The organism is Stenotrophomonas sp. Steno-Z2, assembly GCF_056393235.1.
Genome location: NZ_JBWJOY010000001.1, coordinates 674,891 through 788,555, shown reverse-complemented (window position 1 = coordinate 788,555; position 113,665 = coordinate 674,891). Strand labels below are relative to the sequence as shown.

Below are 113,665 nucleotides of genomic sequence, written 5' to 3'. Positions count from 1 at the left end.
ACTTCACCCGCCCGCTGTCGCAGATCTCGCTGGCCGAGGTGTTGCTCAAGCTGTTCCGCACCGCGCAGCGCTACCAGCTGACCCTGCAGCCGCAGCTGATCCTGCTGCAGAAGACCCTGCTCAACATCGAGGGCGTCGGCCGCCAGCTCGACCCGCAGATCGACATCTGGGCGGTGGCCAGGCCGGTGCTCGAGCGCATCCTGCGCGAACGTTACAGCCCGCGCCGCGCGTTGAAGGAGCTGCGCCGCCGGCTGCCGGAAATCATGACCCGCACCCCGGACATGCCGGTGCTGGTGCATGCCTGGCTGCGCCAGCAGGTCGAAGGCCAGCATGAGCTGTCGATGCGGTCGCAGGACATCGTCAATCTCGACCAGACCCTGCGGCGCATGCAGCGGCGCGTGGTCACCGCGGTGGCCGGCGCCGGCCTGCTGGTGGTGGCGGCGCTGCTGCACGGCCTGCACGCCGGCGGCCCGCAATGGGCCGCGGTGCCGCTGTGGTCGTGGATCAGCGGCGGTGCGGGCGCGCTGGCGCTGGCTTCGGCGTGGCTGCGGCGATGAGCGCCGGAGCCGCCGCGGCGCCGACGGTCATCAGCAACGAACGCATCGACAAGGACCGCTTCACCGGCGCCCGGGTCGCCAACACGCATTTCCGCAACTGCGATTTCTCCTGCGCCGACCTGAGCGGCGCCGAGTTCGTGAACTGCGTCTTCTACGACGCTGACACCCAGGCCGGCTGCCGCTTCAACGGCGCGCAGCTCAAGGAAGCCCGCTTCCGCCAGTGCGACCTGAGCCTGTGCGTGTTTTCCTTCGCCAAGGCGCTGGGCCTGGAGATCATCGAATGCCGGGCGCAGGGCGCGGATTTCTCCAATGCCAGCTTCATGAACCAGATCACGGCGCGCACCGGGTTCTGCAGCGCCATCATCCGGCAGTCCAATCTCAGCTACGCCGATTTCTCCGGAGTGACGCTGGAGAAATGCGAGCTGCCGGACAACCGCTGGGTCGGCGCCAACGTAGCGGGCGCGAGCTTCAGCGGATCGGACCTGTCCGGCGGGGATTTCTCGTCGCTGGACTGGCGTTCGGCCGATTTCACCCACTGCGACCTGACCGGTTCGGAGCTGGGCGAGCTGGACCTGCGCGTGGTCGATCTGGAAGGCGCCAGTCTCGACACCCTGCAGGTTGCGCAGCTGATGCTGCGCATGGGCATCACGGTCGAACCGCTGAAATCCTGATGCCCCACGGGCCCCGCCACTCCATCGCGCGGGGCTTCCACGACACGGGCCGGCGCACGGCAGGCCCGAACAGATAAAGCTGAACCATGGATCACGACACGACGACATCGCTGCCCGACCGGACGTTGCCGGTGCTGTACGCCGACGACTGGCTGGCCGTGGTCGACAAGCCGGCCGGGCTGATGGTCCACGACAGCAAGCTGGCGCGCGGCGAGGACGATTTCCTCGCCGACCGCCTGCGCGAACAGCTGGGCCGGCCGATCTTCCTGATCCACCGTCTGGACCGCGCCACCAGCGGCTGCCTGCTGCTGGCCTTCGACCGCGACACCGCCAGCGCCCTGGGCAAGACCCTGATGGGCGGCGACGTCGGCAAGGACTACCTGGCGATATGCCGCGGCTGGCCCGCGGAGGACGCCTTCACCGTCGACCATGATCTCGACGGCGGCCCCGGCAAGCCGGTGAAGAAGCCGGCCATCACCCATTTCCAGAAACTGCTGACCGGCGAACTGCCGGTGCCGTCCAACGGCTTCCCGACCTCGCGCTACGCGCTGCTGCGCTGCCAGCCGCAGACCGGCCGCTTCCGCCAGATCCGCCGGCACCTGAAGCACGTGTTCCATCACCTGGTCGGCGACACCAGCCACGGCGACGGCCGCCACAACCGCACCTTCCGCATGCACGGCGTGCACCGCATGCTGCTGCACGCGCAGCGGCTGTCGTTCCCGCACCCGCAGGACGGGCGCCGCATCGAAGTGCAGGCGCCGCTGGATGCGGAGTTCCGCAAGGCGTTCGCGCTGCTGGGCTGGGACGCGGACCTGCAGGCCGGCGATGCGCGCACGGCGCAGGTCCGTTCCGCCCGCGACTGAAGCGCGCGGGGCCGCTTCGCTCCGTCACCGGCACTGGAAATCGTCCGCGCCCACCGCCCGGCAGCCGTCGCCCCAGCGGCCGGTCTGCCGCCAGTAGGCGGCCACGCCGGTTTCCACCAGCAGGCGCTTGAAATCCGGGTGCGCGCGCACGCCGGAATAGGGTGAGTTCCACAGCGCCACGTAGGGCTGCTGCGCCATCGTGCCGGTGTCGAAGCCCGGCTGGCCTTCCAGGTCGCGCCGCATCGCCGCCACGGCCAGGTCGGCATCGCCCAGCGCGTCGGCCACGTTGGTCCATACGTACGCGGCGCGGGCGCCGCCGCCATAGCGTTCGTCCGCGAGCGCCCTGCGCACCAGCGCCAGCATCGCCGCGCGATCGTGCAGCGCCGCGCCCAGGTCGCGGAAGAACGGCGTGCCGAAGACCGCGTCCTGCTCCTGCAGCAGCCGGCGGTGCAGGTCGCGCAGTTCGGCCAGGCCGCCGGGCCGCTTGCCGGCCAGCTGGCCGATGAAGGCCACGTAGTCCGGCTCGCGCTGGTTGCCCTGCAGTTCCCGGCCGCGCCGGTATTCGACCTCGGCGTCCGCGGGGCGCCGCGCCGCGGTGTAGTCGTACTGCAGGTCGCGGGAGAGGAACAGCGCGCGCGGTTCCACCGCGCGTATCCGTTCGACCAGCGCCACGGTGTCGTCCAGGTGGCCCATGGCGTAGAGCATGTAGGTGTAGTCCCAGACGCGTTCCTTGACCAGCGGCCCGGACTCGGCGACCTGCCTGGCCAGGGCGATGGCCTCGGCGCGCCGGCCTTCGCGCCACAGTGCGTTGGCGCGGTCGAGCCGGGCCAGCGCGCTGTCCGGCGCGATCGCGGCGATGCGCGCGCGCACCTGCCGCGCTTCGCCGCGCAGCTGCCCGGCCTGCGCGCCGCCGATTTCGTGCGCCACCGCGTCCAGCGAATCGGCCAGCGCCTTCAGGCACAACGCGCAGCGCGGATCCAGCGCCACCATTTCGCGCGCCAGCTGCAGGCGCTCCTGGTCGTGGGCGAAGTCGAACCGTTCCTCCATCGCGATGCCGCGCCAGCGCAGGTAACGCTCGTAGGCCTCCACGCTGGTGGTGCCGCCCTGCCCGCGGTTGAACGCGGCCACGTCCAGTTTCACGCTGAGCGCCCGGGCGACGTCGCGTGCGATGTCCTCCTGGATCGCGAACACGTCGCGCAGTTCGCGCGCGTAGGTCCTGGACCACAGGTGGGCGCCGTCGGCCGCACGGACGAGCTGCGCGGTGACGCGCAGCGCATCGCCCTCGCGGCGCACGCTGCCTTCCAGCAGGTAGGCGACGCCGAGTTTGCGGCCGATGGAACGCAGGTCCTCGTTCCTGCCCTTGAACGAGAAGCTCGATGTGCGCCCCACCACCCGCAGCGCCGGCGACTGCGCCAGCTGGTCGAGGATTTCCTCGGCCAGGCCGTCGGCCAGGTAGTCCTGGTCGCGCGCGCGGGAAAGGTCGGCGAACGGCAGTACCGCCAGTGACGGCCGCGCGGTGGTGTCGGGCGCGGACGCCGCCGGGTCGTTCCCGCGCGGCAGCCAGGCGAGGGCGGCCGCAAGCAGCAGCCCCGCGGCGATGGCGACGCGCCAGGGACGCGCGCGCGATGATTGCGCAGCCGTGGTCGCCGTGCGCGTGGCTGGCGACGCGGCGCCGGTATCGCTCCGCGGTTCCGGCATCGCCGGGGCCGGCGCTCCGGGCGCGGGCAGGTCGAAGCGGTAGCCGATGCCGTACACCGTGTGCAGCAGGCGCGGGTGCAGCGCGTCCTCGCCCAGCGCCTGGCGCAGCAGGCTCATGATCCGGTTCAGCACGCCGGGGGTGACGTGGCGGTGGCCCCACACCGCATCCAGGATCTCGTCGCGGGTGAACACCCGGCCCGGCGCGGCGGCCAGCAGCGCCAGCACGGCGAAGGCCTTGGGTTCCAGCGCCCGTTCGCCGCCGCCACGCCACAGCCGCCGGCCCGCGAAGTCGATGACCAGGTCGTCGAAGGCAAGGTGGTCCGGCGCAGGCTGCGGCATACGGTCCCCGGCGGGTGGCCCCGGTCGCGGCGAGTATAGGGCGCAACCCGGGGCGGCCGGTGGCGGCTTGCCCGCCGTTTCCCGGTCATCCTGAGGCTCGCCCAAGGTTGCCCTAAAGATCGGCTGGCGCAGGGGGATCAGGCTGGTGGCACGCCCTGCGCCATTGCGGGCGTGTCGTTCCGGTCCGCCGCCTTCCATCAGGGAACCGCCATGAACAAGCCTTCGTCCCGCCTCGTCCTCCTGTCCGTCGGGTTGGCCGGCGCCTGCGGCTCGGCCAGCCTGCTGGGATGGCCGGAAGACGCGCCGCTGGTGTACGACCCCGTGCTCGACCCGCGCGGCGCCCTGTGCGCCGCGCCCGTCGCCGGCCGCCCGGCCCTGCTCGATGCGCTGGTGCTGGCGCAGACCACCGAAACCCGGCCGTTCCCGGTGCTGCCCATGAACGCCGCCGCTGGCGCGGTGCCGCTGTACGACAACCTCGGCGGCCTGGGCCTGAAGGTCGGCACGCGCAACGCGCGGGCGCAGGCGTACTTCGACCAGGGCCTGCGCTGGGCGTTCGCGTTCAACCACGCCGAGGCGCTGCGCGCGTTCCAGGCCGCGCAGCGGGAAGACCCGGCGCTGGCGATGGCGTACTGGGGCGAGGCCTTCGTGCTGGGGCCGAACATCAACGCGCCGATGCTGCCCGGCGCGGTGGCGCCGGCGTTCGCCGCGCTGTCGCGCGCGCTGGAACTGGCGCCGGCCGCGCCGGAGAAGGACCGCGCGCTGATCGCGGCGCTGCGGCAGCGCTACTCGGCCGATCCGGCGGCCGACCGCGCGCCGCTGGACGCGGCCTTCGCCGACGCGATGCGGGCGGTGGCCGCGCGCCATGCCGACGACGACACGGTGCAGGCGCTCTATGCCGAAGCGGTCATGGACACGCAGCCGTGGGACTACTGGGAAGCGGCCGGAACCCTGCCCAAGGGCCGCGCCGGCGAGATGCTGGCGGCGCTGGAGACGGTCCTGGCCCGCAACCCCGACCACCCCGGCGCGATCCACCTCTATCTCCACGCGGTCGAGGCATCGGCCACGCCCGAACGCGGCCTGCCGTACGCGCGGCGCCTGGCGGCGCTGATGCCCGGCGCCGGGCACATCGTGCACATGCCCGCGCACATCTACTACCGCGTGGGCCTGTTCAAGGAATCGATGGAGATCAACAAGCGCGCGATGGCGGTGGACGAGGCGTACTTCGCGACCTCGCCGTCCGACCCGCTGTACAAGGCCGCCTACTACCCGCACAACATCCACTTCGTGCTGGTGTCCGCGCAGATGGGCGGCGACGGCGCCACCGCCATCACCGCCGCGGACCGGCTGGACGCGGCGCTGGCCGACGCGGTCGTCGCGCAATACCCGCTGCTCGAACCGATCAAGGCCGCGCCCTACCTCGCGCACGCCGTGTTCAGCCCGCCCGCGGACATCCTCGCGTTGCCGGCGCCGCCGGACAACCAGGTGATCGTGGCGGCACTGGCGCACTACGCGCGGGCGCTGGCGCATGCCGCCCGGCGCGACTTCGACGACGCGCAGCGCGAGATCGAGGCCATCGCCGGCATCGAGCGCAGCGCCGACTTCCAGCCCTACCTGGACTGGTACATGCCCGGGAAGGAGATCGTGCGGACCGCGCGGCTGGTGGCCGGCGCGCGCCTGGCCGACGCGCGCGGCGACCTGGTGGCGGCGGCGGAAGCCTACGAGGCGGCGGTCGCCGTGGAGGATTCGCTGGCCTACATGGAGCCGCCGTACTGGTATTACCCGATCCGCCAGTCGCTGGGTTCGGTGTATCTGCGGCAGGGCCGGCTCGACGCGGCCGAGCGGGTGCTGCGCGAGTCGCTGCTGCGCGCGCGCGGCAATGGCTGGGCGCTGGCGGGGCTGGTGGAGGTCTACCGGCGCAAGGGCGACAGGACGGCCGAGAAGGCCGCACGGCAGGCCTACGACAACGCGTGGTTCGGCGGCGCCGCGCCGGACATTGCGCGGTTGTGAGGCCGTGGCCGCTGCCGCCCGGCTGCGGGCGGCAGCGGGGAATTCAGTGGCTGGCCGCCAGCGCCGCCAGCACCAGCAGCGCCGCCGTGCAGGCGAAGCCGCCCAGCCACGACAGGCTGCGCAGCAGCGGCTGGTCGCCGACGTAGAGCAGGCCGTGCAGGACCCGGAACACCACGAAGGCGATGGCCAGCGGGTTGACCGTCGCCGCGTCCACGCCGGCCAGCTGCGCCAGGATCACGCCGGCGGCGAAGGGCGCGAAGTTCTCGAAGGCGTTCAGGTGCGCCGCATTGGCGCGCTGCACGAGGTAGTTGTCGCTCTTCGCCACCCAGGCACGCGGGTTGCGGTTGTTGTAGCCGGGCCGCGCCTTGGTGACGGCCACCCAGACGTAAGGCAGTACCGCGGCGATCAACACACACCAGTAAGCGGTCGACATGGGCTGCTCCTTCCGTAAAAGGCGCAGCCTAGCCGATGCCGCCGCCGGGCGCCCGCCCTAGCGGGGTGCGCTGGCCGGGGCCTTCACCCGTTCCAGCAGGTCGTTGACCTCGGCGTTGTCCGGCGCGGCGGCGTGCAGCCGTTCCAGCAGGGCCCGCGCCTGTTCGGTCCGGTCCTGCCGGTAGTACACCTGCGCCATGCCCTGCATGGCGTCGCGGTCGTCGGGCGCCAGCTGCAGCGCCTGGCCGAACGCCGCGGCCGAACCGTCCAGGTCGTCCAGGCGCAGCAGCGCGAAGCCCAGGCCGTCCCAGGCATCGGCCCTGGCGCCGGCCATCCCGGTCGCCTGGCGGAAGGCCTCGCGCGCCAGCGCGTGTTCGCCGCGGCGCAGGCGGATCCAGCCATCGAGCACGTGCGCGCCGTAGTCCATGGGCTGCACGCTGGCCAGTTCGCGCAGCGCGCCGTCGTAGTCGTCCTGTTCGAACAGGCCCTGGGCGCGCTCGTTGGCGAGCTGGCGCGGCGTGCGGCCGTGTTCGATCGCACCGTCGAACTGGCGCGTGGCGACGTTGCCGGCGTGCTGTTCCAGGTAATCACGCACGCTGCGCGCGCGGTGCAGGCCGAGGTAGCAGTGGATGTACACCGTGCCCTGGCTGGCGATGGCCGCCTCGGCCGCGGCGCGGGAATTGCGCTCGTAGTCGGCGCCGAAGCGCTGGCCGAGGATGCTGCCCATCGGGAAGTTGAGCACGCGGATGCCCAGCCGGCCGGCGCGTTCCTTCTCGTCGTTCAACAGGGACGCCTCGTAGGGCAGGCGCGGGTTGAGCAGGCTGATGATGGTGGTGATGCCCTCGGCCTTGAGCCGGTGCATGTCCGCATCCACCGGGTACGGGCCGAATACGAACCGCGCGCCGGTGACCGACTGCTGCGCCCGCCAGGGCTGCACCACGAAGCTGGCCGGGTGCAGCAGCACCCAGACGCCGGCCGCGCCGCCAAGCAGGGCCAGGCAGGCGCCGATGGCCAACCATCTGTTTTTTAACAATTTCTTCATTTCCCCGCTCCCGCTGCTGTTCTACAAGGGGGTGCATGTGTAATTATTGTGACACCCATCACAAAAACTTTGTGTGATTTTGCCGGTTATTACCTAGAGACATTTCAACGCGGACAGGGATGTCGTCGCTTTCGTGCCAGGGGAAAGATCATGGAAAGTCTGTTGCACGGTTCACCGATAGTGGTGATTGCGTTCTGGGTGGCGGTCCTGACCATTGCGATGGCCTGCCTGCTGCTCGCCGGGATCGTGGTGCTGAGAATGCGCGCATTGCGGCGGGAAAGGCGAGACTTCCGTGAGCGCGAGTACTGGACGCAGGCGCTGAAGCAGGAGCTGGCCGGCGCATCGCCGCCGCTGCGCACGCTGGACGTGCGCCAGGCGCACGGCTTCATCGAGGCGTGGAACACGGTGCACGAGTCGCTGGGCGAGGCGGATTCGCGCCGGCTGGCGGTGCTGGGCGAGCGGGTTGGCCTGGTGGAGGCCGCGCGTCGGCAGCTGCGCGGGCGCTACCACGAGCGCGCGATGGCGATCGTCGCCCTGGGCCACCTGCGCGACGGGCGGCTGTTCGACGAACTGGCCGGCTACCTGGAAAACGCCAGCCCCATCGTGTCGCTGTGCGCCGCGCGCGCGCTGGCGCAGATCGATCCGCCGCGGGCGATGGCGCTGTTCGTGCCGATGATCGCCTCGCGCGAGGACTGGTTCCCCGGCAGCGTGGCGCGGATCCTGAGCGAGAACCAGGACGGCAGCGCGGCGCGCGAGCTGTCCGGCGTGCTGCTGCGCGCCAACACCGATACGGCCGCGTCGCTGGTGCGCCTGCTCGCGCGCATCGCGCCGGAGCAGGCCGCCGGCGTGGTGCGGCAACTGCTCGACGCGCCGGTGGACGACCACGTCATCTCGGTGTGCCTGCAGCTGCTCAACGATCCGCAGGACCGGGAGCGGGCCAAGCGCTTCCTCGCGTCGCCGCGCTGGCACGTGCGCATGCATGCGGCCGCGGCGCTGGGCCGCATGGGCGAACCGGCCGATCGCGGCCTGCTGGAGCCGCTGCTGTCCGACAGCGTCTGGTGGGTGCGCTACCGCACCGCACAGGCGCTGCTGGCACTGCCCGGCATGGGCGCGCAGGCGCTGCTGCAGCTCAAGGAGCGGCTGGCCGACGCCTATGGCCGCGACATCATCGACCACGTGCTGTCCGAGCACAGCCTGGGGATCAAGGCATGAACGCGTACTGGCAGATGGTCGTGGACTTCTTCTACCAGGTGCCGTGGGTGCACCTGATGATCTCGCTGCAATGGTTCTTCATGGCCTATTTCCTGGCCATCAACCTGGCCTACCTGGCGCTGAACTACATCTCCGCGTACCAGATCGTGCGTTACATGCGCGAGCACCGCGCCAACTACCTGCCGGAAGCGCTGCGCGAGTACCAGCCGCCGGTGAGCGTGCTGCTGCCGGCGCACAACGAGGAAAAATCGGTGGTGTCCTCGGTGCGCTCGCTGCTCAAGACCGGCTACCCGGACTACGAGATCGTCGTGGTCAACGACGGCTCCACCGACGGCACGCGCGAGGCGCTGATCGAGGCCTTCGGGCTGGTGATGGTGCCCGAGGCCTACCGGGCGCGGCTGAAGACCGAGGCGGTGAAGGGCGTCTACGCCTCGGCCACGCACCCGCGCGTGCGCATGGTGGACAAGGCCAACGGCGGCAAGGCCGACGCGATCAACGCCGGCATCAACTGCGCGCGCTACCCGCTGTTCTGCGTGATGGACGCCGACAGCATCCTGCAGCCGGAAAGCCTGTCGCGGGTGGTGCGGCCGTTCCTGGAAGACCGCCGGGTGGTGGCCAGCGGCGGCGTGGTGCGCGTGCTCAACGGCTGCACCGTCACCGACGGGCAGCTGTCGAAAATCGGCCTGCCCAACCGCTGGCTGCCCAGCTTCCAGCTGGTCGAGTACCTGCGCGCGTTCCTGTTCGGGCGCGTGGGCTGGTCGCCGATGAACGCGCTGCTGATCATCTCCGGCGCCTTCGGTGTGTTCTACAAGGAGCGCGTGGTCGCCATCGGCGGCTATCGCGCCGACACGGTGGGCGAGGACATGGACCTGGTGGTGCGCATGCACAGCAGCCTGCGCAAGGAACGCCGCGACTACCGCATCGTCTTCGTGCCCGACCCGGTGTGCTGGACCGAAGTGCCGGCCGACCTGAGGTCGCTGCGCGTCCAGCGCATGCGCTGGCAGTACGGCCTGGCCGAAAGCCTGTGGTCGAACCTGTCGCTGGTGTTCAACCGCCGCGGTGGCGCCGCGGGCTGGGTCGCTTTCCCGTTCATGATGCTGTTCGAGTTCTTCGGGCCGGCGATCGAAGTGACCGGCTACGTGGCGATGATCACGCTGGCGATCCTGGGCCTGGTCCCGCTGGATGTCTTCCTGGTGTTCCTGGTCGCCGCGGTGGGCATGGGTGTGCTGCTGTCGGTCAACGCGATGCTGCTGGAGGAACTTTCCTTCGGCCTGTACGCACGCCCGCGCCAGCAGCTGCGGCTGTTCGTGGTGGCGGTGCTGGAGAACTTCGGCTATCGCCAGATCAACTCGCTGTGGCGCCTGCTCGGCACCGTGAACTGGCTGCTGCGGCCGCGCAAGCGCCATGGCTGGGGCCGCATCCACCGCGACGGCTCCTGGCAGCAGGTACCGGAAGAAGCCATCTCGCCGGCCGGGGTAACGGCCGCCCCCCTCCGCCCGGAAAGCGGCGGGCCCAACCCATGATCAACAGGAATCCTCCCGTGGCCGAGCCATCGCCTTTCCGTCCCACCCCCCGGCTGCTGGCGCAGGGCCTGGCGCTGGCGCTGGCCATCGCGGCCGTGCCGGCGCTGGCGCAGGACAGCGCGCCCGACAGCCTGACCGCGCAGATGCTGCAGATCCGCGAGCTGGCCACCGGCGGCCGGCGCGCCGAGGCGATCGAGCGCTACACCGCGCTGCTGGCCGAGCACCCGGGCAACGGCGACCTGCTGCTGGCGCGCGGCCGCACCTACGCCTGGGACGGCCAGTACGCCGCCGCCGAGGCGGATCTGGATGCCGTGGTGCGCAGCAGCCCGACCTACGCCGATGCCTGGTCGGCGCTGGGCGACGTCTACCGCTGGAGCGACCGCCCGCAGCAGGCCGCCGATGCCTACGCCCGCTGGGTGGAACTGGCGCCGCAGGACCCGCAGGCGCGCATCGCCCGCGGCCGCGCGCTGCGCGATGCCGACCAGACCGCCGCCGCGCGCGCCGACTTCGACGCCGCGCTGGCGATGGGCGCCGATCCGGCGGAGATCGATTCGCTGCGGCAGAGCCTGGTGCCGCGCATGGCCAACCCCGATGCGATGTCCGCCGCCGGCTACACCTGGGGCGCCAGCGCGGGCTGGAGCCACACCGGCTTCAGCGGCGGCCGCCAGAGCTGGAACGATTACGACCTGACCCTGCGCCGTTACTTCGAGCACGGCTCGCTGGGCCTGGAACTGCTGCGCGCCGACCACTTCGGCACCGGCAGCAACGCCTGGGCGCTGGACGGCTACGCGCCGCTGTGGTCGCGCGCCTATGCCAACCTGCGTTACCAGCAGGGACCCTCCAGCGGCGTGCTGCCGAAGCAGGCCTGGCGCGTGGAAGTATTCCAGGGCGTGGGCAACGGCTGGGAACTGTCGGCCAGCGTCGATCACCTGCGTTTCTCCGGCGACACCGAGTTCTACGGCGTGGGCGTGGGCCGCTATGTCGGCAACTGGTACGGCCGCTACAAGCTGCAGCACGTGCCCGGCGTGGGTTCGGGCAGCTGGAGCCACCGCGTGCTGCTGCGCAACTACTACCGCGGCGATGCCGACGACTACTGGGAGGTGAGCGCCGGCAGCGGCCGCAGCACCGACATGGACCGCTTCGGCACCGTGGTGCGCAACAGCAACCTCGCCGTCGGCGTCGCCTGGACGCATTACTTCGCACCGCGCTGGGGCTTCAAGGTCGGTGCGGGCTACGCCGATGACGATGGCGGCTTCGCCGAAAAGCGGGTGTCGCTCTCGGTCTATACGCGCTGGTGACGGGGGCGCGTCGATGAGTGTCGTGCACAGAGGTGGCGCGTATCCGCGTTTTTCTTCCGGCTTCCGTGCGCTGCTGCTGGCGCAGGTGGCGCTCGTGGCCGGCAGCGTGATCGCCGGCAGTGCCGGCATGGCGTGGAGTGGAAACGAGAAGTGGACGGTGGCCGCCACCGCGCTGGCGCAGGCGCTGCTCGTGCTGCTGCGCGCGGTGCCGGTGCTGCTGCTGGTGTCGCTGCCGCTGCTGGCGCTGAAGCGGCCGCTGCTGCGCGCCGTGGCGGTGGCCCTGCCGTGGTCGCTGCTCATCGTCGTGCAGGCCATGCTCGACCAGTACTACCAGGTGGCGCGGGTGCCGCTGGGCGCGGACCTGTTCGGCTACAGCATCGCCGAGATACGCACCGCGCTGGGCGACGGCGCGCCGCTCGCTGCCGGCAGCCTGCTGGCGCTGGGCCTGCCGCTGCTGGTGCTGTGGGCCGGCCTGTGGTGGTGGGTGCGGCGCGATGTGCGCGGCTCGGCGCTGTGGACCACGCTGCTGCTGGTGGTCGGCGTGCTGGCCTGGCTGGTGCCGCTGCCGGCCGCCGCCGGCGCGCTGAAGGACGAATCGGCGCGCGGCCTGGCCAGCAACAAGCTGGCCTGGTTCGGCGCCGATGTCTGGCGCTGGCGCGGCGGCGACGCGCCGGCCGCCGCGGTGGCCGATACCGGTGGGCCGGCTGCGGACGGCGGCGAGCCGCCGCTGGACCCGCACTATCCGTTCCTGCGCGACGAACGCACGCCCGACACGCTCGGCCCGTGGTTCTCGCCCACCGGCGACGGCCGCCCGCCGAACGTGGTGGTCATCGTGGTCGAAGGGCTGGGGCGCTCGTTCTCCGGCCCGCAGGCGTCGCTGGGCAGCTTCACGCCGTTCCTCGACGAGCTCGCCACCCGCAGCCTGTACTTCGACAACTTCCTGGCCAACCAGGGCCGCACCTTCGGCGTGCTGCCGACCCTGTTCGGCTCGGCGCCGTTCGCCGACCAGGGATTCACCGCGCTGGGCGAGCGCATGCCGGCGCACCCTGGGCTGTTCAGCGTGCTCGGCCAGCAGGGCTACCACACCGCGTTCTACAACGGCACCGACACCGGCTTCGACAACGAGAAGGGCTATATGCGCCTGCAGCAGGTGCAGACGCTGGTGGACATGAACAGCTTCGGCCCCGGCTACCAGCGCAACCCGTTCAGCACCTGGGGCTACGCCGACAGGGAACTGGTCTCGCGGGTGCTGGCCGACAGCGGTCGCCTGCAGCCGCCGTTCCTGCTGGCGATGCAGACCATCTCCATGCACACCAGCTACCGCTTCCCCGGGCAGGACGCCTACCGCGCGCAGTTCGCGCAGCGGCTGGACCAGCTGCGCATTGCGCAGGCGCAGCGGCCGTCCTACCAGGCGCAGGCGGACATCTACAGCAGCATCCTCTATACCGACGACCAGCTGCGCCGCTACTTCGAGGAAGCGGCCAGGGCGCCGTGGTACGCCAACACCATCTTCGTCATCACCGGCGACCATCGCCTGCCGGAAATCCCGATGGGCGAGCACGTGGACCGCTACCACGTGCCGCTGATCATCTTCTCGCCGCTGCTCAAGCGCACCGGGCGCATCCGCGCCGTGTCCTCGCAGCTGGATGTCACGCCGTCGCTGCTGGCGCTGCTGTCCAATACCTATGGCCTGAAGCGGCCGGCGCGCACGCCCTGGCTCGGCACCGGCCTGGACATGGCCGACGAGTTCCGCAACATCCACGCGCTGCCGTTGAAGCAGACCAAGACCAGCGCGCCGGAATACCTGGCCGAACGCTGGTGGCTGCACGACGGCAGGCTGTACCAGCTGCAGGACGGCATGCACCTGGCCGAAGTCGACGACCCGGCGCTGCTGGCCTGGTCCCAGGCGCGCCTGCAGCGCTACGCGCAGGCCAACACGATCTTCATGCAGCAGCAGGCGCTGGACCCGGACGCCGCCCGGCCGGCGCTGGTGGCCTACCAGGCCGCGCCGCAGACGCCGGTGCGCCCGCCGCAGGGGCCGGCCATGGCCGGGCTTTCGATGGAGTCGGCGCAGGTGGCGCGCGCTGGCACCGGTCTGCGCCTGTCGATGGTGTTCGGCAATGGCGACGGCGAGCCCAGCCGCACGTTCGTGCCGCTGGCGGTGTTGACCGCCGCCGACGGCCGCGAGCTGCAGGAAGTGTATGGCCGCGCGCTGCAGCTGCCGGCGCGCGGACGCCAGCAGGTGGAGCTGGACCTGCCGCGGCCGGGGGCCTGCGACACGCGCTGCTACGTTTCCGTTTTCCCGTCCGATCCGGACACCGGCAAGGCCATCGGGCAGGGGCGTTACCGCCTGCCGGTGGACGCCGCCCCTGCTGCAGGAACCTCGCCGTGATGCGTCTGCGTACCGCCCTGTGTCTGTTGTTCGTTCTGTATGCCCTGCCGGGGGCGGCGATGGCCAAGGCCAGCCGCGCGGTCTGGACCTGGGAGGCGGAGTCCTACGCGATGGTCGAAGATCCGGCCGTTGCCGAGGAGGCGGTGGCCTACCTGAAATCGCAGCACATCGACACGGTGTACCTGTATGCCGACGCGTACCGCGGCCGCAACCTGATCGTCGAGCAGCCGCAGCTGTACCAGGCCTTCATCGAGCGCCTGCACCGGCAGCGCATGAAGGTGTACGCGCTGCTCGGCTCGGCCTATCTCAATACCGAGAACTACGTGCTGCCCTCGCACCGCACCGAGGCCGAGGCAATGTTCCGGCGGGTGGTCGAGTACAACGCGGCGGTGCCGCAGGCCGCGCGCTTCGACGGCGTCAACCTGGACATCGAGCCGCACATCCTGGACGAGTGGAACGACGACACGCGCGAGCGCCTGCTGGTCGGCTTCCTGGACATGAGCGACGCGCTGATGCGGATCAAGCGCGAGTACAAGGCCACCCTGCTGGTGGGGCCGGCCATCCCGTTCTGGCTGGACGGCATCGAGCTGGAGTGGAAGGGCCGGGTCCGGCCGGTGAGCGAGCATGCCATCGACACCTACGACTACGTCGCGCTGATGGACTACCGCGACAGGGCCGAGGGCCGCGACAGCATCCTCTCGCACGCGGCCGACGAGATCGCCTACGCCAACCGCGTCGACAAGAAGGTGGTGATCGGGCTGGAGGTGTCGTCCAACGACATCGACAAGGTCACCTTCGACGAGGAAGGGCCGAAGGTGTTCGAGCGGGAGGTGCGCAAGGTCGAGAAGGCCCTGCGCGGCGAGCCGTCGTTCGCCGGCTTCGCCATCCACCACTACCGCGCCTACCGGCGCTGGGCCGCGCGCGACTGGCCCGACCTGTAACCCCGGCGGCGACCGCCGCAGCACGCTACGGCCGCCATCGGCCGCTTACAATGCGCCGATGGCAAGCGACGCCCTCCAGGTCTCGGCACGGCTGGCGATTCCGGAAACGGAGATCGTCGAACGCTTCGTGCGCGCCAGCGGCGCCGGCGGGCAGAACGTCAACAAGGTGTCCAGCGCGGTCGAGCTGCGTTTCGACGTGGCCGGCTCGCCGTCGCTGCCCGAGCCGCTGCGCGCGCGCCTGCTGGCGCGGCGCGACCGGCGCCTCACCGACCAGGGCGTGCTGGTGATCGACGCGCAGCGCTTCCGCACCCAGGAGCGCAACCGCGCCGACGCGCGCGAACGCCTGGCCGATTTCATCCGCGCCGGGCTGGCGGTGCCCAAGGCCCGCGTCGCGACCAAGCCCACCCATGGCTCCAGGCTGCGCCGGCTGGAAGAGAAAAAAGGACGGGCGCAGCTCAAGCGCGGCCGTTCGCAACGGAACTGGGAGTAGCGCTTGGACCACACGTCAACGCCGGGCAGGCCGCCGGTCGTCCCCCTCGTTCCCGCCAACGTGCCGCGCGTGGGCGGCCGCGGCTTCGTCCGCTGGCTGGGGCGCACGATCCTGCGCCTGGGCGGCTGGCGCGTGGTCGGGCCGATCCCCGACCTGCGCAGGGCGGTGGTCATCGCCGCGCCGCATTCGTCCAACTGGGACGGCATCTGGGGCCTGGCGGCGAAGATGGCGCTGGGCATCGAGGCGCGCATCCTCGGCAAGGACAAGCTGTTCTGGTGGCCGCTGGGCGCGGTGCTGCGCCGGCTGGGCGTGGTGCCGCTGGACCGCAGCTCGCCGCAGGGCACGGTGGGGCAGGCGGTGGCGATGATCCAGGGCAGCGAACGCATCTGGTTCGCGCTGGCGCCGGAAGGCACGCGCAAGCCGGTGAAGGAGTGGAAGAGCGGCTTCATCCGCATCGCGCGCATGGCGCAGGTGCCGATCGTGCCGGCCTATTTCCACTACCCGGAAAAGATCATCGGCTTCGGCGCGCCGATCCAGACCAGCGGCGACGATGCCGCCGACATGGCCGCGGTGCGCAAGTGGTACCGGCCGTGGATCGGCCGCAACCGCGGCACGGTGTAGGCGATGGGCACCGCGCTGGTCTGGCTGCGCGACGACCTGCGCCTGGACGACCAGCCGGCGCTGCGCGCGGCGCTGGACCGCGGCCTGCGGCCGCTGCCGGTCTACATCCACGCGCCGGAAGAAGAGGGCGCCTGGGCGCCGGGTGCGGCGTCGCTGGCCTGGCGGCGGCGTTCGCTGGCGGCGCTGGCCGACGCGCTGGAGCGGCGCGGTTCGCGCCTGTTGCTGTCGCGCGGGCCCACGCTCACCGCCCTGCAGGCGCTGGCCGCGCGCACCGGCGCCGAAGCGGTGCTGTGGACGCGGCGCTACGAACCGGCCATCGAACAGCGCGACGCGCAGATCAAGCGCAGCCTGCGCCAGGCCGGCCTGCACGCCGAGAGCTTCAATGGCGCGCTGCTGTTCGAGCCGTGGGAACTGGCGACCCGGCAGGGCGACCCGTACCGCGTGTTCACGCCGTTCTGGAAATCGGCGCGCGCGCACTGGCGGACGCCGGCCACCTGGGAGGCGCCGTCGCGCCTGCCGTCGCTGGACGCGGTCGACCTGCCCGCGGGCGAGCGCCTGGACGCGCTGCTGCCTGCACCGCGCCCGGCGTGGGACGCCGGCTTCTGGCAACGCTTCACGCCCGGCGAAAACGGCGCGCGCGCGGCCCTGCAGGGCTTCCTCGACGGCGCCGTGCACGGCTACGCGCAGGGCCGCGATTTCGCCGCGCAGGCGGGCACCTCGCGGCTGTCGCCGCACCTGCACCACGGCGAGCTGTCGGTGCGGCGCATCGCCGCCGCGGTGCTGGACGCCGGCGATGCCATCGCCGAGGCCGACCGCGACCGCTTCCTCGCCGAACTGGGCTGGCGCGAATTCGCCCACCACGTGCTGCATCACTACCCGCGGGTACCCGACCACAACCTCGACCCGCGCTTCGACGATTTCCCGTGGGCGGCGCCCGATGCGGCGCTGCTCGACGCGTGGCGGCGCGGGCGCACCGGCGTGCCCATCGTCGATGCCGGCATGCGCGAGCTGTGGCACACCGGCTGGATGCACAACCGCGTGCGCATGGTGGTGGCCAGCTGGCTGAGCAAGCACCTGCGCCAGCACTGGCGGCATGGCGCGCGCTGGTTCTGGGACACGCTGGTAGATGCCGACCTGGCCAACAACACCCAGGGCTGGCAGTGGACCGCCGGCACCGGTGCCGACGCGGCGCCGTACTTCCGCGTGTTCAACCCGGTCAGCCAGGCGCGGCGGTTCGACCCGGACGGCGCCTACATCGCGCGCTGGGTGCCGGAACTGGCGCAGCTGCCGTTGCCCACGCGGTTCGCGCCGTGGGAACACCCCGAGCTGGCGCGCCGGCTGGCGCCGGGCTACCCGGCGCGGTCGCAGGTGGACCTGGCCGCGGGCCGGGCGGCTGCCCTGGCCGCCTTCGCCACGCTGCGCCGCGGGCGCGCGGGCTGAGCCAACCGACAGGCGCCGCGCGTCCAGACGCCACCATCGGCACATGCCAGCCCGTGGCCGACGGAGTAGGGTTTGCGGTCGCACGCACACCGTCCCACAGGAGCACGTTACATGTCGCGCACCGTCATTCTGGCCGCCGCCATCAGCCTCGCGCTGGCGGCCTGTTCCGGCAAGGAGTCCACCGCCCCCGTGACCACCGACACCCCGACCGCCGGCCAGCCGGCCGATGCCTCGACCAATCCGTTCATGACCGCCAGCGCGCTGCCGTTCCAGGCGCCGGCGTTCGACAGGATCAAGGACGGCGACTACCTGCCGGCCTTCGAGGAAGGCATGCGCCAGCAGCTGGCCGAGATCAAACAGATCACCGACAACGCCGAACCGGCCACCTTCGACAACACCCTGCTGCCGCTGGAGAAGTCCGGCGCCATCCTCGACCGCACCAGCCGCGTGTTCTTCGGCGTGGTGCAGGCCGACACCAATCCCGAGCGGCAGAAGATCCAGGAAGAGGTGATCCCGAAGCTGGCCGCGCACAGCGACGCCATCCACCTGGACGCCAAGCTGTTCGCGCGGGTGAAGGCGGTCTACGACGCGCGCGCCGGCGCCGGCCTCGACCCGGAGCAGCTGCGCGTGGTCGAGGAAACCTACAAGGGCTTCGTCAAGGCCGGCGCCGAGCTCAGCGACGCCGACAAGGAAACGCTGAAGCAGTACAACGCCGAGGAAGCCACCCTCGCCAACGACTTCCACAACAAGCTGGTCGCGGCCACCGCCGCCGGCGCGGTGGTGGTCGATGACAAGGCGAAGCTGGCCGGCCTGTCCGATGGCGACGTCGCCGCCGCCGAGGAAGCGGCCAAGGGTCGCAAGCTCGACGGCAAGTGGGTGCTGGCGCTGCAGAACACCACCCAGCAGCCGGTGCTGATGTCGCTGCAGGACCGCGACCTGCGCGCCAGGGTGCTGGAAGCCTCGGAGACCCGCACCGAACGCGGCGACGCCAACGACACCCGCGCGATCATCCAGCGCCTGGCGCAGCTGCGTGCGGCCAAGGCCAGGCTGCTGGGCTTCCCCAACTACGCCGCCTACAACCTCGGCGACCAGATGGCGCAGACCCCGGCCAACGCGCTCAAGCTGCTGACCGACACGGTGCCGGCCGCGACCGCCAAGGCGCGCGGCGAGCTGGCCGAGATCCAGAAGGTCATCGACGCCCAGAACGGCGGCTTCAAGGCCACGGCCTCGGACTGGGATTTCTACGCCGAGCAGGTGCGCAAGGCCAGGTACGACCTGGACGAAGCGCAGATCAAGCCGTACTTCGAGCTGGACAACGTGCTGCAGAACGGCGTCTTCTTCGCCGCCAACCAGCTCTACGGCCTGACCTTCAAGGAGCGCAAGGACATCCCGGTGTACCACCCGGACGTGCGCGTGTTCGAGGTCAGCGACGCCGACGGCCAGCCGCTGGCGCTGTTCTACGCCGACTACTTCAAGCGCGACAGCAAGTCCGGCGGCGCGTGGATGGACGTGTTCGTCGAACAGGACGGCCTGACCGGCGCCAAGCCGGTGGTCTACAACGTGTGCAACTTCACCAAGCCCGCCGCCGGCCAGCCGGCGCTGCTGAGCTGGGACGACGTGACCACGATGTTCCATGAGTTCGGCCACGCCCTGCACGGCATGTTCTCCAATACGAAGTACCCGAGCGTGGCCGGCACCGGCGTGCCGCGCGACTTCGTCGAGTTCCCGTCGCAGTTCAACGAGCACTGGGCGTCGGACCCGAAGGTGTTCGCCAATTATGCGAAGCACTACCAGAGCAAGGAGGCGATGCCGCAGGCGCTGGTGGACAAGATCGCCAAGGCCAGGACCTTCAACCAGGGCTACGCCACCACCGAGTACCTGGCCGCGGCGCTGCTCGACCTGGCCTGGCACACCCAGGGCGCCGACGCGCCGCAGCAGGACGTGGACACGTTCGAGGCCGAGGCGCTGAAGAAGTACCACGTCGACCTGGCGCAGGTGCCGCCGCGCTACCGCAGCAGCTACTTCGACCACATCTGGGGCGGCGGCTATTCGGCCGGTTACTACGCCTATTTCTGGGCGGAGATGATCGACCACGACGCCTTCGAGTGGTTCAAGGAGCACGGCGGCCTGACCCGCGAGAACGGCCAGGTGTTCCGCGACAGGATCCTGTCCATCGGCAACACCCGCGACCTGGCTACCGCCTATCGCGAGTTCCGCGGCAAGGACCCGAGCGTGGAGCCGCTGCTGAAGAACCGCGGGCTGAAGTAAGCCGCGCGGCACGAAGCGGGAGGGGCGACCCTCCCGCTTTTTTGTTGTCGATCCACATGCCGTGGAGGCGACGCGTTGGAGGATGGCTGCCGCTGCGGGCGTGCCTGCCTGCACGTGGCCAGGAACTTTCCGCGAAGGCCGGCAGTCGATGCTGGACCTGCCCGTGGAGTGCACCACCATGACCCGCGACGACCGCGCCGCTTCCGCCCATCCCGTGCTGGCCTGGCTGCGCCGCGAAGCGCTGCCGCTGGCGGCGATGCTGTTGCTGCTGGGCGCCGCGCGCGACACGCTGGCCAATCATTACCAGGTGCCCAGCGGTTCGATGCAGCCGACGCTGCAGCCCGGCGACCACGTGGTGGTGGACATGCGCGCCTACGGCCTGCGCCTGCCGTTCACCGGCATCCGCCTGCTCGACACCGGCCACCCGCAGCGCGGCGATGTGGCCGTGTTCGATTCGCCGGCCGACGGCACGCGGCTGATCAAGCGGGTGGTGGCGGTGGCCGGCGACCGCGTCGAGCTGCACGACGGCCATCTGCGCATCAATGGCCGGGCGCTGGGCGGGGCGCCGCAACAGGAAACCTTTGGCGCGAAGCAGGTACTGCTGGACCTGGACGCCGGCGGCGGCCCGGACATCGACGGCCTGGTCATTCCCGAGGGCAGGCTGCTGGTGCTGGGCGACCATCGCGGCAACAGCCTGGACGGCCGCTACTTTGGCCTGGTCGATGCCGACACGGTGTACGGCAAGGCGCGTGCGGTGTTCTGGCGCCGCGGCGAGGGCATGCAGTGGCGCGCGCTGTGACACCGCCGGCCTCGGTCGCGCGGCCTTTCTGAAAATTGGTCTGTCCAATATGCAGGAAAAAGCTGTGATCTAATGCGTTCTCCGCGGGCTGCCTGACTGTATCCGCATCCGCCGGGCCGGTCGCCGCTTATTGGTAATACCAATTCGGCGCCGTGGCGCGCCTGCCGCGTGCAGGCGCTGTCCGTCCATTGGGGAATCGACATGCAGCCCTGGGAACAACTGTACGACCCGGCCGGAAACATCTGGCTGTCCAGCCTGATCGCGCTGCTGCCCATCGCCTTCTTCTTCGTCGCGCTGGCCGTGCTGCGCATGAAGGGCTGGCTGGCCGGCACGCTGACCGTCGCCATCGCCTTGGGCGTGGCCCTGCTGTTCTACCGCATGCCGCCGCTGCAGGCGCTGGGCGCGGCGCTGTATGGTTTCGTCTACGGCCTGTGGCCGATCGCCTGGATCATTCTCGGCGCGGTGTTCCTGTACAAGATCTCGGTGCGGACCGGCCAGTTCGACATCATCCGCGCCTCGATCCTGTCGGTGACCGAGGACCAGCGCCTGCAGATGCTGATGGTCGGCTTCGCCTTCGGCGCGTTCCTGGAGGGCGCGGCCGGCTTCGGCGCGCCGGTGGCGATCACCGCCGCGCTGCTGGTCGGGCTGGGCTTCAAGCCGCTGTACGCGGCGGGCCTGTGCCTGATCGCCAACACCGCGCCGGTGGCGTTCGGCGCGATGGGCATCCCGATCATCGTCGCCGGCCAGGTCACCGGGCTGGACGCGTTCGAGATCGGGCAGATGGCCGGCCGCCAGCTGCCGTTCCTGACCCTGGTGGTGCTGTTCTGGATCATGGCGATCATGGACGGCTGGCGCGGCATCCGCGAAACCTGGCCGGCGGTGCTGGTGGCCGGCGGTTCGTTCGCGCTCGCCCAGTACCTGACTTCCAACTTCATCGGCCCGGAGCTGCCGGACATCACCGCCTCGCTGGCCTCGCTGGTGTGCCTGACCCTGTTCCTGCGCCGCTGGAAGCCGCGGCGCATCTTCCGCTTCGAGACCGAGGCCAGCGCCGAGGCCGCCGCACTGGCGCAGGCGGCGCCGCGCCACAGCGCCGGGCAGATCGCACGCGCCTGGTCGCCGTTCCTGATCCTCACCGCCCTGGTCACGCTGTGGAGCATCAAGCCGTTCAAGGCGCTGTTCGCCGCCGGCGGCGCGCTGGAAGGCTGGGTGCTGAAACTGCAGGTGCCGGGCCTGGACAGGCTGGTGCGCAAGATGCCGCCGATCGTCGATGCGCCCAGCGCCTATGAAGCCGTGTACAAGTTCGACTGGTTCTCGGCCACCGGCACCTCGATCCTGCTGGCGGCGCTGGTCGCGATCCTGGTGCTGCGCATGCCGGCGCGGGCCGCGCTGTCCACCTTCGGCGAGACCGTGCGCGAGCTGAAGACGCCGATCTATTCCATCGGCATGGTGCTGGCCTTCGCCTTCATCGCCAACTACTCCGGGCTGTCGGCGACGCTGGCGCTGGCCCTGGCGCACACCGGCGATGCGTTCACCTTCTTCTCGCCGTTCCTGGGCTGGCTGGGCGTGTTCCTGACCGGCTCGGACACCTCGTCCAACGCGCTGTTCTCGGCGCTGCAGGCCACCACCGCGCAGCAGCTCGGCGTGTCCGACGTGCTGCTGGTGGCGGCCAACACCACCGGTGGCGTGACCGGCAAGATGATCTCGCCGCAGTCCATCGCCATCGCCTGCGCGGCGGTGGGCCTGGCCGGGCGCGAAGCCGACCTGTTCCGCTTCACCATCCGCCACAGCCTGGTGTTCGCCGCGCTGGTCGGGCTCATCACCAGCGCGCAGGCGTGGTGGCTGACGTGGATGATCCCGTGACCGCGCCGCGCCGCGAACCGCAGCGGGTATCGGACCGCGTGGCCGCGCAGCTGCGCGCGCTGGTGGAAGACCAGCAGCTGCAGGCCGGCGACCGCCTGCCGGCCGAACGCACGCTGGCGGCGCAGCTGGGCGTGTCGCGCACCGCGCTGCGCGAAGCCATCGCCCAGCTCAGCAGCCAGGGCCTGCTGAGCGCGCGCGTCGGCGGCGGCACCTATGTGGCCGAGCCGGCGGCACGCGCGCGGCAGGCCATCGACGAACCGCTGGCGCCCTACCTGCCGCTGTTCCAGGGCGACCCGGAATACCGCTTCGACGTGCTGGAGATCCGCCACGCGCTGGAAGGCGCAGCGGCCTGGCATGCCGCGCTGCGCGCCACCGCCGAAGACCGCGCGCGCATCGCGCGCGCCTTCGCCACCATGATGGACGCGCACGGCAAGGACGACCCCGCCGGCGAGGCCCGCGCCGACGCCGACTTCCACCTGTCCATCGCCGAGGCCTCGCACAACCTGGTGCTGCTGCAGGTGATGCGCGGCCTGTTCGACCTGCTGCAGACCAACATCTCGCAGAGCCGCGAACGGCTGTACACCTCGCCGCGCACCTTCTCGCCGCTGTCCGACCAGCACCGCGAGATGATGGACGCGGTGCTGGCCGGCGACCCTCCGCGCGCGCGCGCCGCCGCGCTGGCCCATCTGGAGTTCGTGCACACCACGCTGCGCACGCTCGACGAAAACGAGGCCCGGCGCGCGCGGGCCTCGCGCCTGCCTTCCTCCACGGTCGACCCATGATCATCTCCGCTTCCACCGACTACCGCGCGGCCGCGCTGCGCCGCCTGCCGCCGTTCCTGTTCCACTACATCGACGGCGGCGCGTATGCCGAGCAGACGCTGCGCCGCAACGTGTCCGACCTGGCCGACATCGCGCTGCGCCAGCGCGTGCTGCGCGACATGGCCGACCTGTGCCTGGACACCGAGCTGTTCGGCGAGAAACTGGCGATGCCGGTGGCGCTGGCGCCGGTGGGCCTGACCGGCATGTACGCGCGCCGCGGCGAGGTGCAGGCCGCGCGCGCGGCCGACAGCCGCGGCATCCCGTTCACCCTGTCCACCGTGTCGGTCTGCCCGATCGAGGAAGTGGCGCCGGCGATCCGGCGGCCGATGTGGTTCCAGCTGTACGTGCTGCGCGACCGCGGCTTCATGCGCAACGCGCTGGAGCGCGCGCAGGCGGCGGGCGTCACCACCCTGGTGTTCACCGTGGACATGCCGGTGCCGGGCGCGCGCTACCGCGACGCGCATTCGGGCATGAGCGGGCCCAACGCGGCGCTGCGCCGCTACCTGCAGGCGGCGACGCACCCGCGCTGGGCGCTGGACGTGGGCCTGCGCGGACGGCCGCACGACCTGGGCAACATCTCCACCTACCGCGGCCACCCGACCGGGCTGGCCGACTACATCGGCTGGCTGGGCAGCAACTTCGACCCGTCGATCTCGTGGAGGGACCTGGAATGGATCCGCGAGTTCTGGAAGGGGCCGATGCTGATCAAGGGCATCCTCGACCCGGACGACGCGCGCGACGCGGTGAAATTCGGCGCCGACGGCATCGTCGTTTCCAACCATGGCGGCCGCCAGCTCGACGGCGTGCCGTCCACCGCGCGCGCGCTGCCGGCGATCGCCGACGCGGTGCAGGGCGAGCTGAAGATCCTCGCCGACTCGGGCATCCGCAGCGGCCTGGACGTGGTGCGCATGCTCGCGCTCGGCGCCGACGCCGTGCTGCTCGGCCGCGCCTTCGTCTACGCGCTGGCCGCGCAGGGCGAGGCGGGCGTGGCCAACCTGCTGGACCTGGTCGCGCAGGAAATGCGCGTGGCGATGACCCTGACCGGCGCGCGCCGCATCGCCGACATCGGCCGCGATTCGCTGGTGCGGCTGCCGGCGTGAACCGCGGTCGCCCGTGTAGGAGCGGCTTCAGCCGCGATGAGGCTTTACCGGTAAAGCCCCTTCGCGGCTGATGGCCCGAGGCCACCCAGAGCCGCTCCTACGAAAAGCCAAGGCTTCACCAGGAACTCCCATGTCCACGCAACGCTCCCATCCCACGCTGCTGACCACCCTGCGCCAAGCCGTCGGCCGTCGCCACGTGCTGACCGGCGACAGGGCCACGCGCCGCTTCCGCAGGGGCTACCGCTTCGGCGAGGGCCCGGTGCTGGCGGTGGTGCGGCCGGGCACGCTGCTGGAACTGTGGCGCGTGCTGGAGGCGGCGGTGCAGGGCGGCGCGGCGATCATCCTGCAGGCCGCCAATACCGGCCTGACCGGCGGCTCCACGCCAGATGGCGACGACTACGGCCGCCCCATCGTGCTGGTCAGCACGCTGCGCCTGGTCGGCATCCAACTGCTGGACGGCGGCCGCCAGGTCGTCTGCCTGCCCGGCGCCACGCTCGACCGTCTGGAACAGACGCTGGCGCCACTGGGCCGCGAGCCGCATTCGGTGATCGGTTCCTCGTGCATCGGCGCTTCGGTGCTGGGCGGCATCTGCAACAACTCCGGCGGCGCGCTGGTGCGGCGCGGGCCGGCGTATACCGAACTGGCGCTGTTCGCGCAGGTCGATGCCGACGGCCGGCTGCAGCTGGTCAACCACCTCGGCATCGCGCTGGGCGATGAGCCGGAGGAAATCCTGCAGCGCCTGCAGGCCGGCGACTACACCGCGGCCGATGTCGGCAGCGGCGGTGGCCGCGCCGCGTCCGACCCGCGTTACGCCGCGCAGGTGCGTGAGGTGGATGCGCCTACGCCGGCACGCTTCAACGCCGATCCGGCGCGGCACTACGAGGCCGCCGGCTCGGCCGGCAAGCTGGCCGTGTTCGCGGTGCGCCTGGACACGTTCGAAAAGGAAGCGACCGAAGTCTTCTACATCGGCAGCAACCGCACCGACAGTCTCACCGCGATCCGCCGCCAGCTGCTCACCGGCTTCGAGCGCCTGCCGATTTCCGGCGAATACATCCACCGCGACGCCTACGACATCGGCGAGCGCTACGGCAAGGACGTGTTCCTGCTGATCGACAGGCTCGGCACCGCGCGCGTGCCGGCCGCGTTCGCGTGGAAGAGCCGCATCGACGGCGCGCTCGAGCGGCTGGGCCTGCGTGGCGTGACCGATCGCGTGCTGCAGGCGCTGGTCGGCCCGCTGCCCGCGCACCTGCCGCCGCGCATGGGCCAGTTCCGCCAGCGCTACGCGCACCACCTGCTGCTGAAGGTCTCCGCGCAGGACGCGGCGGCCACCGAAGCGTGGCTGCGCGGGTTCTTCGCCGGGCATGAAGGCGGCTTCTTCCATTGCACCGCGGAAGAGGGACGCAAGGCCTTCCTGCACCGCTTCGCCATCGCCAGCGCGGCGGTGCGCTACCGCGAGGCGCACCGCGACACGGTGGAGGACATCGTCGCGCTGGACATCGCGCTGCGCCGCGACGACCGCGACTGGTTCGAGCAGCTGCCCGCCGACCTCGACGCGCGCCTGCTGCACAAGCTGTATTACGGCCACTTCCTGTGCCACGTGTTCCACCAGGATTACATCGCGCGCAAGGGCGAGGACCCGCTGGCGATCGAGCACGCGATGTGGGCGCTGCTGGACGCGCGCGGCGCCGAATACCCGGCCGAGCACAATGTCGGCCACCTGTACCCGGCCAAGCCGGCGCTGGCCGATTTCTACCGCCGGCTCGACCCGCGCAACGTCTTCAACCCGGGCATCGGCCGCACCAGCAAGCAGGCCGGCTGGAAGGGCTGCGACCACGCGCATTGAGCGGCCGCGCGCCGGCGCGGGAAGCGGCCCGGCCGGCTGCGCCGGGCCGCCTGCGTCGTCCCCGCCTCAGCGGCGGATGTCCTGGACGTGGGTACGGATCGCATCGGCCAGGCCGGGCACGCCGTCCGCGCCGGTCGGCACGGTGATGCTGGAGCCCTTGAAGTCGTCGCCGATGGGCTGCGCGCGCCCGCCCAGGCACTGCGCCAGGAAGCCTTCGGCCACCGCGTTGAACGCCTTGTTGTTCTCCGGGCGGGCGAAGCCATGGCCTTCGTCCGGGAACAGCACGTAGGTGACCGGGATGCGCCTTTCGCTCATCGCCTTGACGATCTGGTCGCTCTCGGCCTGGCGCACGCGCGGGTCGTTGGCGCCCTGGCCGATCAGCAGCGGCCTGCTGATGCTGGCGACGCGGGTCAGCGGCGAGCGCTCGGCCAGCAGCTGCTTGCCGGCGGCGGTGCGCGGGTCGCCGACGCGCCGGGCGAACTGTTCGAAGAACGCGGCCCAGTACGGCGGGATGGTGGACAGCAGGGTGTCGAGGTTGGAGGGGCCGACGATGTCCACGCCGCACTTGAACGTGTCCGGGGTGAAGGTCAGCCCGACCAGGGTGGCGTAACCGCCGTAGCTGCCGCCCATGATCGCGACCTGGTCCTTGGTCGTCACCCCGTTCTTCACCGCCCAGTCCACCGCGTCGATCAGGTCGTCGTGCATCCTGCCGGCCCATTCGCCGTCGCCGGCGTTGGTGAAGGCCTTGCCGAAGCCGGTGGAGCCGCGGTAGTTGACCGCCAGCACCGCATAGCCGCGGTTGGCCAGCCACTGGTGGTAGGCGTTGTAGCCATAGTCGTCGCGCGCCCAGGGCCCGCCATGCACCAGCAGCACCATCGGCACCGGCGCGTCGGCCTTGCCGTCGCCATTGGCGTCCGCGGTCCTGGGCAGGGTGAGGTAGCTGACCAGGGTGAGGCCGTCGCGCGAGCGGATTTCCTGCGGCCATTGCGCCGCCAGCGGCTTGCCTTCCAGCGCCGGGCGCACGGAGAACAGCTTTTCCGGCGTGCCGCCGCGCACGTAGCGGTAGTACGCGGCCGGCGCCTCGGCGGCGGAGTAGGCGACGATCCAGGTCCGGTCGTCGAGCGTGCGCGAGGCGACGCTGAAGCTGCCGGGGCCGATGGCCTTGAGCTTTTCCAGGTCGGGTGCGATGGCCGGGTCGATCGCCTTCCACTCGTTCTTCAGGTAGTTGACCGCCACCGCCTGCGCGCGCTGGGTCGCCGGGTCGTCGAGGGCGTCGCTGATGTCGGCGCGGGCGTCCTCGAAGACCAGGGTCTTCGCGCCGGTGCCGGTGTCGATGGCGTACAGCGCGGCGGTGTCGCGGCCGCGCGAATCGAAGAAGTACTGGGTCCTGCCGTCGCTGGTGTAGCCGCCGGGGAAGCTGGTCAGCGAGTCGGCGAACGGGATGTCGCCGCTGACCTTCCAGCCGCCCCTGCCATCGGGTTCGAGCAGGTCGTTGCCGCCGTCGCTGCGCGCGCGGCTGGCCATCCTGACCTTGAAATCCGGGTCGGCGATGTAGCCGGCGATCTGCTGGCTGTTCTTCTCCAGCAGCGTGCGCTGGCCGCTGGCCAGGTCCACGCGGTACAGGTCGTGCCATTTCGGATCGCGGTCGTTCATCGCCACCAGCACCGACTCCGGGTGCAGGTGGCTGACGCCCACGACCTCGGCGCGGGTGTTGGGGAAGTTGCTGAGGTCGCGCGCCTGCCCGGTGGCCAGGTCCACCGAGAACAGGTGGAAGTTCTCGTCGCCACCGGTGTCGCGCAGGTACAGCAGGGTGTCGGGACGATGGCTCCAGAAGTACTGGCGGATGCCGCGCGCGGCGTCCTCGGTGACCGCGCGCGCCTTGCCGAGGTCATCGGCCGGGGCGACCCAGACGTTGAGCACGCCGTCGACCGCGGCGACCCAGCTCAGGTATTTCCCGTCCGGGCTGATCTGTACGTTGGCGCGTTCGGGATTGCCGAACAGCGCGTCGCGCGGGATCAGCTCGGGCGGGGCGGCGGGCGCGCTGGCGGCGGGTGCCTGCTGCGCGTCGTTGCCGGCGGGCGTGCCGTTGCAGGCGGAAAGGCTCAGGGTGAGGGCGAGGCTGACAGCGAACAGCAGCGTGCGATCCATGGCAAAGCTCCGTTAGGCCGCGCTGGCGGGTGCGGCAACGCTAGCGCGGAACCGGGGGCGCTGCGTTAAGCCGCCAGCCGCGGGTGCAGCGCGGGGTTCACCGCTCCGAATGCCCGGTGTCGTCGTACTGGCGTGGCGCGAACAGGTCCGGGCGGATCAGTTCGATGAAGGCGCGCGCCTGCGGCGACAGCACCTTGCCGCGGCGCACCGTCACCCCGTAGCTGCGCTTGGGGAAATAACGCGCCATCGGCCGGATCGCCAGCCGTTCGCGGTCGGCGTCGTTGAGGCACAGCGCGGTGACGATGGAAATGCCCATGCCCATCGCCACGTACTGCTTGATCACCTCCCAGCCGCCGACTTCCAGCGCCACCGTGTAGGGCACGCGGTGGCGCTGGAACACCAGGTCCACCAGCCGCCAGGTGATCTGCCGCTTCGGCGGCAGGATCAGCGGCCAGGCCGAGAGGTCTTCCAGGCCGAGCTCGCGCCTGCCGGCCAGCGGGTGCCCGGGCGGGGTGATCAGCACCTGCTCGAAGTCGTAGACCGGCGCGTAGCTCAGGTCGCCCGGCACATCGAGCATCGAACCGACGGCCAGGTCGGCGGCGTCGCTGCGCAGCAGTTCGGTGCCGTCGGCGCTGATCGCGTCCTGCAGCACCAGCCGCACGTCGGGATGGCGCCGGCGGAAGTCCTCGACGATCTTCGGCAGCAGGTACAGGATCGTCGACGAATTGGCGGCGACGGTCAGCTCGCCCGCGTCCAGGCCACGGACCTTGTCGCGGAAGCCGGCCTCCAGCCCGTCCAGGCTCTCCACCAGCGGCTGCGCCATCTCGTACAGCAGCTGGCCCTCGCGACTAGGCACCAGGCGCCGGCCGCTGCGCTCGAACAGCACCACGCCCAGCTCCCGTTCCAGTGCCTGCAGCTGCAGGCTCACCGCCGGCTGGCTGACGAACAGCGCCTCGGACGCCCGCGAGACCGAGCCCAGGCGGACCGTCTGGCAGAACGCGCGCAGCGGCTTGAGCCGGTCGGACTTGTAGGAAAAACGCGGGCTTGCGGGCTTCTTTCCGGTCATTTGAGCCGATTATTAGCACAACTTATGTGGGGTATTGCAAAAACTGTTTTGATAAATAAGTGACCCCGGCGGCACGGTGGAGGCCCCCGACACCTGCAGGGTTCCGCCATGTCCGCCGTCGCCTCCGCCGTCCCGTCCGCCTCCGCCCGCCCCACGCCGGGCATCACCGTGACCGCCCGCCTGGCCGGCCAGGCGGCGCTGCTGCCGGCCGCGGCGCTGGCGTTGCTGGTGTCGCTGCACCGGGCGGTGGAGCCGGAGCGACAGGCGCGGCTGGCGGCGCGGCGCCAGCGCCAGGCCTTCTTCGACCAAGGCGGCCTGCCGGATTTCCGCGCCGACACCGCGCATATCCGCGCCGGCGACTGGACGGTCGCGCCGATCCCGGCCGCGCTGCAGGACCGGCGCGTGGAGATCACCGGCCCGACCGACCCGAAGATGGTCATCAACGCGCTGAACTCCGGCGCCCGGGTGTTCATGGCCGACTTCGAGGATTCGACCTCGCCGACCTGGCGCAACCTGCTGGCCGGCCAGCAGGCGCTGGCCGGCGCGGTGCGCGGCGACCTCGAGTACACGGCGCCGGCGGCGGGCGGCAGGCCCGGCAAGCACTACGCGCTGCGGCCGTTCGAAGAGCAGGCGGTGCTGATCGTGCGCCCGCGCGGCTGGCACCTGGACGAGAAGCACGTGCTGGTCGACGGCCAGCCGATCGCCGGCGGCCTGTTCGACGCGGCCGTGTTCGCCTTCCACAACGCCCGCGCGCTGATGCGCCGCGACCGTGGCCCGTATTTCTACCTGCCCAAGCTGCAGTCGATGGAGGAGGCGGCGCTGTGGGAGACCGCGCTGTCGCACATCGAGGGCATGCTCGGCCTGCCGCACGGGCAGATCAAGGTCACGGTGCTGATCGAAACGCTGCCGGCGGTGTTCGAGATGGACGAGATCCTGCACGCGCTGCGCGGGCGCATCGTCGGCCTGAACTGCGGGCGCTGGGATTACATCTTTTCCTACCTGAAAACCTTCCGCCGGCACGCCGACAAGGTGCTGCCCGAGCGCGGCCAGGTGACCATGACCCAGCCGTTCCTGAAGGCGTACTCGGACCTGCTGATCCAGACCTGCCACCGCCGCGGCGCGCACGCGATGGGCGGCATGGCCGCGCAGATCCCGATCAACCACGACGCGGCCGCCAACGAGCAGGCGATGGCGCGGGTGCGCGCGGACAAGCTGCGCGAGGTCAGCGCCGGCCACGACGGCACCTGGGTCGCGCACCCGGCGCTGATCCCGGTGGCGCGCGCGATCTTCGACGAGCACATGCCCACGCCCAACCAGCACCACGTGCTGCGCCGCGACGTGCAGGTCGGCCGCGACGAACTGGTCGCGCCGTGTACCGGCACCATCACCCGCGCCGGCTTCGAGAACAGCGTGGAAGTGTGCGTGCGCTACATGGCCGCCTGGCTGGACGGCAACGGCTGCGTGCCGATCCACAACCTGATGGAAGACGCGGCCACCGCCGAGATCAGCCGCAGCCAGATCTGGCAGTGGCTGCATGCCGGCGACCAGCACCTGGACGACGGCACCGCCATCGACTTCGCCCTGCTGCAGAGCACGCTGCGCGCGCTGCCGGCGCGGCTGGGCGACACCGCCGCGCTGCCCGGCGCCGGCCGCATCGCCGAGGCCATCGACCTGCTCGACGGACTCAGCCGCGCCGACGAACTGGCCGAGTTCCTGACCCTGCCGGCGTACCGGCAGATCGACTGACGTTTCCACTGCCCGTCCCCCGTAGGAGCGGCTTCAGCCGCGAAGGGGACTTCCGGGCAATACCCCTCGCGACTGAAGTCGCTCCTACAGGCCACATTCCCCCAAGGAGTCCACCATGAGCACCCATCAGCAACAGATCGACGCCCTGCAGCACGACTGGGACAACAACCCGCGCTGGGCCGGCATCAAGCGCCCCTACGGCGCCGCCGACGTGGTGCGCCTGCGCGGCACCGTGCAGCCGGAACACACCCTGGCCCGGCGCGGCGCCGAGCGCCTGTGGAAGCTGGTCAACGGCGAGGCGAAGAAGGGCTACGTCAACGCCTTCGGCGCGATCAGCGCCGGCCAGGCGATGCAGCAGGCCAAGGCCGGGCTGGAAGCGGTGTACCTGTCCGGCTGGCAGGTGGCCGCTGACGGCAACACTTCCGAGACCATGTACCCGGACCAGTCGCTGTATGCCTACGACTCGGTGCCGACCATGGTCCGCCGCATCAACAACACCTTCCAGCGCGCCGACGAGATCCAGTGGAAGAACATCGTCGACGGCAAGCTGGCCGAAGCCGACGCCATCGATTTCTTCCTGCCCATCGTCGCCGACGGCGAGGCCGGCTTCGGCGGCGTGCTCAACGCCTACGAACTGATGAAGAACATGATCGTCGCCGGCGCCGCGGGCGTGCACTTCGAGGACCAGCTGGCGGCGGTGAAGAAGTGCGGGCACATGGGCGGCAAGGTGCTGGTGCCGACCCAGGAGGCGATCCAGAAACTGGTGGCCGCGCGCCTGGCCGCCGACGTGCTGGGCGTGCCCACCATCGTGCTGGCGCGCACCGACGCCGAGGCCGCCAACCTGCTGACCAGCGACTTCGACCCCAACGACGCGCCCTTCGTCACCGGCGAGCGCACCGCCGAGGGCTTCTACCGGGTGCGCAACGGTTTGGAACAGTCGATCAGCCGCGGCGTGGCCTACGCGCCGTACGCCGACCTGGTGTGGTGCGAAACCGGCACCCCGGACCTGGGCTTCGCCCGCGAGTTCGCCCAGGCCGTGCACGCGGCCAGCCCCGGCAAGCTGCTGTCCTACAACTGCTCGCCCTCGTTCAACTGGAAGAAGAACCTGGACGACCGCACCATCGCCCGCTTCCAGGACGAGCTGGCCGCGCTGGGCTACAAGTACCAGTTCATCACCCTGGCCGGCATCCACATCAACTGGTTCAACACCTTCAGGTTCGCCCGGGACTACGCCCGCGGCGAAGGCATGCGCCACTACGTGGAGCAGGTGCAGGAGCCGGAGTTCGCCGCGCGCGGGCAGGGCTATACCTTCGTCTCCCACCAGCAGGAGGTGGGCGCCGGCTATTTCGACGACGTGACCACGGTGATCCAGGGCGGCGCGTCCAGCGTCACCGCGCTGACCGGTTCCACCGAGGAGGCGCAGTTCCAGCCCGGCAAGGCGGCCTGAGCGGCAGCGTTTCAATACGCTTTTCACTTCCTGGGTATGGATCACGGGCGGCCGCGCGGGCCGCCCGTCCTTTTGGCCCGCCATCAAATTGATGGCGCAGGACTGAGACGTCCCGCACGCTTTGCGCCGGTGCTATCCTTCCGCGCTGGCCCCAGGGGACACGGGGCGGTGGGGCTGAGGGAATGACCAGCGACAGTGCTGCAATCATGGCCGAGGATCGCGAGCTGGGCGTCGCTCGCATGGCGCTGGCCGAAATCGTGCATCCCGTGCTCTCGCCCGACGAATTCGCGCTGTTCTCGCGCTTCGGCCGGCCGCGCCAGGTTGCCGCCGGCGAGGTGCTGTTCCGCCGCGGCGACGCGGGCGATGCCATGTACATCATCGTCAGCGGCGTCGTCGACCTCGATTTCGGCGAGGACCTGGTGGTCAAGTACCTGGGCGCGGGCGAGTTCTTCGGCGAACTGGGCCTGCTGATCGGCGACCACCGCCGCGGCGCCGACGCCCGCGCCTCCACGGAGCTGAGCCTGCTCGAGCTGGGCCACCCCGATTTCCAGAAACTGGTGGACCACGACCCCGGCCGCGTCGCCTATTTCCTGCGCCGCACCATCATGCGCGTGGTGTCCAACGAACAGGTGCTGATCCGGCAGCTGCGGCGCCGCAACCACGACCTGGAAGCGGCGCTGGACAATCTCTACACCACCACCCACCAGCTCAACCACACCGAAGAACTGGTGCGGACCGACGAACTGACCGGCCTGCACAACCGCCGCGGCCTGACCCTCTACCTGCAGGAATGCCGGCAGCCGTCGCGCAGCCCGCCACAGGGCCTGCTGCTGATCGACTGCGACCGCTTCAAGAGCGTCAACGACGAGCATGGCCACCTGGTGGGCGACCGCGTGCTGCAGGCGCTGGCCAACATCCTGCGTTCGGTGGTGCAGCCCGACGGGCTGGCCTGCCGCCTGGGCGGCGACGAGTTCTGCCTGCTGGTGCAGACCGCCGACCGGGAGGCGCTGGAGCATGTGGCCGGCTTCATCCTGCACGCGGTGCACGGCCTGCTGGAACGCTCGCAGCCGGTGCCGCGCATCTGCCCGGTGAGCATCGGCGCCTGCCTGCTCGACCCGGTGCGCGACTGGAACGACTGGTACGCCCACGCCGACAGCGCCCTGTACGAGGCCAAGCGGCACGGCGGAAACCGGCTGCAGTGGCCGGTGGACTGGGTGGGAGGCAGCTGAACATGCAGCATGAATCCGCCAAGCGCGACGGCGAGGAAGCGGCGGGCGCCCCGGCGCCCCGCGTGCACACGCTGCTGATGACCGACCTGTGCGACTCGGTCGCCCTGGTGGAACGGCTGGGCGATACCGCGGCCGCGGAACTGTTCCAGGAGCACGACCGGCTGGTGCTGCGCATCCAGCAGCAGTGGAAGGGGTGGCTGATCGACCGTTCCGATGGCCTGCTGCTGCTGTTCGAGCGGCCGGTCAACGGCCTGGGGTTCGCGCTGGACTACCGGCAGGGGCTGGAGGAACTGGCGCGCTCGCGCGGCATCGACCTGCAGGCGCGCACCGGCATGCATGTCGGCGAAGTGCTGACCTGGCACAACAGCGCCGAGGCGGTGCAGGCCGGCGCCAAGCCGCTGGAAGTGGAAGGCCTGGCCAAGCCGCTGGCCGCGCGCCTGATGACCCTGGCGCGGCCGGGGCAGATCCTGCTGTCGGCCGTGGCCGAATCGCTGGCGCGCCGTTCGTCCCGCGAACTGGGCGGGCGCAGCGAGCACCTGCTGTGGAAATCGCACGGGCGCTGGCACTTCAAGGGCGTGCCGACCACGCAGGAAGTGTTCGAGGTCGGCGAGCCCGGTTTCGCGCCGCTGCGCATGCCGCGCAGCACGGCCAAGGCCTGGCGCGACCTGCCGCTGTGGCGACGTCCGGCGGCGCTGGTGGCGGAACTGGCCCTGTTGGCGGCGCTGGGGACGGTGGGCTGGTTCGTGGTGCGCCCCGAGCCGGCGCTCGCCTTCACCGAGCGCGACTGGGTAGTGGTGGGCGATCTGCGCAATCTCACCGGGCAGACGGTTCTGGATACATCGCTGCAGCAGGCGTTCCGGATCAGCCTGGAACAGTCCAAGTACGTCAACGTACTCAGTGACATGAAAGTGCGCGACACGCTGTCGCGGATGCGCAAGGACCCGGAAAAGGTCCTGATCGACCGTGCCGTCGCCTCGGAAGTGGCGCTGAGGGACGGTGCCCGCGCGGTGATCCTTCCGGTTGTCTCGGAAGTGGGCGGCCGCCTGCGCATCACCGCGGAAGTCGTGGACCCCGCCACGCAGAACACGGTCTACACCGAGTATGCCGACGGGCAGGGAATCGAATCGGCGCTGGGTTCGGTCGACCGGGTGACCACGCGCCTGCGCAATCGTCTTGGCGAGGCGATGGCGGTCATCGGGCGCAACTCGCGGCCGCTGCCTGAAGTCAGTACCCGCGACCTGGACGCCCTGCGCGCCTATGCGCTTGGCCAGAAGGCCTACGGGAAAGGCCAGTTCAAGCAGGCGCTGGGGCTGTACGAGCATGCGGTGTCGCTGGACAAGGATTTCGCGCTGGCGCACCTGGGGATGCTGCGTGCCCTCAACGTGACCGAGCAGCTGCCGAAGGGCCTGCTGAGCCTGCAGAAGGTGCAGGCGATGACCGGTCGCCTGTCGCCGCGGGAGGCGATGTATCTGCAGGCCTGGGAAGTGCAGATCAACAGCCCGGGCGAGGCCTATGAAAAATGGCGGCAGATGTCCGATCTCTATCCGGACTTCTACCCGGCCGCCGCCAATGCGGGCTACGCGCTGGAAATGGAGAACCGGTACGAGGAAGGGCTGCCCTACATCCGCCGTGCCTCCGAGTCCCGCTATGAGTTCGCCCCGCTCTCGCAGGAAGCGCTTGGACGCATGTCGCTGGCGCTGGGCAACTACGCCGATGCCGCGGCGGCGTTCACGCGCGCCTCGGAAAGCGGGTTGGTGACGGCGGCGGTATGGCAGGCCAACCTCCATGCCGTCCAGGGCAATTTCCAGGAAGCCGAGCGCCTGTGGCCGCGCGACGTGAAACTGGCCGTGCCCTATTTCGATCATGTCTCCCACTACCTCGACCAGGGCGATCTGCAGGCGGCTTCGTCGGAGGCGCAGCGACTGCTGCGCACCTTGCCGGTGGACGGCAGCAGGTTCCGGCAGGGGCAGGTACAGGTCGCGGTCATGCAATTGCTGTCCGGCGGGCGCAGGGAGGCGCTGGAGACAAGCCGCAACATCGTCCGCAGTTCCGTGGCCGCGCTTGAGGGCGCAGCGGGCCTTTCGGCGCGTGGGGAGGCCGTCACGGCGGCCTATGGGGCGATTCTCGCCCAGCGTCTTGGGGACCCCGAGCCGGCCAGGCAGCTGATATCCCGCCTGGAGCGGGCGCCGGACATCGTGGCCATGCAGCCGGTGGGCGGCTTCCTGCAGGTGCTGAAAGCGCGGGACCTGATGGCATCAGGCAAGTCCGCGCGGGCGCTGGAGGGGCTGGTTTCCACGCTCGGCCAGCATGAGTCCTTCCAGTTGCGGGTCGCGCTGATGGAGGCCTACATCGCCGAAACGAACCCCGAGGCCGCGCTGCGCCAGGCTAACTGGCTGGTGGCGCACCGTGGCTGGGCATACGCCGAGTACGGCGGATGCGGATGGTGCGGGCAGAGCCTGAACCTCATCGATGCCAACCTGGCCCGGCTCGCGAAGATCGAACTGCTGGCGCAGCTTGGCCGCCGCGAAGAGGCGCGCAAGGAACTGGAGTCGTTCGACGGCTACTGGAAGAACCGGATGCTGCCGGACTATCTGCGGACCCGCCGCGACGCCCTGCTTTCCACATTCAATTGAATGGGGATCATCGCCAGGCCATGCGTCAGCATCCTGCGGATCTCCTCGCGCGCCTTGGCGATGCGTTCCTTGGTGGCCAGGCGCTTCACCATGAGGCTGGCGCGCAGGTAGGCCAGCTCCGCCGCGACGTCCTGCTGCGTCGGCACATGCCCGATCTGCAGCAGCGCGGCGGCCGGATCCTTGCGGAATGCACGGCGGAACGCGTTGTCCGTGCTCAACAGGTCAAGAAGACGGTCGGCGATGGCGGGTTCGAGCGCGATGTGCCCTGTCGGCTTGCCGGATTTCTTCGTCACCACGTCGTGTCCTTCGATGCAGACTTCACGGAAGGGACAACATCTCGGACGTCGTGGACAGCCGGCTGCCTCGTCCCCATTCAAGGCATGCACAACTATACGTTTGGCCAGGGGGGCGTGTGAAGGTAAGACGGTGTTCGATCCTGCATCTGGAGCCCCGGGAGCAGGTCGAATTCGACCTGGCCGCATTGTTGTCGGGCGGGGATGGCCTGGCGCGTGGCTACCGGTGGGTGGCCCTGGCGGCGCACCTGGGCGAGGAGGTGGCCGTCGATGAGGCCGAATGCCTGCTGCTCGGGCGGATCAGTCCGGAATCGTGGACGGACGCGGCTGCGTTCGGGGGCGACGCCGCCAGGCCGCTGCGCTCGCTGCTGCGCAAGGGGCTGGTCATTGGCCGGCATCCGCGCCATTCGGCGCATCGCGTGCGGGACGAAGCGATGCGGCAAGGCCACTGGCACCCACTCGCCGCGACCTTCCATGCATTCACCCGCTGGGTGGATGCCGATGCGGTGCGGGCGATGCAGGAGACGGGAACGTCCACCGCCGCCGAACTGCGGCAGCAGCTTGGCTCGCCTCCCCCCGAAGTCATCAGCCGCGCCGGGGAGGGGGATCGTCTTCATCTCGCCCGGGAAGCGGGCAATGAGTTCGACCAGCTGCTGGAACGGCGCGTCACCTGCCGCAATTTCGATACCCGGCGGCCGCTGCCGGCGGCCATGGTGGCGCGCCTGCTCGGCCGGGTGTTCTCCGCACAATCGGCGGTGCGGGTGACGGACGACACCGTCTTCCTCAAGAAGACCAGTCCATCGGGGGGCGGGCTGCACCCGATCGAGGCTTACCTGCTGGTCCGCAACGTCGAGGGGGTCGCGGACGGGGTGTACCACTACCACCCGCTGGCCCATGCGCTGGAGCCGTTGCCGGCCCCGGCCATCCCGGTCGAACAGCTCATGCTCGATGCATTGGCGCAGCAGCACTGGTTCGCGGACGCGCATGTGCTGGTGGCGCTGTCGCCGCGCTATGCCCGCAACTTCTGGAAGTACCGGTTCCATGCCAAGGCGTATCGCGCGATCGTGCTCGAGGCCGGGCACCTGTCGCAGACGCTCTACCTGGCCGCGACCGAGCTGGGGCTCGGGGCCTACGTCACCTGCGCGATCAACGAGGCATTGCTCGAACAGGCATTCGGCCTGGACCCGGTCGCGGAGGGCGTGCTGGCCGTATGCGGATTCGGGTGGCGGGCGGCGGAAATGGAGACGATGGAGCTCGATCCGGCGGAACGCATCTGGAAGGCTCCGACCGCCGGCGATCCTCCGGCGGTCTGAGGGTCAGGAGGCCGCAGCCACCTCGAAATCCACCAGTACCGCGCCGTCGCCGACCTGTTCGCCGGCGCGCACGCGATAGCCCGTCACCACGCCCCCGGCCGGTGCCTGCAGGGTGTGTTCCATCTTCATCGCCTCCATCACCAGCAGCGGCGTGCCGCGCGCGACCTGGCTGCCGGGTTCGACCAGCAGGGCGATGACGCGGCCGGGCATCGGCGCCAGCAGGCTGCCGCCGTGGTCGCCGGGATTGTCGGCATCGGCGACCGGGTCGTGCACCGTGTAGCGGCGCTGGCCGGTGTCGCCGAAGACGTACAGCGCATTGCCGTCGTGCAGCACGTCGCCGCGGAGCAGGCAGTCGCCGGCCTGCAGGGCGTAGCTGCCCGCGTCCACGTGGCCGTCGATCCGCAACGGCTCGGCTTCACCGTCCCGGACCAGCCAGCCGTCGGCGTCGCGGCGTACCTGCAGTGTGCGTTGCTGCTGCAGGTGCTCCAGCGTGATCGAACGCGCGGCGGGGCCGGTCAGGCGCCAGCCGTCGGCGATGAACCAGGGCGACGCATCGGCCGGCGTGGAGGTGCCTGCCTCGATGGCGAGCACCGCGGCCACGGCCCAGTCGGCGGCACCCGCGGCGTGCTGGCCGATGTCCAGCGCGTCGCGCTCGCGCTCGATCAGGGCGGTGTCCAGATCGGCATGGCGGAAGGACGCGGTCGCCACCAGCCGGTGCAGGAAGGCAGCATTGGTGGTGACGCCGGCCACCTGGCAGCGCGCCAGCGCGCGCTGCATGCGCAGCAGGGCGCGGTCGCGATCCTCGTCCCAGACGATCAGCTTGGCGATCATCGGGTCGTAGTAAGGGGTGATCGCATCGCCCTGCTCGACGCCGGCATCCACGCGCACGTTGGCGCCGGGCGGCGGCAGGCGCAGGTGGCGCAGGGTGCCGGTCGAGGGCAGGAAGCCGCGGTCGGCGTCCTCGGCGTACAGCCGCGCCTCGATGGCGTGGCCGTGGATGCGCAGCTCGTCCTGCGTCCGGGGCAGCGGCTGGCCGGCGGCGACGCGCAGCTGCCACTCCACCAGGTCGGTGCCGGTGATCATCTCGGTCACCGGGTGTTCGACCTGCAGGCGGGTGTTCATTTCCATGAACCAGAATTCGCCCGAAGGCGCGGCGATGAACTCCACCGTGCCGGCGCCGACATAGCCGACCGCGCGCGCGGCATCGGTCGCGGCCTTGCCCATCGCCGCGCGCCGCTCGGGCGTCATGCCGGGCGCGGGCGCTTCTTCCAGCACCTTCTGGTGGCGGCGCTGCACCGAGCAGTCGCGTTCGAACAGGTGGACCACGTTGCTGTGGCTGTCGCCGAACACCTGGATCTCGATGTGGCGCGGCCGCTCGATGTATTTCTCCACCAGCACGTGCGCATTGCCGAACGCCGACTGCGCCTCGCGCTGGCAACTGGCCAGGGCCGCTTCGAAATCCGCACCGGCCTCGACCCTGCGCATGCCCTTGCCGCCGCCGCCGGCGCTGGCCTTGATCAGCACCGGGTAGCCGATGGCGTCGGCCTGCGCGCGCAGGAACGCCGGCTCCTGGTGCTCGCCGTGGTAGCCGGGCGTCAACGGCACGCCGGCCTGCTGCATCAGCGCCTTGGCCGCGCTCTTGTCGCCCATCGCGTCGATGGCGCTGGCCGGCGGGCCGATGAAGACGATGCCGGCTTCGGCGCAGGCGCGCGCGAAACCGGCGTTCTCGGACAGGAAGCCGTAGCCCGGATGGATCGCCTGCGCGCCGGTGCGGCGCGCGGCCTCGAGAATGACGTCGCCGCGCAGGTAACTCTCCGCCGCCGGCGCCGGGCCGATGCGCACGGCTTCATCCGCCAGCCGCACATGCCGCGCGTCGCGGTCGGCGTCCGAATACACCGCCACCGTGGCGATGCCCAGGCGACGGCAGGTGGCGATGACGCGGCAGGCGATTTCGCCGCGGTTGGCGATCAGGATCTTGTCGAACATGGCGTTGTCCATGACGTGCTGCGCATGCGCAGTGGAAAGAGCGAAGAGACGGCGTTCCGGCTCTTGCGGTTGCTTTGGCTTCGGCAGTTGCCGTTGCTTTTGATTTTCAGGGTTCCCTTCCGCAGCGACGGAGCCGACGGACAAGAACCGAAGGGCGACGTGCATGGATGCACGTCGTTTTTCGACACGACAGGGATGTCGTGTCGAAAAATCCCGGCGGCGGAGTGGACCCGGTGCGCGCAGCGCACCGGGCGCGGAGGCAGGGCGTGCTTTCTTTTGGCTAGCTTTTCTTTGCACGAGCAAAGAAAAGTAGCTCGCTCCCCGACAGGGGAGCGAAAGCCTTTGCTTTGGCTGGTCAAGGCTAGGGCGACCATCACATCCGGAACACGCCAAACCGCGTGTCCTGCGCCGGCGCATTGAGCCCCGCCGCCAGCGCCAGGCCGAGGACGCGGCGGGTGTCGGCCGGGTCGATCACCCCGTCGTCCCACAACCGCGCACTGGCGTAATACGGGTGCCCCTGCCGCTCGAACTGCTCGCGGATCGGCGCCTTGAACGCCTCCTCCTCCTCGGCCGGCCACTGTCCACCCTTGCCCTCGATGCCGTCGCGCTTGACCGTGGCCAGCACGCTGGCGGCCTGCTCGCCGCCCATCACGCCGATGCGCGCGTTCGGCCACATCCACAGGAAGTGCGGCGAGTAGGCGCGGCCGCACATGCCGTAGTTGCCGGCGCCGAACGAGCCGCCGATCACCACCGTGTACTTGGGAACGCGCGCGTTGGCCACCGCCATCACCAGCTTGGCGCCGTCCTTGGCGATGCCGCCATGTTCGTACTTGCGGCCGACCATGAAGCCGGTGATGTTCTGCAGGAACAGCAGCGGGATGCCGCGCTGGCAGCACAGTTCGATGAAGTGCGCACCCTTGAGCGCGGACTCGGAGAACAGGATGCCGTTGTTGGCGATGATGCCCACCGGATGCCCGTGCACGTGCGCGAAGCCGGTGACCAGGGTGTTGCCGTAGCGCGGCTTGAACTCGTCGAAACGCGAGCCGTCGACGATGCGCATGATCACCTCGCGCACGTCGTAGGGCTTGCGCGTGTCATTGGGAATCACCCCGTACAGCTCGCGCGGGTCGAACAGCGGTTCCTCGCTGGCCCGCAGCGCCACGGCCGGCGCCGGCCTGCGCCAGTTGAGGTGGGCGACGATGGCGCGCACCCGCGCCAGCGCCTGCAGGTCGTTGTCGGCCATGTGGTCGGCAACGCCGGAAATGCGCGTATGCACGTCGGCACCGCCCAGTTCCTCGGCGCTGACCACCTCGCCGGTGGCCGCCTTCACCAGCGGCGGGCCGCCGAGGAAGATGGTGCCCTGTTCCCTGACGATGACCGTCTCGTCGCTCATCGCCGGCACGTAGGCGCCACCGGCGGTGCAGCTGCCCATCACGCAGGCGATCTGCGGGATGCCCTGCGCCGACAGGTTGGCCTGGTTGTAGAAGATGCGGCCGAAGTGGTCGCGGTCGGGGAACACCTCGTCCTGCAGCGGCAGGAAGGCGCCGCCGGAATCCACCAGGTAGATGCAGGGCAGGCGGTTCTGCTGCGCGATCTCCTGCGCGCGCAGATGCTTCTTCACCGTCACCGGGTAGTAGGTGCCGCCCTTGACCGTGGCGTCGTTGGCGACGATGAGGCATTCGACGCCTTCGATGCGGCCGATGCCGGCGACCATGCCGGCGCCGGGCACCGGATCGTCGTACATGCCGTGCGCGGCCAGCGGCGCGATCTCCAGGAACGGGCTGCCGGGATCGAGCAGGGCGTCGATGCGCTCGCGCACCAGCAGCTTGCCGCGCGCGGTGTGCTTGGCCCGCGCCGCCTCGCTGCCGCCGCGCGCGGTGGCTTCCAGCGTGGCGCGCAGGTCGTCCACCAGCGCCTGCATCGCCGCGCGGTTGGCTTCGAAGGCGTCGCTGCCGGGTTGCAGTCGGGATTTCAGTACGGTCATGCGGTGGCTCCTGTCTTTCCCTTCTCCCTTTGGGAGAAGGTGCCCGAAGGGCGGATGAGGGTATGGGCGAAGCTTCATGCAGCCTGATATCGCATGGGCTTCGCCCTATACCCTCTCCCCAACCCCTCTCCCGATGGGAGAGGGGCCTAGATCACGCAGTACGCTGGAACAGCTCGCGCCCGATCAGCATGCGCCGGATTTCCGAAGTGCCGGCGCCGATCTCGTACAGCTTGGCGTCGCGCCACAGGCGCCCGGCGGGATATTCGTTGATGTAGCCGTTGCCGCCGAGGATCTGGATCGCCTCGCCCGCCGCCCAGGTGGCCTTCTCGGCCGAATACAGGATCGCGCCGGCCGCGTCCTGGCGCGTGGTGCGGCCCTGGTCGCAGGCCCTGGCCACCGCGTACACATAGGCGCGGCAGGCGTTGAGGCCGACGTACATGTCGGCCAGCTTGGCCTGGATCAGCTGGAACGTGCCGATCGCCTCGCCGAACTGGCGGCGTTCGTGCACGTAGGGCAGCACCACGTCCAGCGCCGCGGCCATCAGCCCGAGCGGGCCGCCGGACAGCACCACGCGTTCGTAGTCCAGGCCGGACATCAGCACCTTCACCCCGCCACCGACTTCGCCCAGCACGTTCTCCGCCGGTACCTCGCAGTCCTGGAACACCAGCTCGCAGGTGTTGGAAGAACGCATGCCCAGCTTGTCCAGCTTCTGCGCGGTGGAAAAGCCCTTCATGCCCTTCTCGACGATGAAGGCGGTGATGCCGCGCGAGCCGGCCTCCGGGTCGGTCTTGGCATAGACCACCAGCACGTCGGCGTCGGGGCCGTTGGTGATCCACATCTTGTTGCCGTTGAGCACGTAGTGGTCGCCGCGCCGGTCCGCGCGCAGCTTCATCGACACCACGTCCGAGCCCGCGCCCGGTTCGCTCATCGCCAGCGCGCCGACGTGTTCGCCGCTGCACAGCTTCGGCAGGTACCGCTGCTTCTGCGCCTCGCTGGCGTTCTTGCGCAGCTGGTTGAGGCACAGGTTGGAATGCGCGCCATAGGACAGGCCGATGCCGCCGGAGGCGCGCGAGATTTCCTCCATCGCCACCACATGGGCCAGGTAGCCCATGCCGCTGCCGCCGTATTCTTCCTCCACGGTCATGCCGAGCAGGCCCTGTTCGCCGAGCCGGCGCCAGAGCGCGTTGGGGAAGTGGTTGGTCGCATCGGCTTCGGCCGCCAGCGGGGCGATGTGCGCGGCCGCGAACTGGGCCACGCTTTCGCGCAGCATGTCGATCTCATCGCCGAGATCGAAGGAAAGCGTGGGGACGTGCATGGGGCGGCTCCGGCTGGAAGAGGGGCGCTCCGGGTTGGGGGTGGCGGACCGGCCGCCAGCACGGGCGTTTGCGCGCAGCCTAGCCGGTCTCCGGGAAAAAGTGAATACAAATTCAAAAATTGAACCTAGAATCAATCCATGGCCTACAAACGTTCGGAACTGATGGAAAAACGCCTCGCCGGCAACCGCGAGGCGATCCTGGCCGCGGCCCGCCGGCTGGTCGCCGCCGGTGGTTACCGCAACGCGCCGATCACCGCCGTGGCGGCCGAGGCCGGCGTGTCCACCGGCCTGATCTACCGGCATTTCCCCTCCAAGGCCGAGCTGTTCGTGGAAGTGCTGAGCGCCGCGGTCGAGCATGAGCTGGACATCCTGTCGGCCATCGCCGACCAGCCGCTGCCGGCGGCGCTGCGCCTGCAGCAGGCGGTGGCGTCCTTCGTGCGCCGCGCGCTGGCCGGGCCGGCGCTGGCCTATGCCTTCATCGCCGAACCGGTGGACCCGGAGGTCGAGGCCGAGCGCATCCGCTGCCGCCGCCTGTTCGGCGACGTGTTCAAGCGCATCCTCGACGACGGCGTGCGCGGCGGCGAATTCCCGCCGCAGGACCTGGACGTGGGCGCGGCCTGCATCGTCGGCGCCTTCACCGAAGCGCTGGTCGGCCCGACCGCGCCCAGCCGCGACGGCCTGCGCGGGGGCGAGCCCCTGGTCGAGGCGATCGGCGCGCTGTGCCTGCGCGCGGCCGGCGCCGGAGCGGCCGCCACCGGGCCATGAGGGGGCGTCCGGCGGCCGGCCGCGCCCGTTGCCGGCAGGCGGGTGCGCTGGTCTATACTCCGCCGGTAGCTGTGGTCCACCGACTACTTGCCAGGGGTGTTGATACGTGCGGAATTACGACCTGCAGTTCCTGAAACGCTTCTCCATCGTGATCGCCATCTTGGCCATCGTCACGGTCGGCCTGATCATCTTCGCGTCGTTCCTGCAGCGCGCGATCCCCACCGAAGCATCTCCGCAGGCCGTCGCACGCGTCGAGGGGCGCATCGCACCGGCTGGTGCCGTCTATGCGGGCAGCACCGGCGCCGCAGCGCAGGCCGCCGCGGCCGAAGCCGCGGCAGCCAGGGCCGCGGCCGCGGGCGGCGCCTACGAGGGCACCCTCGACGGCAAGGTGATCTTCGACAAGCTGTGCACCGCCTGCCACCTGACCGGCGTGGGCAACGCCCCGACCCTGGATCATGCGCACTGGGACAAGCGCATCGCCCAGGGCACCGAGACGCTGTACAAGCACGCCATCGAGGGCTACACCGGCCCGGACGGTGGGGTGATGCCGCCCAAGGGCGGCAATGCCGCGCTCAGCGAAGCGCAGATCCACGCCACCGTGGACTGGATGCTCGCAAACCTGAAATAAAACGTCCCCATAGTGGACACACGGCGCCGCCCTCCCGGGCGGCGCTTTGCTTTTCGTCGTTCCGGAGCCCCTTCCATGCGCCATCTTCCTTCGCTGCTCGCCCTTTCGCTGTCCGTCGCCCTCGCACCGCAGGCCGTTGCCAAGGGGCCGGCGGTCATCGCCATCGGCCAGGTGCAGGGCAGCGGCGAGCGCAGTCCGCTGGAAGGGCGGCAGGTGACCATCGAAGGGTTCGTCAGTGCCGATCTGCGCGCCGGGCTCGGCGGCGTGTTCGTGCAGGATGCGGGCGACGGCGATCCGGCCACGTCCGATGCGCTGTTCGTACAGCTGGACCCGGCGCAGAACGCGCCGGCAGGGCAGTGGCTGCGCGTCACCGGCACGGTGCAGGAACTGCCGGCCGGCAAGGGCGGGCAGAGCTTGACCGCGTTGAAGGCGGACACGGTCGTCGCGGTACGCGCGCGTCCCGCGCCGGCCGTCACCGTGCTGGAAGGCGTGCCGGCCAGCTGGGAAGCGCTGGAAGGCATGCAGGTGCGCATCGCCGCGCCGCTGACCCTGTCCGGCCAGGACCAGCTGGCGCGCCATGGCGAGCTGAGCGTCGCGTTCGAAGGCCGGCTGTGGCAGCCCACCGAACTGGCCGCCGCCGGCACCGCCGAGAACGCGGCGCTGGTGGCCGACAACGCCCGCCGCCGCCTGCGCCTGGACGATGGCAGCGGCCAGCGCGATCCGGGCCGCGTGTCCTATCTGGCCGACGACGCGCAGCTGCGCACCGGCATGGTGTTCAGCGGGGTCGAAGGCGTGGTGGACCAGCGCCATGACGGCGGTTATCGGTTGCGGCTGACCCGGCCGTTGCAGGTGCCCGCGCTTGAGCGCCCGCAGCCGCCCACGGTGGCGGGCGGGCTGCGCATCGCCGCGTTCAACCTGGAGAATTATTTCAACGGCGACGGCCAGGGCGGCGGCTTCCCGACCCTGCGCGGCGCCAAAACACTTGCGCAGTTCCAGGCGCAGCAGGCCAAGCTGATCGCCACCATCCGCGGCCTGGACGCGGACGTGGCCGCGCTGATGGAACTGGAGAACGATGGCTACGGCCCGGATTCGGCGATCGCCGGGCTGGTGCGCGCGCTCAACGAGGGGCAGGGCAGGGACCGGCAGTGGACCTTCGTCGATGCCGGCAAGGGCCCGGGCGACAACCCCATCCGCGTCGGCATCATCTACCGCGCCTCGCGGGTGACGCCGGTGGGCCGGCCGGCGGTGCTGGAGCAGGAACCTTTCGGCGAGCGCAGCCGCGTGCCGCTGGCGCAGGCCTTCCGCATGGGCCGCAAGGGCCGGCCGTTCGTGGTCGTGGCCAACCACTTCAAGTCCAAGGGCTGCAACGAGGCGACCGGTGCCGATGCCGACCAGAACGACGGCCAGGGCTGCTGGACGGCGACCCGGGTGGCGTCGGCGCGGCTGCTGAACCAGTGGCTGCAGCGTGACCCGACCGGCAGCGGCAGCCCCGATGCGGTGCTGCTGGGCGACTTCAACGCCTATGCGATGGAAGACCCGATCCGCCAGCTGCACGCCGATGGCTGGACGGATGCGTTCAAGGTGGCCGGCGTGGAGCAGCCCTACAGCTACGTCTACAACGGCCTCACCGGCCGCCTCGACCACGCCCTGCTCAACGCCGGCATGGCGGCGCGGCTGAAGGGCGCGGCCGAATGGCACATCAACGCCGACGAGGCCGACGACGCGGGCTACCAGGGACGCAACGTGCCCGGCCCGTGGCGCAGCTCGGACCACGACCCGCTGCTGCTGGGCTTCGATCCCTGAAACAGGGCGAAAGGGGGCGGGCGCTCCGTCCCCTGGTGCCGGCGACCGTCAGTGCGCGTGCCGCCGCGCCGCGTTCCACAGGTGGGCGCCGGCCAGCGCCAGGCTGCCGGCGACGGTCAGCGGCGTCTCGGCCCGCTCGCCCAGGCCGCCGCACGCACCGGCCAGCAGCAGCGCCAGCCCGCTGCCCGCCAGCAGCCACAGCGCGATGGGCAGCGGGCGGTGGCGATGCGCGCGCCACAGCGCGTAGCTGGTCAGCGGCGCGGCGATCAGCACGAACACCCCATGCACCCATTCGGCCTCGCTCCAGGCCCCGAACAGCGGCAGCAGCGCGGCCAGCAGCGGCAACGCCAGGCAGTGCAGCAGGCACAGGCTGGACAGGGCGACGGCGGAGGCGTCGAACAGGGCGGCGGCGTTTTTCATCGGCGGGCTCCAGTTTTGTTACATAGTAACAATTGATCGACGCGCGGCGCCAGCCCGGGAAAGGCAACCGCCGTGGAGGTTCAGCCCTGCGCGCCGCGTGCGATCAGCGCGATCGCCACCACCGCCAGGCCCAGGCCCACGCGGTTCCAGCGGCTGGTCCGCTCGCCGAAGGCGAGCATGCCGACCAGCGCGCCCAGGCACACCACGCCGATGTTCATGCCGGCGAAGATGGTGGCCGGGCTGTGCGGCAGCGCCTGGTGCGCGCGCACGTAGAACAGGATGTTGCCGAAGTTGATCGCGCCCAGCAGCAGGCCGAACCCGAGGTGGCGTGCCTGCAGCCGGGCGCGGCCGCTGTAGTGGCGCTGCAGCTGCCAGCCCAGCATCAGCACGAAGGCGATGGCGAAGCTGACCAGCAGCGCGGCGGTGGAGGGCGTGCCCGACAGCGCCACCTGCTTGAGCAGGATGTCGATCAGCGCGAAACCGGCCCATACCGCCAGCAGCCAGCGCCAGCTCGAGGCCGTGGCGTTGCCGCGCCCGCCGCTGCGCGCGCTGACGCCGGCGATGGCCAGCAGGCCCAGTCCCAGCCCGGCCAGCTTCCAGCCGTTGGCCTGCTCGCCGAACAGCACGAAGGCCGCGCCCAGCGACAGCAGCAGCGACAGCCGCTGCGCCACGTCGCTGCGCACGATGCCGGCCTCGCGCACGGCGCGCGCCAGTACCAGGAAGATGCCCGGCAACGCCACCGCCAGGCCGAGCAGCGCCGGCCACGGCGCGTGCCCTTCGCGCAGCGACTGCAGCGAGGGCCTGAGCAGCAGCAGCGACAGCGCGCTGGCGGCCAGGTAGTTCCAGGTCACGGCCTGGGCGATGTCGATGCCGCGCCGCGGCGCCAGTTTCAGCAGGACCGAGACCAGCACGCTGCACATCACGCTCAGGATCAGGAAGTGCATCGCGTTCGTTACCGGGCGGGAGCGGCGGTGAAGCCGGTGGATGGGGCCGCTATTATGGCGGCATGAACCATCCTCCCTTTCCCCACGAGTCCGCGGCGCTGATGCTGGAAGGCCCAGGCGGGCCGCTGGAGGTCGCGGTCGATCCGCCCGAGGGCGATGCCACCGCGCACCCGGTCGTCGCCGTCATCTGCCATCCGCTGTCCACCGAGGGCGGCAGCATGCACAACAAGGTGGTGACGATGGTCGCGCGCGCGTTGCGAGAGCTGGGCGTCACCACCGTGCGCTTCAATTTCCGCAGCGTCGGCGCCTCGGCCGGCAGCTACGACAACGGCGTGGGCGAGCAGGACGACCTGCGCGCGGTGGTGGCGTGGGTGCGCGCCCAGCGCCCGGACTGCCAGCTGTGGCTGGCCGGTTTCAGCTTCGGCGCCTATGTCTCGCTGCGCGCCAGCGGCGCGCTGCAGCCCCAGGCGCTGATCTCGATCGCGCCGCCGGTCGGCCGCCGTACCTGGGATTTCGACGGGCTGCAGCCGCCGGCGCAGTGGCTGGTGGTGCAGGGCGATGCCGACGAGATCGTCGACGCGCAGGCCGTTTACGCCTGGCTGGAAACGCTGGCCGATCCGCCGCAGCTGGTGCGCATGCCCGACACCAGCCATTTCTTCCATCGCAAGCTGATCGACCTGCGCGGCGCGATCCAGCACGAAGTGCGGCGCTGGCTGCCCGACGGCAGCTGCTGAGCATGGGCGCGACGACCCCCTCGCAGTGCTACGCCGCCGGCGTGGCCCGTGGCGACTGGCGCGACGATCTGGCCCAGCACGCGGCGCTGGCCGAACTGGACCGCATCCACGACGCCATCGTCGATTCGGCGCAGGATGGCTGGCTCGACCGGCTGTCGGCGTTCTGGAAGAAGCCCGAGCCGGTCAGGGGCCTGTACTTCTGGGGCGGCGTCGGTCGTGGCAAGACCTTCCTGGTCGACCTGTTCTACGACGGCCTGCCGATCGAACAGAAGTACCGCACCCACTTCCACCGCTTCATGCGCGGCATCCACGAGCGGCTGCGCGAACACCAGGGGCAGAGCGACCCGCTGGCGAAGATCGCCCAGGAATGGCGCAACAACCTGCGCGTGCTGGTGCTCGACGAGTTCTTCGTCACCGACATCGGCGACGCCATGCTGCTGGCGCGCCTGCTCGAACGCCTGTTCGCCGAAGGCGTGACCCTGGTGACCACCTCCAACACCGCGGTGGAGAACCTGTACCTCAATGGCCTGCAGCGCGACAGCTTTCTGCCGGCCATCGCCCTGCTGCAGAAGTACTGCGTGGAGCTGCATGCCGAAGGCGCCGAGGATTACCGCATGCGCGCGCTGACCCGTTCGCCGGTGTACCGCGCGCCGCTCGCCGACGACAGCGATGCCTGGCTGGGCGGGCGCTGGAAGGAACTGAGCGGCGGGCAGGACGCGCGCGCCGGCAACATCCAGATCGAGGGCCGCAAGATTCCCGTGCGCGGACGCGGCAAGAGCATCGTCTGGTTCGATTTCCCGGCGCTGTGCGAAGGCCCACGTGGCCCGTCGGACTACATCGAGATCGCGCGCGAGTTCAACACCGTGCTGCTCGGCGGCATCCCGCACTTCGACCGCATGAACGAGGACGCCGCGCGGCGCTTCGTCAACCTGATCGACGAGCTGTACGACCGCCAGGTCAACCTGGTCTGCACCGCGCAGGACCCGCCGCCGCTGCTCTACTCCGGCACGCGCCTGGCCGGCGCCTTCGAGCGTACCGCCAGCCGCCTGATCGAAATGCAGAGCGCCGAGTACCTGGGCACCGCCCACCGCCTGTAGGAGCGCGCCCTGGTGCGCGAAGGAGCTTTGCCCATGAAGCCCATGCGCACCGCCGCCAACCCCATCGGCCCCCGCCATCCGTTCTCCTTCCCGCACGCCGCCCCGGCGGTCCACCCAGCAGGAAAGGGAGCACGCAGATGAAGCACGCAAGCATGGCCCGCCGGCGCCTGCCGGTACGTTCGATGGCGTTCGTATTGACGGTGCTGGCCGGGTTGCCGGCGCTGGCCGGCGAGCCGCTGTGGCCGGAGCCGGCCGCCACCGCCGTCGAGCTCGACCTGAAGGCGCCCCAGCGCAAGCGCCAGCGGCAGACCGCGCCGAACTTCCGCGCGCCGGTGGCCACCGTGTGCAGCGACACGCCGCGCATGCGCGAGGTGCCGGACCCGCAGCCGCCGCAGCGCGTGCGTGACATTCCCGCGCTGGTGGGCAAGGCCGGGCGCGACATGCTGCTGCGGGAAGCCGCGCCGCCCCCTGCTCCGGCTCCGGTCGCCGCGACCGACGCGGCGAGCGTGACGGTATCGGGATCGCGGGCCGAGCGGGCGATGCCGTACGCGCCGGCACCGGCACGGCAGCAGCCAGCCACGCCGGTGACCGCAGGCGTGGTCGACGACAATGCCGACTTCGGCGGCTTCCAGCAGTTCCTGCAGCGCCATGCCGAAGCGGCGCAGCTGGGGCGCGACGTATCGGTGCGCCAGCGCCTGCGCGTGCTCGACGCGCAGGGCCGGCCGGTTCCCGATGCCGAAGTCGCCGTCTCCGCCGCCGGTGGCGCGCGGATGTGGGCGCGCACCGATGCCGGCGGCCAGGCCTGGCTGCACCTGAACGCCTTCGACGACCGCGACTCGGCCAGCTACCGGGTGGATGTGCGTCGTGATGGGCAGCAGGCGCAGGCGCAGCTGCGGCGCGGCCAGAAGGATGCGCTGGAAGTGCGCCTGCCGGCCGCCGCGCCCACGGCACGGGCGCGGCTGGACCTGGTGTTCATGGTCGATGCGACCGGTTCGATGGGCGACGAAATCGACAAGCTGCGCGCCTCGCTGCGCGACATCGTGCGCGGCATCGAACAGCTGCCGTCGCGCCCCGACGTGTGCCTGGGGCTGGTCACCTACCGCGACCGCGGCGACGAGTATTTCGTGCGCAGCTGGGACCTGACCGGCAACGTCGCCGCCTTCCAGCAGGTGCTCGACGGCGTGCGCGCCGGCGGTGGCGGCGACATGCCCGAGGCGATGAACGAAGCCTTCGACCATGCGGTGCAGGCGCTGGCCTGGCGCGGCCCGGCGACCACGCGCCTGCTGGTGTCGCTGGCCGACGCGCCGCCACACATGGACTATCCGCCGCCGCATTACGACCAGACCATGCTCGCGGCGCTGGGCAAGGGCATCAAGGTGTTCAGCGTGGCCGCGTCCGGGCAGGACACCACCGGCGAGATCGTGCAGCGGCAGATCGCCCAGTACACCGGCGGGCGCTTCATCTTCCTCACCTACAAGGACGCGTCCGACCCGGGCAGCGGCCCCGGCCGCGAGACCGTGCACGACGTGGCCGACTACTCGGTGGATACGCTGGACACGCTGGTGGTGCGGCTGGTGCGCGAGGAACTGGCGCAGTTGTCGGAGGGGTGATCCTTCTCCCCGCGGGAGAAGGTGCCCGAAGGGCGGATGAGGGCGGCGCCCACGCCGGTGAACCACCGGCTCCGCCTGCCCTCACCCCACCCCCTCTCCCGCCGGGAGAGGGGCCTATGGCAGCTCGATGCTGTTGTCCGGCGCCTGCTCCTTCGCCACCGGTGCCTCGCCGCGTTCGTCGCTGACGCTCATCATCCGCAGCGGCTGGCCGTCGTAGCGGAACTCCAGCGCCGACTGCACCTGGTCCAGCGCCAGGACCTGGGTGCACAGGGACCGCGCGTGCTGTTCCAGGGCGCGGGCGCGCGCTTCGATCTTCGGCTCCAGCTCCGCTTCCATCTTTTCGGTGCGCTTCTCGATGCGTTCCCCGCCGCCGGTGAGCATGGTCCACAGCAGGCCGCGGGCGATGGAGCCCTTGAGCGATTCGGCCGATGCCTGCACGCGCTGTTCGAAACCCTCGCCGAACAGGTCCTGCTCCCAGCGCCCGCGGCCGATGGTGGAGGCGACGAAGCGCTCGGCGTCGGTGCGCAGCGCGCGCACCTTGCGCGAACCGAAGTTGCCGGTCATCGAGCCGTACACCATGTCCAGCACGTCGAAGCTGATCCCCACCGATTCATTGGCGATGCCGGTGACCGCCGGCATCAGCTGGCGCACCCCGGCCTCGAGCACGCGCAGGCGCTGCGCGTCCTCGGCGCTGACCGCCTGCATGCGCCCGTCGATGCTCAGCTCGCCATCGTGGAACACGATCTCGCGCGGCGTGGCGTCGTGCCGGCGCAGCCAGATGCCGCCGCCATCGACCAGCACGTCGTAATCGGTGCTGACCCCGCACTGGGTGGAGGACAAGGTCGGCGACTTCACCGTGCCGGCCTGCGCGGACAGGGGTGGCAGGACGAGCAGGGCAGCGGCGAGGGCCAGGCGGCGCATGGCGGGGAATCCATTCGAGGGGCCGACAGGATCGCCGGCCGGGCCGGGCGCGGGCCCCGGCCGGAAGTCATGGCGGCGCAATCCGGACAGCGCACCATGAATGCGCGGGGTGTTCCCGGCTCGTGAACCGGCGTCCGGGGGCTTGACTGCGCAATCGCGATGGGCGGGTCGCCACGGCCGCGCCAGGCCGTCGCGGGAGGAACGCTTGCGCGACAAGGGCATGCGGCCATCCACAAGATTTGGCGTTGACCGGGCTGGTTGCCCCCACTATCTTGTGGCTCGTCGGTTCTGGTGGGTTGCTCCCCGCCGGATTGAAAGGGAAGCCGGTGACGCCTTCGATGGCCATTCCGGCACTGCCCCGCAGCGGTAATTGGGAACGAACCCGCCACAAAGCACTGAGGCCCGATGCCTTGGGAAGCGGCGGAAGTAGGAGGAGGCCCCCGCCTCCGCGCCCATGAGTCCGAAGACCTGCCGACAGCCGCGCGAAGCACAGCGCGCGGTGCCGGCTGCGGAGTCTTCGAGGGGAAGACGGCTGGCGACGCGGCAGCGCCGGTGGCGACCTCGGGTCGCGCCCGTCGCGGATGCTGCGACGCCGTCCTTCCATGCTCGTCGCCCGCCACCGGCCCTGGTTCCTGCGAGGGCAGGCGCCGCGTGCACCACGCCATGAGGACGCATTGCCGTGACCGCCACCGATACCGCCGTTGTCCCGACCGAGGCCGGCTTCGAACTGACCCCGCCGCCGACCGCCACCGCCATGAGCGTGACCAAGCGCAATGGCGGCACCGAGCCGGTGGACCTGAACAAGATCGTGCGCGCCATCCAGCGCTGCTGCGAAGGCCTGCACGCCGTCGATCCGATGCGCGTGGCCACGCGCACCATTTCCGGCCTCTACAACGGCGCCACCACCCAGGAACTGGACGAACTGTCGATCCGCACCGCCGCGCTGCTGATCGGCGAGGAGCCGGAGTACGGCCGCCTGGCCGCGCGCCTGCTGGCCAACTTCATCGCCAAGGAAGTGTCCGGCCAGGAGATCCACGCCTTCTCGCAGTCGGTGGGGCGCGGCCACGAAGTGGGCCTGATCAACGACCGCCTGCTCAACTTCGTGCAGGTCAACGCGCGCAAGCTCAACGATGCGATCAACCCCGAGTACGATCTCAACTTCGACTACTTCGGCCTGCGCACGCTGTACGACCGCTACCTGCTGCGCCACCCGCACACGCGCAAGGTCATCGAGACGCCGCAGCAGTTCTTCCTGCGCATCGCCAGCGCGCTGAGCGAGGACGTGCCCGAGGCGCTGGCGCTGTACCAGCGGCTGGGCAACCTGGACTACCTGCCATCCAGCCCGACCCTGTTCAATGCCGGCACCAGCCACGAGCAGCTGTCGTCGTGCTTCCTGCTGGATTCGCCGCAGGACTCGCTGGAATCCATCTACGCCAGGTACGGCGACATCGCCCAGCTGTCCAAGTTCAGCGGCGGCATCGGCGTGAGCTATACCCGCGTGCGTTCGCGCGGCTCGCTGATCAAGTCCACCAACGGCCACTCCAACGGCATCGTGCCGTGGCTGAAGACGCTGGATTCCTCGGTGGCCGCGGTCAACCAGGGCGGAAAGCGCAAAGGCGCGGCCTGCGTCTACCTGGAAACCTGGCACGCCGACATCGAGGATTTCCTGGAGCTGCGCGACAACGCCGGCGACGATTCGCGCCGCACCCACAACCTCAACCTGGCCAACTGGGTGCCGGACCTGTTCATGCAGCGCGTGGAGGCCGACCAGGCGTGGTCGCTGTTCGATCCGCGCGTGGTGCCGGAGTTCACCGACCTGTACGGCGAGGCGTTCGAGCGCGCCTACCTGCAGGCCGAGGCGCAGGGCAAGGCGGTCAAGGCGCTGCCGGCGCGCAAGCTGTACGCGCGCATGATGCGCACCCTGGCCGAGACCGGCAACGGCTGGATGACCTTCAAGGACAAGTGCAACAAGGCCAGCAACCAGACCCTGCGCGCGAACAACGTCATCCACCTGTCCAACCTGTGCACCGAGATCCTGGAGGTCACCTCGGCCGAGGAAACCGCGGTGTGCAACCTGGGCTCGATCAACCTGGGCAACCACCTGGACGCGCACGGCGACTTCGATTTCGACAAGCTCGCCGAGACGGTGCGCCTGGCCGTGCGCCAGCTCGACCGGGTGATCGACCTGAACTTCTACCCGATCGAGACCGCGCGCCGCGGCAACCTGCGCTGGCGCCCGGTGGGCCTGGGCTGCATGGGCCTGCAGGACGTGTTCTTCCGCCGGCGCCTGCCGTTCGATTCCGAGGCCGCGCGCGCGCTGTCGGCGAAGATCGCCGAGACCATCTATTTCCACGCGCTGGAAACCTCGTGCGAGCTGGCGCAGGAGCGCGGCCGGCACCCGTCGTTCGACGACACCCGCGCGGCCAACGGCGAGCTGCAGTTCGACGCCTGGAACGTGACGCCGGCCGACGCCGCGCGCTGGGACGCGCTGCGCGAGCGCATCCGCCAGCATGGCCTGCGCAATTCGCTGATGATCGCCATCGCCCCGACCGCCACCATCGCTTCCATCGCCGGCTGCTACGAGTGCGTTGAGCCGCAGGTGTCCAACCTGTTCAAGCGCGAGACGCTGTCGGGCGACTTCCTGCAGGTCAACCGCTACCTGGTCGGCGAGCTCAAGCAGCTGGGCCTGTGGACGCCGGAGATGCGCGACGCGATCAAGCTGGCCGACGGTTCGATCCAGAACCTGCCGCAGATTCCAGAAGCGCTGCGCGCCGTGTACCGCACCGCGTGGGAACTGCCGATGCGCTCGCTGATCGACATGGCCGCCGACCGCGGCGCCTTCATCGACCAGTCCGCCTCGCTCAACCTGTTCATGGAAAGCCCGAACATCGGTGCGATGTCCTCCATGTACATGTACGCGTGGAAGAAGGGCATCAAGACCACGTACTACCTGCGCTCGCGTCCGGCGACCAAGATCGCCAAGACCACGGTCAGCGCCTATACCCCGACCGAGGCCGTGGCCTGCTCGCTGGAGAACCCGGAGGCGTGCGAGGCCTGCCAGTGATCCGCTGAAACGATCGAGGTCGCGATGAAACGTTATGCCAACCGCTCCGGCAACTCGGGCGTGGAAGCCTTCCGCGTCACCGCGACCTCGATCTTCGTCAAGTTCCGCAACCGCGACGAGCCCTACGAGTACCGCAGCACCGGGCGCGCGGGGCCACGGAAGGTGGCCCGGATGAAGGCCCTGGCCGAATCCGGCGCGGGCCTGAGCACCTATATCAGCCGCTACGCGCACGACGACTACGAACGCTGAGCGCGCCAGCGGAATCCAGAACACCGCCCGCGCCCGCGCGGGCACCACGAGGCAACAGACCATGTCCGCACAACCCCGCCAGATGCTGCTCGATCCGGGCTTCGAACTGACCCTGCGCCCGATGCGCTACCCGGATTTCTACGAGATGTACCGCAATGCGATCAAGAACACCTGGACGGTGGACGAGATCAACTTCCAGATCGACATCACCGACCTGCACCACAAGATGACGGCGGCCGACCGCCACCTGATCCACCGGCTGGTCGCCTTTTTCGCCACCGGCGACTCCATCGTCTCCAACAACCTGGTGCTGAACCTGTACCAGCACCTCAATGCGCCGGAAGCGCGCATGTACCTGTCGCGCCAGCTGTACGAAGAGGCGCTGCACGTGCAGTTCTACCTGACCCTGCTGGACAACTACCTGCCCGACCCGGAGGAGCGCTTCAAGGCCTTCGCCGCGGTGGAGAACATCGCGTCGATCAAGAAGAAGGCCGATTTCTGCTTCAAGTGGATCGACTCGATCCAGGGCCTGGAACGCATCGAGACCCGCGAGCAGCGCCGCCAGTTCCTGCTCAACCAGATCTGCTTCGCCGCCTGCATCGAGGGCCTGTTCTTCTTCGCCGCCTTCGCCTACGTGTATTTCTTCCGCTCGCGCGGCCTGCTGCCGGGCTTGGCGTCGGGCACCAACTGGGTGTTCCGCGACGAGAGCTGCCACATGGAGTTCGCCTTCGAGTGCGTGCGCACCATCCGCGCCGAGGAACCGGACCTGTTCGACGCGACCATGGAGCAGCAGGTCTACGAGATGCTGGCCGAGGCCATCGAGTGCGAGGTGCAGTTCGCCGAGGACGTGCTGTCCGGTGGCGTGGCCGGCATCTCCACGCGCGACATGCGCCAGTACCTGCAGCACTGCGCCGACAACCATTTCGCCAAGCTCGGCATGGCGAAGAAGTACAACGTGCGCAACCCGCTGCCGTTCATGGAGCTGCAGGACGTGCAGGAGCTGACCAACTTCTTCGAGCGCCGCGTCTCGGCCTACCAGGTCGGCGTGCAGGGCGAGGTCGGCTTCGACCACGCGTTCTGACATGGCCCGCGCCGTTGCGCGCGCTGCCGCGAGACGTCAGCGGGAGGGCGCTGGCGCGGGGAAATCCGGCAGTGCGAAGACCGGGAGCGGCAGCGTCACTTCGGCCGGCAGGTCGCCGAAGTCGCCGGTACGCAGGAAGTGGTGCACGGCGGCCTTGGCCGCCGGTTCGTCGCGCAGCTGGTAGAACACGCCGTCGTGGCCGCCACGGTGGATCACGATCGCGCGGCCGTTGCGCAGGTACGGCAGTTGCGCCTGCATGTTCTCCAGTGGCGTGGAGGTGTCCCAGTCGCCATGGACCATCAGCACCGGGATGTCGATGGGCCGCAGGCGGCGGTAGTCATCGCCCATGTCGGGCGTCGGCCACCGCGCGGCCGCCGCAAGGTAGGGCGCGAATCCGCCCTCGCCGACATAGGCGCGTGCCGGGTCGTTGCGCAGCTGGAATCCACGCGCCGCGCTGATGCCCAGGCTGGTATCGATCAACGGTCCGATGAGCGTGAACGGGTGCGACCGCCGTCCGTCCGCCACGTCCTTGGCCCAGGCCGTGTAGTGGCCGTGGTACAGCGACAGCACGAACGCGGGCCAGGTCCCGGGATTGCCTGCCTCGGCCAGCAGCGAGGCCTGCAGGTCGGCCAGCCCGACGGCCACCGGCGCGCCGCCATCGTGCGGATCCACCGTGATCGGCCGTTGCGCGAAGCGCCCGCGCAGCGTATCGATCGCCTCCATCAGGCCGCCCGCGGGCAGATAGGGCGCCAGGCCGGGATCACGGTCGGCTTCGAAGGCGATGCGCTGCATGGTCGCCAGCAGCGGCGAGGGCATGTCGTAGCCGAAATCCAGCGGCTCGATCGACGCCAGCACCGCGCGCTCGACGATGCCGGGGTGCGAACGCATCACCGCCAGGCTCCACTGCGAGCCGAAGCTGCCACCGAACAGGCTGATGCGCCGGTAGCCCAGCGCGCGCCGCAGATCGTCCACGTCGTCGGCGCAGGCGGCGATGGTGTAGCCGGCCAGGTCCCTGTCCGGATGCGCGGCGAGGGCGGCGTCCACCCGCAGGAGCGCGTCGTCGATGTCGTCCTGCGCGGTGAACGCGCGCTCGCGCGGCCACGCGGGCGACATCGCGGTGAGCTTGTCGCCGCGTTCGCTGTAGCCGCGCTGCTCGATCACCACCAGATCGGCCGTGTCGCGATAGCCCAGCCACGACGCGAGCCGGCTGCGCGCCGCGTCGCTGCCGCCGTCGAAGGCATCGAGCACCGCCAGGCCGGGGCCGCCCGGCAACCAGAACACCGGTGGCGTTCCGGCCGGGGCACGTCCGCGGATGCGGGCGAAGCCGACGCCGATCAGGCGGCTGCCGGGTACGCCACGGTGCTCGGGAACGTACAGCGTGCCGATTTCATAGGGCACCTGGCTCCCATCCGCTGCCTGCACGGTTTTCCGGTCGACCACGATGTCGCCGGCAGGGTGCGCGGGTGCCGCCGAAGCCAGCAGCGGGAGCAGCACCAGGATCGACAGCCAAGACACGCGCTTCATGAGCGGAACTCCGGCGGCGGGCGTGCAGCCTCGCCCGGAAACTATCTTCATGTCAAGATAGTTACATGAAGGCCCATGCGAATCCTGATCCCGACCTGATCGACCAGCTGCTGGCGGACTGGCGGCACGAGCGCCCCGACCTGGATGCCGGCGCGATGGCGGTCGTCGGCCGCGTCCTGCACCTGGGGCGGTTGCTGGAGGCGCGCGCGGACCAATGCCTGAAGCCGCTGGGACTGGGCTATACGGAGCTGGATCTGCTGGCGACCCTGCGCCGCTCCGGTGCCCCGTACCGGCTGTCGCCGACCGATCTGCGCCGCTCGGTATTGCTGACGTCAGGCGCGATGACCGCCTGCCTCAACCGCTTGCAGGCGCGCGGCCTGATCCGGCGCGAACCGGACCCGCACGACGGCCGTTCCCTGCTGGCCGTGCTCAGCGCCAAGGGAGCGAAACTGGCGGAGCGGGCCATCGCGCTGCGCTTCGCCCAGGCGCGCGAGGCGCTGGCGGGGCTGGACGCTGCCGAGCAGGCGCAGCTCGCCGCGCTGCTGCGCAAGCTGGGCCAGGGCATGGACGCGGATTGAACGGCGGACGACGGAACCCGCGCATTGGCATGCAGGCATCACGCGGGCGCGTCCGCCGCTGCGTATCATCCGCTCCTGCTCCCAACGCCGCGAACGCCGCCATGAACGCCACGCCCGCCATCGTCCCGCCCACCGAAGTCCGCATGGTGGAGATCGTTTTCCCCAACCACACCAACCACCTGGGCACCCTGTTCGGCGGCCAGGCGATGGCGTGGATGGACAAGGCCGCCTTCCTCGCCGCGGCGCGCTATTCGCGCCGCACCGTGGTCACCGCGCATTCGGACCAGGTGGACTTCAAGCTGCCGATCCGCATCGGCGAGATGGTCGAGACCGTCGGCCGCGTGGTCGAGGTCGGGCGCAGCTCGATGACGGTGCAGGTCGAACTGATCGCCGAGGACCTGCACAGCGGCGAACGCAAGCTGTGTACGCGCGGCCACTTCGTGATGGTGGCGCTGGACGCCGAGGGCCGTCCGGCCCCGGTGCCGGCATTGCCGCCGCAGGCCTGATCCGGGGCGGGGCGATGGCCGTGCTTCCGCAGGACACCGGCACTCCGTCCGCGGCCACGGACACGCGGCTGGCGGAGTTCGTCGCCAGCCACCGCCGCCTGCTGCTGCTCACCGGCGCCGGTTGCAGCACCGACTCGGGCATTCCCGACTACCGCGATGCCGACGGCCAGTGGAAACGCACGCCGCCGGTGGACTACCGCGCCTTCATGGCCGATGCCGCGGTGCGCCGGCGCTACTGGGCGCGCAGCCTGGTCGGCTGGCCGCGCTTCGGCCAGGCATGGCCCAACGCCACCCACCACGCCCTGGCCGCGCTGGAGGCAGCCGGCAGGGTCGAACTGCTGTTGACCCAGAACGTGGACGGCCTGCACCAGCGCGCTGGCAGCCGGCGCGTGATCGACCTGCATGGACGGCTGGACGAGGTGCGCTGCATGGGCTGTGGGGCGCGCTCCCGGCGTGAAACGCTGCAGCAGCGCCTGCTCGACGCCAATCCGGGCTGGGCGGCCGTGCAGGCGGCGCAGGCACCCGACGGCGACGCCGACCTGGAAGGCGACTTCGGCGGTTTCGTGGTGCCGGACTGCATGGCCTGCGGCGGCCTGCTCAAGCCGGACGTGGTGTTCTTCGGCGAGAGCGTGCCGCGCGAGCGCGTGGCCGCGGTGCATGCGCACCTGCAATGCGCCGACGCGGTGCTGGTGGTGGGTTCGTCGCTGATGGTCTATTCCGGCTTCCGCTTCGTCGATGCCGCCGCGAAGGCCGGGTTGCCGGTGGCGGCGGTCAATCTCGGCCGCACCCGCGCCGACGCCCTGCTGTCGCTGAAGGTCGAACAGCCCTGCGCGCAGGCACTGGCCTTCCTGCTCGGCGGTGCGCCGGCAGCGGCCAAGACGCAGTGATCCACCACGCCGGTTGAATCGACCCGGCGCGCGGGAGTGCAATGGGCGCCCCCCGAAACCGGATCACCCCACGTGAGCCACCTGTTCTCGCCGCTGTCGCTCGGCCCGCTGTCGCTTTCCAACCGCATCGTCATCGCGCCGATGTGCCAGTACTCGGCCGATGAAGGCCGCGCCACCAGCTGGCACGCCCAGCACCTGGGCACGCTGTCGCAGTCCGGCGCCGGATTGATGATCCTGGAAGCCACCGCGGTGGAAGCGCGCGGCCGCATCAGCTGGGCCGACCTCGGCCTGTGGGACGACGCCACCGAAGCGGCGCTGGGCGAGGTGCTGGCCTCGGTGCGGCGCTGGTCGAAGATGCCCATCGGCATCCAGCTCGCCCATGCCGGGCGCAAGGCGTCCACCGCGCGGCCCTGGGATGGCGGTGGCGCCATCGCGCCTGGACAGGCGCATGGCTGGCAGGTGGTGGCGCCGTCGGCGCTGCCGTTCAACGACGGCGATCCGGTCCCGCAGGCGCTGGACGCGGCCGGCATCGACGCGGTGGTGGAGGCGTTCGCCGCCGCCGCGCGGCGCGCGGCGCGGCTGGGGCTGGAGCTGATCGAAATCCATGCCGCGCACGGCTACCTGCTGCACCAGTTCCTGTCGCCGCTGAGCAACCGCCGCGACGACGCGTACGGCGGCGCGCTGGAGAACCGCATGCGCCTGCTGCTGCGCGTGTTCGACGCGGTGCGGGCGGCGGTGCCGGCCGGCGTCGCGGTGGGCGTGCGCATCTCCGCCACCGACTGGGTGGACGGCGGCTGGGACGTGGCGCAGAGCATCGCCGTGGCCAGGGCGCTGGAAGCGCGCGGCAGCGATTTCATCCACGTCTCCAGCGGCGGGCTGGACCCGCGCCAGCGCATCCCGGTCGGACCGGGCTACCAGGTGTCGCTGGCCAGCGCGATCAAGGCGCAGGTCGCCACCCCGGTGATCGCGGTGGGCCTGATCACCGAGCCGCGCCAGGCCGAAACCATCCTCGCCGAAGGCCACGCCGATGCCATCGGCATCGCCCGCGGCATCCTCTACGACCCGCGCTGGCCCTGGCACGCGGCCGCCGAACTCGGCGCGCAGGTGCAGGCCGCGCCGCAGTACCTGCGCTGCCAGCCGCACGGCCTGCGCGACCTGTTCCAGTAGCCAACACCTCCGTAGGAGCGGCTTCAGCCGCGAACGCGGCGTTCCCGGGATACGTCCACGCGTCCGGGGTTTCATCGGCAAAGCCCCTTTCGCGGCTGAAGCCGCTCCTACGGTCGCCGTGGCGGCAAAGGTTTCCCCGGAAAATTTCGCGCGTCGCTAGACTCCGCCGATGCGCCCCGACTACATCCTCACGCTTTCCTGCCCGGACCGTACCGGCATCGTCTACCGCGTTTCCGGCCTGCTGTTCGAGGCCGGCTGCAACATCCTCGACGCCCAGCAGTTCGGCGACGAGGAGAGCGGCCGCTTCTTCCTGCGCGTGCACTTCGACATGGCGGTGGCCGCGGAGGAGCCCGCCGTGCGTGAGCGCCTGCAGCGGCTGGGCGCGGAATTCGCGATGGACTGGCAGCTGCACGATGCGCGTCGCCGCGCGCGGCTGCTGGTGCTGGTCAGCAGGCAGGGCCACTGCCTGAACGACCTGCTGTTCCGCGCGCACAGCCGGCAGCTGAAGGTGGACATCGCCGCGGTGGCCTCCAACCACGACGATTTCGCCGCGCTGGCCGGTTCCTACGGGGTTCCTTTCCACCATCTGCCGGTGAACGCGGACAACCGCGCGCAGCAGGAGCGGCAGATCCTCGACCTGGTCGAGCGCGAACGCATCGACCTGGTGGTGCTGGCGCGCTACATGCAGATCCTGTCGCCACAGTTGTGCCAGGCCCTGGCCGGGCGCGCGATCAACATCCACCACAGCTTCCTGCCCAGCTTCAAGGGCGCCCAGCCCTACCACCAGGCGCACGCGCGCGGGGTCAAGATCATCGGCGCCACCGCGCACTACGTCACCTGCGACCTGGACGAAGGCCCGATCATCGAGCAGGACGTCGCCCGCGTGGACCACGCCATGACGCCGCGCGACCTGGTGCGGCTGGGCAGCGACACCGAATCGCTGGTGCTGGCGCGCGCGGTGCGCCGCCACGTCGAACACCGCATCCTGCTCAATGGCCACCGCACGGTGGTGTTCCGCTGAGCGGCGCGCTCACTTCTCGATGGCGATCCCGGCTTCGACCAGCGCGATGCGCGTGGCTTCGTCGTTGTCCGCCGACACCGGCCGCGTCAGCTCCCACAGGAAGCGCACGCGGAAGCCGCTGATGGCCGCGTCCTGCGCGCTCCACAGCACGCAGTAGTCGCGCGCCAGCCCGCATACGTGCACCTCGGCGATGCCGCGCTCGTGCAGCCAGCCGGCCAGGCCGGTGGCCGGGCGGTCGCCCTGCGGGCCGAAGTTCTCGCGGAAGGCGCTGTACGAATCCACCTGGCGGTCGTTGCCCTTGCGCAGGACCAGGTCGGCGCTGTTCCAGTCCACCTGCGGGTGCAGCGCCGCGCCCGCGCTGCCCTGCACGCAGTGGTCCGGCCACAGCGTCTGCGCATGGCCGTGCAGCTCGATCGACTCGAACGGCCGGCGCCCGGCATGCTGGCTGGCGAACGAGGCATGGTCGGCCGGGTGCCAGTCCTGGGTGGCGACCACGGTCGCGTAGCGGCGCTGCGCCAGCAGCGCGGCGATGCCCGGCACGATGGCGTCGCCCTGGTGGCAGGGCAGCGCGCCGCCGGGCATGAAATCGGGTTGCAGGTCGATCACCAGCAGGGCTGTGTCATTGCCGTACATCGCAGGTTCCGGTGCGGGGGAGCCCTGGAGTTTAACGCCGTGCCGGCCGGCGCCGGTCCGCAGCGCTCGCGGCGCGATGCGGCGTGGCGCGCGCATCGGCCTACACTGCGGCAACGGCACGCGATAGGGAGGCGGCAATGATCCAGTGGTGGGAACTCGGCCTGCGGCTGCTGCTGGCGGCCCTGCTCGGCGCGGTGATCGGCATCAACCGCGGGCGCCTGGAATGGGCGGCGGGGCTGCGCACGCACATGCTGGTCTGCGTGGGCTCGGCGCTGGCCATCATCGTGTCCGCGTTCGGCTTCTTCGACGTGCTGGGGCACCCGAACATCCAGCTCGATCCCTCGCGCATCGCCGCGCAGGTGGTCAGCGGGGTCGGCTTCCTCGGCGCCGGCACCATCCTGTTCCTGCAGCGCGAGCAGGTGATCCGCGGCCTGACCACGGCGGCCGGGCTGTGGGCGGTGGCGTCGGTGGGGCTGGCCGCGGGTGCCGGCCTGTACGCGGCGGCGATCATGGCGACGGTGCTGATGTGGGCGATCCTGGCGCTGCTCAAGCCGCTGGAACAGCGCTACCTGCGCCGCCGCGCGCGCAGCGGCCGGCTGCGCCTGCGCGTGGCGGTGGGCACGCCGCTGGCGCGTGTCGAAGCGGCGGCCAGCGACGCCGGCCTGCCGGTGAAGCGCATCACCCTGCGCCCGCGCGAGCAGGACAACGACATCGTCGATATCGACTGCGACCCGCCACTGCCGCGCGGACAGCTGCTGGCCAAGGCCGAACAGCTGGGCCGGGTCGAGGGCGTGGTCTCGGTGGAACTGCCCGGACTGGCCGTCAGCTGACCCTGGAGGCCCGTTGCCGGGCCTCCGGGTGTTCCTCAGGCGGCCGCGAACTCGCCGCGCAGCACCTGCGCCGCTTCCACCATCGCCTCCAGCGCCGCGCGCGTTTCCGGCCAGCCGCGGGTCTTCAGGCCGCAGTCCGGGTTCACCCACAACTTCCCCGCCGGCAGCACCGTGGCGGCCCGGCGCAGCAGCTCCACCATCTCCGCGCGGTCGGGCACGCGCGGGGAGTGGATGTCGTACACGCCGGGGCCGACCTGGTTGGGATAGTCGAAGCGCGCGAACGCATCCAGCAGCTCCATGCGCGAGCGCGAGGTCTCGATCGAGATCACGTCCGCGTCCAGCGCCGCCACCGAATCGATGATGTCGTTGAACTGCGCGTAGCACATGTGGGTATGGATCTGGGTGGCGTCGGCCACGCCGCTGGCGGCGATGCCGAACGCCTCCACCGCCCATGCCAGGTAATGCGGCCGCTGCGCGCGGCGCAGCGGCAGGCCCTCGCGCAGCGCCGGCTCGTCGATCTGGATGGCGCGGATGCCGGCCGCTTCCAGGTCGGCGACCTCGTCGCGCAGCGCCAGCGCGATCTGCCGGCAGGTCTGCGCGCGCTCCTGGTCGTCGCGCACGAACGACCACTGCAGCACCGTCACCGGCCCGGTGAGCATGCCCTTCATCGGCCTGTCGGTCAGCGACTGCGCGTAGCGCGACCAGCGCACCGTCATCGGCGCGGGGCGGCTGACGTCGCCGTAGATCACCGGCGGCTTCACGCAGCGCGAGCCGTAGCTCTGCACCCAGCCGTTGCCGGTGAAGGCGAAGCCATCGAGCTGCTCGCCGAAGTACTCGACCATGTCGTTGCGCTCGAACTCGCCGTGCACCAGCACGTCCAGCCCGATCCGCTCCTGCGCGCGCACGCAGCGTTCGGTCTGCGTGGCGAGGAAGGCCTCGTAGTCGGCGTCGGCGAGCCTGCCCGCGCGGTGGCGTGCGCGGGCTTCGCGCACTTCCGGCGTCTGCGGGAACGAGCCGATGGTGGTGGTGGGGAAGGGCGGCAGTCGCAGCGCCGCGGCCTGCAGCGGCAGGCGGCGCGCATGCGGCGTGGCGCGGCGGGCATCGGCGGCGGTGAGCGCGGCCGTGCGTGCCTTGACCGCGGCATTGTGCACGCGCGGCGAGCGGCGCCGCGATTCGGCCGCCGCGCGCGCCGGCGCCAGCGCCGCCTCGGCGCCTGCATGGCCGTCCAGCGCGTTGGCCAGCAGCCGCAGCTCGCCCAGCTTCTGCCGCGAGAACGCCAGCCAGCCGCGCAGTTCGGCATCGAGCTTTCTTTCCAGCGCCAGGTCGACCGGGCAGTGCAGCAGCGAGCACGACGGCGCCAGCCACAGCCGCTCGCCGCCGCGATGGCCCAGCGCATAGCGCGCCAGGACCAGTGCGCCATCCAGCGGGTTGCGCCAGACGTTGCGGCCATCGACCAGGCCCAGCGACAGCACGCGGCTGGCCGGCAGCGCGCGCAGCACCGCGTCGAGCTGCTCGGGCGCGCGCACGAGGTCCACGTGCAGGCCCTGTACCGGCAGCGCCGTGGCCAGCGCGAGGTTGTCCTCGAGCGCGCCGAAATAGGTGGCCAGCAGGATGTCCGGATGCGGGCCATCGGCCAGGTGGGCATAGGCGCGCTTGAAGGCGGTGCGCGCGGCGTCGTCCAGATCCTGCACCAGCACCGGCTCGTCCAGCTGCACCCACTGCGCGCCTTCCGCCTGCAGGGCGTCGAGCAGCTGCGTGTAGACCGGCAGCAGGGCGTCGAGCAGGGCCAGCGGCTCGCTGCCGTCGGTGGTCTTGGACAGCAGCAGGAAGCTCACCGGCCCCAGCAGCACCGGCCGCGTCTCGATGCCCAGCGCCTTCGCCTCGCGGTACTCGGCCAGCGGCTTGTCGCCGCGCAGGCAGAAGCGCTGGCCGGCCTGCAGTTCCGGCACCAGGTAGTGGTAGTTGGTGTCGAACCACTTGGTCATTTCCAGCGCGGGCACGTCGACGCCGGGTTGCTGCAGGCCGCGCGCCATCGCGAAATACGCGGCCAGCGGGTCGCGCCCGGCGAGGGCGCGATAGCGCTCGGGAATGGCGTCGAACAGGAACGCGGTGTCGAGCACATGGTCGTACAGCGAGAAGTCGTTGCTCGGCGGCACGTCCACGCCGGCCTCGCGCTGCAGCCGCCAGTGGCGGGCGCGCAGCGCCGCGGCGGTGGCCTGCAGCTGCGCGGCATCGCTCTCGCCGCGCCAGTGGCTTTCCAGCGCGCGCTTGAGTTCGCGGCGCGCGCCGATGCGGGGAAACCCCAGGTTGGTAACGGTTGTCATGGCACTTTCCTCATTGCGTGGGCATTGAGGAACGAAGGAACCGCGCGATGCCGCGCCGGCCCTTCCGGCCCGCCCGCCACCCCGCCAGCGACCTTCGCCCCCGCGGGCGAACCGGGCTCCACGGCGAAGGCAGACGGCGCCGCCGCGCGGCCGCGCGGACGGTTCCGGCCGCCTCCCCGCGGAGACGCCAGGTCGAAACAGGAGGCGTCGCGCCTCCCGGCCCAGGCCGGTATTCGGGCTGATGGACAGGGACGCGGCTGCGTCCGCCTAGTGGCCGTCGCTTCCCGGGCCGTGGCCCAGTGCTCGATGACGGCGGTCGTTTCCATTCACCGCTGCGGGGCAGCTCCGGAATGGCGGGCCTTGCGGCCGCGCTTCACCGGATTCCCGTTTAAATCATCCCTTCATGCGCATGAAGCGATGGATACCTTCGGCGCACCCACGATAGGCGGGCGCGCGAAGCCGGTCAAGCGACCGCGCGGATCGGGCAGGCGGGGGCTCAGTGCGCGGTCGAGCGCGAGAACACATTGATCACCACGACCCCGGCGCAGATCAGCGCGATGCCGATCAGCGCCGGCAGGTCGAGCTTCTGCTTGAACACGACCAGGCCGATCAGCGAGATCAGCACGATGCCCACCCCGGACCAGATCGCATAGGCGATGCCGGTCGGCACCGACTTCATCACCATCGACAGCAGCCAGAAGCACAGGCCGTAGCCGATCAGCGAGCCCAGCGTCGGCCACAGCCGGCTCATGCCGTCGGAGGCCTTGAGCAGCGAGGTGGCGGCGACTTCCAGGGCAATGGCGCAGGCGAGCAGGACATAGGCGTTCATGGGCCCATTTTCGCCCAGCAAGGCCGGGGAGCGGTCCCGTTCAGGCGCTTCGTTTACCCTTGGCATCCCCTGCGCCGCCATTCCAGGCCGCAGGCGAAGCCGACTCCACGTCCGGAACCACCCGTTTTGCAGCCGAACCACGACCCGCGCTACGCCGCCTCCCTGCGCCTGTCCGTCGCCCCGATGATGGACTGGACGGACACTCATTGCCGGGTGTTCCACCGCATCCTCGCGCCCGGCGCGCGGCTTTATACCGAGATGGTGCACGCCAATGCGGTGATCCATGGCGACCGCCAGCGGTTGCTCGGCTTCGACGCCAGCGAGCACCCGCTCGCGCTGCAGCTGGGCGGCAGCGATCCGGCGCTGCTGGCGCAGGCCGCGCGCATCGCCGCCGACTGGGGCTATGACGAGGTCAACCTCAACTGCGGCTGCCCGTCCGACCGCGTGCAGGCCGGCCGCTTCGGCGCCTGCCTGATGCGCGAGCCGGAGCTGGTGGGCGAATGCGTGGCGGCGATGGCCGCGGCGGTGGACATCCCGGTCACGGTGAAATGCCGGCTGGGCGTGGACGAGGACAACGACTACGACGCCTTCGCCGCCTTCGTCGACCGCCAGGTGCAGGCCGGCGCGGCGATGATCGTCGTGCACGCGCGCAACGCCTGGCTGCAGGGCCTGTCGCCCAAGGAAAACCGCGAGATCCCGCCGCTGCGCTACGACTGGGCGTGGCGGCTCAAGGCCGAACGTCCGGCCTTGCCGGTGGTGCTCAACGGCGGGCTGGCCACGGTCGAGGCCGCGCAGGCGCAGCTGGCGCATGTGGACGGCGTGATGCTGGGCCGGGCGGCCTACCACGACCCCTATGTCCTGCACCTGCTCGAAGCGGCGCAGACCGGCGCGCCCCTGCGCAGCCGCGAGGACCTGCTGGAACAGATGCGGCCCTACGTCGAGTCCCAACTGCAGGGCGGGCTGGCGCTCAAGCACATCACCCGCCACCTGCTCGGCCTGTACCACGGCCAGCCCGGTGGGCGCGCCTTCCGCAAGGTGCTCAGCGAGGGCGCGCATCGACCCGGGGCCGACTGGGCGCTGGTCAAGCAGGCCGTGCAGGTGACCCGCGAGCAGGCGGCGCGGGCCGCGGCCTGAGCTCCTGCTGCGCATTCATTTTGCTCATCTAGCTGAACGAAGCGGGTGCACGGCCGGGAGAGTTCAGACCGGATTCACCCCTAAAAATCAAGAATTTGCCTCGATTTCGTGAGTCTCGTGAAAATTCCCGTGGAGCCCTGTTTCACGGATTTTGAACGATCCGCCGCAGTCCGATAGGATCAGCCCATGCTTCCGGTTCCGCGTCACATTCTTGTCCTCGCCGCCGCTGCCGCCCTCGCGGCCGGCATGCCGATGGCGAAGGCCTGGGCGCAGGACGGCCGGCCGGAGCAGATGCGCGGCGACGTGCGGGAGATGCCGCGTCCGCGCATGCGCGACAACGCTGGCTCGCTTTCCGATGCAGTGCGCCGCGTCCAGCGCGAGACCGGCGGCCGCATCCTCGGCGCCGAGCGCGTGCCCTACGACGGCCGCGACATCAACCGGGTCAAGTACATGGACGACCGCGGCCGGGTGCGCTACATGGACGACGCGCCGCCGTCGCCACGGGCGCCCCGGGGGCCGCGCCAGGTCGAGCAGCCACCACGCGGCGATAACTCCTGAACAGCGATAGTTGTCCCGCAATCCGCTTACACATGCCGGTGATCGCCGGCCAAGCAACTAGGGAGAGTTCATGCGTATCCTTCTGGTCGAAGACGAAGCCCCGCTGCGCGAGACCCTGGCAGCCCGGCTCAAGCGGGAAGGCTTTGCCGTCGATGCCGCGCAGGACGGCGAGGAAGGTCTGTACATGGGCCGCGAGGTGCCGTTCGACGTCGGCATCATCGATCTGGGCCTGCCCAAGATGTCGGGCATGGAGCTGATCAAGGCGCTGCGTGATGAAGGCAAGAAATTCCCGGTGCTGATCCTGACCGCGCGTTCGAGCTGGCAGGACAAGGTCGAGGGCCTGAAGCAGGGCGCCGACGACTACCTGGTGAAGCCGTTCCACGTCGAAGAGCTGCTGGCCCGCGTCAACGCGCTGCTGCGCCGCGCCGCCGGCTGGTCCAAGCCGACGCTGGAATGCGGCCCGGTCGCGCTGGACCTGGCCGCGCAGACGGTCAGCGTGTCCGGCAGCAACGTCGACCTGACCAGCTACGAGTACAAGGTGCTCGAATACCTGATGATGCATGCCGGCGAACTGGTTTCGAAGGCCGACCTGACCGAGCACATCTACCAGCAGGATTTCGACCGCGATTCGAACGTGCTGGAAGTGTTCATCGGCCGCCTGCGCAAGAAGCTGGACCCGGACGGCGAACTCAAGCCGATCGAGACCGTGCGCGGGCGCGGCTACCGCTTCGCCATCCCGCGCAACGAGGGCTGATCCGCCGCGCGCGGTACGGGCATGATCTACGGCCGTCTGTGGTTTTTCCGGCGCTGGCGGCCGCGTTCATTGCAGGCGCGCCAGCTGCTGGCCGCCTCGGTGGGCCTGGTGGCCTTCCTCGCGCTGGCCGGCTACGCGCTGGACGCGGCCTTCGCCGGTACCGCCCGCGCCAATCTCTCAGAGCGCCTGAAGAACTACGCCACCGCCTACGCGGCCGGCATCGACTTCACCCGCGACCGCTCGCTCTACATCCGCGAACAACCGCCGGACCCGCGCTTCGACGTGCCTGGCAGCGGCCTGTACCTGCAGGTGGTGATGCCGGGCCATTCCGGCAACTCCATGTCCGCCGAGGGGCCGATCCTGCCCGACGTCAGCGCGCGCATGCTCGAGCCGCGCGAGGAAACCTTCGAAGGTCCGCTGCCGATCACCCAGATCGACGGCGCGCCCGGCGAGGTCTACCGCTACGGCATGGGCCTGGTCTGGGGCGGCGACGGCACGCCCGAGAGCGAATTCCCCTACACCATCTACGTGCTCGAGGATTCGCGCGCGCTGGGCAAGCAGCTGCGCGTGTTCCGCAGCGCGGTGTGGTTCTGGCTGGGCGTGACCGGCCTGATCCTGCTGCTGCTGCAGACCCTGGTGCTGCAATGGAGCCTGCGCCCGCTCAAGCGCGTGATCAATGAGCTGACCCGCGTGCAGCGCGGCGAGCGCGAGCGCATGAGCGAGATGCACCCGCGCGAACTGGAGCCGTTGACCGACAGCATCAATGCCTTCATCGAGAGCGAGCGCGAGAACCTGGAGCGCCAGCGCAATACCCTGGCCGACCTCGCGCACAGCCTGAAGACGCCGATCGCGGTGCTGCGCACGCAGCTGGACAGCGGTGCTGGAGACGGCGCGCTGCGCGAAGAACTGGACGTGCAGCTGCAGCGCATGAACAACCTGGTGTCCTACCAGCTGGCCCGCGCCGCCTCGTCCGGTCACAAGCTGTTCTCCGCGCCGGTGCCGATCGAGTCCACCGCCGAGGAGATCGTGCGCGGCCTGGAGAAGGTCTACGCCAGCAAGGGCGTGCTGTGCGAGTTCGAGCTGGAGCCTGGCGTCAACTTCTATGGCGAGCCGGGCGACCTGCAGGAGCTGCTGGGCAACCTGCTGGAAAACGCCTTCAAGTGGGCCCGGCGCCGCGTGCTGCTGACCGTGCGCCCGATTCCCTGCGCGCCCGGTCGGCGTGCCGGGCTGGAACTGGCGGTGGACGACGACGGCCCCGGCATCGCCGAGGAGAACATCGCCAAGGTGCTGCAGCGCGGGGTGCGCGGCGACGAGCGCGTGCAGGGCCATGGCATCGGCCTGTCGATCGTGCAGGACCTGATCAAGGACTATCGCGGCGAGCTGCAGGTCAAGCGCTCGCCGGAGCTGGGCGGCGCGCGGTTCGAAGTGACGCTGCCGCCGGGCCTGTGATCCGCGCGGCAAGCATCCGGCGCCGCCGAAGGAGCGGCCGCATGAGCGAGCGTAGGAGCGACTTCAGTCGCGAATGCTTCACCGCGAAGATCCGTCGCGACTGAAGTCGCTCCTACGGGGTCTCCGGTGGCATCGCGAACGGCGAAGGCCCGTAGAAGCGGCGCAGGTGCGCGGCCACCGCCGGCATTTCCCGCTCCAGCAGCTGCGGGGCCGAGAAGTGGTACTCGGTGGCGACGGCGAAGAACTCTTCCGGCGCCTCGGCCGCGTAGGGGTCGATCGCGGTGTCGCGGCCGGCGTCCACCTGCCTGCAGAAGGCGTCGTAGCTGTGCTGGAAGTCGCGCGCCCATTGCCGCTGCCAGTCGCGCGGCAGCGGCGGCGTGCCGTCGAGCGCGCCGTCCAGCACGTCGATCTTGTGCGCCATCTCGTGCACCGCCACGCAGAAGCCCGACCGCGGGTCGGCGATGTCGGCCTGCACGTCGGCCCACGACAGCAGCAGCGGGCCGCTGTCCCAGGCTTCGCCGATCAGCTCGTCGTCCCACTCATGCAGTACACCGGCCGCGTCCATGTGGCTGCGGCGCACCCGGAACGCTTCCGGATACACCACCAGTTCGGACCAGCCATGCAGGCCTTCCTGCCCGAACTCGAGCAGTGGCAGGCAGCACAGCGCGGCCAGCAGCAGGCGCTGGCCTTCGTCCAGTTGCAGCCCGGCCACCGGGGTGATGGCCTTGCGCTGCAGGAAGTACGCCGCCAGCGCGCGCAGCCGTTGCTGGCGGCCGGCATCCAGCGCATGCAGCCAGGGGCATGCCTGGCAGGTGGCCTGCCACAGCGCTTCATCCACGGAAGGGGGCTTGCGCCGCCAGCGGCGCAGCAACGACTGGATCAGCGGAACATCCCGGGCAGGAGCCGGTGCCACTTCGGCGCGCGCAGCCGCGGAATGATTTCCTCGTCGCTGCCGCCACCTGCCTGCGGCGGTGCCGGCATGGCGTGCTTGGGCTGGGACGGGGGCGCGGCGTTGGCCAGGTTCACCGAGGCGGCTGGCGCCGCCACGCGTTCCACTTCGCCCGGCGCGTAGGTGCAGCCATTGCGGGCCGGGGTGTCGATCGCCTCCGCGGCATGCGCGGCCACGGGGGCCAGCAGCAGGATCAGGCAATGGGCGGTACGGCGCATCGTCGACATCCGGGGGCGGTTGAGTTCCCGATTCTAGCCTGCTTTTCCGGCGGGATTGGAAGGCCCCATGGGCGGCCCGGGCGCCTTCACGCATAATCGGCCGATCTGTTGCGATCAGAAGATCCGTCGTGGACGACCGTGAATTGCTGGCCAAGCTGGGCGAGGGCGCCTTCTCCGGCGACGCCCTGGCGCGTGGGCTTGGCCAGACCCGGGCCGCCATCTGGAAGCGGATCCAGGGGCTGCGGGCGGCTGGCGTGGCCATCGAGGGCCGTGCCGGCGACGGCTACCGGCTGGCCCAGCCGCTGGAGCTGCTGGACCGCGACCGCATCCTGGGGCAGCTGGCGCCCGATGTGGCCGCGTCCGTCGCGGCGCTGGAGATCGGCTGGACGGTGGGCTCGACCAACAGCGAATTGCTGCGGCGCAGCGCGCCTTTGCGCGGCGTCGAGGTGCTGCTGGCCGAACGCCAGACCGGCGGCCGCGGTCGCCGCGGCCGGCCATGGGCCTCGCCGCTGGCCGCCAACATCTACCTGTCGGTGTCGCGGGCCTTTGCCGGCGGCCTGTCGCGCATGGGCGGGCTGAGCCTGACGGCGGGCGTGGCGGTGGGCGAGGCGCTGCATGCGCTGGGGTTTGCCGCGGCCGGCCTGAAATGGCCCAACGACGTGCTGGTCGATGGCCGCAAGCTCGGCGGCCTGCTGGTGGAAGGCGGCGGCGAGTTCGCCGGCCCGGCGCGCGCGGTGATCGGGCTCGGCCTGAACGTGCGCATGCCCGCTGCCATCGCCGCGGACATCACCCAGCCCTGGATCGACCTGGACACGCTGGCCGGCGCGCCGGTATCCCGCAACCAGGTGGTCGCGACGCTGCTGTCGCATCTGCTGCCGGCGCTGGACCAGTTCGAACGGCAGGGGCTGGCGCCGTTCCTGCCGCGCTACGCGGCCATGGACGTGCTGGCCGGCCGCACGGTGCGCGTGGAGGAAGCGGGCACCCTGCATGAAGGCACCGCGCTTGGCCTGGCCGAGGACGGCGCCTTGCGCCTTTCCCTCGACGGCGGCGAACGCCAGTTCCATGCCGGCGAAGTCAGCGTGAGGGCGCAATGAGCGACTGGCTGTTCGACCTGGGCAATTCGCGCTTCAAGTTCGCACCGCTCGACGGCGTCGCTGCCGGCAGCGTGCAGGCGTGGGCGCATGGCGCCGAGGCGATGACCGCGACCGCGCTGGACGCCCTGCCGCGCGGCGACACCGCCTGGGTGGCCAGCGTCGCGTCGCCGGCATTGACCGCGACGGTGATGGAACTGCTGCATGCCCGTTTCGCGCGCGTGGAGGTGGCAAGGACATTGCCGGCCTGCGCCGGCGTCACCATTGCCTATGCGCGTCCGGAGAAGTTCGGTGTCGACCGTTTCCTGGCCCTGCTGGCCGCGGCCGACGCGCAGCGGCCGGTGCTGGTGGTCGGCGTGGGCACGGCGCTGACCATCGACCTGATGGATGCCGATGGCCGCCATCTTGGCGGGCGCATCGGCGCCTCGCCCACGGTCATGCGCGAAGCCCTGCATGCGCGCGCCGCGCAGCTGCCGGCCAGCGGCGGCGACTATGCGGAGTTCGCCAACGACACCGCCGACGCGCTGGCGTCCGGCTGCGACGGCGCGGCGGTGGCGCTGGTCGAACGCAGCCTGCGCCACGGTGCCGACCTGCTGGGCACCGCGCCGGCGCTGGTGATGCATGGCGGGGGCGCGGTCCCGTTGCTGCCGCTGCTGCCGGAGGCGGAACACCGGCCGGCCCTGGTGCTGGACGGGCTGGCCCGCTGGGCCGTGCACCAGCGCGCGCCGGAACGCTAGGATCGCACCATGCTGATTCGTTTCACGATCGTCGCACTGGCCATCCTCAACCTCGGCGTCGCGCTGTGGTGGATGACGCCACGCCAGGCACCTGCGAGGGCGCCCGAAGCCGCCGAAGCCGGCGTGGCGACGCTGGAGCTCGTTCCCATGGAGGCCGTGGAAGCGGCCTCCGCGGTGGTGTCGACGTCACCGTCCGTGGCCCCCCCGACTCCGGCACCGGCGCCGGTCGATGCGCCGGCGGAAGCGCGCAAGGCCGCCGCCGCGACCGCTGCGGCAACGGTCGAACCCGCCGCGGCCCCGTCGCCACGTCCGCAGCAATGTTCCAGCTTCGGGCCGTTCGAGAGCAGGGACCGCGCCCAGGCGGCCGCGACCGCGTTGCGCGCGGACCTGGTGCGTTCGCGTCTGCGCGAAGTGCCGCCGAAGGCGGCAACCAGCTACCGCGTGCTCATCCCGCCGGCGGCCAGCCGCGAGGATGCGCAGGCCATGGTCAAGCGCATCGTGGATGCCGGTTTCAGCGACTACTTCATCATCGCCCAGGGCGAGGACGCCAACGCCGTGGCACTGGGCCAATACCGCAACCGCGAAGGCGCCGAACGGCGCCTTGCCGCACTGACGGCAGCGGGTTTCCCGGCGCGCATCGTCGGCAATGGCGCGGAGGCCGCCGCCCGCTGGTGGCTGGATGCGGCCTACGCCGGTACCGCCAGCATGGAAGACCTGCGCGGGCGCAGCGGCGCCCCGCAGCAGCAATCGCTCGACTGCGCCCGCCTGCGCTAGAATGCCGCGGGCGCATCGCCGATGCCCGTGCGAATCATCGCCGCTTTAGCTCAGTCGGTAGAGCAACTGTCTTGTAAACAGTAGGTCATCCGTTCGATTCGGATAAGCGGCACCATCGCCCGATCCAGCAGCGTCCAGGTAAATCCAGGATGCGCGATGAACCCGCTGGAAGAGCGGTCCGGCTGGGAGCGTGAGCGGCGGCACCCAATCGCTGGGGCCCCGGTTCCCGCTCAGGTCTGGGCGGCCACTTGGAGCGTTGCGCGCCGCGTGGTCCACCAGACCAGCAGCGCCAGAAGGCTGACCGCCGCGCCCAGCAGGCAGACGCCTCGCCAGCCCGCATGCGCATAGGCCATTGTCGTGCCAATGGCGCCCAGCCCACTGCCAGCGGCATAGAACAGCATGTACAGGCCGACCAGCCGGCTGTGCGCTTCGGGTCGGCTGCGGAAGACCAGGCTCTGGTTGGTGACATGCAGCGCCTGCCCGCCCAGGTCGAGCAGAACGATGCCGATCATCAGTGCCCACAACGACTCTTCCATGAGCGACAGCGGCCACCAGGCGAGCAGCAGTACGGTCAGCGCCGCCGCGCTGGTGCGCTGGGCATGCCCCCGGTCTGCCCAGCGCCCGGCGCGTGCGGCGGCCATCGCGCCAACGGCGCCGACCAGGCCGAAGGCACCGATGACCGTGTGGGAGAAGCTGTAGGGCGGTGCGCTCAACGGCAGGACCATCGCACTCCAGAAGATGCTGAAGGCGGCAAACATCAGCAGCGCCAGCACGCCGCGCACCTGCAGCATCCTTTCATGGCGCAGCAGCGTCAGCATGGAAGCGACCAGACGCGGATAGCCCATCGCAGGGCCTGCCGGTGCCAGGGCCGGCAGCCGCCGCCACAGCGGAACCGCAATCGCCAGCATCAGAACGGCGGCGCCGATATACACGCCACGCCAGCCCGCAACATCGCTGACGGCACCGGCGAACACCCGCGCCAGCAGCAGACCGATGAACACCCCGCCCTGGGCCGCGCCTACCACACGGCCCCGTTCATGGGATGCGGCGGCACTGGCCGCATAGGCGATCAACCCCTGCGTCATTGCCGTGCCCAGCAAGCCGACGGCGAGCATGCCGACCAGCAGCGCAGGCGCAGATTGCGCGAGGCCCACGGCGACCAGGGCGGCCACGAGTGCCAGGAGCTGCACTGCCATCAGGCGACGGCGATCCACCCGGTCGCCCAGCGGCACCAGCAACAGCAGGGCCAGCGCGCAACCAATCTGCGTGGCCGTGATGACGCCGCCGACCGCCGCATGGCCGATGCCGAAGTCGCGGGCCAGCGCGTCCAGCAAGGGCTGTGCGTAGTAGACATTCGCCACGCTCAAGCCGCTGGCGATGGCGAACAGCCAGACCAGGCGGCGGGGCATGTCTGCGGGTCGGGCAGTTCCGTGGCCGCCTACCGGCGGCATGGACGATGTGAGAGAAGGCTTCATGACCGTGGTTCCATCGCAATCTGGTTTCAAATAGAAACCGATTGAATGCTGGATCATGTGGTTTTAAAATGCAACCAAATCGACAGCATGTCTCCGGGTGACGCCATGCCCCTCCGCAAGCCCTTGAGCGATGAACCTTGTCCCGTTGCCCGATCCGTCGACCTGATCGGCGATCGCTGGTCGCTGCTCATCGTGCGTGATGCCTTCGATGGCATGCGCCGCTTCGGCGACTTCCAGCGCAGTCTCGGCGCGGCGAAGAACATCCTGGCCGACCGGCTGCGCAAGCTGGTCGACGCCGGCATCCTGGCCCTGCAGGATGCCTCCGATGGCACGGCCTATCAGGAGTACGTGCTCACGCCACAGGGCGAACGCCTTTTTCCTGTCGTTGTGGCCCTGCGTCAATGGGGCGAGCGGCACCTGTTCGCGCCCGGCGAGCGCCATTCGGTGCTGGTCGACAAGCGCACGGGCAAGGCGGTGCCTGCGATGTCGCCAAAAGCGAAGGATGGGGCCCTGCTGCGGCCTGCCGACGCCGAGGTGCGGAAAGTGAGCCAGGGCACACGGTAGTGCAATAGCAGCGGCGCTCGCACCGGGCTTGCATGCATGCCCAGCGCGGCGTCGTACCCCCTTGGTGGCACGGGCAACGATGCTGTTTCTGCAGTTGCCGTCGCCGTCGGGGGAGATCCACTGGACGGAGCGGAAGGTGCCCGGCCGGTACCGGCCGATGCTGCATCGATGCGGCATGGCGCCGGCATGTCATTCAAACAGCCGGCTCCTGCCGGCATCTGGCCCAACCGATATCTGTCATCTGCTGGTGGGATGCGTCGCCGTACATGCCCTCGTAGAGAATGGCCGGCATCGGTCTTTCCCGCCGTTGACGACCGGCGGCTCCAGGTCCAGGGGAACCGGGCTTGCTCCGTCTCCCCTGTTGATCGGTCTTTCATCCGCGGAATGCACGGTCTCGTTGGCGTGGACGGGAGCTCCCGGCCGCACAGGTACGCCACCGGTCGGCAGGGAGCTCCGGGCGGCACGCATTCGGACAACATCCTGAAAGAGAAGATGCTCAACCAGGAACAGAAGGACGAAATCCATATCCTGTGGGACGAATTGGCCGACTTTGGCGCAGTCCACGCCGAGGCGGCATGCAGGCATCTTCAGGGCAGGCTGTGCCAGATGACGGGTGCCTTCAACGCGACCTGGGACGGGGCGACCCGCCTCGGTACGCAACCGGAGTGCCGCGGTCCATTCGAGGGTTGGCGCATACCGGTCACGCAACTGCTTCACCCCATCGATTCTCCCCGGCAGAGCGCTGGATTCAAGGAAATCCAGGGGCTCTGGAGCCGCGGCGTGGACGCCGCTCCCCACCTGATGCTGGCAATGCGGAACGTCGGCAGTTTCCGGGCCTATGGCCTGCGCAGGGACATGCCCGGCGAATGGTTCGACGGCCCGTTCTACCGGAACCATTTCGCATGCTTCGGAATAATGGACTCCATCTGGATCGGCTTTCCGGTCAGCCAGCACGCCGAATCACACTATGGTTTCCACTCCCATGCCACCTTCGGCAAGCGGGACGTCGAACTGCTTTCCTATGCGCTGCGTGGAATCAAATGGTTCCATCGCCAGCTGATGATCATCCAAGGCGTGCTGGCCGCCAGATCGTCGCTGACGCCAACCGAGCGCAAGGTGCTCCGGCTTCTGCTGACCAGTGCTTCGGAGAAGGAGATTTCCGAACAGCTGGGACTGGCCGTCTCGACCACCCACCAGCATGTCGTTTCCCTGTTCCGGAAGTTCTCCGTGCGCAGCCGCGCCGGACTGATGAGCCTGTGGCTCGGCGATCCGGATCATGTAGGAAAAATCTGATTTCCCCTGGACTGTGATCGGATGTGGTGCTTCGCTGGCCCCTGATCCATAGCCTCGGCCGAGCCTGATGACAGGCTCAAAGAGGATGCGGCATGAAACGAATCATCCAGCGTGGGGTGGCGATCGGGTTCCTGTCCCTGGCCGTCTTCGGCGGCACGGCGTCTGCCGCATGGTGCGGAAAACCATGCGAGACCATCTACCGGAACTGCATGTCCACCGGCGGCAATCCCGATATCTGCCAGGCCAAGTACGACCAGTGTCTCGAGTCGTTGTGCGGCATCTGAACCCCGGCATCGGCAGGAGCCCCGCCTTCGGGCGGGGCTTTTCGTTTCCAGTCTGACTGCCGCCTTCTTCACTGCGGGCTGTCACCCTGCACGACGAAGCCGGCAGCGGAGCCGGCCGGCCTGTACAGATGCCGCTGGCCCTGTCCTTGAGCGGGCCCCAAAGCTCGCCGGGTGAGGGGACAGTTGCCCGAAAGAGCCGGGAGTGGTCGGTAACCCCTTGTCCGCCAAGGTTTCCTGGGCAACGGCCGCGCCGCGCGGCCGCCGGATGGCGGAAGCCTGTCGCCCGTGCATCCCATTTGATGAAATGGGCTTCCGGACGGGGAGAGGGGCATGACGGCGACGCAGCGGTGGGACCACGGGCGACCGCGCCAGCGGGGCGGGACATGAACGCGCCGTTCCTGCGCGAGCGCGCCGGCTGGCTGTCGCGCAATGTCCTGCCGCACGAGCCCATCCTGCGTGGCTGGCTGGTGCGCCATGTGCGCAGCCATGCCGACGTCGACGATGTGATCCAGGAGTGTTACGCGCTGCTGATGTCGATGGAGGACGTGGGCCATATCCGCGATGCGCGCAGCTATCTGTTCGTCACCGCCAAGTCGGTGATCCTGCAGGGGCTGCGGCGCGCCAAGGTGGTGGACATCGAGAGCATCGGCGAGATCGGGCGGCTGGAAGTGGCCAGCGATCTGCCGTCGCCGGAATCCCACGCCTCGGGCGTGCAGGAGCTGCGCTACCTGGAGCAGTGCATCGGGCAGCTGCCGGAGCGCTGCCGGCAGGTGTTCACGCTGCGCAAGATGAAGGGGTTGCCGCAGCGCGACATCGCCGAGCGCCTGGGCATCAGCGAGAACACCGTGGAAAAGCACATGGTCAAGGCGCTCAAGTACCTGGGCCAGGCCCTGGCCGTGGACAGATCGACGACAGGTCGCCAGGACAGGCGCGGCGCTGGAGGAAAGGAGGCAGTCCGTGAGAAATGAGATCGATGCGGTCGCCGCCGAATGGGTGGCGCGCGAGGACGCCGGCGCATTGTCGCCGGCCGAGGGCGAACGGCTGGCGGCCTGGCTGGCCGCCGACAGCCGTCACCTGGGCGCGTATGCGCGCATGCAGGCGATCATGTCCAGCTGCGACCGGCTCCATCGGGGCGAGCATGCGCCCGACGCCGCCGATGCGCGGGTCGTGCGCCCGCAGGTACGGGCGTGGGCATGGCGCGTGGCGGCGCTGGCCGCGTCGCTGGCGCTGGTGACGGTGGCCACGCTGCGTTTCCTGGACGGGGGCGCCGATACCTACACCACACGGATCGGCGAGATATCGCGCGTCAGCCTGGACGACGGTTCGGTGGTGACCTTGAATACGGATTCGCGCGTGCGGGTGCGCTTCGACGAGGGCCACCGCAACATTGAACTGCTGCGCGGCGAAGCCATGTTCGACGTGGCCAAGGACCGGCGGCGCCCGTTCGCGGTGGCGGCCGGTGGCACCCGCGTCGTTGCCGTGGGCACCAGTTTCAGCGTCAGGCGGTCGCCGGAGCGGGTGAACGTGCTGGTCCGCGAGGGCGTGGTGAAGGTGGACGAAGCCGAGCAGCCCGTCGCCCGCCTGCAGGCCGGGGACAAGGCCTCCATCGCCGGGCGCGGCGCGCCGGTGGTGGCGCGGGTGGACACGGTGGAAGTGCACCGCGAGCTGGCCTGGCGCGACGGGATGATCGCCTTCAGTGGCGAGACCCTGCAGGAGGTGGCGCGCGAGTTCGCGCGCTACAACACCCTGCGCATCCGCATCGCCGACCCGGAAGTGGCCGGGCTGGAGGTGGTGGGCATGTTCTCGGCCACCGACCCGATCGGCTTCTCGCGCGCCGCCGCGCAGAGCATGCACCTGGACATGGCGCTGGGCGACAACGAGATCGTGCTGCGCGCCCGGGCGAAGAAGAAGGCGGCCGCGGGCAGCGACTGACCGAGGCCGGGCGTCGGCATCCGCCCTTCTTCCCGGCGGCGGAAGGGCGGAGGAAATCCCGTTGGTTTCATCCGCATCCGGTTTCGCAGGCACTCCGCCGCCTCTCCGATGGAAGGAGGAAAACCGGGCGGAGACCAGCGCCGGCTGCGTGCGGCTTCGCCTGTCGATGGAGCGGGCAGGTAGCAGAAAAATATTTCAATCAACAATGGCGGAACGCCATTCCGGTTGCATCCCATTCATTAGCCCCTGTCGCTGCGCCTCCACGCCGAACGCCTGGAGGAAGGGTCGGATCGTCACGCTTCATCCTTCTCCGTACGCCCTGTCCGCGCTGCGCGCGGGCAGCGGCCCTTCTGCAAGGTGAGACATGAACCACCGGAAAAGCACGCTCTTCAACGCCATCTCCTTCGCGCTGGTATCGGGCGCCACGCTGGCCTCGTTCTGCGCCGGCGCGCAGCAGATGGACTTCAACATCCCGGCCGATACCGCGGCCAAGTCGCTGCCCGAGTACGCGCGGCAGGCCAACGTGCAGATCGTGGCGCCGGCGAAGGGGCTGAAGGACGTCCGCACCGCGGCGATCTCCGGCAACCAGGACGTGCGCGTCGCGCTGCAGGCGCTGCTGCAGGGCACCGGCCTGAAGGTGGTGCGCGACGACGGCACGGTGGTCACGCTCAGCCGCGAGGACGACGACCAGGACGAGGAAGGCGAACCGGTAGCGCCGGCGCCGCGCGACGACGTCCACGCCCAGGTCGATCCGGCGGGGGTGGCCGCGCCCGAAGCGGGAAGCGCGCGCACGCTGGACGCGGTGCAGGTCACCGGCTCGCGCATCATGCGCACGGTCGACGTGGAAACCGTCCAACCCATCGAGACCATCTCGCGCGAGGACGTGGACCGCTCCGGCCTGCGTTCGGTCGGCGACCTGCTGCAGTCCTCGCCGGCCGCGGGCGCGCCGGCGGCCAGCCGTACCCGCGTGCAGTCGGACAGCGAGGAAGCCGGCGGCACCTACATCGACCTGCGCAACATCGGTGCGCAGCGCACCCTGATCCTGGTCAACGGCCAGCGCCTGGGCACCACCACCGGCGGCTACGCCGACGTGTCGCTGATCCCGTCGGCGACGGTGGAGCGCGTGGAGATCCTCAAGGACGGCGCTTCGGCCATCTACGGTTCGGATGCGATCGCCGGCGTGGTCAACATCATCACCCGCCGCGGTTTCGACGGCGGCCTGGCCAATGCCTACTTCGGGCAGTATTCCGAAGGCGACGGCGCCACCAGGTCGGCCGACCTGTCCTGGGGCATGAAGCGCGACCGGGGCTGGCTGAGCGGCACCCTGCAGTACACCGACGAGGACCCGGTGTGGGCCTCGGACCGCCCCTACAGCGCTTTCCCGAGCACCGTGCGCCATCCGACCACCGGCCTGTCGGCGATCAACCAGCACGGCACCCTGCTCGATCCGACGCTGGGCTCGCTGACCGTCAATGCCGGCGCCGACCCGCGCAACATCGCCAATTACCACCGCACCGCGGTGTCCGACTACGCCAACGTCACCGAGCAGCAGACGCTGAAGACCGGCATGGAGCGCAAGTCGGCCTTCGTCGACGGCGGCTTCGAGATCAACGACCGCCTGCTGCTGCGCGGCAGCGCGCTGTACAGCGTGCGCGACACCTTCCGCAACATCCCCGGCTATCCGTACCAGTCGCGCGTATGGGGCGCGATGAACGCGCCGCTGTCCATCGACAGCTACTACAACCCGCTGGGCAACCAGAGCGGGGTGGCCGATCCGCGCGCGGTGCACTACCAGCGCCGCACCTGGGAAGTGCCGCGCTCGGGCAACAACAAGGTCACCACGGTGCGCGCCAGCGTGATGCTGGAAGGCAACTTCGACTGGGGCGGGCAGACCATGTACTGGGATGCCGGCTACCTGTTCAACCGCCTGCGCACCGACAAGACCGGCACCGGCGATCTCAACCTGCGCAACGTGCAGCTGGCTTCGGGCCCGTCGTACTACAACACCGCCACCGGCCGCGTGGAGTGCGGCAGCGCGGCCGCGCCCACCGCCTATGGCAGCGGTGCCGGCCAGTGCGTGCCGTGGAATCCGCTTGCGCCCTATGGCGGCGGCTATGGCGGCACGCTGGCCGATCCGGTGCTGCGCGCCTTCCTGGTGCCGGACAACCTGGACCGCGGCGAAACCCGTACCCGCAGCTTCACCGCCAACCTGAGCGGCACGATGTTCGCGCTGCCGGCCGGCGACCTGGCCTTCGCCGTCGGCATGGAAGCGCGCACCGAGAAAGGCACCTTCACTCCCAGCCTGCAGAAGCAGCGCGGCGAGACCACCAACTCGCGCAAGCTGCCGACCCGTGGCGACTACCGCGCCAACGAGGTGTATGCCGAGCTGAACATCCCGCTGCTGCAGGACCTGCCGTTCGCGCGCTCGCTGAGCCTGGACCTGGCCTCGCGTTATTCGGACTACGACGTGTTCGGCAGCACCACCAATTCCAAGGTCGGGCTGGAATGGCGCCCGAGCGACGAGCTGCTGGTGCGCGCCAACTGGGGCCAGGGCTTCCGTGCGCCGACCATCAACGACCTGTTCGGTGGCGAGCAGGACTTTTTCCCGGCCTACACCGACCCGTGCGACAGCCGCTTCGGCGTGGCCCGCACCTCGGCGGCGTGCCTGGCCGCGGTCCCGGCTGGTTACCGCCAGGTCGCCGCCGGCGGCGTGCCGGCCGGCAGCCCCAACGTGCAGTCCAACCTGGCGTTCATCTCCGGCTCCAACCCGGACACCAAGCCGGAAACCTCCACCACCACCACCGTCGGCTTCGTCTACAGCCCGCAGTGGGCCGAAGGCCTGGGCATCACCCTGGACTGGTGGAAGATCGACATCCAGCACGCCATCGTGCAGAACACGCCCACCGACATCCTCAACGACTGCTATGTCAGGAACGTCGCCAGCGCCTGCGGCGCGTTCAAGCGCGATCCGGTCACCGGCGAGATCACCACGCTGAACTACGCCTTCACCAACGCCGGCTGGCTGAAGACCTCCGGCGTCGACCTGGGCATGCGCTACCGCCTGCCGTCGATGGCGATCGGCGACATCAAGCTGGAGTGGAACAGCAGCTACACCCGCTACCGCGACATCAAGAGCAATGACCTGGCCACGACCCCGGTCAACCACACCACCGGTTTCGGCGCCAACTTCCGCCTGCGTTCCAACTTCACCGCCGACTGGTCGCGCGGCATGTTCGGCGCGATGTGGCGGGTGCGCTACTACTCCGGCATCAAGGAAGCCTGCGCGTTCGACCTGGCCGGCGGCCCGGAATGCGACAAGCCGGATTTCGTCTCGCCGTACACCGGCCGGCAGCCGCTGCGCACGGTCGGGCCGACGGTGTTCAACGACCTGCAGCTGCGCATGACCCTGCCGTGGGACGGCATGGTGATGCTGGGCGCCAACAACGTGCTGGGCAAGGTCGGGCCGACGCTGTACTCGCGTCCGAACAGCGACTTCTCCTACTACGGCGGCTTCGACCTGGGACGCCTGGTCTACATGCAGTACCAGCAGAAATTCTGATCGCGCCGGGCGGGGGCCATTGCTCCCGCCCGCTTTTCATCCGCGTTACCTGTACTTGCAGCAAGGGAGCACACAGTGGACAAATCCAGACGTGATTTCTGTACGGTGCTGGGCACCGCGGCGATCCTCTCCTCGGCCGCCGGCGTGCTGGCGCCGGCGCAGGCCGCGGTACGCGCCGCGGACAAGACCATGGCCGGCACCGCCGCGACGGCGGGCGGGCAGCGCCTGAAGGTCAGGCTGCTGATGAACTCGGCCCTGTCCGGCCCGCATGCGTTCTTCTGCCTGGCCCATGAGCGCGGCTACTTCGCCGACGCCGGGCTGGACATCGAGTTCGCCGCCGGCGACGGCGCCGCCTCGGTGGTGCCGCGCATCCCGCAGGAAGGCTTCGATGGTGGTTACGGTGATCTGTGCGCGCTGATCAAGCTGGCCGGGCTGCGCCCGGACAACTGCCCGGTGGCGGTGCACGTGGCCTTCAACCAGACCCCGCTGACCATCGGCGTGCGCAAGGACGGCCCGATCCATTCGCCGAAGGACCTGGAAGGCAAGGTGATCGGCGGGCACCCCATCGACGCCGCGATCGAGGTGTTCCCGGCCTACGCATCGGTCGCGGGCGTGGACCCGTCGCGCGTATCGATCCTGCGTTCGACCACCAGCATGACCACGCTGGGCGAGGACGTGCTGGGCGGCCACACCGACGGCGTGTTCGGCTTCGTGCACACCATCATCGCCGCGCTGGCGGCCAAGAACATCGACGGCCGCGCCGGCCTGCGCTTCCTCGAGTACCGCGACCTGGTGCCGGACATGTACGGCAACGCGCTGATGCTCACGCCGACGTTCCTCAAGGAACATCCGGAGGCGGCGCGCGCGCTGGTGGCCGCGGTCAACCGCGGCATCGTCGAGACCCTGGCCGACCCGCAGGCCGCGCTGGAAGCCACCCGCCGGATGGCGCCGAAGTTCGCCGACCACGTCGACGGTCCGCGCCTGATGGGCACCCTGGAGGTGGAGATGGCGCATCCCGAGGCGCTGAAGATCGGCATCGGCGACATCGACGACGGTCGCCTGCAGCGTTCGATCCAGCTGATGGCCACCTCCTGCCGCCTGCCGCGCACGCCGAGGCCGGAGGAAATCTTCACCCGCGCCTTCCTGCCGCCGCTGGCCGAACGCGCGCGTCCGCGCATCGGCGGAGGGAGCCACGCATGAAGCCGACGATGATCGCCGCCGCGATGGTGGCCGTGCTGGCGCTGGCCGGTTGTGGGCGCAGCGAGACGCCGGCGGAACCGGCCGCCGCCGCGCCCGTGCAACCGGCCAAGCCGCACAGGCTGCGCTTTCTGCTCAACTCCGGCTTTTCCGGCGCCAATGCCTGGTTCCTGGTCGCGCAGCAGCGCGGCTACTTCCGCGACGAGGGCATCGAGGTCGAGTTCACCGACGGGCGCGGTGCCTTCACCGCCGCCGGGCGCATGGTCGAGGAAGGCTTCGACGCCGGCTACGGCGACATCCAGGCCACCTACGAGCAGGCCGCGCACAAGCCCGGGCAGGCGCCGGTGGGCGTGTACATGGTCATGGACGTGTCGCCGTCGGTGATCATCCTGCCGCTGGCCTCGCCGGTGAAGGAACCCACCCAGCTGGCCGGCAGGACCATCACCGGCCATGGCACCGACGTGGCGCTCAACACCTTCGAGCAGTTCGCCTCGAAAGTGGGCCTGGACCCGAAGGCGGTGACCATCGTGCCCAACCCCGGCAACTGGAAGGTGCTGATCGGCCTGCTCGACGAGCACAGGTCCGACGCGCTGTTCGGCTATTCCTCCACCAGCACCGCGGCCATCGCCACGGCCGGCGGCAAGGTCGAGGAACGGCTGCGCTTCTTCCGCTTCCGCGACGCGGTGCCCGAGCTGTACGGCAGCGCGCTGATGGTCTCGCCGAAGCTGCTGCGCGAACAGCCGGAGATCGCACGCGGGCTGGTGCGCGCGGTCAACCGCGGCGTCATGGACACGCTGTGCGAGCCGCAGGCGGCCATCGACATGCTGGTCGCGCACAACCCGGACGAAAGCGCCAAGGTCGAGCTGGGCCGGCTGATGGATACGCTGGACGACATGGGCGGGCGCGAGCGCGTCGCGCGCGACGGCGTCGGCGACATCGACCCGGCGCGCATGCAGGCCGGCCTGGACCTGACCGTCGCCCAGCGCCACCTGCCGCGCAGCCCGGCGCTGGACGAAGTGTTCGACCGCAGCCTGCTGCCGGAACAGGCCGAACGCCGCCCCTGCCTGTAATTCCCGCACGGCGCCTGGACATCGGGCGCGGGCGGACGGCGCAGGACTCTCTCCCCATCGCCCGCCGGGCTTTCCGGCGGGCCTTTTTTGTTTCCGCCACCCCGGCAGCGCCTTCCCGTCCAAAGGCACCTTCGGATCCGCATGCGCGCGGCACGGGCCGACGCCGGCACGAGGGCTGCTGCGTTGCCGCAGGCGGCTGTAACCTGCGCCCGCTAAACTGCTTTCATTTGCAACGGAGGAAGCATGGCCACTCATCGTCCCGTTTCGCTGATCGGTGTGCCCACCGATGTCGGTGCCGGCCACCGTGGCGCGCGCCTGGGACCGGAGGCGCTGCGCATCGCCGGCCTGCCCGAGGCGCTGGCCGCGCGCGGCGTGGCCGTGCGCGACGTGGGCAACCTGCAGGGGCCGCGCAATCCGTGGACCGACCCGGTGGACGGTTACCGCCACCTGGACGAGGTCGTGGCCTGGAACCACGCGCTGATGGAGGCGACCTTGGCCGAGCTGCGCGACGGCCGCCTGCCGATCATGCTCGGCGGCGACCACTGCTTGGGCATCGGCTCGATCACCGCGGTGGCGCGCTGGTGCCGCGAGCAGGGCAGGCAGCTGCGCGTGCTGTGGCTGGACGCGCATTCGGACTTCAACACCTCCGAAGTCACGCCTTCGGGCAACATCCACGGCATGCCGGTGGCCTGCCTGTGCGGGCTGGGTCCGGACGCGCTGACCCGGCTGGGCGGCGACGCGCCGGCGATCTCGCCGCAGCAGGTGCGGCAGATCGGCATCCGCTCGGTGGACCAGGACGAGAAGCGCCTGATCAAGCAGCACCGGGTGGACGTGTACGACATGCGCTACATCGACGAGAGCGGCATGAAGCGCACCATGGAGGCGGCGCTGGAGGGCGTCGACGCCAATACCCACCTGCACGTCAGTTTCGACGTGGATTTCCTCGACCCGAGCATCGCCCCGGGCGTGGGCACCACGGTGCCGGGCGGGGTGAACTACCGCGAGGCGCAGCTGGTGATGGAGATGATCGCCGATACCGGGCTGATGGGCTCGCTGGACATCGTCGAGCTCAATCCGCTGCTCGACCGCCGCAACCGCACCGCCAGGCTGGCGGTGGACCTGGTCGAGAGCCTGTTCGGGAAATCGACCCTGATGCGCGATTGACGGCGGCGCGACGTCGCTGAACCGGCGCCGGTGGCGTTCACGTCGGCTGCACGTGAATGCCGCCAGATTCCTCCCAACGCGCGGCGTCGCCACCTGGCAGCCGCCAGTCGAGCAGAGGAGAAACCTGATGAAGCGAGTACTGATGCTGGCCCTGCTGGGGATGTTTTCGGCGGGAATGCTCAGCGCCTGCAACACCGTCGCCGGCGCCGGCAAGGACATGCAGAAGGCCGGCGAGAAGGTCGAGGACAAGGCCCACGACTGCAGCGACGGCAAGTGTTGATCCCCGCCGTGGCCCGCCCGGGCCGCGCTATCCAGGAACCCCCCAGGAGGAAGACATGAAGCGCTTGGTAGCCCTGATGATGCTGTCGCTGTTCTCGATCGCCATGCTGTCCGGCTGCAACACCGTGGCCGGTGCCGGCAAGGATGTGCAGAAGGCCGGCGAGAAGGTAGAGGACGCAGCCAAGCGCTGATGCCTGGCGATTGGCGGGAACGGAAAGGCCGGCGCAACGCCGGCCTTTTCTTTTGCGTAGGCGGAAGATGAAGCGGCCGTCCGAGAACGTCACCGTCCGCGAACGAATCCTCGATGCGGCGCCTACACCGGTCTGGGCATGCTGTTCACGCGGCGGAGCTGCCGCCATTCCCCCCGAAAGGAGACACGCATGAACAAAGACATCATTTCCGGCAAGTGGAGCCAGCTCAAGGGCAAGGCGCAGGCCAAGTGGGGCGACCTGACCGACGACGATCTGCAGGTGGCCGAAGGCAACGCCGAATACCTCGCCGGCCGCCTGCAGGAACGTTATGGCTGGGCCAAGGACCGGGCCGAGAAGGAAGTGCGCGATTTCCAGGACACGCTGCACAGGGATTACCCGGACTGGCGCTGATACGGCGCACGCTGTCCCTTGCCGCAACCGGCGGGCCGCATCATGCGGCCCGTTCTGCGTTCTGCGTCAGCGCCCGCGCGCCGGCGGGTCGGGCACGAAGCCGCCCGGGAAGGCGCGCGGCGCGGCATCCACGCGCTGGCGCGGCAGGATGCCCATCGCCACCAGCCGCGGGCGCGCGTCGTAGCGCAGCTCGCCGAGCTGGACCGGCATGCGGCTGGCGCGCTCGAAGCGGGTGGCATGGCTGGCCGACCCTTCGCGCTCGCCATGGCCGGTGCCCAGCTGCTGGCGCGCCTCCCCGCGCGCGGCCGACGCCTCCGCGGCCATCGCGCGGTCGGCGCGCGCGTCCTGTGCGATCACCGGCGCGGGCCGCCGCGGCATCGGCGCCGGCGCGACATAGACCGGCCGCGCCTCGCGGAACACGGCGATGCCGACCACGCCGACGTTGTGCGGGCGGCCGGTGCGGCTGGCATAGCTGTCGCCATGGTCGGTGAACACGAACTGTGCCACCTCGGCCGGTGACTTGCGCCAGCCGGTAATTTCGCTGTCCTGCCAGGGCTCGAGCACGTAGCCGGCCTGGTCCGGGGCGGCGGTTTCGCCGCTGATGGCGTTGACCCCGTCCACCGACAGCACCGCCAGCACGCGTTCGCCGGTGAGATTGCGCAGGCGCACGGCGTAGCGGTGGCCGGGCGTGCCGGCCACCCAGCGCTCGCCCCGGTGCGGGTACTGCTCCAGTTCCTCGCCGGTATCGCGGTCGACCAGCGACAGCGCCACCGGTCCGTCCGGAGCGGGCGGCACGGAGCGGAAGCCGCACAGGGCCAGGACGGTCAGCAGGCAGGCGGAAAGGCGGTACATGGCGGGCTCCTTGGCGGGGGACGGAGCCATGAACGGACGGGCGCGGGCGGCGGGGTTGGCGCGCGGCGGTTACACTGGGCCGGTTAATCCGTCCGTCAGCTCTGCGTACATGACTACCCGTGTCCTCACCGGCATCACCCCCTCCGGTACTCCCCACCTCGGCAACTACGTCGGCGCCATCCGCCCCGCGATCGCGGCCAGCCGCGCGCCCGGGATCGAGAGTTTCTTCTTCCTGGCCGACCTGCACAGCCTGATCAAGTCGCAGGAGCCCGAGCGCACCCAGCGTTCGACGCTGGAGATCGCCGCCAGCTGGCTGGCCTGCGGCCTGGACCCGGACAAGGTGTGGTTCTACCGGCAGAGCGACATCCCGGAAACCACCGAGCTGATGTGGTTCCTGACCGTGGTGGCCGGCAAGGGCATCCTCAACCGCGCCCATGCCTACAAGGCGGCGGTGGACAAGAACCGCGAGGAACAGCTGGACGACGATGCCGGCGTCACCGCCGGGCTGTTCATGTACCCGGTGCTGATGGCCGCCGACATCCTCATTTTCAACGCGAACAAGGTGCCGGTGGGCCGCGACCAGATCCAGCACATCGAGATGGCGCGCGATTTCGCCCAGCGCTTCAACCACATCTACGGCAAGGAGTATTTCACCCTGCCGGATGTGGTGATCGACGAGCAGGTGGCGACGCTGGCCGGCCTCGACGGCCGCAAGATGAGCAAGAGCTACCACAACACCATCCCGCTGTTCGCCCCGCGCGAGGAGCTGAAGAAGCTGGTGTTCTCCATCGTCACCGACTCGCGCGCGCCCGGCGAGCCGAAGGACACCGAGGGCTCGGCGCTGTTCCAGATGTACCAGGCCTTCGCCACGCCGGAACAGACCGCCGCGTTCGCGCAGGCGTTTGCCGGCGGCATCGGCTGGGGCGAGGCCAAGCAGCAGCTGTTCGAGCGCATCGACGGCGAACTGGCGCCGCTGCGCGAGCGCTACAACGCGCTGATGGCCGAACCGGAGAAGATCGAGGCGATCCTGCGCCGGCGCGGCCAGCAGCTGCGCGAGCAGTTCGCCATTCCGCTGCTGAAGGAACTGCGCCACGCCGTGGGCCTGCGCGACCTGTCCGCCGCCGGCGACAAGCCGAAGAAGGCAACTGCTGCAAAGGCCGCGCTGCCGCTGTTCAAGCAGTACCGCGAGAAGGACGGCCGCTTCTACTTCAAGCTGCTCGACGGCGAGGGCGCGCTGCTGGTGCAGAGCGAAGGCTTCGACTCGCCGCGCGACGCCGGGCAGCTGGTCGCCGCGCTCAAGCAGGCCGGGGACGCCGCGGCCCTGCAGGGCGGGCGCTTCCAGCTCGAGGCCGGGGTCGATACGGTGCTGGCGGCGTTGCGCCAGCTGCGCGAAGCGGACTGACGCGGCGCTCCCCGCCGCATGCCATGGCGCGTGCCCTGCCGGCGCGCGCCCAACACGGAGCTGACGATGGCCTGGTTGTCGTTGTTGCTGTTCCTGCCCTGGTTCGGGGTGATGGCTGCGCTGTACTGGTGGTTCCCGCGCCAGCCGCGGCACCGCACGCGCGCGGTGTTCGATGCCTGCGTGCTGGTGCTGGCGCTGCTGGTCAGCATCGGCTTCATGCACTGGGGCTACCGCATCGGCGCGGCCGACGTTGATGCGGACGCCCTGTGGAAACAGATCCTGGCGGTGCTCTACGCCTATGGCGGCTTCCTGGCGGTGATGACGCTGGCGCTGCTGCTGCGGCCGCGCGTGCTGCGCCGCTCGTAGGAGCGGCTTCAGCCGCGATGGAGACTTCGCAGGGAAAGCCCGTTCGCGACTGAAGCCGCTCCTGCGCGCGCGCCTGCGGCTCCGACGAAAGCCGTATTGCCGCGCTGCGGCGGCGGTGACAGCATCGGGACGGACCTCCGGAGCCACCGCATGAGCGCCGAGCACGACATCCACGTCATCGACACCGCCTTCCAGCGCGACCATTTCGATGCCGCCTACCTGCTGGTCGGCAATGGCCGCGGCGCCCTCATCGATTGCGGTACCAGCCATTCGCTGCCGAACATGCTGGCCGCGGTGGAACGGGCCGGGCTGGGGATCGAGGCGATCGACTGGCTGATCCTGACCCACGTGCACCTGGACCATGCCGGCGGCGCCGGCGCGCTGATGCAGCGGCTGCCCAACGCACGGTTGCTGGTGCACCCGCGTGGCGCGCCGCACATGATCGACCCGGCGCGGCTGGTCGCCGGCGCCACCGCGGTCTACGGCGCGGAGGAAATGGCGCGCAGCTACGGCCAGATCGTGCCGGTGGCGGCCGAACGCGTGGTGGTGGCCGGGGACGGCCATCGCCTGTCGCTGGGCGGGCGCGAGCTGCTGTGCATCGACACGCCCGGCCATGCCCGCCACCACCTGTGCGTGTGGGACGCGGCCAGCCGCAGCTGGTTCACCGGCGACACCTTCGGCCTGTCCTACCGCGAACTGGACAGCGCGCAGGGCGCCTTCGTCATTCCCACCAGCTCGCCGGTGCAGTTCGAGCCGGACGCGCTGCACGCTTCGATCGACCGGCTGATGGCGCGGGCGCCGGAGGCGATGTTCCTGACCCACTACGGCCGCGTGCGCGACACCGCGCGCCTGGCCGCCGACCTGCATGTGCAGATCGATGCGATGACCGCCATCGCCCGCGCCTGCGACGGCCGCCCCGACCGCCACCGCGCGCTGGTGGCGGCGCTGGGCGAGTTCTACCTGGAACGCGCCCGTGCGCATGGCTGCCGCTTCGATGACGCCGGCGTGCTGCGCGTGCTCGGCATGGACATCGAACTCAACGCGCAGGGCCTGGCGTGCTGGCTGGACCGTGCGAAGCCGTAGCCGCCGGACGCGCCCGGCACGAAGCATCCCCGTGAGGGCGCCATGCGGGGCAAGGCCCGCATCTACGGGTAAAATCCCGCCACCTCCCTGTTGTTTGGTACCGCCGTGAACCCGATGCGCATGCTGTTGTTGTCGTCCTGCCTGTTCGTTGGCGGCATCGCCAGCGCGGCCAACGACCTGCCCGGCGGCGGCATCGACCCGGAGGCGCTGTCGCGGCACGTGCGCGTGCTGGCCTCGGATGAGTTCGAAGGCCGCGCGCCGGCCACCGCCGGCGAACAGCGCACCGTCGATTACCTGGTCGAGCAGTTCCGCAAGGCCGGCGTGCAGCCCGGCGGCAGGGACGGCAGCTGGGTGCAGGAGGTGCCGCTGGTACGCGCGCAGGTGGACGGCGCCATCGAGGCCAGCCTGCAGCTGGCCGGCAGCCGCCAGCCGCTGGTCAACGGCGAGGACGTGACCCTGCAGAGCCTGCGCCCGCTGGACGCGGTGGACCTGCAGGACGTGCCGCTGGTGTTCGTCGGCTACGGCATCGACGCGCCGGAGCGGCGCTGGAACGACTACAAGGACGTGGACCTGCGCGGCAAGGTCGCCGTGGTGCTGATCAACGACGCCGACTTCGAGGCCGACGCGCCGGGCGCCTTCGACGGCAAGGCGGTGACCTACTACGGCCGCTGGACCTACAAGTACGAGGAAGCCGCGCGGCGCGGCGCGGCAGGCGTGCTGATCGTGCACGAGACCGCGCCGGCGGCGTATCCGTGGGCGACGGTGAAGGCCTCGGGCACCTCGCCGCTGTTCGACATCCAGCGCAGCGACGCCGCTGCGCGCGCGCTGCACACGCCGCTGCGCGGCTGGATGCAGCGCGCCCTGGCCGAACGCATCTTCGCCGCGGCTGGTCTGGATTTCGACGCAGAGAAGCGCAAGGCGATGCGCGCCGATTTCCACCCGGTGGAACTGGGCGACGCGCGACTGTCGGCCCGTTTCAAGCTCAAGCGCGAGCCGGTCATCACCCGCAACGTGGTGGCGAAGCTCGAAGGCGCGGCGCATCCGGACGAATCGGTGATCTTCTCCGCGCACTGGGACGCGTTCGGCATCGGCCAGCCGGACGCCAGTGGCGACAGCGTCCGCCACGGCGCCATCGACAACGCCACCGGCGTGGCCTCGGTACTGGAACTGGCGCGCGTGTTCGCCGCCGGCCCGCGCCCGCAGCGCACGCTGTATTTCCTGGCGCTGACCGCCGAGGAAAAGGGCCTGCTCGGCGCCAGCTACTACGCCGAGCATCCGCTGGCGCCGCTGGAGAAGACCGCAGCGGTGCTGAACATGGAGATGTTCAGCCCGGACGGCGAGACCGTCGACATCGCCACCTGGGGCAAGGGCCACGTGTCGCTGGAAGCGGACGTGGACCGCGTCGCCCAGGCGCGCGGCCGCCGCTGGTCGCCCGACCCGAACCTGGAAGCCGGCTTCTTCTACCGCGCCGACCACTTCGCCTTCGCCCGCAAGGGCGTGCCGGCGGTCACCGTCGGCGCCGGCCTGGACAAGCGCGACGGCGGCGTCGCCGCCGGCCGCGCGCTGCGCGATGCCTACTTCGCCCGGTGCTACCACCAGGCCTGCGACGCATGGTCGCCGCAGTGGGACGCACGCGGCCTGGCCGCCGATACGCTGCTGGTCTACGACCTGGGCCTGGAACTGGCCAACAGCCGGCGCTGGCCGGCATGGGACAAGGGCGCGGAGTTCGAGGCCGCGCGCGGCGCCAGCGACGGCGCGCGGCGCTGACCGGCGCGGCGTGCGCGCGCACTACGTCCGCGTGCCGTCCAGCCAGTTCGGGCCCTTGTTCTCCAGGAAGAACAGGTAGACCACCAGCGACACCGCGATCACCGCGGTGACGTAGAGCGCGAACGCGTCGACGTGGCCGGTGCGCAGCGCGGCCTGGTACAGCAGCGGCGCGGTGCCGCCGAACAGCGAGTTGGCCAGCGCGTAGCCGAAGCCCACGCCGAGCGCGCGCACGTGGGTGGGGAACAGCTCGGCCTTCACCACCGCGTTGATCGAGGTGTAGCCGGTGAGGATGACGAAGGCCAGCGCCAGGGTGAGGAAGGCCGGCATGGCGTCGTGCTGCTGCGGCAGCCGGGTCACCATGTACCAGGTGTAGAGCACGCCGCCGACGCCGAAGAACACCAGCAGCGCCTTGCGGCCGACGAGGTCGGAGAGCCAGCCGCCAACCGGCTGCAGCACCATCAGGAAGGCGAGCACGCCGAGGTTGATCAGAGTGCCGGTCATCGGGTCGTCGCCGGCGAAGGCGCCCTGGATCATCTTCGGCCCGTTCACCGAATACGTGTAGAACGCGACGGTGCCGCCGGCGGTGATCAGGAAGCACAGCAGCAGCGGCCGCCACTGGTGCACGAACAGCTCGCGCATCGAGCCGGCGGCGCGGGCCCTGCCTTCGCGCGCGGCGGCGATGGACGACGCTTCCAGCGATTCGTCCATGGACCGGCGCAGCCAGAACACCACGATCGCCGCCACCCCGCCCAGGGCGAAGGCGATGCGCCAGCCCCATTCGGAAATCTGCGGCCGGTCCCAGGCCAGCAGCATGGCCAGCAGGGTCAGCTGCGCCAGCACGTGGCCGCCGACCAGGGTGACGTAGTGGAACGAGGACAGGAAGCCGCGGCGGCCGGGCAGGGCGGCCTCGGACATGTAGGTGGCGCTGGTGCCGTACTCGCCGCCGGTGGCGAAGCCCTGCAGCAGCCGCGCCAGCAGCAGGATCAGCGCCGCCCAGATGCCGATGGCGCCGGCGGTGGGGGTGATGGCGACCACGAACGAGCAGCCGGCCATCAGCGACACCGAGACGGTCAGGGCCAGGCGCCGGCCGTAGCGGTCGGCGAAGCGGCCGAAATACCAGGCTCCCACCGGCCGCATCAGGAAGGTGGCGGCGAAGATCGCCCATACGTACAGCGTGGAGTTGCGGTCGGCGGCGGAGAAGAACTGCGATTCGAAATACGCCGCGAACACGGAGTAGACGTAGACGTCGTACCACTCGACCAGGTTGCCGGCCGAGCCCTTGAGGGTGTTGGCGACGGAGCGCCGCAGCGCGGCGCGGTCCGGGCGTGCGGCGGTGGCGGCGGTGGAAGTGCGCATGCTGGAAAGCTCCTGGCGTGGAAAGCGGCTGCCCGTGCCCGGCAGGCGCGGCCGGGACGGATACAGCATGCCGTTTTTCGGGCTGATCGCCAGCGCCGTGGTGCCCTAGAATCCGCGTTCCCCCGGATGGCGGTACCTGCCCCATGTCTTCGCCCCCCACCGCGTCGGCTGCTCCACGGAGCGGCCTTGTCGTTCTGGCCCTGCTGCTCGTGTACGTGGTCTGGGGCTCGACCTACCTCGGCATCCACCTGGCGCTGGAAGGCGGCATGCCGCCGTTGTCGGTGATTTCCGGCACCCGCTTCGTCATCGCCGGCGGCCTGCTGTACGCGCTGCTGCGCTGGCGCGGCGTGCCGGCGCCGACGCGCGCGCAGTGGCCGACCCTGGCGGTGATGGGCTTCAGCCTGCTGTTCCTGGGCAACGGCATGGTGGTGATGGCCGAGCGCGACGTGTCCTCCGGCCTGGCCGCGGTGGCGGTGGCCTCGGTGCCGCTGTGGATGGCGCTGTTCTCAGCGTTCCGCGGGCAGCGCGTGGCCGGCGGCGAATGGCTGGGCATCGCGGTCGGCTTCGCCGGCGTGCTGTGGCTCAACGCCGGCAGCAGCCTGACCGCGACCCCGGCCGGGCTGGTGTTCCTGCTGGTGGCGCCGCTGGGCTGGGCCGCCGGTTCGATCTGGTCGCGCGGGCGCGACCTGCCGTCGCCGTTCATGACCGCCGCCGGGCAGATGCTGTGCGGCGGCGTGATCCTGGTGGCGGCCGGCCTGCTGCGCGGCGAGCGCATGCCGGCGACGCCATCGCTGCAGGGCATGCTGGCGGTGGCCTACCTGTGCGTGTTCGGCTCCATCATCGCCTTCACCGCCTACGTGTGGCTGCTGCACAACGTGCGCCCGGTGCTGGCCAGCAGCTACGCCTACGTCAACCCGGTGATCGCGGTGGCGCTGGGCGCGTGGATCGCGCACGAGCGCTTCAGCGCCGCCGACATCGGCGCGATGGCGGTGATCCTGGCCGGCGTCGTGGTGATCACCCTGGCCCGGATGCGCCGCGCATGACCGCCGCCGCGCACGACCAGCGCAACGGCCTGCTCGCCGCCACCCTGGCCTTTGTCATCTGGGGCCTGTTCCCGCTGTACTGGCGGCTGCTGATCGAAGTGCCGTCGTTCCTGATCATCGCCCACCGCATCATCTGGAGCGCGGTGCTGCTGATCGGCGGGCTGGGCATCGTGCGCGGCTGGGGCTGGCTGGGCGAGGTGTGGGCCACGCCGCGGCGATTCTGGCTGCTGGGGCTGTCGAGCCTGCTGATCGGCGCCAACTGGAGCCTGTACATCTGGGCGGTGAATGCCGGCCACGTGGTCGAGACCAGCCTGGGCTATTTCATCAATCCGCTGCTGAGCGTGGTGCTGGGCGTGGTGGTGCTGCGCGAGCGGCTGGGCCGGCTGCAGTGGCTGGCGGTGGCGCTGGCGGCGCTGGGCGTGGCCTGGCTGACCTGGCAGAGCGGACGCGCGCCGTGGATCGCGATCGGGCTGTCGATCACCTTCGGCCTGTACGGACTGCTGCGCAAGCTGGTGGTGGTCGAAGCGGTGACCGGGCTCGGCGTGGAAAGCCTGTTCATGGTGGCGCCGGCGCTGGCCTACGCGCTGTGGGCCGAGAACGGCCACGGCGGCGGCTTCATCTCCGGCTGGGGCTGGGGCAACGATGCGCTGCTGGTGCTGGCCGGCGTGGTCAGCGCGGTGCCGCTGATTGCCTTCGCCTACGGCGTGCGCCGCATTCCGCTGTCGGTGGTCGGGCTGCTGCAGTACATCGGCCCGACGCTGCAGTTCCTGATCGGCGTGCTGGTCCTGCGCGAACCGTTCGCGGCCTCGCAGCTGGTCGGTTTCGGCCTGATCTGGGCCGGGCTGGTGGTGTTCGCCACGGCCGGCGTACGCGCCGCGGCCAGGGCGCGCTCGCGATCGCCGGCACCCACGCCGTAGGAGCGACTTCAGTCGCGAGGCGCTTTCCCGATAATGCCCTTCGCGACTGAAGTCGCTCCTACGGCATTGGTGGTTGCTGCTGCGGTCGCCCGCGCAGGCGCGGGCGAAGCGGGCGTCGGGCAGGAGGTGCCATCGTTGCCGGCGCGTGCGAACCAGTCGTCGATCACGCCCGAGAGACGGTCCAGCCGCAGCGGCAGGGTCAGGTGGTCCTCGCCCTGCAGCTCCAGGTAACGCGCGCGCGGCGCGGCGGCGGCCAGGGCGCGGCCCTGCGCGACCGGGATGTGCGCGTCGTCGCGGCCATGCAGCAGCAGGACGCAGGCCGGCACCTGCGCCAGCGCCTGGCCCACGTCCACGCGGTCCAGGTCGATGCCGAGCCGGCGGTCGGCGGCGGCGATGGCCGCGTCCAGCCCGCTGCCGCCGTACTGCCAGCGCGCCAGCGGCAGCGCCAGGTAGTCGCCCAGGCGCTCGGGCGGGCGCGACAGCATGTGCGGCACCATCGCGCGGATCGCCTGGCCGGCGTTGTCGAAGGATTCCATCGCCACCACGCTGCGCAGCCGCGGGCCGAGTTCGCGCGCGGCGAAGATGGCGGTGGCCGCGCCGTAGGACACGCCTAGCAGGTGCACCGGCCCGCTGATTTCGCCGCGGGCCTCGAGCGCGCGCAGCGCGGCGGCGACGTCGTCGCCCTCGCGCGTGCCATAGCCGGAGGGCGCCTGCCCGGAGCGGCCATGGTTGCGCAGGTCCAGGGCGATGGTGCGGTAGCCGTCCTGCGCCAGCTGCAGCGCCCAAGGCAGCAGCGAGCCGCCATCCATCATCCAGCCGTGCAGCAGGATCACCGTGCCGCGCGGCGCGGTGCGGGGCGCGCCCGCCGCCGGCGCGGTGGCCTCCAGCGAAAACTCGGGGAAGCGCTCGCCCTGGCCGAGGTAGCGGTACTGCAGGCGGTAATCGCCGGGGTCGAAGGCCAGCCAGTGCAGCGCCACGCCGCCGCTGCCGGGCACCATGCCCTGGCGGTGCGGCAGGCGCGCGAGCAGGGCATCGATGCGCGCGGTCGGCACCATCGGCGAGGTGCCGCCGGGCGCGGCCAGCCGCGCGCCGAGCGAGAGCGGCGGCATCGGGGAAGACAGGGCGAAACCGGCCAGCATCACGCAGACGCCGGCCAGCGCCAGCGAACGCAGCATGGCGGTGATCCGGAAAGAGGAGGGGCGCCACGGTAGCGCCTGCGCCGCCGCGGCTCTACCGCGCAACGATGACAGGAAGATGACCGTTGTGTGGTGTTCGGCCTGGCGGCCGCGGCCAGCCGGAAAAAGCAAAGGCACCTTGCGGTGCCTTTGCCGGTGGAACGCCTGACGGTCAGGCGATCAGAAGCGCTGCTGGTACTTCATGTAGATGAAACGGCCGATGTCGAAGCCACCGTAGTAGGTGAAGCTGCTGTTCGGCTGGCTGTACATGATCGGGCCTTCGTGCTTGAACACGTTGTTCACGCCCAGCGACACGGTGCCTTCCCACGGCAGGGCATAGCGCACCTGCAGGTCGTGGAAGGTGTTGGAGCCCAGCTTCCGGCTAGGCTGCACGTCGGTGTACGGCGAGCGGAAGTCCGGCAGGTTGCACTCCGGGCCGCCGTCCAGGTCGTAGGAGCACTTCTCCTTCATGCTGGAGTAGTAGCGGGTGCTCCAGGTCAGGCCGAAGTTGCCGCGCTGCCAGTCGGCGCTGAAGTTCGAACGCACGCGGAAGTTGCCGCCCCAGCCGGTGTACTGGTCGACCGGGGTGGTGGCTTCGCTGTCGCTCTTGCGCGCCAGGTAATCGACGTAGGTGGCGTTCAGGCGCAGCGAGATCTGGCCGATGGCCAGTTCCGGCAGGCGGTAGCGCACGCCGACGTCGTAGCCCGCGGTTTCCTGGTAGCCGGCGTTGTTGAGCGAGCGGTTCATGCCGCTGACCTGGCCCTTGTTGCTGCCGGAGGCGTAGCGGGTGAAGCGCGAGCACGCCGAGGCGATGCCCTGCACGTAGCACTGGTTGAGGATGTCGGTGGCCGACTCGCCGACGATGACGTTGTCGATGCGGATCTTCCACCAGTCCAGGCTAAGGTCCAGGCCGGAGACGAACTCGGGGCTGTAGACCAGGCCCACGGTCCAGGTCTTGGCGGTCTCCGGCTTCAGGTCCGGGTTGGAGCCGGAGGTGAAGTCGGTCACCGCCTGCACGCCGGAGGTGCTGGCCAGTTCGCCGTCGCCGGTCTTCTGGCGGAAGTCGCTGCCCAGGCCGGCGGCGCTGCAGCGCGCGGCAACCTCGCTGTTGCGTGCCGCCGCGCCGAAGGAACGGTCGCACGGGTCGGTGATGCGGTCGCGGGTGGTGACGGTGCCGCCGTACAGGTCATCCACGGTCGGCGCGCGGAAGCCGGTGCCGTAGGTGGCGCGCACCAGCAGGGTGTCCACCGGCTTCCACTTCAGGCCGAACTTGCCGTTGGTGGTGCCGCCGAAGTTGTTGTAGTCCGAGTAGCGGCCGGCCACGTCCAGCGACAGCTCGCGCGCGAACGGCAGGTCGGCCAGCAGCGGCACCTGCAGTTCCAGGTAGACCTCGTCCAGCTTGTAGTCGCCGCGGGTCGGCTGGCCGCTGGTGCCGGCGATCTCGCCGTTCTGCACCATCAGGTCCGGGGTGTAGCTGGCTTCCTCGCTGCGGTGCTCCACGCCCATCGCCGCCATCACGTCGCCGGCCGGCAGGCTCAACAGCGAGCCGGAGATATTGGCGCTGAGCACCTTGGTGGTGCTCTGGATGTCATCGACGAAGCTGCGGAACAGGTAGTCGCGCACGGCCGGGTCGCCGCTGAGCGAGCCGGGGCTGTTGCTGCCCATCGGCGCCAGCGGGTTCCACGGCACGCAGTCCTGGATCACGTTGTCCGGGGTGCCGCACCGGGCCACGCCGTTGGCGTCGATGAACGAGGCGCCCACCGCCTTGTTGACGTTGGGCTGGTACATGCTCTGCAGCGTGCGGCGCTCGCCTTCATTGCGGTTGAACATGTAGCCCACGTTCCAGTCCCAGAAACGCGAGCCGGTCTCGAAGCTGCCTTCCAGGCCGAGGCTGGCGCGCTTGGTGGTCAGGCTGTTGTTGGTCGCGCGCGGGAACTCCTCGGTGCGGTGCGAGAACAGCACGTCCTTGCCCCAGTGGTTGAACGCGCTGTCCTTGGACAGCATGGCGCGCGTGCCGCTGGCCGCCTGCGCCGAGGACACCGAATACGGGTAGCCGGCCAGCTGCTTGAGCGATTCGCGCTCGCTGTACAGCACGTCGGCGACCACGCGCAGGTCGTCGGTGATCTGGAAGCCGCCGTTGGCGAAGGCCGAGCGGCGCTCCAGGCCCGACAGCAGGGTCATGTTGGTCTTGGTGTTGGCGTAGGCCGAGCGGTCCAGCGGCTTGAAGTCTTCCACCTTGGACGGATCGCCGCCGGGGCCGACGCTGATCACCTTGCCATCGACGGTGACCGAGCCCCACTCGGTGGTGCCGTTGAGGCCGTCGGTGGGGTGGTACGGGCCGTTCGGGTAGGCGGTGAACTCGCGCGCGCCGCCCAGCACCGGGTCTTCCTTCACCTTTTCCGCGCCGACGGTGACCCAGCCGCGCTCGAAGGTCTTGCCCCAGGTGGCGCTGTAGGAGCGCTTCTGGCCGTCGCCTTCGCTGTACTGGCCGACATAGGCGTTGGCCTGGCCGCCGTCGAAGTTCTTGCGGGTGATGATGTTGACCACGCCGGCGATGGCGTCCGAGCCGTACAGCGCCGAGGCGCCGTCGGTCAGCACTTCCACGCGCTCGACGATCGCCGACGGGATCGAACCCACGTCGGAGTAGCCGCCGGCGCTCACGCCCATGCGGCGGCCGTCGACCAGCACCAGGCTGCGCTCGGGACCGAGGTTGCGCAGGCTGACGAACATGCCGCCGTAGTCGCGCGCCGAGGACAGCGCCGAGGCGCGGCTCAGCGCCGGCGAGCCGGCCGCGGTGACGTCCTGCAGGATGTCGGCGACGTTGACGTAGCCCTTCTTCTCGATCTCGGCGCGGCTCAGCGCGATGACCGGCCTGGCGGTCTCGACATTGGCCTGGCGGATGCGCGAACCGGTGATCTCGACGCGGTCCAGGGTGGTGGTGCCGTCATTGGACTGGGCGAGGGCGGGGGCGCTGCCGGCGGTGGCCAGGGCCAGCGCGATCGCGGAGCGGAGCGGGGTCGACTTCAGGTACATCGTTTTGTATTTCCTTTACTGACTACGAAAAAAAGCGCCCGCGAGGGGCGCCATGAACAGATGCCATCACCGTCGGGGGAGGGACGCAGCATCCGCCGTCATGCAGCTGCGCTGCCCGCCGGGGGCGGCGGGCGCGCATCATGGACCAAACGGATCGATGCGTGAAGGGGAAAATTCCGCCATCCCGCCGGGTGGATCGCCGCAGCCGGCAAAGGCGGCGGCGCGTCGGCCGCGCCGCCGCGATGCCCGTCAGGTCTCGCGCAGGGCCGTGGTGATCGGCAGCCGCGCCGCCCGCAGCGCCGGGAACAGGCCGCCGACCAGGCCGATGCCCAGCGCCCACTTCAGCCCGCTCCACAGCAGCTCGGGCGAGACGTGGAACTTGAACACCACCGCGCTGAAGTTGCTGCCGATGGTGGAGACGCTGTAGCCGTTGAACACCAGCCACGCCACCGCGCAGCCGAGCAGGCCGCCCACCAGCGCCAGCAGCATGGTTTCCAGCATCACCGCGGTGACCACCGGCAGGCCGCGGAAGCCGATCGCGCGCATGGTCGCGATCTCGCGCGCACGCGTGGCCACGGCCGCGTACATGGTGTTGAGCGCGCCGAACACCGCGCCGATGGCCATGATCGCGCCGATCACCGTGCCCAGCACGCTGATCAGCTTGTTGAGCCCGCCGCCCTGCTTGCGGTAGTAGTCGCGCGTGGTTTCCACGTCCAGCTTCAGCCGCGGGTCGGCCGCCACCGCCGCCTTGAACTGCTCGAAGCCGGGCCTGCCCTCGGTGCGCACGCTGATCGACTGGTAGGCGCCGCGCTGGTAGGTGGTGGCCAGGGTCTGCACGTCGGTCCACAGCTCCGAATCGTGCGCGTCGCCGGAAGCGAACACGCCCACCACCGTCCACGCCTGATTGCCGAGGGTGAGGGTCCTGCCCGCCTCCATGTCGCGGAACTGGCCCTGCGCGCCCTCGCCGACCACGATCTCGCGCAGGCCCGGCTTGAACTGCCGGCCCTTCACGATCTTCACCTTGTCGTGCACCGCCCAGGCCATGTCGCCGACGCCGCGGAACTGCGCGTTGACGTCGGTGCCGTCGGCCCTGGATACCAGGTTGACCACCTGCGACAGCTCCGCCGACAACAACGCGCGGCCCTGCGCGTCGCGCGCCACGCCCGGCAGCGTGCCCAGCAGCGGCACCTGGTCGCGGGTGATGACCGAGTTGGTCTCGGCCTGCGAGCCGCCGCGCAGCACGATGGCGGTGGTGTCATCGCCGGTGCTGTCGAGCGTGGCCTGGAAGCCTTCGCCCATCGCCAGCATCGCCACCAGCACGCCGACCACGCCGGCGATGCCGACCACGATCACCGACGAGGCGCCCCAGCGCTGCGGCAGGCTGGCGATGCCGATGCGGGTGGCGGCCAGCGCCAGCCGGCCGGTCCGGGTGAGCGGCAGCCACAATGCGATGGCGACGGCCACGGCCAGCACGCCGACCCACGGCAGCGCGATCCAGGCACCCAGGCCGATGGCGAGCAGGACGATGGTGAGCAGGTTCCATGCCCAGCTCCATGTCTGTCGCCTTGGCTGCGCTGGTCGCGCTGGCTTCGGTCCACGCCACAGCCTCAAGACGCCATAGATGCCACCGGCGATCAGCGCCAGTCCGAACAGCGAGAAAGGACGGGCGGCGAAGCTCAGCGCGATACCCAGCAGCAGTGCCAGGACGATCAGTAGTTTCTTGGTCATGACGTTCTCCTCAGCGCCCGGCCAGCGCGTCGACGATCTTCAGCCGCTTGGCGCGCAGCGCCGGCAGCACGCCCACGACCAGGCCGATCAGCACGATCAGGCCCAGCCCCATCAGCCAGGTCTGCAGCGGTACCTGCGGCGGCAGCATGCCCATGGTTTTGGGTGCCATCGCCGGCAGCGCCAGCGCGGCCAGGCCCAGGCCGATGGCGCCGCCCAGGCCCACCAGCAGCACCGATTCGACCATCACCAGGGCCAGCACCGTGCCGTCCTTGAAGCCCAGCGTCTTGAGCGTGGCCAGCTCGGGGATGCGTTCGCGCACCGCCTGCGCCATGGTGTTGCCGGTCAACAGCAGCAGGGTGAAGAACACCGCGCCCATGATCGAGGTGACGATCATGCCGATGTCGGCGAACTGCTTGATGAAGGCCTGCTGGAACGCCGACTCGGTCTGGCTCTTGGTCTCGTGGTCGGAGTTGGCCGATATGGCATCGATGGCCTGGGCCACGCGCGAGGCGTGGTCGGCGTTGTCCAGCGTCACCGTGTACCAGCTCACCTGGTTCTTGATGTAGTCGTTGGATTCGTCGAAGTACTTCCAGTTCATCATCAGCTGGCGTTCGTCGTTGGCGGCGGTGGCGGCGTTCTTCGAATGGAAGATGCCCACCAGCTGCAGCGGCCAGTCGTTGCTGCCGCCGCGCGGGAAGATCGTGGCCTGCAGCGGGATGGTGTCGCCGATCTTCCAGCCGAACTGCCTGGCCAGGGTCGCGCCGACGATGGCGCCGGTGCGGGTGTTGTGGAAGGCGTCCAGCTGCTCCTTCGGCACCTCGAACTCGCGGTACACGTCGAAATAGTTCGGCGCCACCGAAAAGTTGGGGAAGAAGTTCTTCGGGTCCTGGTAGATGCCGCCGAACCACATGGCATAGGTGACATCGCGCACGCCCTGCACCTGGCGGACCTGCGGTTCCAGGCGGATCGGCAGCGACTGGGTGATGGACAGGCGCGAGGTGACGACCAGGCGGTTGGCGCCGGCCACGCTGCTGCCGCCGGTACTGAAGGCCACGCGCACCGAGTCGAGCATGCCGAACAGCAGGAACGCGGTGACCACCGACAGCAGGGTGAACAGGGTGCGGGTGCGGCTGCGGAACAGCTGCGCCCAGATCAGGGAGAAGTACTTCATGCCGCACCTCCGCGTGCGCCGCCCAGCGGGCGGCTTCGCCGCGGGAAACACCGATCGAATTGTCTGTTCATGGTCGCGCTCCTCAGTGCACCGGGGCGTCGACCAGCTCGCCCTTGTCCAGATGCACGGTGTGGGTGGCGTATTCGGCCGCCTTCGGATCGTGGGTGACCATGATGATGGTCTTGCCGTGCTCGCGGTTGAGCAGCTGCAGCAGGCCCAGCACTTCCTCGGCCGAGTGGCGGTCCAGGTCGCCGGTGGGCTCGTCGCAGATCAGGAAGGTGGGGTCGGAGACGATGGCGCGGGCGATGGCCACGCGCTGCTGCTGGCCGCCGGACAGTTCGTTGGGGCGGTGGTCGCGGCGCTCGGCCAGGCCGACCAGGGCCAGCGCGATCTGCGCGCGGCGCCTGCGTTCGCCGGCCGACAGGTTGGTCAGCAGCAGCGGCAGTTCCACGTTCTTCTGCGCGGTCAGCATCGGCATCAGGTTGTAGAACTGGAATACGAAGCCGACGTGGTGGCTGCGCCAGGTCGAGAGCTGGCCGGCGCCGAGCTGGTCGATGCGCTGGCCTTCGATGGCGATCTCGCCGCCGCTGGGCGTGTCCAGCCCGCCGATGAGGTTGAGCAGGGTGGTCTTGCCGGAGCCGGACGGGCCCATCAGGGCGACGAAGTCGCCGCGGGCGATGTCCAGGTCGATGCCGTGCAGCACCTGTACTTTCTCGGGGCCGCGCTGGTAGGTCTTGGTGATGTTGCGGAGGGTGACTAGGGCGGTCATGGGTGGTCCTCTGCGGTGGTGCGGTGGGTGGCGCTGCCGCGCCGTTCTGCTTTTTCCTCCCGCGTGGGCGGGATGAGTGAGTGGGGTGCGTTGGTGGTTCCGGTCTGCTTTTACGTGCTGTGGCTGTGGGCGGGCGAGCCTCCGCCGGTCCTGCACGGAGCGCGGGACTGGTACAGGAGCAGAAGCAAGAGCAGGAGCTTTCGCTCCCCTGCTGGGAGCGAGCTACTTTTCTTTGCTCGTGCAAAGAAAAGTAGCCAAAAGAAAGCACGCCCCTGCCTCCGCGCCCTCCGTGCCTGCGGCACTCCGGGTCCACTCCGCCGGCGGGATTTTTCGACGAGACATCCCTGTCTCGTCGAAAAACGACGCACATCCATGTGCGTCGCCCTTCGGGTTTTTCCCGCCGGCTCCGTCGCTGCGGAAGGGGGCCCGGAAGATCAAAGGCATGAGCAACAGCAACAGCAAAAATCGGGCTTCAAGCCCCTCTCCCCTCGGGAGAGGGGTTGGGGTGAGGGCGATGGCGTACGGAGGGGTCAGGCATCATCGGCTCCGTTCGCCCTCATCCGCCCTTCGGGCACCTTCTCCAACGGGGAGAAGGGAGCCGGTCACTGCCCCGCGTCGCCCGCCAGTGCCACCTTGTCGCCGTCCTTCAGCGTTGCCGGCGGGTCCAGTACCACGGTCTGTCCCGCCGACAGGCCCGACAGCACCTGCCGGTCCTTGCCCATTTCCATGCCGGTCTTCAGCGGCTGCGCCTGCACCGTGTCGTCGCTGCCGACCACGAAGGCCACCGTGTCCTGGCCGCGCTGCACGATCGCTGCCGCCGGCACGCGCACGCCTTCGGGTTTCTTCTGCCCGGCCTCGGCCGGCTTTTCCAGGAAGCTCACGCGCACGCCCATCTCCGGCACGATGCGCGGGTCCTTGACCTTCAGCGCCACGCGCACCTTCACCGTGGCCTTGCCGCGGTCGGCGGTGGGGATGATCGCGATCACCTCGGCCGGGATCTTCCAGTCCGGGTAGGCGTTGAGCACCGCTTCCACCGGCATCTTCGGCTGCACGCGGCCGATGTAGGCCTCGCCGACCTCGACCTCGATCTCCAGCGAATCCATGTCCACGATGGTGCCGATGCCGGTGCGGGTGAAACCGCCGCCGGCCGACAGCGGCGAGACGATCTCGCCCGGCTGCGCGGCCTTGGCGGTGACCACGCCGGCGAACGGCGCGCGCACCACGTTGTTGTCCACGCCCAGATCGGCGATGGCCAGCGCGTCCCGCGCGACGGTGGCGTTGTGGCGGGCGGTGGCAAGCTGCGCGCGCAGGCTGTCGCGCTGGGCCACGGACTGGTCGTACTGCGCGCGCGACACCAGCTGCCGGCCGACCAGCTGCTGCAGGCGCTGCGCGTCGGCCTCTGCCTGGCGCAGCTGCGCCTGCAGGCCGTCGACCTGGCTGCGCGCGGCGTCGAGCTGGGCGGCGTTGAGCGCGCGCTGCGCGTTGGCATCGATCGGGTCGAGCGTGGCCATGACCTGGCCTTCCTCCACGCGCATGCCTTCCTCGATCATCACCTCGCGCACCTTGCCGGTGATCTTGGCCGAGACCGTGGCCATGCGCCGCGCCACCACGTAGCCGCTGGCGTCCAGCACCGAGGCGCTGGCGCTGTCCTGGCCGATGGCGACCACCGGCGCGGTCTCCACCACCACCGGCTTGGCGCGGCTGAAGAAGATGCCGGCCACGATCGCCAGCACCAGCAGCGCCAGCAGGCCCAGCACCCACCACAGCCAGCGGCGCGGCGACGACGGGCCGGACGGCGGCGGCGCCGAACGGTCGATGCGGAGTTCCTTGAGCAGATCTGCGGAGGTGTTCATCGGCACCAGGACGGAGAAAGCGGGAAGAAGTGACGGAAGGTAACCCAAACCGGTGCGGCGGGCCTGCCGGCGACGGGGACCGATTCTAGGCAGGGCGCGGCCGCCGTGCAGGTGACGGGTGTCACCCGCTTCGCCTGACCGCCCGCACTGAAGGGCGGGCACGTACCTGGCTACCTTTGCGCCATTCCCGACAGGAGGCGAGGCAATGGACGTGAGCGGCGAAGTACTGGCGAGCCTGCGCGGCGTGCACAAGCGCTATGGCGCGCTGCAGGCGCTGGCCGGCGTGGACCTGGACCTGCACGCCGGCCAGGTGCTGGCCCTGCTCGGCCCGAACGGCGCCGGCAAGACCACCACCATCGGCCTGCTGCTGGGCCTGCTGCGCGCCGATGCCGGCCAGGTGCGGCTGTTCGGGCAGGACCCGCAGCAGCTGGCCGCGCGCCGCGGCATCGGCGTGATGCTGCAGGACGCGGCGCTGCCGCCGACCTTGAAGGTGGGCGAACTGCTGCGGCTGACCGCCAGCTACTACCCGGCGCCGCGGCCGCTGGCCGAGAGCGCGGCGCTGGCCGGAGTCGGGGATCTGCTCGAGCGGCCCTACGGCGGGCTGTCCGGCGGCCAGCAGCGGCGCGTGCAGTTCGCCATCGCCCTGTGCGGACGGCCGCGGCTGCTGTTCCTGGACGAGCCCACGGTCGGTCTCGACCTTCCGGCGCGGCAGCGGCTGTGGGCCAGCGTGCGCGCGCTGGCCGGCGAAGGCGTGGCGGTGGTGCTGACCACGCATTACCTGGAGGAGGCCGGGCACCTGGCCGACCGCGTCTGCGTGCTGATGCGCGGGCGCATCGTCAGCGACGGCAGCGTCGATGCGCTGCGCGCGCGGGTGGAAACGCGCCGCATCCGCTGCGTCACCACGCTGGAGGCCGATGCCGTCGCCGCCTGGCCCGGCGTGCGCCAGGCGCAGCGCGACGGCGCGCGGCTGCAGGTGTCCAGCGACCGGGTGGAAGCGGTGGTGCGACGCCTGCTCGACGCCGATCCGGCCCTGTCGGGCCTGGAAGTGCAGGCCGCCGGGCTGGACGAGGCGTTCTGCGACCTGACCCGCGACGACAGCGTCGTTTCCTCCCCCCTGCGCGAGGCCGCCTGATGGATACCCTGCCTGCTTCCTTCGCCGCGCCGCCGCCGATGCCGCGCCGCCGCGTGTTCGCCGCCTACCTGCAGGAGGCGCGCGCCGAATGCCTGCGCTACCTGCGCAGCCCGTCGTTCCTGCTGCCGACGCTGCTGTTCCCGGCGGTGTTCTTCCTGATGTTCGGCGTGGTGCTGGCCGGGCGCGGCACGCCGGAGGCGCCGCGTTTCCTGCTGGCGTCCTATTCCACCTTCGGGGTGATGGCGCCGGGCCTGTTCGGTTTCGGCATGTCGCTGGCGCTGGAGCGCGACAACGGCCTGCTCACCCTCAAGCGCGCGCTGCCGATGCCGCCGGCGGCGTACCTGGCCGGCAAGATGGCGATGGCGATGCTGATGGCCGCGCTGATCACCACCCTGCTGCAGACGCTGGGCCTGGCGCTGGCGCACGTGCAGCTGCAGGCGGCGCAGAGGCTGCAGCTGGCCCTGGTCTGCGTCGCCGGCGCGGTGCCCTTCTGCGCGCTGGGGCTGCTGCTGGGCACGCTGGTCAAGGGGCAGGGGGCGCCGGCCCTGGTCAACCTGCTGTACCTGCCCATGGCCTTCCTGTCCGGGCTGTGGTTCCCGCTGCAGATGCTGCCGCCGCTGCTGCGCGCGCAGGCGCCGCTGTGGCCCAGCTACCACCTCAATGCGCTGGCGCAGTCGGCGGTCGGCTTCGACACCGGCAGCGCCTGGCCGCACCTGCTGTGGCTGGCCGCATTCACCGCGCTCGTCCTGGCCATCGCCGTGCGCCGCCTGCGCCGGCATGGCTGATGGCATCATCGACGCCTGCGCGACAGGAACCGCACCCGTGAACCACCGCCACCTCCCCGCCTGGCTGAAGCCCGCCTCCGATTCGGTGGTGGCCGACAACCTCAAGCTCGGCAAGTGGCCGTGGATCGACGCCGTGCACCTGCTGTGGACGGTCTGGGTGTTCCTCACCCCGGCGTTCGGCGGTGGCTACACCCTGCGCTGGGTGCTGATCACGCTGTGGTCGTACCCGCTGTTCGTCCTGTTGTACGTGATGACCCTGGTGGCGTCGCGGCGCAACGCGCCGATCTTCGCGCTGGCGATGATCGTGCTGTCGATGGCGCTGCTGCGCAGCTATCCCTCGGGCATGAATTACTTCGTGTTCGGCTGCGTCATGCTGCGCACCAACCGCTGCATCGACGTGCGGCGCTACCTGCTGGAACTGCTGCTGCTCAACGCCGGCTTCGTCTCGCTGGCGTGGTGGATCGGCTATCCCTGGCAGGTCGTGGCCTGGATCCCGGCGCTGACGGTGATCATCGGCCTGGTCGTCAACGTCGAGCGCGCCAGCAGCGAGAAGGACGCCGCGCTGCGCCTGTCGCACGAGGAGGTACGGCGGCTGGCCGCCACCGCCGAGCGCGAGCGCATCGGCCGCGACCTGCACGACCTGCTCGGGCACACGCTGTCGCTGATCACGCTGAAGATGGAACTGTCGCGCAAGCTGTTCGAGCGCGACCCGGCGCGCGCGCAGCGCGAACTGGCCGAGGCCGAGCAGATCGCGCGCGACGCGCTGGCGCAGGTGCGCAGCGCCGTCACCGGCTTCCGCGCCGCCGACATGGCCGCGGAAATCGCCTCCGCGCACCTGCTGCTGGAATCCTCGCGCGTGCACCTGCGGCACTCGCCGCCGCCGCCGATGCCCGGCTGGATCGAATGCGGGCTGGCGATGGTGCTGCGCGAGGCGGTCACCAACATCGCCCGCCACGCGCAGGCCAGCGAGGCGATGATCGCCCTGCGCGTGGAGGCCGGCGTGGTGGTGCTGGACGTAGCCGACGATGGCCGCGGCGGCGTGTCCGCCAATGGCAACGGCCTGGCCGGCATGCGCGAACGGGTGGCGGCGCTGGGCGGCACCCTGCAGATCGATTCGCCGCGCGGCGCCGGCACGCGGCTGACGGTGACGGTGCCGCTGGGCGACGCCGGCGATGGCGACGCGGCCGTGGCGGCACCCGTGCCCGGTTCCGGGCTGCCCGCCATGGAGGCGCGCGCATGATCCGCATCCTGCTGGCCGAAGACCAGGCGATGGTGCGTGGCGCGCTGTCGGCGCTGCTGAACCTGGAAAGCGGCATCGAGGTGGTCGGCACCGCCGCCGACGGCGAGGCCGCGTGGCGCGAGCTGCAGCGGCTGGCCCCGGACGTGCTGGTCACCGACATCGAGATGCCTGGCCTGACCGGGCTGGAGCTGGCCCAGCGCGTGCAGCGCCACGGCCTGGCGACGAAGGTGGTGATCGTCACCACCTTCGCCCGCACCGGTTTCCTGCGCCGCGCGCTGGATGCCGGCGTGCAGGGCTACCTGCTCAAGGACGCGCCGGCGGAAAAGCTGGCCCAGGCCCTGCGCCAGGTGCAGCGCGGCGGCCGCGCCATCGATCCGCAGCTGGCGGTGGAAGCCTGGTCCGAGGCCGACCCGCTCAACGACCGCGAGCGCCAGGTGCTGCGCCTGGCCGGCGAGGGCCGCTCGGCCAACGAGATCGCCGAGCAGCTCGGGCTCTCGCACGGCACCGTGCGCAACTACCTGTCCGAATGCATCGGCAAGCTCGGCGTCGCCAACCGCATCGAAGCGCACCGCCTGGCGCGGCAGAAGGGCTGGCTGTAGTGCGCGCTCGCCGTCACCGGCCGACGCAAGGCCTGCGTCGAGCGGGGGAGGGAAGGCTCTCCGGCGCACAGTCCTGCAACCGCGGGTGTCCGGCGGTGGAACGTCAGTCCCGGCCGCGCGCCATCGCCTGGAACACGCCGTCGCGGCGCACCCACAGGTGGAACAGCGCGGCGCCGACATGCGCCAGCACCGTGGCGAACAGGGCATAGGCCAGCACGCCATGGGCGGTGCGCAGCGCCGCGTACAACACCGGCGTGTGCGGCACGATCGGCGGCAGGTGCAGGCCCTGCCACAGCACGATCGGGTAACCGCCGGCCGACAGCATCGCCCAGCCGATCAGCGGCATCGCCAGCATCAGCGCATACAGCAGCCCGTGCGACAGCCTGGCCGCCCCTGCCTGCCATGCCGGCAGATCGGCCGGCAGCGGCGGCGGGCGATGGCGCAGGCGGTTGTACAGGCGCAGCAGCGCCAGCACGCCGATGGCCACGCCCAGCGGGCGGTGCAGGTCGATCAGCAGCGGCCGCAGGTGCAGCGAGGCGACCATGGTCACGCCGATGAACAGCATGGCGAGGATCATTACCGCCATGGACCAGTGCAGCACGCGCGCCAGCAGGTTGAAGTGGCCGTTGCCGGTGTTCATCGCGCGGCCTCCTGCGGCTGTGCCGGGGCGCCGGCGGCGCGTTCGCGCTCGCGGCGGTTGAACGATTGCGAGTAGATCGCCGAGCGTGCCGCCAGCACCGGATCGTCGCTGCCGCGCATGCCGGTGGGCAGGATCAATGGATCGAAGTTCAGTTCGCCGCAGGCGCCCTGTGCCTGCGGCTGCATGCGCTCCAGGCTCAATACGCCGGCCACCACTTCCTGGCGCGACGCCGGCCACGGAATGGACGGGTCGTCGATGGCGTCGCCGGGGCCGGCGATGCTGACCACCAGGTTCCAGCGCACCGGGCCGTCGGCCAGGCGGCGCTGCAGGTCCTGTTCGAGGAAGTCCGCGTCCGCGCGCCTGCGCGCCCCGGCATCGAGTTCGGCCACCGGCGCCAGCGGCTGCCAGCGCCAGCGTACCGCGCGCTCCTGGCCCTGAGCGTTGGTGAACCAGAAGCTGTTGACGCTGTTGAACGTGGTATTGGCCCAGCTGTCGGTCCACGGCGCGGTCCTGGCCCATTGCTGGAACGCCCGTGCGCTGGGGTAGCGGGCCAGCAGCGCCGCCATCTTCTGCGGATCGGGCTTGCCGGTGGCCGGGTCGGGAACCTGCGCCCGGGTCTGTTCGAAGAAGGCTTCCGGCGTCGGCACCGCGAAGAACGGGAAGCTGTTCATCGCCATGCGCCATTGCTGGCCATCGTCGCTGACCAGCTGCAGGGCGATGCTGCGCACCCGTGCGTTGCCGTCGGCGCCATGCGGGTCGCCGCCGCCGATCGACAGGCGGCCGAGCACCGGCACCTTCTGCTGCGAAAACACCCGTGCGCTGGACAGCGCCGGCGCCTGCGCGCTGGGAGCGAACCAGCCGCCCACGCAGACGCCCTTGCTGTGCGCGCGGCGGAAACCGGGATGGGCCGGGCCGGTGGCCTCGATGGCGTCGGTGAAACGCTGCGCGGTCAGCCGGTCACGGCCGATCCAGCCGGCCAGCCACGCGAAGGCGAGCGCGGCGGCGCCCAGGATCAGCGCGATCAGGGCGATCCAGGGCAGCGGCGTGTGCCTGCGCGGAACCGTCGGTTCCTGGCCGGCGCGGGTATGGCGGAAAAGGGGCATCGGCGGACTCCTGCCTGCGCGGAACGCGTCGGACGCGACGTGCAGATCCTCGCAGAACCCGGCCGGGTGCGAAATTCAATTTTTCGTGAAGCCCGCCGCGGCGTGCGCTGCCGGCCGGGGCCGGCACGCGCCGCGCCGCCCGCGTCAGCCGTAGCGGACCTTGAGCATTTCCCAGGCCGAGCGCAGCGCCAGCGCTTCGCCGCCGGCCGGGCGGCCCGGGCGCTCGCCGTCGTTCCAGGCGTAGACGTCCAGGTGCGCCCACTTCTGGCCGTCGGCGATGAAGCGCTCCAGGTACAGCGCGGCGGTGACGCTGCCGGCCATGCGCGAGCCGGCGTTGGCCATGTCGGCGATGCCGCTGTTGAGGTAGCGCAGGTAGGGGCGCCACAACGGCATGCGCCACACCGGGTCGCGGGTGCGGTCGCCGGCGTCCAGCCACTGCTGCGCCAGCGTGTCGTCGTTGGCGAACAGCGCCGGCAGGTCCGGGCCGAGCGCGATGCGCGCCGCGCCGGTGAGGGTGGCGAAATCGACGATGGCGTCCGGCTGCTGTTCGCTGGCATAGGCCAGCGCGTCGCACAGGATCAGGCGGCCTTCGGCGTCGGTGTTGTCGATCTCCACGCTGATGCCCTTGCGCGTGGTGATGACCTCGCCCGGGCGGAACGCCTCCGGGCCGACCGCGTTTTCCACCGCCGGCACGATCAGCGTCAGCCGCACCGGCAGCTGCCGCGCCATGACCAGCCCGGCCAGCGCCAGCGCGTGCGCGGCGCCGCCCATGTCCTTCTTCATGTTGCGCATGCCGTCGGCCGGCTTCAGGTCCAGGCCGCCGGTGTCGAAGCACACGCCCTTGCCGACCAGCGCCAGGTGCGGCGCGGCTTCGTCGCCCCAGCGCAGCACGATCAGGCGCGGCGCGCGGTGCGAGGCGCGGCCCACGGCATGGATGGTGGGGAAGTTGCGCTCCAGCAGCTCGTCGCCGGCGATCACTTCCAGCGCGCCGCCGTGGGCGTCGGCGAGCTCGCGCGCGGCGTCTTCCAGCTGCTGCGGGCCCATGTCCTCGGTCGGGGTGTTGACCCAGTCGCGCACGCGCAGGCAGGCGGCCAGCACGTCCAGCACTTCCGGCGACGGCGTGGCGGCCAGCTGCGCCGGTTGCCGCGCCGGCTTGCGGTAGCGGGCGAAGCGGTAGCTGCCCAGGCCCCAGCCGAGCTGCAGGTTGGCGGTGTCGGCCGCGTCCAGCGCATTGGCCAGCCGCCAGCTGCTGCCGGCCGGCAGCGCGAACGGCGCATGCGCGTAGGCATAGGCATCGGCGCGGTCGCCGACGCCCAGCACCGCGCCGGCCAGCCCGTCCTCGCCCGGCAGCAGGGCAACGCTGCCCGGCGCGGCGGCGAACTGCTGGCTGCCGAGCCAGGCGCGGATCGCGGCCGGCTGGGCGTCCAGCCAGGCGGCGAAGCCCGCCTTGTCCAGCACGTACAACGGGCGCGCGTCGGCGGCGTCGGAGGTGAAACCAGCGGGAGACGATGAAGCGGACATGGAGGTTGTTCCTGAGGGTGGGGGGCGGCGGCCTGCGGTGGCCGGCGGTGTCGTC

At 70.3% G+C, this 113,665-nt stretch carries 98 protein-coding genes, 1 tRNA gene and 2 riboswitches (2 of these 101 cut by a window edge); of the genes, 68 read left to right on the top strand and 31 right to left on the bottom strand.

From position 1 onward, the window contains the following. The 3 genes from ubiB to AC06FP_RS03495 all read left to right on the top strand — a co-directional run. On the top strand, positions 1–557 hold the final stretch of the coding sequence (gene ubiB / locus AC06FP_RS03505) for a ubiquinone biosynthesis regulatory protein kinase UbiB (protein ID WP_478074504.1). The gene continues 1,111 nt to the left of window position 1, outside the view; the window shows 557 of its 1,668 coding nt (coding positions 1,112–1,668); the start codon falls outside the window, past its left edge; the stop codon is at positions 555–557. Next, positions 554–1,228 (top strand): Qnr family pentapeptide repeat protein, encoded by a 675-nt coding sequence (locus tag AC06FP_RS03500; RefSeq protein WP_478074503.1) that lies wholly within the window; start codon positions 554–556, stop codon positions 1,226–1,228. The genes ubiB and AC06FP_RS03500 overlap by 4 nt, the downstream gene beginning before the upstream one ends. Positions 1,229–1,314: 86 nt before the next feature. Then, on the top strand, positions 1,315–2,091 hold the full coding sequence (locus AC06FP_RS03495; RefSeq protein ID WP_478074502.1) for a pseudouridine synthase: 777 nt from the start codon (positions 1,315–1,317) through the stop codon (positions 2,089–2,091). Between the two features lie 24 nt (positions 2,092–2,115). Here the strand turns inward: AC06FP_RS03495 and AC06FP_RS03490 are convergent, their stop codons facing one another. Beyond that, the gene (locus tag AC06FP_RS03490; protein WP_478074501.1) at positions 2,116–4,128 is read right to left on the bottom strand and encodes a winged helix-turn-helix domain-containing protein; all 2,013 of its coding nucleotides are present in this window, start codon (positions 4,126–4,128) and stop codon (positions 2,116–2,118) included. Positions 4,129–4,338: 210 nt separating this feature from the next. On the opposite strand from AC06FP_RS03490, the gene AC06FP_RS03485 reads away from it, so the two are divergent. Then, positions 4,339–6,135 (top strand): tetratricopeptide repeat protein, encoded by a 1,797-nt coding sequence (locus AC06FP_RS03485; protein ID WP_478074500.1) that lies wholly within the window; start codon positions 4,339–4,341, stop codon positions 6,133–6,135. 43 nt (positions 6,136–6,178) lie between these two features. Here the strand turns inward: AC06FP_RS03485 and AC06FP_RS03480 are convergent, their stop codons facing one another. Both AC06FP_RS03480 and AC06FP_RS03475 read right to left on the bottom strand, forming a co-directional pair. Further along, the gene (locus AC06FP_RS03480) at positions 6,179–6,568 is read right to left on the bottom strand and encodes an MAPEG family protein (RefSeq protein WP_456117382.1); all 390 of its coding nucleotides are present in this window, start codon (positions 6,566–6,568) and stop codon (positions 6,179–6,181) included. A 57-nt stretch (positions 6,569–6,625) separates the two neighbouring features. Beyond that, positions 6,626–7,609: a tetratricopeptide repeat protein gene (locus AC06FP_RS03475; protein WP_478074499.1), complete on the bottom strand. Its 984-nt coding sequence runs from the start codon at positions 7,607–7,609 to the stop codon at positions 6,626–6,628. A 162-nt stretch (positions 7,610–7,771) separates the two neighbouring features. Here AC06FP_RS03475 and AC06FP_RS03470 point away from each other — a divergent pair, with 162 nt between their 5' ends. The 14 genes from AC06FP_RS03470 to dld all read left to right on the top strand — a co-directional run bounded on the left by AC06FP_RS03470 (position 7,772) and on the right by dld (position 26,217). After that, positions 7,772–8,821 (top strand): HEAT repeat domain-containing protein, encoded by a 1,050-nt coding sequence (locus tag AC06FP_RS03470; protein ID WP_478074498.1) that lies wholly within the window; start codon positions 7,772–7,774, stop codon positions 8,819–8,821. Beyond that, positions 8,818–10,344, top strand: a complete 1,527-nt coding sequence (locus AC06FP_RS03465) for a glycosyltransferase family 2 protein (protein WP_456117379.1) — start codon at positions 8,818–8,820, stop codon at positions 10,342–10,344. Before AC06FP_RS03470 ends, AC06FP_RS03465 begins: the two co-directional genes overlap by 4 nt. Before the next feature lie 17 nt (positions 10,345–10,361). Beyond that, a complete protein-coding gene (locus AC06FP_RS03460; RefSeq protein ID WP_456117378.1) occupies positions 10,362–11,642 on the top strand; it encodes a YaiO family outer membrane beta-barrel protein in 1,281 nt (426 codons plus the stop codon). A 13-nt stretch (positions 11,643–11,655) separates the two neighbouring features. Then, positions 11,656–14,034, top strand: a complete 2,379-nt coding sequence (locus AC06FP_RS03455) for an LTA synthase family protein (RefSeq protein WP_478074497.1) — start codon at positions 11,656–11,658, stop codon at positions 14,032–14,034. Further along, positions 14,034–14,975, top strand: a complete 942-nt coding sequence (locus AC06FP_RS03450) for a hypothetical protein (RefSeq protein ID WP_478074496.1) — start codon at positions 14,034–14,036, stop codon at positions 14,973–14,975. The genes AC06FP_RS03455 and AC06FP_RS03450 overlap by 1 nt, the downstream gene beginning before the upstream one ends. Positions 14,976–15,033: 58 nt before the next feature. Next, positions 15,034–15,465 (top strand): alternative ribosome rescue aminoacyl-tRNA hydrolase ArfB, encoded by a 432-nt coding sequence (arfB, locus tag AC06FP_RS03445; RefSeq protein WP_456117375.1) that lies wholly within the window; start codon positions 15,034–15,036, stop codon positions 15,463–15,465. A gap of 3 nt (positions 15,466–15,468) precedes the next feature. Continuing rightward, the gene (locus tag AC06FP_RS03440) at positions 15,469–16,086 is read left to right on the top strand and encodes a lysophospholipid acyltransferase family protein (protein ID WP_478074495.1); all 618 of its coding nucleotides are present in this window, start codon (positions 15,469–15,471) and stop codon (positions 16,084–16,086) included. 3 nt (positions 16,087–16,089) lie between these two features. Beyond that, positions 16,090–17,526: a cryptochrome/photolyase family protein gene (locus AC06FP_RS03435; RefSeq protein WP_478074494.1), complete on the top strand. Its 1,437-nt coding sequence runs from the start codon at positions 16,090–16,092 to the stop codon at positions 17,524–17,526. A gap of 111 nt (positions 17,527–17,637) precedes the next feature. After that, positions 17,638–19,794, top strand: coding sequence for a peptidyl-dipeptidase Dcp (gene dcp, locus AC06FP_RS03430; protein ID WP_478074493.1), 2,157 nt, complete (start codon positions 17,638–17,640; stop codon positions 19,792–19,794). 178 nt (positions 19,795–19,972) lie between these two features. Further along, complete coding sequence (gene lepB / locus AC06FP_RS03425; RefSeq protein WP_478074745.1) at positions 19,973–20,593, top strand: signal peptidase I; 621 nt, start codon at positions 19,973–19,975, stop codon at positions 20,591–20,593. 201 nt (positions 20,594–20,794) lie between these two features. Further along, positions 20,795–22,453 carry an L-lactate permease gene (gene lldP / locus AC06FP_RS03420; protein WP_478074492.1) on the top strand — a complete coding sequence of 553 codons (1,659 nt, stop codon included), beginning with the start codon at positions 20,795–20,797 and terminating at the stop codon, positions 22,451–22,453. Then, the gene (lldR, locus tag AC06FP_RS03415) at positions 22,438–23,235 is read left to right on the top strand and encodes a transcriptional regulator LldR (RefSeq protein WP_456117370.1); all 798 of its coding nucleotides are present in this window, start codon (positions 22,438–22,440) and stop codon (positions 23,233–23,235) included. Before lldP ends, lldR begins: the two co-directional genes overlap by 16 nt. Continuing rightward, a complete protein-coding gene (gene lldD, locus AC06FP_RS03410; RefSeq protein WP_478074491.1) occupies positions 23,232–24,374 on the top strand; it encodes an FMN-dependent L-lactate dehydrogenase LldD in 1,143 nt (380 codons plus the stop codon). The genes lldR and lldD overlap by 4 nt, the downstream gene beginning before the upstream one ends. A gap of 130 nt (positions 24,375–24,504) precedes the next feature. Then, positions 24,505–26,217, top strand: a complete 1,713-nt coding sequence (gene dld, locus AC06FP_RS03405; RefSeq protein ID WP_478074490.1) for a D-lactate dehydrogenase — start codon at positions 24,505–24,507, stop codon at positions 26,215–26,217. Positions 26,218–26,283: 66 nt separating this feature from the next. On the opposite strand, the gene AC06FP_RS03400 is transcribed toward dld, so the two are convergent. Both AC06FP_RS03400 and AC06FP_RS03395 read right to left on the bottom strand, forming a co-directional pair. Next, positions 26,284–28,365 carry a S9 family peptidase gene (locus AC06FP_RS03400; RefSeq protein WP_478074489.1) on the bottom strand — a complete coding sequence of 694 codons (2,082 nt, stop codon included), beginning with the start codon at positions 28,363–28,365 and terminating at the stop codon, positions 26,284–26,286. Between the two features lie 97 nt (positions 28,366–28,462). Next, positions 28,463–29,431, bottom strand: coding sequence for a LysR family transcriptional regulator (locus tag AC06FP_RS03395; RefSeq protein ID WP_478074488.1), 969 nt, complete (start codon positions 29,429–29,431; stop codon positions 28,463–28,465). A gap of 108 nt (positions 29,432–29,539) precedes the next feature. On the opposite strand from AC06FP_RS03395, the gene aceB reads away from it, so the two are divergent. From aceB to AC06FP_RS03375, 4 genes are all read left to right on the top strand, one after another. Further along, positions 29,540–31,177 (top strand): malate synthase A, encoded by a 1,638-nt coding sequence (gene aceB / locus AC06FP_RS03390; RefSeq protein ID WP_478074487.1) that lies wholly within the window; start codon positions 29,540–29,542, stop codon positions 31,175–31,177. A gap of 115 nt (positions 31,178–31,292) precedes the next feature. After that, positions 31,293–32,624, top strand: a complete 1,332-nt coding sequence (gene aceA, locus AC06FP_RS03385; RefSeq protein WP_478074486.1) for an isocitrate lyase — start codon at positions 31,293–31,295, stop codon at positions 32,622–32,624. Between the two features lie 182 nt (positions 32,625–32,806). Continuing rightward, the gene (locus tag AC06FP_RS03380) at positions 32,807–33,853 is read left to right on the top strand and encodes a GGDEF domain-containing protein (protein ID WP_456117363.1); all 1,047 of its coding nucleotides are present in this window, start codon (positions 32,807–32,809) and stop codon (positions 33,851–33,853) included. Positions 33,854–33,855: 2 nt separating this feature from the next. Beyond that, entirely contained in the window at positions 33,856–36,486 is a 2,631-nt protein-coding gene (locus AC06FP_RS03375; protein WP_478074485.1) for a putative peptide modification system cyclase, read from the top strand. Here the strand turns inward: AC06FP_RS03375 and AC06FP_RS03370 are convergent. After that, entirely contained in the window at positions 36,441–36,779 is a 339-nt protein-coding gene (locus tag AC06FP_RS03370) for an NHLP-related RiPP peptide (RefSeq protein WP_478074484.1), read from the bottom strand. The genes AC06FP_RS03375 and AC06FP_RS03370 overlap by 46 nt on opposite strands. A 119-nt stretch (positions 36,780–36,898) precedes the next feature. Here AC06FP_RS03370 and AC06FP_RS03365 point away from each other — a divergent pair, with 119 nt between their 5' ends. Continuing rightward, positions 36,899–38,092 (top strand): putative peptide maturation dehydrogenase, encoded by a 1,194-nt coding sequence (locus AC06FP_RS03365; RefSeq protein WP_478074483.1) that lies wholly within the window; start codon positions 36,899–36,901, stop codon positions 38,090–38,092. 3 nt (positions 38,093–38,095) lie between these two features. Here the strand turns inward: AC06FP_RS03365 and AC06FP_RS03360 are convergent, their stop codons facing one another. The 3 genes from AC06FP_RS03360 to AC06FP_RS03350 all read right to left on the bottom strand — a co-directional run bounded on the left by AC06FP_RS03360 (position 38,096) and on the right by AC06FP_RS03350 (position 43,377). Then, a complete protein-coding gene (locus AC06FP_RS03360) occupies positions 38,096–40,078 on the bottom strand; it encodes an acetyl/propionyl/methylcrotonyl-CoA carboxylase subunit alpha (RefSeq protein ID WP_478074482.1) in 1,983 nt (660 codons plus the stop codon). A 373-nt stretch (positions 40,079–40,451) separates the two neighbouring features. Beyond that, positions 40,452–42,062, bottom strand: a complete 1,611-nt coding sequence (locus AC06FP_RS03355; protein WP_478074481.1) for a carboxyl transferase domain-containing protein — start codon at positions 42,060–42,062, stop codon at positions 40,452–40,454. 151 nt (positions 42,063–42,213) lie between these two features. Beyond that, on the bottom strand, positions 42,214–43,377 hold the full coding sequence (locus AC06FP_RS03350; RefSeq protein ID WP_478074480.1) for an isovaleryl-CoA dehydrogenase: 1,164 nt from the start codon (positions 43,375–43,377) through the stop codon (positions 42,214–42,216). Positions 43,378–43,515: 138 nt separating this feature from the next. On the opposite strand from AC06FP_RS03350, the gene AC06FP_RS03345 reads away from it, so the two are divergent. From AC06FP_RS03345 to AC06FP_RS03335, 3 genes are all read left to right on the top strand, one after another. Beyond that, a complete protein-coding gene (locus tag AC06FP_RS03345) occupies positions 43,516–44,142 on the top strand; it encodes a TetR/AcrR family transcriptional regulator (RefSeq protein ID WP_456117356.1) in 627 nt (208 codons plus the stop codon). A gap of 106 nt (positions 44,143–44,248) precedes the next feature. Continuing rightward, a complete protein-coding gene (locus AC06FP_RS03340; RefSeq protein WP_456117355.1) occupies positions 44,249–44,770 on the top strand; it encodes a c-type cytochrome in 522 nt (173 codons plus the stop codon). Between the two features lie 75 nt (positions 44,771–44,845). Next, entirely contained in the window at positions 44,846–46,573 is a 1,728-nt protein-coding gene (locus AC06FP_RS03335) for an ExeM/NucH family extracellular endonuclease (protein ID WP_478074479.1), read from the top strand. A 48-nt stretch (positions 46,574–46,621) separates the two neighbouring features. Here AC06FP_RS03335 and AC06FP_RS03330 read toward each other — a convergent pair whose 3' ends face one another. Then, a complete protein-coding gene (locus tag AC06FP_RS03330; RefSeq protein WP_478074478.1) occupies positions 46,622–46,993 on the bottom strand; it encodes a MerC family mercury resistance protein in 372 nt (123 codons plus the stop codon). A gap of 80 nt (positions 46,994–47,073) precedes the next feature. Next, on the bottom strand, positions 47,074–47,937 hold the full coding sequence (locus tag AC06FP_RS03325) for an EamA family transporter (protein WP_478074477.1): 864 nt from the start codon (positions 47,935–47,937) through the stop codon (positions 47,074–47,076). Positions 47,938–47,999: 62 nt separating this feature from the next. Here AC06FP_RS03325 and AC06FP_RS03320 point away from each other — a divergent pair, with 62 nt between their 5' ends. The 3 genes from AC06FP_RS03320 (at position 48,000) to AC06FP_RS03310 (ending at position 51,378) form a co-directional block, all read left to right on the top strand. Next, positions 48,000–48,671 (top strand): alpha/beta hydrolase, encoded by a 672-nt coding sequence (locus tag AC06FP_RS03320; protein WP_456117351.1) that lies wholly within the window; start codon positions 48,000–48,002, stop codon positions 48,669–48,671. Positions 48,672–48,673: 2 nt separating this feature from the next. After that, a complete protein-coding gene (zapE, locus tag AC06FP_RS03315; protein ID WP_478074476.1) occupies positions 48,674–49,768 on the top strand; it encodes a cell division protein ZapE in 1,095 nt (364 codons plus the stop codon). Between the two features lie 137 nt (positions 49,769–49,905). Beyond that, a complete protein-coding gene (locus AC06FP_RS03310) occupies positions 49,906–51,378 on the top strand; it encodes a vWA domain-containing protein (protein ID WP_478074475.1) in 1,473 nt (490 codons plus the stop codon). A gap of 114 nt (positions 51,379–51,492) precedes the next feature. Here the strand turns inward: AC06FP_RS03310 and AC06FP_RS03305 are convergent, their stop codons facing one another. Next, positions 51,493–52,299 (bottom strand): DUF2884 family protein, encoded by an 807-nt coding sequence (locus AC06FP_RS03305; protein ID WP_478074474.1) that lies wholly within the window; start codon positions 52,297–52,299, stop codon positions 51,493–51,495. A 266-nt stretch (positions 52,300–52,565) separates the two neighbouring features. Next, positions 52,566–52,789, top strand: a riboswitch (cobalamin riboswitch). Between the two features lie 264 nt (positions 52,790–53,053). Here AC06FP_RS03305 and AC06FP_RS03300 point away from each other — a divergent pair. The 3 genes from AC06FP_RS03300 (at position 53,054) to AC06FP_RS03290 (ending at position 56,693) form a co-directional block, all read left to right on the top strand. After that, positions 53,054–55,363, top strand: a complete 2,310-nt coding sequence (locus AC06FP_RS03300) for a ribonucleoside-diphosphate reductase subunit alpha (protein WP_478074744.1) — start codon at positions 53,054–53,056, stop codon at positions 55,361–55,363. Between the two features lie 24 nt (positions 55,364–55,387). Continuing rightward, a complete protein-coding gene (locus tag AC06FP_RS03295) occupies positions 55,388–55,612 on the top strand; it encodes a hypothetical protein (protein WP_456117347.1) in 225 nt (74 codons plus the stop codon). Positions 55,613–55,673: 61 nt separating this feature from the next. After that, positions 55,674–56,693, top strand: coding sequence for a ribonucleotide-diphosphate reductase subunit beta (locus tag AC06FP_RS03290; protein WP_456117346.1), 1,020 nt, complete (start codon positions 55,674–55,676; stop codon positions 56,691–56,693). A gap of 36 nt (positions 56,694–56,729) precedes the next feature. Here the strand turns inward: AC06FP_RS03290 and AC06FP_RS03285 are convergent, their stop codons facing one another. Then, positions 56,730–58,217 carry an alpha/beta fold hydrolase gene (locus tag AC06FP_RS03285; protein WP_478074473.1) on the bottom strand — a complete coding sequence of 496 codons (1,488 nt, stop codon included), beginning with the start codon at positions 58,215–58,217 and terminating at the stop codon, positions 56,730–56,732. Positions 58,218–58,282: 65 nt separating this feature from the next. Here AC06FP_RS03285 and AC06FP_RS03280 point away from each other — a divergent pair, with 65 nt between their 5' ends. From AC06FP_RS03280 to purU, 5 genes are all read left to right on the top strand, one after another. Further along, entirely contained in the window at positions 58,283–58,795 is a 513-nt protein-coding gene (locus tag AC06FP_RS03280) for a MarR family winged helix-turn-helix transcriptional regulator (RefSeq protein WP_478074472.1), read from the top strand. Between the two features lie 101 nt (positions 58,796–58,896). Next, entirely contained in the window at positions 58,897–59,301 is a 405-nt protein-coding gene (locus AC06FP_RS03275; protein WP_456117343.1) for an acyl-CoA thioesterase, read from the top strand. A 14-nt stretch (positions 59,302–59,315) separates the two neighbouring features. Further along, positions 59,316–60,188, top strand: coding sequence for an NAD-dependent protein deacetylase (locus AC06FP_RS03270; RefSeq protein ID WP_478074471.1), 873 nt, complete (start codon positions 59,316–59,318; stop codon positions 60,186–60,188). Between the two features lie 72 nt (positions 60,189–60,260). Continuing rightward, entirely contained in the window at positions 60,261–61,355 is a 1,095-nt protein-coding gene (locus tag AC06FP_RS03265; RefSeq protein ID WP_478074470.1) for an NADH:flavin oxidoreductase/NADH oxidase, read from the top strand. Between the two features lie 169 nt (positions 61,356–61,524). Beyond that, positions 61,525–62,376, top strand: coding sequence for a formyltetrahydrofolate deformylase (gene purU / locus AC06FP_RS03260; protein ID WP_478074469.1), 852 nt, complete (start codon positions 61,525–61,527; stop codon positions 62,374–62,376). A gap of 9 nt (positions 62,377–62,385) precedes the next feature. On the opposite strand, the gene pncA is transcribed toward purU, so the two are convergent. Then, the gene (pncA, locus tag AC06FP_RS03255) at positions 62,386–63,009 is read right to left on the bottom strand and encodes a bifunctional nicotinamidase/pyrazinamidase (RefSeq protein ID WP_478074468.1); all 624 of its coding nucleotides are present in this window, start codon (positions 63,007–63,009) and stop codon (positions 62,386–62,388) included. Positions 63,010–63,146: 137 nt separating this feature from the next. On the opposite strand from pncA, the gene AC06FP_RS03250 reads away from it, so the two are divergent. Further along, positions 63,147–63,839: an MgtC/SapB family protein gene (locus AC06FP_RS03250; RefSeq protein WP_478074467.1), complete on the top strand. Its 693-nt coding sequence runs from the start codon at positions 63,147–63,149 to the stop codon at positions 63,837–63,839. A 35-nt stretch (positions 63,840–63,874) separates the two neighbouring features. Here the strand turns inward: AC06FP_RS03250 and metE are convergent, their stop codons facing one another. Continuing rightward, on the bottom strand, positions 63,875–66,163 hold the full coding sequence (metE, locus tag AC06FP_RS03245) for a 5-methyltetrahydropteroyltriglutamate--homocysteine S-methyltransferase (RefSeq protein WP_478074466.1): 2,289 nt from the start codon (positions 66,161–66,163) through the stop codon (positions 63,875–63,877). A gap of 207 nt (positions 66,164–66,370) precedes the next feature. Next, positions 66,371–66,607, bottom strand: a riboswitch (cobalamin riboswitch). A gap of 52 nt (positions 66,608–66,659) precedes the next feature. Next, positions 66,660–66,992, bottom strand: a complete 333-nt coding sequence (locus AC06FP_RS03240; protein WP_456117336.1) for an SMR family transporter — start codon at positions 66,990–66,992, stop codon at positions 66,660–66,662. 126 nt (positions 66,993–67,118) lie between these two features. Here AC06FP_RS03240 and dusA point away from each other — a divergent pair, with 126 nt between their 5' ends. The 4 genes from dusA (at position 67,119) to AC06FP_RS03220 (ending at position 70,887) form a co-directional block, all read left to right on the top strand. Further along, complete coding sequence (dusA, locus tag AC06FP_RS03235) at positions 67,119–68,126, top strand: tRNA dihydrouridine(20/20a) synthase DusA (RefSeq protein ID WP_478074465.1); 1,008 nt, start codon at positions 67,119–67,121, stop codon at positions 68,124–68,126. Positions 68,127–68,312: 186 nt separating this feature from the next. After that, a complete protein-coding gene (locus AC06FP_RS03230) occupies positions 68,313–68,684 on the top strand; it encodes a PepSY domain-containing protein (protein WP_456117325.1) in 372 nt (123 codons plus the stop codon). Between the two features lie 70 nt (positions 68,685–68,754). After that, positions 68,755–69,438: a response regulator transcription factor gene (locus AC06FP_RS03225; RefSeq protein ID WP_053520384.1), complete on the top strand. Its 684-nt coding sequence runs from the start codon at positions 68,755–68,757 to the stop codon at positions 69,436–69,438. A 21-nt stretch (positions 69,439–69,459) separates the two neighbouring features. Then, complete coding sequence (locus AC06FP_RS03220; RefSeq protein WP_456117324.1) at positions 69,460–70,887, top strand: ATP-binding protein; 1,428 nt, start codon at positions 69,460–69,462, stop codon at positions 70,885–70,887. A gap of 112 nt (positions 70,888–70,999) precedes the next feature. On the opposite strand, the gene AC06FP_RS03215 is transcribed toward AC06FP_RS03220, so the two are convergent. Further along, positions 71,000–71,800, bottom strand: coding sequence for a M90 family metallopeptidase (locus tag AC06FP_RS03215; protein WP_478074464.1), 801 nt, complete (start codon positions 71,798–71,800; stop codon positions 71,000–71,002). Continuing rightward, positions 71,767–72,054: a hypothetical protein gene (locus tag AC06FP_RS03210; RefSeq protein ID WP_456117322.1), complete on the bottom strand. Its 288-nt coding sequence runs from the start codon at positions 72,052–72,054 to the stop codon at positions 71,767–71,769. The genes AC06FP_RS03215 and AC06FP_RS03210 overlap by 34 nt, the downstream gene beginning before the upstream one ends. A gap of 128 nt (positions 72,055–72,182) precedes the next feature. Here AC06FP_RS03210 and birA point away from each other — a divergent pair, with 128 nt between their 5' ends. The 4 genes from birA (at position 72,183) to AC06FP_RS03190 (ending at position 74,771) form a co-directional block, all read left to right on the top strand. Further along, on the top strand, positions 72,183–73,148 hold the full coding sequence (gene birA / locus AC06FP_RS03205; RefSeq protein WP_478074463.1) for a bifunctional biotin--[acetyl-CoA-carboxylase] ligase/biotin operon repressor BirA: 966 nt from the start codon (positions 72,183–72,185) through the stop codon (positions 73,146–73,148). After that, a complete protein-coding gene (locus AC06FP_RS03200; protein WP_478074462.1) occupies positions 73,145–73,882 on the top strand; it encodes a type III pantothenate kinase in 738 nt (245 codons plus the stop codon). The genes birA and AC06FP_RS03200 overlap by 4 nt, the downstream gene beginning before the upstream one ends. 9 nt (positions 73,883–73,891) lie before the next feature. After that, complete coding sequence (locus AC06FP_RS03195; RefSeq protein WP_478074461.1) at positions 73,892–74,656, top strand: SPOR domain-containing protein; 765 nt, start codon at positions 73,892–73,894, stop codon at positions 74,654–74,656. 39 nt (positions 74,657–74,695) lie between these two features. Further along, a tRNA-Thr gene (locus AC06FP_RS03190) sits at positions 74,696–74,771 on the top strand. 115 nt (positions 74,772–74,886) lie between these two features. Here the strand turns inward: AC06FP_RS03190 and AC06FP_RS03185 are convergent. Next, positions 74,887–76,065, bottom strand: a complete 1,179-nt coding sequence (locus tag AC06FP_RS03185) for an MFS transporter (RefSeq protein ID WP_478074460.1) — start codon at positions 76,063–76,065, stop codon at positions 74,887–74,889. Positions 76,066–76,236: 171 nt separating this feature from the next. Here AC06FP_RS03185 and AC06FP_RS03180 point away from each other — a divergent pair, with 171 nt between their 5' ends. The 12 genes from AC06FP_RS03180 to AC06FP_RS03125 all read left to right on the top strand — a co-directional run bounded on the left by AC06FP_RS03180 (position 76,237) and on the right by AC06FP_RS03125 (position 88,075). After that, positions 76,237–76,695, top strand: a complete 459-nt coding sequence (locus AC06FP_RS03180) for a winged helix-turn-helix transcriptional regulator (protein WP_456119491.1) — start codon at positions 76,237–76,239, stop codon at positions 76,693–76,695. Between the two features lie 492 nt (positions 76,696–77,187). After that, entirely contained in the window at positions 77,188–77,988 is an 801-nt protein-coding gene (locus tag AC06FP_RS03175; protein WP_478074459.1) for a helix-turn-helix transcriptional regulator, read from the top strand. A gap of 92 nt (positions 77,989–78,080) precedes the next feature. Further along, positions 78,081–78,272, top strand: a complete 192-nt coding sequence (locus tag AC06FP_RS03170) for a hypothetical protein (protein WP_456117316.1) — start codon at positions 78,081–78,083, stop codon at positions 78,270–78,272. A 383-nt stretch (positions 78,273–78,655) separates the two neighbouring features. Continuing rightward, positions 78,656–79,240 (top strand): RNA polymerase sigma factor, encoded by a 585-nt coding sequence (locus AC06FP_RS03165; RefSeq protein ID WP_456117315.1) that lies wholly within the window; start codon positions 78,656–78,658, stop codon positions 79,238–79,240. Beyond that, positions 79,230–80,204, top strand: coding sequence for a FecR family protein (locus AC06FP_RS03160; RefSeq protein WP_478074458.1), 975 nt, complete (start codon positions 79,230–79,232; stop codon positions 80,202–80,204). Before AC06FP_RS03165 ends, AC06FP_RS03160 begins: the two co-directional genes overlap by 11 nt. A gap of 364 nt (positions 80,205–80,568) precedes the next feature. After that, positions 80,569–83,763, top strand: coding sequence for a TonB-dependent receptor domain-containing protein (locus tag AC06FP_RS03155; protein ID WP_478074457.1), 3,195 nt, complete (start codon positions 80,569–80,571; stop codon positions 83,761–83,763). A 75-nt stretch (positions 83,764–83,838) separates the two neighbouring features. Next, the gene (locus AC06FP_RS03150; RefSeq protein ID WP_478074456.1) at positions 83,839–84,963 is read left to right on the top strand and encodes an ABC transporter substrate-binding protein; all 1,125 of its coding nucleotides are present in this window, start codon (positions 83,839–83,841) and stop codon (positions 84,961–84,963) included. Then, positions 84,960–86,030 carry an ABC transporter substrate-binding protein gene (locus AC06FP_RS03145; RefSeq protein ID WP_478074455.1) on the top strand — a complete coding sequence of 357 codons (1,071 nt, stop codon included), beginning with the start codon at positions 84,960–84,962 and terminating at the stop codon, positions 86,028–86,030. The genes AC06FP_RS03150 and AC06FP_RS03145 overlap by 4 nt, the downstream gene beginning before the upstream one ends. 243 nt (positions 86,031–86,273) lie before the next feature. Continuing rightward, positions 86,274–87,194, top strand: coding sequence for an arginase (gene rocF / locus AC06FP_RS03140; protein WP_478074454.1), 921 nt, complete (start codon positions 86,274–86,276; stop codon positions 87,192–87,194). A 127-nt stretch (positions 87,195–87,321) separates the two neighbouring features. Beyond that, positions 87,322–87,474: an entericidin A/B family lipoprotein gene (locus AC06FP_RS03135; protein WP_153189762.1), complete on the top strand. Its 153-nt coding sequence runs from the start codon at positions 87,322–87,324 to the stop codon at positions 87,472–87,474. A gap of 55 nt (positions 87,475–87,529) precedes the next feature. Then, the gene (locus AC06FP_RS03130) at positions 87,530–87,664 is read left to right on the top strand and encodes an entericidin A/B family lipoprotein (protein WP_456117309.1); all 135 of its coding nucleotides are present in this window, start codon (positions 87,530–87,532) and stop codon (positions 87,662–87,664) included. A 189-nt stretch (positions 87,665–87,853) separates the two neighbouring features. Continuing rightward, positions 87,854–88,075: a CsbD family protein gene (locus AC06FP_RS03125; protein ID WP_433852746.1), complete on the top strand. Its 222-nt coding sequence runs from the start codon at positions 87,854–87,856 to the stop codon at positions 88,073–88,075. Positions 88,076–88,141: 66 nt separating this feature from the next. Here AC06FP_RS03125 and AC06FP_RS03120 read toward each other — a convergent pair whose 3' ends face one another. Beyond that, complete coding sequence (locus AC06FP_RS03120; RefSeq protein ID WP_478074453.1) at positions 88,142–88,927, bottom strand: hypothetical protein; 786 nt, start codon at positions 88,925–88,927, stop codon at positions 88,142–88,144. A 109-nt stretch (positions 88,928–89,036) separates the two neighbouring features. On the opposite strand from AC06FP_RS03120, the gene AC06FP_RS03115 reads away from it, so the two are divergent. The 4 genes from AC06FP_RS03115 to AC06FP_RS03100 all read left to right on the top strand — a co-directional run bounded on the left by AC06FP_RS03115 (position 89,037) and on the right by AC06FP_RS03100 (position 93,545). Next, a complete protein-coding gene (locus AC06FP_RS03115) occupies positions 89,037–90,329 on the top strand; it encodes a tryptophan--tRNA ligase (protein ID WP_478074452.1) in 1,293 nt (430 codons plus the stop codon). 66 nt (positions 90,330–90,395) lie between these two features. Then, positions 90,396–90,695: a hypothetical protein gene (locus AC06FP_RS03110; protein ID WP_478074451.1), complete on the top strand. Its 300-nt coding sequence runs from the start codon at positions 90,396–90,398 to the stop codon at positions 90,693–90,695. A 150-nt stretch (positions 90,696–90,845) separates the two neighbouring features. Continuing rightward, positions 90,846–91,778 (top strand): MBL fold metallo-hydrolase, encoded by a 933-nt coding sequence (locus tag AC06FP_RS03105; RefSeq protein ID WP_478074450.1) that lies wholly within the window; start codon positions 90,846–90,848, stop codon positions 91,776–91,778. Positions 91,779–91,892: 114 nt separating this feature from the next. Further along, positions 91,893–93,545 carry a M28 family metallopeptidase gene (locus AC06FP_RS03100; RefSeq protein ID WP_478074743.1) on the top strand — a complete coding sequence of 551 codons (1,653 nt, stop codon included), beginning with the start codon at positions 91,893–91,895 and terminating at the stop codon, positions 93,543–93,545. A gap of 21 nt (positions 93,546–93,566) precedes the next feature. On the opposite strand, the gene AC06FP_RS03095 is transcribed toward AC06FP_RS03100, so the two are convergent. Next, positions 93,567–94,901 carry an MFS transporter gene (locus tag AC06FP_RS03095; protein ID WP_478074449.1) on the bottom strand — a complete coding sequence of 445 codons (1,335 nt, stop codon included), beginning with the start codon at positions 94,899–94,901 and terminating at the stop codon, positions 93,567–93,569. A 143-nt stretch (positions 94,902–95,044) separates the two neighbouring features. On the opposite strand from AC06FP_RS03095, the gene yedA reads away from it, so the two are divergent. Continuing rightward, on the top strand, positions 95,045–95,944 hold the full coding sequence (gene yedA, locus AC06FP_RS03090; protein WP_456117303.1) for a drug/metabolite exporter YedA: 900 nt from the start codon (positions 95,045–95,047) through the stop codon (positions 95,942–95,944). Next, the gene (gene rarD, locus AC06FP_RS03085) at positions 95,941–96,861 is read left to right on the top strand and encodes an EamA family transporter RarD (protein WP_456117302.1); all 921 of its coding nucleotides are present in this window, start codon (positions 95,941–95,943) and stop codon (positions 96,859–96,861) included. Before yedA ends, rarD begins: the two co-directional genes overlap by 4 nt. 8 nt (positions 96,862–96,869) lie before the next feature. Here the strand turns inward: rarD and AC06FP_RS03080 are convergent, their stop codons facing one another. The 6 genes from AC06FP_RS03080 to AC06FP_RS03055 form a co-directional block, all read right to left on the bottom strand. Then, positions 96,870–98,036: an alpha/beta fold hydrolase gene (locus tag AC06FP_RS03080; RefSeq protein ID WP_478074448.1), complete on the bottom strand. Its 1,167-nt coding sequence runs from the start codon at positions 98,034–98,036 to the stop codon at positions 96,870–96,872. 180 nt (positions 98,037–98,216) lie between these two features. After that, entirely contained in the window at positions 98,217–101,069 is a 2,853-nt protein-coding gene (locus AC06FP_RS03075; RefSeq protein ID WP_478074447.1) for a TonB-dependent receptor plug domain-containing protein, read from the bottom strand. Between the two features lie 249 nt (positions 101,070–101,318). Next, entirely contained in the window at positions 101,319–102,797 is a 1,479-nt protein-coding gene (locus AC06FP_RS03070) for an ABC transporter permease (RefSeq protein WP_478074446.1), read from the bottom strand. 10 nt (positions 102,798–102,807) lie between these two features. Then, positions 102,808–103,968, bottom strand: a complete 1,161-nt coding sequence (locus AC06FP_RS03065; RefSeq protein ID WP_478074445.1) for an ABC transporter permease — start codon at positions 103,966–103,968, stop codon at positions 102,808–102,810. An 82-nt stretch (positions 103,969–104,050) separates the two neighbouring features. After that, a complete protein-coding gene (locus tag AC06FP_RS03060) occupies positions 104,051–104,737 on the bottom strand; it encodes an ABC transporter ATP-binding protein (RefSeq protein WP_153189747.1) in 687 nt (228 codons plus the stop codon). A 602-nt stretch (positions 104,738–105,339) separates the two neighbouring features. Further along, on the bottom strand, positions 105,340–106,590 hold the full coding sequence (locus AC06FP_RS03055) for an efflux RND transporter periplasmic adaptor subunit (RefSeq protein ID WP_478074444.1): 1,251 nt from the start codon (positions 106,588–106,590) through the stop codon (positions 105,340–105,342). Between the two features lie 205 nt (positions 106,591–106,795). Between AC06FP_RS03055 and AC06FP_RS03050 the strand changes: the two genes are divergently transcribed. From AC06FP_RS03050 to AC06FP_RS03035, 4 genes are read left to right on the top strand one after another with little or no spacing between them, the layout of a single operon-like run. After that, positions 106,796–107,722, top strand: a complete 927-nt coding sequence (locus AC06FP_RS03050; protein ID WP_478074443.1) for an ABC transporter ATP-binding protein — start codon at positions 106,796–106,798, stop codon at positions 107,720–107,722. After that, positions 107,722–108,507 carry an ABC transporter permease gene (locus AC06FP_RS03045; protein ID WP_478074442.1) on the top strand — a complete coding sequence of 262 codons (786 nt, stop codon included), beginning with the start codon at positions 107,722–107,724 and terminating at the stop codon, positions 108,505–108,507. The genes AC06FP_RS03050 and AC06FP_RS03045 overlap by 1 nt, the downstream gene beginning before the upstream one ends. Continuing rightward, on the top strand, positions 108,500–109,747 hold the full coding sequence (locus AC06FP_RS03040; protein ID WP_478074441.1) for a sensor histidine kinase: 1,248 nt from the start codon (positions 108,500–108,502) through the stop codon (positions 109,745–109,747). The genes AC06FP_RS03045 and AC06FP_RS03040 overlap by 8 nt, the downstream gene beginning before the upstream one ends. Further along, the gene (locus AC06FP_RS03035; protein WP_478074440.1) at positions 109,744–110,346 is read left to right on the top strand and encodes a response regulator; all 603 of its coding nucleotides are present in this window, start codon (positions 109,744–109,746) and stop codon (positions 110,344–110,346) included. The genes AC06FP_RS03040 and AC06FP_RS03035 overlap by 4 nt, the downstream gene beginning before the upstream one ends. Positions 110,347–110,449: 103 nt before the next feature. Here AC06FP_RS03035 and AC06FP_RS03030 read toward each other — a convergent pair whose 3' ends face one another. The 4 genes from AC06FP_RS03030 to AC06FP_RS03015 form a co-directional block, all read right to left on the bottom strand. Continuing rightward, positions 110,450–110,986: a cytochrome b gene (locus AC06FP_RS03030; RefSeq protein WP_478074439.1), complete on the bottom strand. Its 537-nt coding sequence runs from the start codon at positions 110,984–110,986 to the stop codon at positions 110,450–110,452. Next, complete coding sequence (locus tag AC06FP_RS03025; RefSeq protein ID WP_478074438.1) at positions 110,983–112,089, bottom strand: catalase family peroxidase; 1,107 nt, start codon at positions 112,087–112,089, stop codon at positions 110,983–110,985. The genes AC06FP_RS03030 and AC06FP_RS03025 overlap by 4 nt, the downstream gene beginning before the upstream one ends. A 144-nt stretch (positions 112,090–112,233) precedes the next feature. Beyond that, positions 112,234–113,610: a leucyl aminopeptidase family protein gene (locus AC06FP_RS03020; protein WP_478074437.1), complete on the bottom strand. Its 1,377-nt coding sequence runs from the start codon at positions 113,608–113,610 to the stop codon at positions 112,234–112,236. 53 nt (positions 113,611–113,663) lie between these two features. Further along, on the bottom strand, positions 113,664–113,665 hold a 2-nt sliver of the coding sequence (locus AC06FP_RS03015; protein WP_456117289.1) for a DUF1294 domain-containing protein. 655 nt of this gene lie beyond the right edge of the window; only 2 of the gene's 657 nt are visible here; its start codon lies beyond the right edge, outside the window — the gene reads right to left on this strand; only part of the stop codon is in view: it crosses the right edge, with 2 bases visible at positions 113,664–113,665.

What these genes read in the sequence shown, in the direction of transcription:
- AC06FP_RS03500 (WP_478074503.1), top strand. Translation starts at nt 554, where the DNA reads ATGAGCGCCGGAGCCGCCGCGGCGCCGACGGTCATCAGCAACGAACGC.
- AC06FP_RS03495 (WP_478074502.1), top strand. Translation starts at nt 1,315, where the DNA reads ATGGATCACGACACGACGACATCGCTGCCCGACCGGACGTTGCCGGTG.
- AC06FP_RS03490 (WP_478074501.1), bottom strand. Translation starts at nt 4,128, where the DNA reads ATGCCGCAGCCTGCGCCGGACCACCTTGCCTTCGACGACCTGGTCATC.
- AC06FP_RS03485 (WP_478074500.1), top strand. Translation starts at nt 4,339, where the DNA reads ATGAACAAGCCTTCGTCCCGCCTCGTCCTCCTGTCCGTCGGGTTGGCC.
- AC06FP_RS03480 (WP_456117382.1), bottom strand. Translation starts at nt 6,568, where the DNA reads ATGTCGACCGCTTACTGGTGTGTGTTGATCGCCGCGGTACTGCCTTAC.
- AC06FP_RS03475 (WP_478074499.1), bottom strand. Translation starts at nt 7,609, where the DNA reads ATGAAGAAATTGTTAAAAAACAGATGGTTGGCCATCGGCGCCTGCCTG.
- AC06FP_RS03465 (WP_456117379.1), top strand. Translation starts at nt 8,818, where the DNA reads ATGAACGCGTACTGGCAGATGGTCGTGGACTTCTTCTACCAGGTGCCG.
- AC06FP_RS03455 (WP_478074497.1), top strand. Translation starts at nt 11,656, where the DNA reads ATGAGTGTCGTGCACAGAGGTGGCGCGTATCCGCGTTTTTCTTCCGGC.
- AC06FP_RS03450 (WP_478074496.1), top strand. Translation starts at nt 14,034, where the DNA reads ATGCGTCTGCGTACCGCCCTGTGTCTGTTGTTCGTTCTGTATGCCCTG.
- arfB (WP_456117375.1), top strand. Translation starts at nt 15,034, where the DNA reads ATGGCAAGCGACGCCCTCCAGGTCTCGGCACGGCTGGCGATTCCGGAA.
- AC06FP_RS03435 (WP_478074494.1), top strand. Translation starts at nt 16,090, where the DNA reads ATGGGCACCGCGCTGGTCTGGCTGCGCGACGACCTGCGCCTGGACGAC.
- dcp (WP_478074493.1), top strand. Translation starts at nt 17,638, where the DNA reads ATGTCGCGCACCGTCATTCTGGCCGCCGCCATCAGCCTCGCGCTGGCG.
- lepB (WP_478074745.1), top strand. Translation starts at nt 19,973, where the DNA reads ATGACCCGCGACGACCGCGCCGCTTCCGCCCATCCCGTGCTGGCCTGG.
- lldP (WP_478074492.1), top strand. Translation starts at nt 20,795, where the DNA reads ATGCAGCCCTGGGAACAACTGTACGACCCGGCCGGAAACATCTGGCTG.
- lldD (WP_478074491.1), top strand. Translation starts at nt 23,232, where the DNA reads ATGATCATCTCCGCTTCCACCGACTACCGCGCGGCCGCGCTGCGCCGC.
- dld (WP_478074490.1), top strand. Translation starts at nt 24,505, where the DNA reads ATGTCCACGCAACGCTCCCATCCCACGCTGCTGACCACCCTGCGCCAA.
- AC06FP_RS03400 (WP_478074489.1), bottom strand. Translation starts at nt 28,365, where the DNA reads ATGGATCGCACGCTGCTGTTCGCTGTCAGCCTCGCCCTCACCCTGAGC.
- AC06FP_RS03395 (WP_478074488.1), bottom strand. Translation starts at nt 29,431, where the DNA reads ATGACCGGAAAGAAGCCCGCAAGCCCGCGTTTTTCCTACAAGTCCGAC.
- aceB (WP_478074487.1), top strand. Translation starts at nt 29,540, where the DNA reads ATGTCCGCCGTCGCCTCCGCCGTCCCGTCCGCCTCCGCCCGCCCCACG.
- aceA (WP_478074486.1), top strand. Translation starts at nt 31,293, where the DNA reads ATGAGCACCCATCAGCAACAGATCGACGCCCTGCAGCACGACTGGGAC.
- AC06FP_RS03380 (WP_456117363.1), top strand. Translation starts at nt 32,807, where the DNA reads ATGACCAGCGACAGTGCTGCAATCATGGCCGAGGATCGCGAGCTGGGC.
- AC06FP_RS03375 (WP_478074485.1), top strand. Translation starts at nt 33,856, where the DNA reads ATGCAGCATGAATCCGCCAAGCGCGACGGCGAGGAAGCGGCGGGCGCC.
- AC06FP_RS03360 (WP_478074482.1), bottom strand. Translation starts at nt 40,078, where the DNA reads ATGTTCGACAAGATCCTGATCGCCAACCGCGGCGAAATCGCCTGCCGC.
- AC06FP_RS03355 (WP_478074481.1), bottom strand. Translation starts at nt 42,062, where the DNA reads ATGACCGTACTGAAATCCCGACTGCAACCCGGCAGCGACGCCTTCGAA.
- AC06FP_RS03350 (WP_478074480.1), bottom strand. Translation starts at nt 43,377, where the DNA reads ATGCACGTCCCCACGCTTTCCTTCGATCTCGGCGATGAGATCGACATG.
- AC06FP_RS03345 (WP_456117356.1), top strand. Translation starts at nt 43,516, where the DNA reads ATGGCCTACAAACGTTCGGAACTGATGGAAAAACGCCTCGCCGGCAAC.
- AC06FP_RS03335 (WP_478074479.1), top strand. Translation starts at nt 44,846, where the DNA reads ATGCGCCATCTTCCTTCGCTGCTCGCCCTTTCGCTGTCCGTCGCCCTC.
- AC06FP_RS03330 (WP_478074478.1), bottom strand. Translation starts at nt 46,993, where the DNA reads ATGAAAAACGCCGCCGCCCTGTTCGACGCCTCCGCCGTCGCCCTGTCC.
- AC06FP_RS03325 (WP_478074477.1), bottom strand. Translation starts at nt 47,937, where the DNA reads ATGCACTTCCTGATCCTGAGCGTGATGTGCAGCGTGCTGGTCTCGGTC.
- AC06FP_RS03320 (WP_456117351.1), top strand. Translation starts at nt 48,000, where the DNA reads ATGAACCATCCTCCCTTTCCCCACGAGTCCGCGGCGCTGATGCTGGAA.
- zapE (WP_478074476.1), top strand. Translation starts at nt 48,674, where the DNA reads ATGGGCGCGACGACCCCCTCGCAGTGCTACGCCGCCGGCGTGGCCCGT.
- AC06FP_RS03310 (WP_478074475.1), top strand. Translation starts at nt 49,906, where the DNA reads ATGAAGCACGCAAGCATGGCCCGCCGGCGCCTGCCGGTACGTTCGATG.
- AC06FP_RS03305 (WP_478074474.1), bottom strand. Translation starts at nt 52,299, where the DNA reads ATGCGCCGCCTGGCCCTCGCCGCTGCCCTGCTCGTCCTGCCACCCCTG.
- AC06FP_RS03300 (WP_478074744.1), top strand. Translation starts at nt 53,054, where the DNA reads ATGAGCGTGACCAAGCGCAATGGCGGCACCGAGCCGGTGGACCTGAAC.
- AC06FP_RS03295 (WP_456117347.1), top strand. Translation starts at nt 55,388, where the DNA reads ATGAAACGTTATGCCAACCGCTCCGGCAACTCGGGCGTGGAAGCCTTC.
- AC06FP_RS03290 (WP_456117346.1), top strand. Translation starts at nt 55,674, where the DNA reads ATGTCCGCACAACCCCGCCAGATGCTGCTCGATCCGGGCTTCGAACTG.
- AC06FP_RS03285 (WP_478074473.1), bottom strand. Translation starts at nt 58,217, where the DNA reads ATGAAGCGCGTGTCTTGGCTGTCGATCCTGGTGCTGCTCCCGCTGCTG.
- AC06FP_RS03280 (WP_478074472.1), top strand. Translation starts at nt 58,283, where the DNA reads ATGAAGGCCCATGCGAATCCTGATCCCGACCTGATCGACCAGCTGCTG.
- AC06FP_RS03275 (WP_456117343.1), top strand. Translation starts at nt 58,897, where the DNA reads ATGAACGCCACGCCCGCCATCGTCCCGCCCACCGAAGTCCGCATGGTG.
- AC06FP_RS03270 (WP_478074471.1), top strand. Translation starts at nt 59,316, where the DNA reads ATGGCCGTGCTTCCGCAGGACACCGGCACTCCGTCCGCGGCCACGGAC.
- purU (WP_478074469.1), top strand. Translation starts at nt 61,525, where the DNA reads ATGCGCCCCGACTACATCCTCACGCTTTCCTGCCCGGACCGTACCGGC.
- pncA (WP_478074468.1), bottom strand. Translation starts at nt 63,009, where the DNA reads ATGTACGGCAATGACACAGCCCTGCTGGTGATCGACCTGCAACCCGAT.
- AC06FP_RS03250 (WP_478074467.1), top strand. Translation starts at nt 63,147, where the DNA reads ATGATCCAGTGGTGGGAACTCGGCCTGCGGCTGCTGCTGGCGGCCCTG.
- metE (WP_478074466.1), bottom strand. Translation starts at nt 66,163, where the DNA reads ATGACAACCGTTACCAACCTGGGGTTTCCCCGCATCGGCGCGCGCCGC.
- AC06FP_RS03240 (WP_456117336.1), bottom strand. Translation starts at nt 66,992, where the DNA reads ATGAACGCCTATGTCCTGCTCGCCTGCGCCATTGCCCTGGAAGTCGCC.
- AC06FP_RS03230 (WP_456117325.1), top strand. Translation starts at nt 68,313, where the DNA reads ATGCTTCCGGTTCCGCGTCACATTCTTGTCCTCGCCGCCGCTGCCGCC.
- AC06FP_RS03225 (WP_053520384.1), top strand. Translation starts at nt 68,755, where the DNA reads ATGCGTATCCTTCTGGTCGAAGACGAAGCCCCGCTGCGCGAGACCCTG.
- AC06FP_RS03220 (WP_456117324.1), top strand. Translation starts at nt 69,460, where the DNA reads ATGATCTACGGCCGTCTGTGGTTTTTCCGGCGCTGGCGGCCGCGTTCA.
- AC06FP_RS03210 (WP_456117322.1), bottom strand. Translation starts at nt 72,054, where the DNA reads ATGCGCCGTACCGCCCATTGCCTGATCCTGCTGCTGGCCCCCGTGGCC.
- AC06FP_RS03200 (WP_478074462.1), top strand. Translation starts at nt 73,145, where the DNA reads ATGAGCGACTGGCTGTTCGACCTGGGCAATTCGCGCTTCAAGTTCGCA.
- AC06FP_RS03195 (WP_478074461.1), top strand. Translation starts at nt 73,892, where the DNA reads ATGCTGATTCGTTTCACGATCGTCGCACTGGCCATCCTCAACCTCGGC.
- AC06FP_RS03185 (WP_478074460.1), bottom strand. Translation starts at nt 76,065, where the DNA reads ATGCCCCGCCGCCTGGTCTGGCTGTTCGCCATCGCCAGCGGCTTGAGC.
- AC06FP_RS03180 (WP_456119491.1), top strand. Translation starts at nt 76,237, where the DNA reads ATGCCCCTCCGCAAGCCCTTGAGCGATGAACCTTGTCCCGTTGCCCGA.
- AC06FP_RS03175 (WP_478074459.1), top strand. Translation starts at nt 77,188, where the DNA reads ATGCTCAACCAGGAACAGAAGGACGAAATCCATATCCTGTGGGACGAA.
- AC06FP_RS03170 (WP_456117316.1), top strand. Translation starts at nt 78,081, where the DNA reads ATGAAACGAATCATCCAGCGTGGGGTGGCGATCGGGTTCCTGTCCCTG.
- AC06FP_RS03165 (WP_456117315.1), top strand. Translation starts at nt 78,656, where the DNA reads ATGAACGCGCCGTTCCTGCGCGAGCGCGCCGGCTGGCTGTCGCGCAAT.
- AC06FP_RS03155 (WP_478074457.1), top strand. Translation starts at nt 80,569, where the DNA reads ATGAACCACCGGAAAAGCACGCTCTTCAACGCCATCTCCTTCGCGCTG.
- AC06FP_RS03145 (WP_478074455.1), top strand. Translation starts at nt 84,960, where the DNA reads ATGAAGCCGACGATGATCGCCGCCGCGATGGTGGCCGTGCTGGCGCTG.
- rocF (WP_478074454.1), top strand. Translation starts at nt 86,274, where the DNA reads ATGGCCACTCATCGTCCCGTTTCGCTGATCGGTGTGCCCACCGATGTC.
- AC06FP_RS03135 (WP_153189762.1), top strand. Translation starts at nt 87,322, where the DNA reads ATGAAGCGAGTACTGATGCTGGCCCTGCTGGGGATGTTTTCGGCGGGA.
- AC06FP_RS03130 (WP_456117309.1), top strand. Translation starts at nt 87,530, where the DNA reads ATGAAGCGCTTGGTAGCCCTGATGATGCTGTCGCTGTTCTCGATCGCC.
- AC06FP_RS03125 (WP_433852746.1), top strand. Translation starts at nt 87,854, where the DNA reads ATGAACAAAGACATCATTTCCGGCAAGTGGAGCCAGCTCAAGGGCAAG.
- AC06FP_RS03120 (WP_478074453.1), bottom strand. Translation starts at nt 88,927, where the DNA reads ATGTACCGCCTTTCCGCCTGCCTGCTGACCGTCCTGGCCCTGTGCGGC.
- AC06FP_RS03115 (WP_478074452.1), top strand. Translation starts at nt 89,037, where the DNA reads ATGACTACCCGTGTCCTCACCGGCATCACCCCCTCCGGTACTCCCCAC.
- AC06FP_RS03110 (WP_478074451.1), top strand. Translation starts at nt 90,396, where the DNA reads ATGGCCTGGTTGTCGTTGTTGCTGTTCCTGCCCTGGTTCGGGGTGATG.
- AC06FP_RS03105 (WP_478074450.1), top strand. Translation starts at nt 90,846, where the DNA reads ATGAGCGCCGAGCACGACATCCACGTCATCGACACCGCCTTCCAGCGC.
- AC06FP_RS03100 (WP_478074743.1), top strand. Translation starts at nt 91,893, where the DNA reads ATGCGCATGCTGTTGTTGTCGTCCTGCCTGTTCGTTGGCGGCATCGCC.
- AC06FP_RS03095 (WP_478074449.1), bottom strand. Translation starts at nt 94,901, where the DNA reads ATGCGCACTTCCACCGCCGCCACCGCCGCACGCCCGGACCGCGCCGCG.
- yedA (WP_456117303.1), top strand. Translation starts at nt 95,045, where the DNA reads ATGTCTTCGCCCCCCACCGCGTCGGCTGCTCCACGGAGCGGCCTTGTC.
- rarD (WP_456117302.1), top strand. Translation starts at nt 95,941, where the DNA reads ATGACCGCCGCCGCGCACGACCAGCGCAACGGCCTGCTCGCCGCCACC.
- AC06FP_RS03080 (WP_478074448.1), bottom strand. Translation starts at nt 98,036, where the DNA reads ATGCTGCGTTCGCTGGCGCTGGCCGGCGTCTGCGTGATGCTGGCCGGT.
- AC06FP_RS03075 (WP_478074447.1), bottom strand. Translation starts at nt 101,069, where the DNA reads ATGTACCTGAAGTCGACCCCGCTCCGCTCCGCGATCGCGCTGGCCCTG.
- AC06FP_RS03070 (WP_478074446.1), bottom strand. Translation starts at nt 102,797, where the DNA reads ATGACCAAGAAACTACTGATCGTCCTGGCACTGCTGCTGGGTATCGCG.
- AC06FP_RS03065 (WP_478074445.1), bottom strand. Translation starts at nt 103,968, where the DNA reads ATGAAGTACTTCTCCCTGATCTGGGCGCAGCTGTTCCGCAGCCGCACC.
- AC06FP_RS03060 (WP_153189747.1), bottom strand. Translation starts at nt 104,737, where the DNA reads ATGACCGCCCTAGTCACCCTCCGCAACATCACCAAGACCTACCAGCGC.
- AC06FP_RS03055 (WP_478074444.1), bottom strand. Translation starts at nt 106,590, where the DNA reads ATGAACACCTCCGCAGATCTGCTCAAGGAACTCCGCATCGACCGTTCG.
- AC06FP_RS03050 (WP_478074443.1), top strand. Translation starts at nt 106,796, where the DNA reads ATGGACGTGAGCGGCGAAGTACTGGCGAGCCTGCGCGGCGTGCACAAG.
- AC06FP_RS03045 (WP_478074442.1), top strand. Translation starts at nt 107,722, where the DNA reads ATGGATACCCTGCCTGCTTCCTTCGCCGCGCCGCCGCCGATGCCGCGC.
- AC06FP_RS03040 (WP_478074441.1), top strand. Translation starts at nt 108,500, where the DNA reads ATGGCTGATGGCATCATCGACGCCTGCGCGACAGGAACCGCACCCGTG.
- AC06FP_RS03035 (WP_478074440.1), top strand. Translation starts at nt 109,744, where the DNA reads ATGATCCGCATCCTGCTGGCCGAAGACCAGGCGATGGTGCGTGGCGCG.
- AC06FP_RS03030 (WP_478074439.1), bottom strand. Translation starts at nt 110,986, where the DNA reads ATGAACACCGGCAACGGCCACTTCAACCTGCTGGCGCGCGTGCTGCAC.
- AC06FP_RS03025 (WP_478074438.1), bottom strand. Translation starts at nt 112,089, where the DNA reads ATGCCCCTTTTCCGCCATACCCGCGCCGGCCAGGAACCGACGGTTCCG.
- AC06FP_RS03020 (WP_478074437.1), bottom strand. Translation starts at nt 113,610, where the DNA reads ATGTCCGCTTCATCGTCTCCCGCTGGTTTCACCTCCGACGCCGCCGAC.